This window comes from Pseudomonas reactans (assembly GCF_013385825.1).
Classification (GTDB): Bacteria; Pseudomonadota; Gammaproteobacteria; order Pseudomonadales; family Pseudomonadaceae; genus Aquipseudomonas; species Aquipseudomonas reactans.
Genome location: NZ_JACAPG010000021.1, coordinates 230686 through 343144, shown reverse-complemented (window position 1 = coordinate 343144; position 112459 = coordinate 230686). Strand labels below are relative to the sequence as shown.

Sequence of the window (112459 nt, the reverse complement as noted above, 5' to 3'; positions counted from 1 at the left end):
CACCCTCACGAATATCGGCTACGCCACGGGCCCTATGGTCGGCGTGGTGATTGCCGGGCAGATGCCGCTGTTGCCATTTATGCTGTCCAGCGCCATTGCGTTTATCAGCGTGTTCCTGATGATCGGCATCCCGCCCACCCTGCGTGATGAAAGCAGCAAACCCTTGAGTTTTCTCACCACCCTGAAAACCCTGCGCAACGACCGCAGCCTGGTGCTGTTCACCGGCGGCAGCCTGTTGAGCACCATCGTGCATGGCCGCTACACCTTGTACCTGTCGCAATTTCTGTTGGTGATTCACAACCCGGATGATGCGCTGAAGATTCTTTCCGCGGTGCTGGCCTGTAACGCCATTACCGTGATGTTGCTGCAATACCAGATCGGCCGCTTCCTCAAGCGTGAACAACTACGTTACTGGATCCTGCTGGGCACTGCGCTGTTCATCGGCGGCCTGCTCGGCTTCAGTCAGGCCGACAGCCTGCTGTCATGGTGTGTGGCGATGTTCGTGTTTACGTTGGGCGAGATGATTATCTTCCCGTCCGAATTCCTGTTTATCGACACCCTCGCTCCCGAGTCGCTGCGAGGCAGTTACTACGGCGCACAGAACCTGGCGGCCTTCGGCGGCGCGTTGAGCCCGGTGATTTGTGGCTATCTGTTGATCAACTCACCGCCGACCACGATGTTTTATGCACTGGCCGGGTTGACGGCGGTGGGCGGTACGCTGTGCTTCTTGAGCGGGCGACGGGTTGCAGGTTCTTGCTGATATTTACGCAGGATCCCGCTATTAATAGCGAAACCTCTCACGGACCCGAGCCCCATGAAATTCGACACGGCCTACAGCCTGAGTCTCGATGACAAGCTGTCGATCTATGACGTACGAGACCTGAATTTCGACGAAACCGCTGATTTCGATTCCGACCAGGACTGCTTCCTCTGCCCCAATGATGAATGCCGTGCGGCGTTTGATACCAGCAACGCACTGAGCACGTTCAACGCCAAAAACGTCAATTACCTGCGCACGCCGCATTTCAAGAACAAGACCGGCACCCGGCATATAGCGGGTTGCCGCTACGCCAGTAGCCATAAAACCGCGACAGGTGAAAATGACGACGAGCGTGAAGACAACTTCCCATCGGAGTTTGTCCTCACTCGTCGTCAGTACGAACGCAAAAATCGGCTTGCCGGGGCAGAGGGAAACATCTCACACGATCCAGTGAAGGCGCCTTCAAATCCAAGCTCCGTCTCCCACAGCACCAATGACAGCACCAATGACAGCACCCCAGACAAAACCAGCGTGTTCGCCCACCCTGTGGAATGTTTCGTGTCCAACCTCGACGACAAGGACAAGCTCAAGTCCATGCCGCTGAAGGTCGGTGACCACACCGCGACCTACTGGACGTTTTTCAAGAAGATCGAGTACCTGCAGGACAACAAAGGCCTGATCTACTGGGGCAAGATCAAAGAAATCAAAGACTACACCAGCAGCTTTCGCATCGACTTCGAAAAGAAAGTGTGGCTCGACAAGAAGCCCTACTCGGTCAACGTCTATCTGAGCAAAAAGCTCATTGAAAACTACCGCAAGCGCAAAGCGTTTTTAGAGCAGATCAAGGCGGCGGTGGACAGTGAGCGTGCACTGTACTGCTTCTTCTACGGGGTGACGCCGGAGCTGCAACAGGTGCCGAGCAAAAGGAATCCCGAGCAGACGTTTGGGGTATTCAGCGCGAACATCGAGAACCTGGACCACCTGATCATTCGGGAGGCGCCAGGGGTAGAATAGTGGGTCAACAAAAATCCAGTTGATGAGCGGTCAAAACAACTGTACAAAAACACAGTATAGTTTGTCCTCCCCCGTCGAACCTGGAGAAACCCCATGTCCTCTCTGGCAATGAGCTCTTTCGTAGAACAGCAGATCGTCCTGCATCAATTCACCGCCAAGCACAGCGTGCAGGCCCGCGCGATGTTGGGCTGGAGCCGGGAAGACCTGGCGCGCCAGGCCGGTGTGGCGGTTGAGGCGGTTCAACAGTTTGAAAACCAACATGACGTGGGTGATGAAACCCGCCTGGCCTTGGCGTTTCGGTTGGAGGCTGAAGGGCTGGTGTTCTTCCCAGGGTTTGCGCCGGGGTGGGGGATGAGTGTGCGCCGGTTTGACTCCGAAGAACCGGAGCCTGTAGCGCAAGGCATCCTCTCTCGTCTGATAGGGCCAACGTCGGCACCACTTGAACCTAGTGGTGCATAGAGCCTCACGCCTGCAGTTGCAACGCCCGACGCATCATCTGCGGCGGTTGGCCAAAGGCACGCAGGAAGGCGCGGCGCATACGCTCCGGGTCACCGAAGCCGGTCTCCCGAGCGATGATATCGATGGAATGATCGCCAGACTCAAGCAACAGGCGGGCTGCCTCGATGCGCAACCGCTCGATAGCCTTGGCGGGTGACTGGCCGGTTTCTGTGCGGAACAATCGGCTGAATTGGCGCGGGCTCAAATGGGCGACTTCAGCCAACTGATCCACTGAGAGATCGTCCTGCAAGTGTTCTCGGGCGTAGACCAGGGCGGTTTGCACTCGATCGGATTTGGGGTCGATTTCCAGCAAGGCGGAAAATTGTGACTGGCCACCTGCGCGTCGGTGGTAGACCACCAATTTACGCGCCACTGCGCGTGTAACCTCAACCCCCAGGTCATGTTCGACCAAAGCCAGGGCCAGGTCGAGGGCGGCGGTCAGGCCGGCTGAGGTCCAGAGCGGACCATCGACGGTGAAGATACGGTCTTCCTCCAGCCGTACGTTTGGATAGGCCTGACGAAACGTGTGGGCGTGGTACCAATGGGTCGTCGCTTTGCGGCCCTCCAGCAACCCGGCGGCGGCCAGATAGAAAGAACCGGTGCAGGCGGATGTCACGCGACGCGAAGTGAGCATGGCTTGCTGCAAGTAGGTCAGCATGCCAGGCGTGGCTTTCAGCAATTCGTTGTCTCCCACCACCAGCACTGTGTCGTAGTGCTGTTGGCCGAAGGGCACAGTGTCGATGGCAAAGCCCATGGAGCTTTTGATCGGCCCACCGTGTTCCGACAAAAGGTCCACACGATAGAACGGTTGGCCCAACTCAAAGTTGGCGAATTCGAACACGGTGCTGGTGCCCAGGCTGAGCATCTGGAACCCGGGAAACAGCAGAATACCAATAGATACCATGGTGAAACCTCATGTCCCGAAAAGAGGGATATATGACATTGCAGCCAATACATTACACCCATAATCTTGAATCCAACAAGGCCGCCCTTCCCCGGCCCTTCTGGAGCAACTGCAATGACTCAATCCAAAGGTTATGCCCTGATCACTGGCGCTTCGTCCGGGATCGGTGCCGTGTATGCCGACCGCCTGGCTCGCCAGGGTTACGACCTGATTCTGGTGGCACGCAACCAGCAGCGACTGGACCAACTCGCGGCCCGACTGAAAGCCGAGACCCAACGGGACATCCAGACAGAGGCGGCCGACCTCAACCTGCCTGCCGACCTGGCGCGCATTGAACAGATTCTGCTTGAAGACAGCCGCATCAGCCTGCTGGTGAACAACGCCGGCGTCGGTGCGACGGCATCACTGCTGGCCTCGGACGCGGGCAAGATGGACGCCATGATCCTGCTCAATGTCCTTGCGCTCACTCGCCTGGCAAAAGCCGCCGCGACCAATTTTGTCGCCGAAGGCCGTGGCACCCTGATCAACATCGGGTCGATCGTCGCGATCGCGCCTAAGTTGTTGAATGGTGTGTACGCCGGCACCAAGGCCTTTGTACAGGCGTTCAGCGAATCCCTCGACCATGAACTGAGCGATAAGGGTGTCAATGTTCAAGTGGTGCTGCCCGGCGCCACCGCCACCGAGTTCTGGGATGTCGCGGGGCTGCCCGTGAACAACCTCCCCGACACCATCGTCATGACCACGGAAAATCTGGTGGATGCCGCGCTGGCAGGCCTTGCCCAGGGTGAAAAGGTGACAATCCCCTCATTGCCCGACCGCCTGGACTGGGACACCTACGAAACAGCACGCCTGGCGCTGGGGCCCAACCTGTCACATCGCTCCCCAGCGGCACGTTATGGCGTCAAAGTGCCGGTTTGACCGCTACCTGAGCGGCCTGCTCATACCCATGGGCCACTGCCAGCAAGGTGGGTTCGGCCCATTGGGTACCAAAAAAGTAGGCACTGGTGGGTAGGCCATCCTCATCGACACCAGACGGTACGGCGATTCCCGGATAGCCGGCCGCCGCGACACCGAAGTAGCTGTTGGTGTCGAAATCCGACACCATTGCGTCTAGGTTTTCTGCCTTGATCGGGTCATCAATCGTACTTTTGAAATCCTGGATGAGCGCATCCCACAGTGGCTTGCGCTCCTCTGGCGTCAGCGTTGAGGCGCTGATTTCCTTGAGCACCGGTTGATGATCCGTCTCACTGCCGTCACGTAAATCGTTGAACCGGATCAGTTCAGTCAGCGACTTGGCCGGCAACCCCGAGCGCTTGCCCAGGTAGGTGTTCAGCTCGTCCTTCACATCCGAGAGCAACAGTTCGTCGTAGCGTGAGGCATCGGCCAGGCGCAGGTTGACCGGCACCAACACCGCGCCTTGCTCGCGAAGCACTTCCAGTGTCCGATTGAACTGCGTGCTGTTCTCCACTGGCAGGGTTTCGCCATCTTTGGAGAAGGTGGCAGGATAGCCAATACGCTTGCCTTTCAAGGCCCCTGGCACCAGCAACTGCGTGTAATCGATACCTCGGGGCGCTCCCACACTTGCCGGGTCCTTAGGATCACTGCCTGACATGGCGTTGAGCATCAGCGCAGCGTCAAACACCGAACGCGTCATCGGACCCGGTGTGTCCTGGTGATGACTCGCCGGAATAATCCCGTTACGATCTAGCAGCCCGACAGTAGGCTTGAACCCGACAATACCGTTGCGTGCTGCCGGCACAATGATCGAACCACTGGTTTCTGCCCCCACCGCCAAAGGCGCCAAGCCAGCAGCAACCGCTGCAGCGGAACCGGAGCTGGAACCTCCAACGTCCGCATCCACGTGATGAGGGTTACGGGTTTGCCCGCCACGACTGCTCCAGCCATCGGCCACCCCACGAAACCCCGCCATTTCGGTCATATTGGTTTTACCGAGGATCACTGCGCCCTGCTTGATCAGGTAGTCAACCAACGGGGCGTTCTTGCCAGCAGCTTCACCGACGAGCCCAAACGCACCCGCACTGGTTTGCATACCCTCGGTTTCGATCGTGTCCTTGAGCAAGATAGGAATGCCATGCAGCGGCCCGCGCACGTTGCCGCTGGCCCGCTCACGATCCAACTCACGTGCGGTTTCATATGCCTTGGGGTTGAGCTCGATGACAGCGTTGAGTTGCGGATCCAGCCTGCGAATCCGCTCCTGCAGGTGAGTGACCAGATCGGCCGAAGTAAGCCCGCCCGGGAGGGCCATTTGCCTGCTGAGCTCGTTGACACTGAGGTACTCAGTACCGACAGCCACAGGTTTTGAAGCAACGGGTGAGTAGTCTCCAGCGAAGGCCTGTACGACTTGCCGGACCAGGGAGCCCGCGCCATATGCGATTCCCACCGATGCGATTCCTAACATAAGACCTCTTGAGGAGTAAGAAATGAAGAAGGACCAACGTTGATCCGTAGGTCAGTCTAAAAACTCCTCTCCCTCCAGGCTGCGCGACGCGGGCCCGTCAGGGTGTGGGATAGTTCAACGTAGCAGGTGGCCCCTCCTGCACCTCCATTATTCGACGAACGCTTCGATACCGCTGGACCAGGGGTGCCAGCCAATTCTTCGCCCATTCTGAACTGTAGAACCACAGCGTCGCATCCTCCCCGAGCGGCTCGCCAAGCCTTGGGTAGCCATTCAAGCAAGCTGCGTGGAATGCAGTGCTGCGGCTGTCGGATACCAGGGCATCCAGTCGGTATTCATGCACAAGGTCATCGATTTCATTGCGACCAGGCAGAGTGTGGCTGGACCGGAGTGCATGCACCGGTACCAGTTCGGCGCCGGATCGGCGAAGGATGTCCAGCGCTCTCAGGAAGGAGGGTGTGTGCTCGACCTGCTCATGCTCATCATCATCCACAAACCGCTCGGCAAACCCCACGCGCCTGCCGCCTAGCGCCTGAGCAGCCGTGAAGGTCGTGTTGTTTTCCACCAAGGGGACTTCCACCATCACCGGCCCTGAGGGATCGATACCACTCAAGGCAATCAATGAAAGCGATGGGTCGCGCAGGGGTTTCAGGGGAAGACTCGGAGCGTCATACCCCGGGATCGGGATGCTTGCCCCCAGCTTCCCATAGACATGGGGATCGACACCAAAAGCGATACTTCGCGGGCTGGCAAGCCCAGTAGGTGCAGTGACCAGACACGACGATTCTGCCAGCTCAGACGCAGACTGCCGCGCCGGAAAAGCCACACCCGCTTGCCAACATTTCCCACCTATCTTCTCCATAGAACCTGGCCCCGACAAAAGACGTTCCGGGGATCATCGCATCCTTGGCTGGCACCTGTCGCAGGCCTGAAACAGCTTGAAAACTCCTTTTTCCGACGCTTCGTTTGTCAGCCGGCGAGGTGTTCCTGTGCAACTTGGGTTTCAACGTCCAGCCACCACGCATACCCTCGCTCGGGCTGGTTCAAGCTGAACGCCTGTCCCATCTGCGGTGTGGTGATAAACACGTTGCGCTCCCAGGCCAGGGCCATGATGCGGTCGAACGGTTCGTGCCAGGCATGGAACGCCAGGTCGAAGGTGCCGTTATGAATCGGCAGCAACCAACGGCCTTTGAGGTCGATATGCGCTTGAAGGGTTTGCTCAGGTTGCATGTGCACGTGGGGCCAATCGACGTTGTAAGCACCTGTTTCCATAAGCGTCAGATCAAACGGGCCGTACTGTTCGCCGATGCGTTTAAAGCCATCGAAGTAGCCGGTATCACCACTGAAAAAAATCCGCCGTGCGCCATCAATCATCACCCAGGAACACCACAAGGTCTGGTTGGCATCGAACAGGCCCCGCCCGGAAAAATGCTGCGCAGGCGTGGCGACAAATCGAATGCCATCCACCTCGGTGCCCTGCCACCAATTCAGCTGCCGCACTTTGCTGGCCTCCACGCCCCATTTCACCAGGATATCCCCGACGCCCAGCGGCGCGAGAAAGTAGCGGGTCTTCTCAGCCAATTGGACGACAGCATTGCGGTCAAGATGGTCGTAGTGGTTGTGGGAAAGAATCACTGCCTCTAGCGGCGGCAGCTCTTCAAGACTGATCGGCGGCTGATGGAAACGCTTGGGGCCGGCCCAACTGAACGGCGACGCACGCTCGGCGAACACCGGATCGGTCACCCAGAATTTACCGCGCATTTTCAGTAAGACGGTGGAATGCCCGAGGCGAAACACGCTGTGATCCGGCGCCGCCAGCAACTGCTCACGGGTCAGCGGCTGTACCGGAATCTGCCCCACCGGCCGCGTGCTGCGCGGCTTGTTGAACAGCATGTTCCAGAAAATACGCAAGGTTTTGCCGAAGCCACCCTGCTGCACGGGCGCCTCATTGCTGAAGTGCTCCTGGTCTTGCTTGGGCGCTGCCGGCGAAGAATCAACGCGGGACGAAATCGTGGCCATTTACAGGTGACTCCTACAGACCGCTCTTAAATTACACTGCACAGTGTAGTTTCAAGATTGCAACAAAATACACAGCAAGTAAACTACAGAGTGTAACTTTCCTTGACGAGCCGAGCCCCCTCCATGACTGCCCCACAACGCCTCACCGACCGTAAACGCGAAGCCATCGTGGCCGCGGCCATCGCTGAATTTCGCGAAAACGGTTTCGAGGTGACCAGCATGGATAAGATCGCCGCCACCGCCGGCGTTTCCAAGCGCACGGTGTACAACCACTTCCCCAGCAAAGAAGAGTTGTTCGCCGAAATTCTCCATCAACTCTGGGCCAGCAGCGTTGCGCAGCTCGACGTCAACTACGCCAGCGACCGCCCGCTGCGCGAACAATTGCGCGGCTTGCTGGAAGCGAAGATGAAGATGATGGCGGATGCCAATTTCCTCGACCTGGCCCGGGTCGCCATCGCCGCCACCATCCATTCGCCGGAGCGCGCGCAAGACATGGTTACCCGCCTGAGCAAGCGCGAAGAAGGTTTTACCCAATGGGTACGCGCCGCCCAGGACGATGGCCGGCTCAATTGCAGCGACCCGGCATTTGCCGCCCACCAGATCCAGAGCCTGCTCAAGGCGTTTGCATTCTGGCCGCAGATTACCCTGGGCCAACCAGTCCTGGACGCCGCCAGTCAGGCCAGTGTTATCGAGTCGGCTATCGACCTGTTCCTGGCCGGCTACGAAGTCACGTCGCCCCGGCAGCTGTAAAAACCTGTTGTGTGAACGACATTCCAGGTCGTTTTTGACGTATTCGCACGCTGTCCTGAGCAAATGGCTTGGAAGGACACTGATTATTCCCACGCGAATAACTGACAATATTCACAATTCTTATCCGATCAACGGTTCAACCCGCTGACGCACCTTGCCGCACCTGCAAAAAAAACGGCTCCAGGAATTTATGGAAAACAGACGAGGCAAAGGGCTTTCATTTGCCAGACGTATCTACAAGCCAAGGATTATCGGCTTGGGCATCGGCTGCATCAGTGTCACAGGCGCTCTTTATCCGCTCGCAATGCCGGGGTGGGTCTGGGCATTCCTGTTGTTCAACGGTTTCGCCTGGGCACATGTGGCCTACCAACTCTCAGCGCGCTCGCAATTCCCCTACCAGGCCGAGCAACGCAACCTGCTGTACGACTCATTGTTCGGCGGGTTCTGGGCCGCCGCCACGCAGTTCACACCACTGACAACCGTTACCATCCTTTCCATGATGACCATGAACAACGTGGCGGCGGGCGGCAAGCGGCTGTTCCTGCGTGGCCTGCTGGCGCAAGCGGCCGGTATCGGGGTCGCCTGTGCGCTTTTCGGTATCAGATTCAACCCCAACGTCAGCCTCACCCAGGTATACACCTGCCTGCCGATGCTGACGCTCTACCCCATGGCCATCGGCACGGTTTGCTATCAGTTGGCGATTAAGTTGTCGGAACACAAACGCGCACTCAGCGCACTCAGCCGAACCGACAGCCTCACCGGACTGCTGAACCACGGCTCATGGAAAGACTTGCTGCATCTTAAATTTCATAAGTGCCAACAGCAGCAAAGCCATGCCACCATCGCGTTGATCGATATCGATCACTTCAAGCAGATCAATGACACCCACGGCCACATCGTTGGCGACGCGGTCCTGCGTCAACTGAGCCTGGAGTTGCGACGCAACTTGCGTGAAAACGACCTGGCCGGGCGTTACGGTGGCGATGAATTCTGTGTGATTCTTCCGCAAGTTCCGCTGGAAGAGGCGGCACAGGTGATGGAACGCATGCGCGAGACCTTCAGCAATTACCGCAACCCGCAAATCCCAGAATTGCGCGTGAGCCTGAGCATCGGCCTGGCTGATTTCCAGCCCTTCTTTACCGACGCCGCCATGTGGCTGAATGCGGCGGATCGCGCGCTGTATGCCGCCAAGGACACCGGGCGTAACCGGGTCAACATCAGCGAAGCAGTGATCGCTCATTCCGCCTGAGGTTGTCCTACGACTCCTCGTCTGAATCCTCGTGCCTGCACGCCAGGAGAAAGCATAATGCCACCACTTGTCGGCTACCCAAAAAAGGTCCTGCCCCTGAGGCGAACTTCTTGCCAGGCTGATCACTCTGAACCCGTTGTTCCACCCCCGCTGTCGGCACAAGGAAGCTGACAATGAGCAAGTCAACCGTATAGCGAATGCCTTACGGGGGCAGGCGCATACCCAAGGAAACCCAGAAGCTTGCTTGCCCGAGCCCCCGAACATGCTATTTAAAGCCCATAAAAAAACCATCAATGCCCTGCAACACACCGTCGCCCAACAGGCCAGCCTGCTGGAGGCCATCGAGCGCTCCATGGCGGTGATCGAATTCGACCTGTCCGGCACGGTGCTGCGGGCCAATGCCAATTTCCTCCAGACCATGGGCTACCGCGCCGAACAGATCGAGGGCCAGTCCCACCGCATGTTCTGCACCCCGGCGTTCGCCCGCAGCGCCGAGTACAGCCAGTTGTGGTCGAACCTGCGCAATGGCCAGTTCCAATCCGGCACCTTTGAACGGGTGGCGGGCGATGGCCAGTCGGTATGGCTGGAGGCCAGCTACAACCCAGTACGCGATGATGCGGGCCACGTCATCAAAGTGGTGAAGTACGCCATGGACGTCACGCCGCGCCTACAGGCCGAAAGCGAAGCCAATGCCAAGCTGGAAGCCATCGGCCGTGCCATGGCGGTCATTGAGTTCAACCTCGACGGTACCATCATCACGGCCAACGCCAACTTCCTGCAGCGCATGGGTTACACCCTGGCGCAGATCCAGGGCCAGCATCACCGCATGTTCTGCACCCCAGAGCTGGCCAACAGTTCGACCTACAGCGACTTCTGGAAGCGCTTGAACCAGGGCGAAATGTTCAGCGGCCAGTTCGAACGGGTGGATAAGATCGGCCAGGCCGTGTGGCTCGAAGCGAACTACAACCCGGTGTACGACGCCAGCGGGCGCCTGTGCAAAGTGGTGAAGTTCGCCTCGGACGTGACCGCCATGGTGCAGCAACATACCGCCGACGCCGCCAGTGCGGCCCAGGCGTATCACATCTCCCTGAACACCCGGGACATCGCCGAAAAAGGCGCCGAAGTGATTCAGCAAACGGCCAGCGGCATGCGCGATATTGCTGCGGATATCGACGGGTCCTCGCAGCTGATCGCCAAGCTGGGCGAGCGCTCGCAACAGATCACTGCCATCGTCAACACCATTCGCGGCATCGCCGACCAGACCAACCTGCTGGCGCTCAACGCCGCCATCGAGGCGGCGCGTGCCGGCGAGCAAGGTCGTGGGTTTGCCGTGGTAGCCGATGAAGTGCGGCAACTGGCAGCGCGCACCAGCGGCTCCACGGCGGAAATTTCCAGCATGATCGCGATGATCCAGGACGAAACCCGCCAGGCCATCCACAGCATGGACGGCACCCGCGACCGCGCTGCCCTGGGTGTGGAGCTGGCTAACCAAGCCGGTACCGTCATCGTGCAGATCCGCGAAGGCACCAGCGAGGCCGTGCAAGCGGTGAGTGCATTCGCCAATGAGCGCGGTGGCAACTGACCCGATCTTCATACGGAGCGCTGGGGGCTCGGTCTATAGTGCTTGCTTGTCTTCAAGCAAACAATCCGAGCCCGCCATGACCCCAGAAAAGACCGAAACCGCCGCCGTCGACCACCTGCGCTTTCATCGTCCCCACGCCCACTTGGCGCCTACATTCGGTAATGACACGTTTGCCCTAAAGGCCGAAGCGTTCGCCCGTTTCTTCGGCACGCCCACCTTCCTCGGCGCGCAAACCGCCATCGTGGTGTTGTGGGTGGTGCTGAACATGACCGGGATCACGCACTTCGATGTGTACCCGTTCATCTTGCTCAACCTGGCTTTCAGCCTGCAATCGGCCTATGCCGCGCCGCTGATCCTGCTGGCCCAGACGCGTCAGGCCGCGCGCGACAAGGCGCAATCGGACGCCGACGCCCAGCACCGCGAAGCCCTGGCCATTGCCAATACAGAGCGCCAGGCCCAGGCCGCGCAGACCACCAAACAGTTGCTGGAGCTGCTGGAGCAGAACACCCGACTAACGGAAATGACCAAGCAACTGACCGAACATATCGAAAGCCTGACCAGCGAAATGCACGAGCATTTTGTGCGAAAAACCTAAGGCAACCGCAGGTGTCGCCCCAGCTCATCAAACAACGTCACCACCGAGCGCAGCGCCCGGCAGTCCGGACGCGTGAGCAACCACAATGCCGTGTCGTGCCCTGCCAGTGCGCAGCCCAGCGGTTGTAGGCCGTGCCCCACTAGAAAGTCCGGCAGCGCCGCTACCCCCAGCCCCGCTCGCACCAACTCGGTGACCGACAACATGCTGTTGCAGCGATAGCTGGGACGCACGCCGGGCAAGTGCTCGCGGCGCCAGACGACCGTGGGATGGTCCGCCAGGAAATCATCCGGGGCGATCCAAGGCAGGTCAGCCAGCTCGCGGCCTTCGTGCTGTTGGGCGAACCCCGGGCTGGCACACACCTGATACGCCACATTGCCCAGACGCCGGCCCACCAGATGCTCCGGCGGCGTGCGGGTCAGGCGCAGGGCGATATCGGCGTCGCGACGGCTGAGGTTGGCAAAATCGTTCGACGTGCTCAGTTCCAGGGTCAGCGCGGGGTACTGCGGCATGAACTGCGCCAGGGCCGGCAACAGCAAGCCTTGCAGCACAGAATCGGTACAGGTCAGGCGCACCGTGCCGCTGATCACCTCACCACCTTGCTCCACACCAATGCGTGCGGCCTCCAGCGCTTGCTCGGCGCGTTCCGCCTGCTGCGCCAAGTTGCTCGCCAGGCTGGTGGGCAGGTAGCCGGCGCGGCTTTTTTCGAACAGTGTCTGGCCCAGCGCGGCCTCCAGGCGCCGCACTGCGCGAAACACCGTGGACACATCCACCCGCAACAACGCTGCCGCCCGCCCGAGCGTACCGCCGCGGACCAGGGCAAGGATCAGCGACAGATCCGGGTAGTCGATTGAATAGTGCGTTGTTGCATTGAGCATGTGTCTAAACGCCCATATTGATTGCATAGACGCCAATCTATAGTGCGCCCCAGGACACCACAAGCCACGGGATGTACACGATGAAAACCACGCCTTTACACCTCGCCCTGATCGGCGATTACAACCCCGATGTCATCGCCCACCAGGCCATCCCCGTGGCGCTACAACAGGCGGCCCAGACCTTGGGACTGAGCGTTCACGTGCAGTGGCTCGACACCGATACCCTGCCTGAGTCACTGCATGACTTCGACGGTTTTTGGTGCGTCCCCGCCAGCCCTTACCGCGACACTGACGGCGCAATGCGGGCGATCCGGTTTGCCCGCGAGCAACGCCGACCGTTCCTCGGCACGTGCGGCGGTTTTCAGCATGCCGTGCTGGAATACGCGCGCAATGTCCTGGGCTGGAAGGATGCCGAGCATGGCGAACTCACGCCGCAGGCCAAGCGCGCCGTGATCGCACCGCTAAGCTGTGCCCTGGTGGAGGCCACCGACACCGTGCGCCTGGCGCCCTACACCCGGATCGCCGAGGCCTATGGCAGCCTGGATGTGCAAGAAGGCTATCGCTGCCGTTATGGCGTGAACCCCGAGTTTCTCGATGCCTTGCTCGAAGGCGACCTGATCCCCAGCGGCCATGATTCGGCCGGCGACCTGCGCGCGGTGGAACTGCTCGACCACCCGTTCTTCGTCGCCACCCTCTTCCAACCCGAACGCGTCGCGCTGCAAGGTATTACCCCGCCCTTGGCGATGGCCCTGCTCAAAGCTTGTCAGGCGGTGTCCGCATGATCGCCCGCACACCTTCGCCGCCCTACTATGCGGTGATCTTCAGCTCGTTGCGCACCGAAGGCGATCAAGGCTACGGCCAGGCGGCCAGTCGCATGCTGGAACTGGCGCGTGAACAACCGGGGTTCATCGGCGTGGAGTCCGCACGGGAAGAAGGCCTGGGCATCACCGTGTCGTACTGGGAGAGTGAAGCGGCCATCCTGGCCTGGAAGCAGCAGGCCGAGCACCGGGTGGTGCGCGAACAAGGGCGCGCCACCTGGTACTCGGCCTTCCAGACTCGGGTGTGCAAAGTCGAACGGGCTTACAGTTTTGAAGCGACCTAGCTCACCAGACTGCGCAACGCACTGATCTGCGGTATCTCCGCCCGGCGCATATACACCCGCAGCGGCTCGGTGATGTTGATACGGTCGTCGATGTTCTGGTCCAGCAGCAACTGGATGCGCTCGCGGGACAGGGTCATGGTCTGCTCCGGGGCGGGCAGCCAGACGAACTCGGCGGTGGGAATAATGCCGTCATCGGCCACGTCCATGCCGAAGGAATCTTCGCTGAAACGTACGATGTAGTGGCCGGTCTTGCGATTGAGGCCAACAAAACCGTGGAGTTGGTCGGCGGCCTGGCAGATAAGCTCGGAGGTGATGCGCATGGTAAACCTCACTGAAAAGTCCCACAGGGACTGGAAAGATGGTTTACACGCGTGGCGGAAAGCGCCGCCCTCTGATGGGGCAGCTTCGGCCAAGAATACTGCAATGCCTGGAAAAAAAACCGAGAAAATTGAAGCCTGCGCACGTTAATGTCGGTTTGGTGATAGCGCCTTTCGCAATCAATTGTTAAAAAGGAGGCCTTCTCAAAGCTACCTACACGAAAGGACTTCGCATATGCCTGTCACGTTTACCAAGAGTGCCCTGCTGCTCGCTCTGATGCTCGGCCTCGGCCAGGCACAGGCGCAAGACCCGATCAGCCCGGCTGAATTGGCGACAAACGAAGGCATTCCGTATCCGGCCGTGATCGCCCACCGTGGCGCGTCCTACGACGCACCGGAATCCACTGCTGCCGCCTACAAGATCGCCCGCGACCTGGGTGCCGACTACCTGGAAATGGACCTGCAACGCAGCAAGGACGGCGTGTTGTTCGCCCTGCACGACAACAACCTGCAGCGCACCACCGACGTGGCCACCAAGTTCCCGGATCGCAAGGACGCCCCGGCCAACGAGTTCACCTGGAAAGAACTGCAAACCCTCGACGCCGGCAGTTGGTTCAACGCTGCCTACCCGGACCGTGCGCGCCCAGGTTTCGTCGGCCTGAAAATCCAGAGCCTGGACGACATCATCAAGATCGCCGAGGGCAACCCGCAGCACAAACCCGGCCTGTACATCGAGACCAAGGAGCCTAAGCAATTCCCGGGCATCGAAGCTGACCTGAAGAACAAGCTGCTCGACAAAGGCTGGCTGAGCTCCGCCGGCTCCAAGCTGGGCAAGAGCAACACTGGCGTCGGCCAGGGCAAGGGTCGCGTGGTGCTGCAAACCTTCGAAGTGGCCAGCCTGAAAGAACTGCAGAAAGAAATGCCGAACACCCCGAAAATCCTGCTGCTGTGGGTGGGTGAAGGCAGCATCGAGCCGAAAAACAAGCAGACGTTCGCGGAGTCCGGTGAAACCACCAAGGCCGCCTACTACGCCAAGCAAGAGCCGAAAGACGCAGCCGAGTTCGAAAAATGGGTCGACGAAGCCAAGAACCTCGGCGCCATCGGCACCGGCCCATCCGCTGAGCTGACCAACCACGGCGACCAAAGCTATTCGGATCTGGTCAAGCCAGAGATGAACAAGCTGACCCACGACAAAGGCCTGCTGGTGCACGTCTACACTGTGGACGAGCCGGTGGACTTCGACAAAGTGATGAAGGCCGGCGTCGATGGCATCTTCACCAACCGCGCCGCCGAACTGCTGAAGTTCTACAAGCGCTGGCCGTCGTCCAGCGTGCAGGACCTGCTGAACGACTATAAGTACTGAGTGAAGGCCGAATGGTCAGGCCGCCTGTGGTTGGGGCGTGACTACGGCCTGATCCTCGGCGAGCTGGGGCGCACCGCGCCCCATGCGCACTACGCCCATCAGTTGATGGTCTCCAAAGGTTCACCGATCACGGTCAGCCTTGATGGCCACGTCACAACGGCCCATCGCCTGTTTATCCCTTCGCGACAAACCCACGCCATTCTTGAAACGCAAGGTGAGGTTTCAGTGCTGTACGCCGAACCGGCCGTGTTTGATCTCGCCCCTTTGTTGCACGAGGACTTATCCCTGGAGGCATTGCGTCGACTCCCTCGGCGCAGCCTGGATGATCCGCGGCTGGAGCGCGCCCTCGCCGCACTGGATCAACAACTCAACGGCAAAGTGTCAGCCCAGGCCCTGGCCCAGGCCGCGCACCTGTCATTGAGCCAATTGGAGCGACTGTTCGCCCATCAACTCGGCTTACCCGTGCGCCGCCTGGTAGTGTGGCGAAGGCTACGCGTCGCCCTGCAACTGGCGCTCGCCGGCGGCACGTTGACCGAGGCCGCCCACGGTGCGGGGTTTGCCGATTCGGCGCATTTTTCGCGGACCATGAAGCAGCTGTTTGGCGTCACCGCAGCCGCCTCATTGCGCCAGCTGGATGTTCAACTGCTAACGTAAATCGTCCGGCAGTGACGGTTCCTTGCTCAAGCGAACCGGCCTGAAGGGATCACGCAACTGCGCCCCATAGTCCACCGGAAAGTCCGGACGACTGCCAATCCCCAGATCCCCCGGCCCCATGCGATAGCGTTCGCGGTAATACGCCGTGCCCAGCAGCCAATCCCACAGGTTGAAGAACAAACCGAAATTCACATCCCCGGCGCGGCCATATTTCATATGGTGAAACCGATGCACCGGCGCCCAGGCAAACACCCAGCGCAACGGCCCCAGGCGCATGTTCACATTGGAATGCTGCAACAGCAATTGCAGGGCAATGGCCAACGCCAGCAACTGCGCCACCTCCAGGGGAATGCCCAACAGGATCAACGGCAGCAACCCCGCCGTGGCTTCCAGCATCTGATGCAACGGATGCTTCATCAACCCATTGAAACCATACAGCCGCTGCACGCTGTGATGCACCGCATGCAGTCGCCACAAAGGCGCAAGGCGATGGCTGGCGTAATGCATCAAGGTAATGCCCGCATCGGCCAGCACGATGGCCATCAACAGTTGCTCCCACAGCGGCCAGCCACGCGGCCAAATGCCTTCGAATGCCAACAGTGCCGTGAGCCCTGGCAGGATCAACACGCCCACCGCGTTCAGGCTTTCGTTGACCAGGGCGTGCAACGTATCGCGCCGACGATCGCCCAGGCTGCGATTCCACTCTGGTTCATAGGGCAACCATTGTTCTGTAAGGAATGACACCACGAGCGCAATCACGAACAGCACAATCAAGCTGTCCGGCTGCCAAAGCCCGTAACCGAGAAACCCCAGCAGGAATGCAGGGGCGTAGATCCAACTCACTAACCGTTTCATGCCGAGTCTCCTTTGAAGTGAGCCTCCAGCATGAAATTCCCCGCGCGTGACGGATTGAACAAACTGCGCAACCGTTTGAATTAATTAAGGGTGAATTAAGTTGCGCTGGTTAACCTGATCCCACTTAAACAGCTCACCTGAGAAGGACACACACCATGAAAACCTTGACCGCTTTGTTCGCCGCTACCGCCCTGACCCTGACCGCTGGCCTGGCCCAGGCCGATGTTCGTCCAGACCAGATTGAAGGCCTGCTCAAGTCCGGTGCGGTAATGCCTTTCGAAAAACTCAACGCTGCCGCCGTGGCCAAACACGCGGGTGCCACCATCACTGACACCGAGTTGGACCATAACAACAGCGGCGTACTGGTCTACGAAGTCGAACTGACCGACACCGCCGGCAAGAAGTTCGAAGTGAAGCTCGATGCCAAGACCGGTGCTGTGCTCGAAGACAAACTGGACACTTGATTACCCTCTGAACAAAACAGCGCCACCCTCGGGTGGCGTTTTTTGTGGGCGCTCGTCGGCAAACCGTAGGAAATCTGCCTTGGATACGAATGAAATTACCCCACAGAGTACAAGGCCGTTAGACTCTCAAGCTACAGCCAAGGCATAACGCCATTGCACCCGAACAGGGACCGTTACATGGGGCAAAAAGCCGCCGACATCGCCACTATCGGGCGTATCAGCGCCGTACCGGCCATGCTCAAGGTGATCAGTGACATGACCGGCCTGCGGTTTGCCGCTGTTGCTCGCGTAACGGAAGACACCTGGACGGCCTGCGCGGTGCTCGACAGCCTGGGTTTCGGCCTGGGTGTGGGAGGCGAGCTGGACCTGACCACCACGATCTGCCACGAAATCCGCGGTTCACACGTGTCCGTGGTCATCGACAAAGCCAGCGAAGACCCGCTTTACCACGACCACCACACGCCACGTATCTATCAGTTTGAAAGCTACATTTCCGTGCCGGTGTTCCGCACCGATGGGCGCTTCTTCGGCACCATCTGTGCGCTGGACCCCAACCCCGCGTCACTGCGCAGCAGCACCATCCAATCGACTATGGAGTCCTTTGCACGCTTGTTGTCGCTGCAGATCGAAGCCGAAGAAAGCCAGCAACAAACTGAAGCCGAGTTGCAGGAAGAACGTGGCACCGCCGAATTGCGTGAACAATTCATCGCGGTGCTCGGGCACGACTTGCGTAACCCATTGTTCGCCATCAACTTCGGCGCTGAGCGACTGCTGCGCAAACACCCCGACCCCGCCACTGACAAGATCGTGCGCCATATCCTCACCAGTGGTCGGCGCGCGGCGCAACTGGTGGAGGACGTGCTGGATTTCGCCCGCGGGCGTATGGGCAGCGGCATTCCCTTGAGCATGGGTGATTGCCAGGGCTTGCAGGCTGCGTTGCAACACGTGGTGTCGGAGGTGCAGAGCGTTCATCCACAACGCGAAATTGTTGCGCATATCGGCGAACTTCAAGGGCTCAAAGGTGACCGGGAGCGACTGGCGCAACTGCTCTCCAACCTGGTCGCCAATGCCATCCACCACGGCAGTCACGATGGCCCGGTTGAAGTCACGGCAAGGGTCGAGCAGTCGCAGTTCACGCTGACGGTGAAAAACCCGGGCCAGATCAGCGCACAAGCCCTGCCGCGATTATTTCAGCCCTACGCGCGGCCCGTTACCGATGCGCCCCAAGCCGGGCTCGGCCTGGGGTTGTACATCGTCAAGCAGATTGCCGATGCCCACGGTGGTGAGCTGAGCGTGTCCACCACCGAGCAGCACGGCACCGTGTTCACGTTCAGCTTGCCGACCGCTTGATCAGGCGCCAAGGCGCGCCGTCACCTCATTCAACTCACCTGACAGCCCACGCAGGTTGTGACTTGCCGCTTCGGTACGCTTGACGTTATCGAGGTTGGCCGTGGCCACGGTGGTGATCTGCGTGATGTTGCGCGAAATATCTTCCGCCACCGAGGTCTGCTCTTCGGCCGCCGTGGCGATCTGGCGGTTCATGTCGCGGATCGCCTCCACCGCCTGGGTGATGTGAGCCAGCATAGCGCCGGCTTGCGTGACTTTTTCCACACTCTCATCGCTGCACGACTGGCCACTCACGATGGCTTCGGCCGCATCCACCGCGCCGGTCTGTACCGCTTCAATAATCCCGTTGATCTCGATGATCGACGCCGCCGTGCGTTGCGCCAGACTGCGCACTTCATCGGCCACCACCGCAAAACCACGGCCCGCTTCGCCTGCGCGCGCAGCTTCAATCGCGGCATTGAGCGCCAGCAGGTTGGTCTGCTCGGCAATACCGCGAATCACTTCCAGCACCTTGCCGATGCGCACGCTGTCGGTTTCCAGGCGGCGGATGATGGTGCCGGTATTAAGGATCTCGTTGCGCATCTGGCCGATGGTGGCAATGGTGACTTTCATCACGTCACCGCCTTCGCGGGCCGAGTGATCGGCCTCGTCCGCCGCGCGCGAGGCACTGGCGGCGTGGCGCGCGACCTCCTGGGCGGTGGCCGACATTTCAGTCATGGCCGTGGCCACCTGGTCGGTTCGGTTGAATTGATCATTGGTGCCTGTCGCCATCTGCCCGGCGATGGCATTCAATTCGCCGCTGGCGCTGACCAGGTCGGTAGCACTGCGCTGTAAACGGCTGAAGGTTTCGGCAAGAAAGTCACGCAAGGTATTCGCGGCAGCGGCCAGGTGGCCCAGCTCATCCTGACGACGGCTGGCGACGCGCTCGGCAAAGCGACCGTGGCTCAGTTGCGTTACGTAGTCGATCAAGCCACGGATCGGCAGGATCAGGTTGCGGTTGATCAACCACAGGCTGAACAAACCGATCAACACACCCGACAACAGCATGATCGCCAGCCCCACCAGCACGGTGCGCTCGGCATAGGCGCTGATGGCCTTGGATTGCTGGCTGCCTTGTTCGCGCAGGTCGTTGACCAACGCACTCATCTGCTCACTGGCGGCGCGATCCACACCTTTCACCGCGGTGTCGCCGGCCGTTGCATCGCCACCGGCGGCCACGTAGGCATCGCGGCCCTTCTGGTAAGCCACACCGAGTTGCTGGTGTTCCTGGCGCAAGGTTTCGATGCGTCGGCTCAGGCTCTGGTCGCTGCTGGTCTGGGTGACCAACCGGGTGAGAATGCCCTGTACATCGCGCTGGCGGTCCTGAAACTGACCCCAGTATTTCTCCATGTCCTGGGGCTGTTTGCCGCGCAGCAGGACGTTTTTCCATTCCTGGACCTGCACCTTGAATTGCAGGTTGGCCTCGTCAATCAATTGTGAAGTCAGCAGCGGCCCATCGATCAAGCTGCGATAGCTTTGCACCCCATTGGACAAGAAATTGAAACAGGCCAGGGCGATCAACAGCATCGCCAACAGACTGCCACCGAGCAGCGACAGGATTTGTGCTCTCAAGGAGGTTCGCAAAACATTCATCGGGGAAAAGCCTCGATACAAGGAATTGGTGCGTGCACGCCTAACGTCCTTGTCATCAAAAGGCACCGCCCATCCACAGCGGTTCTTGATGCCCTGAATCGGCTGAATTAGAGCCTTCTTGAACGGTTCCTGACAGACGGTCAAATAAATGTCATCGCAACGAAATAAATCCAAAACCGTCACAAAACTGTCAAATCTCCTTGCAATGATTCGCGCATGCGAACCTGTGAAATCTCCTACAGGCGCTTTTTCTGCGAGCCCTCATGAACCACAGCATCGATCACAGCCACCAGGATTCCGACCTGTTTGGCTTGCTCTACGGTTTTCGTTTTCGCCCAGGGGAAAAGGGTGAGCAGATAGATTCGGCGGCGGCGCTCCAGGCGTTGCGCCAACCGGGTGACCCGGAAGAATTCTTGTGGCTGCACCTGAACCTCGCCCACGCCGCGTGCGAGCGCTGGATGCAGGCCCATCTGGACCTGCCGGAAGAGTTCTTCGAAGCCCTGCATGAAGGCTCGCGCTCCACGCGCATCGAACACGTCGACTCGGCGTTGCTGGCGGTGGTCAACGACGTGGTGTTCAACTTCAGCAGCATGGTCTCGTCGGACATTTCCACGCTGTGGGTCTGCGCCCGCAGCCGCCTGTTAATCAGTGCGCGCCTGCAACCGCTGCACTCGGTGGATAAACTACGCTCGTCGGTAAAAGCCGGTGAAAGCTTTCGCTCGCCGCTGGCCTTACTGGTGCACCTGTTACGCGACCAGGGTGAAGTGCTGACCCAGATCGTGCGCAAGACCAGCATCAGCGTCGACCATATCGAAGACCAGTTGCTGTCCTCGCGCCTGTCCACCAACCGCGCCGAACTCGGCGCCGCACGCCGGGTGCTGGTGCGCCTGCAACGCCTGCTGGCGCTGGAGCCGGGCTCGCTGCTGCGCCTGCTCAACCGGCCGCCGCAGTGGTTGCAAAAGGAAGACGTGAAGGAGCTGCGCAAATCCACCGAGGAGTTTGCGCTGATCATCAACGACCTGATGGCCCTGGGCGAACGCATCAAGTTGTTGCAGGAAGAAATCGCCGCCAACCTCAACGAACAAAGCAACCGCACGCTGTTCACCCTGACCGTGGTGACAGTGCTGGCGTTGCCCATCAACATCATCGCCGGTTTTTTCGGCATGAACGTGGGCGGTGTGCCGCTTTCCCAGGACCCGGAAGGGTTCTGGATTCTGGTGGCGCTCGTCGCAACCTTCACGTTGATTGCCGGGCGCTGGGCCTTCAGAAAGCGCAAGGATTACTGACCAGCGGCCAGCTCAATCACCTAAACACTGATGTATGGCAGCATCTCTGTAACATTCTGCAATGACTATGAACGACATCCTCATCACACTGGATGCTCCGGCATGGCCACACCTTCCCTGACTGCCTCCACCCACGCCTCACCCGCAGACCCCAAACCCAGGCTGGACAAGAAACCCGGCCTGGTGACGGTGATCATCTTCTTCGCCGTGCTCGCCATGGGCCTGTTGTTCACCGCCTACAGCCTGATGCATGACATGCACGAAATGGGCGCCCAACTCACCACCTGGACGCCTTTTCTGCTGCTGGGTGTGGCGCTATTGATCGCCCTGGGGTTCGAGTTCGTCAACGGCTTCCACGACACCGCCAACGCCGTGGCGACCGTGATCTACACCAATTCGCTGCCGCCACATTTTGCGGTGGTGTGGTCGGGCTTTTTCAACTTCCTAGGTGTATTGCTTTCCAGCGGTGCGGTGGCGTTTGGCATCATTGCGCTGCTGCCGGTTGAGTTGATTTTGCAGGTGGGCTCATCGGCCGGTTTCGCGATGATCTTCGCCCTGTTGATCGCCGCGATCCTGTGGAACCTCGGCACCTGGTGGCTGGGTTTGCCGGCATCGTCGTCCCACACGCTGATCGGCTCGATCATCGGCGTCGGCGTGGCGAATGCCTTGATGCACGGGCGTGACGGCACCAGCGGGGTGGACTGGAGCCAGGCAATCAAGATCGGTTACGCCTTGCTGCTGTCGCCACTGATCGGCTTTGCCTTTGCGGCCATGCTGTTGCTGGCCTTGCGCGCCTTCGTCAAGAACCGTGCGCTGTACAAGGCACCCAAAGGCGACACCCCGCCGCCGTGGTGGATCCGCGGTATGCTGATCGCCACCTGCACCGGCGTGTCCTTCGCCCACGGTTCCAACGACGGGCAGAAAGGCATGGGCCTGATCATGCTGATCCTGGTCGGCACCCTGCCAATGGCCTACGCGCTAAACCGCACCATGCCGGCCGAGCAGTCGCTGCAGTTTGCGGCGGTGGCCGAAGTGACCCAAGTGGCGCTGGTGAAAAGCGCGCCGCAGGCACTGACCGGCGACCCGCGCCCGATCCTCTCGACCTACGTGCGCACCAAGGAGGCCACCCCGGAACTGGTCCCCGCCCTCGCCGCCCTGGCCGGGCAGATCGGTGATGAAGTCAAAGGCTACGGTTCCCTGGCCAAAGTACCTGCTGAAGCCGTGGGCAACGTGCGCAATGACATGTACCTGACCAGCGAAACCATCCGGTTGATGGACAAGGGCAAGGTCGGCAATTTCGACGCGGATACCCAAGGCAAGCTGCAACTGTTCAAGCAACAGATCGACAGTTCCACGCGCTTCATTCCTCTATGGGTGAAAATCGCCGTGGCCATCGCCCTGGGACTGGGCACCATGGTCGGCTGGAAGCGCATCGTGGTGACCGTGGGCGAGAAGATCGGCAAGACGCACCTGACCTACGCCCAAGGCGCCTCGGCGGAAATGGTGGCGATGCTGACGATTGGCGCGGCGGATATGTATGGGTTGCCGGTGTCGACAACGCATGTGCTGTCGTCCGGTGTGGCAGGGACGATGGTGGCGAATGGCGGTGGGTTGCAGATGCGCACGATCCGCAACCTGGCGATGGCGTGGGTGCTGACGTTGCCAGCGGCGATTCTGCTGTCAGGCAGCCTTTACTGGCTGTTCACCAAACTTTTCTGAAAAACGCGGACCTCGTAGGAGTCCGACTTGCCGGCGATGGCGCCCGTGAGATCGCCATCGCCGGCAAGGATTTTGCGTCAGGCGAATAATCCGTTCATTGCTTTGAGACGCTTCTTGTACACCCGCCGCGCCTCCAACGCCTCCTCCAGCGTCACCGCCACAAACCCCGCGCGCTGGTTCGGCTGCATCTGGCCGATCAGGTCCAGGTCGGCGCTGATCACCGTACCGATCATCGCGTAGCCACCGCCCGACACCGCATCCCGGTGCAACACAATCGGCTCCAATCCCGCCGGCACCTGGATCGAACCGATCGGGTAGCAACTGTCGACGATGTTCGACGGATCCGACCCCGCGCCAAACGGCTGCTCCCGTGGCTGGAAGCTCAAGGCACTACCGCCTTTGAAGCGATAGCCGATTCGGTCGGCTTCGGAACCCACGGTCCACGGCTCGGCAAAGAAGCTGCTCTTGGCCGCCTCCGTAAGGCGCTCGTAATACAGCCCCGGCACTACACGCAGGGTCACATCGCCGCCCACTGATCGGCGCAGTGCCATCGGCAGACTGTTGCCCGCCCGGCCCGTGCCACTGGCTGTGCCGACGGGCAACTCATCGCCTTCCTGCAAGCGCCGCCCGCTAAATCCGCCAAGCGCGCCGAGGGTATAAGTCGAGCGGCTGCCGAGCACCAACGGCACGTCAATGCCACCGGCCACCGCGAGATAAGTCCTCGCGCCCGCCTTGGGAAATTCAAAGCGCAACACCTGCCCGGCGCGCACCTGGAACGCGGTGTCCTGGTGCACCACTTCACCGTCCAGGCGCGGCGACATCAAGGCGCCGCTAAGGGCTACCAGCGCGTCTTGCTGGAACTCCAGCTCGGGGCCGATCAATGTGCATTCCAAGCCCGCCGCGCCGACGGGATTGCCCACCAAATGGTTGGCCGCACTCAACGCATATTGATCCAATGCACCCGACGGCGGGATGCCCAGGTGGTAATAGCCTTCGCGGCCAAGGTCCTGCACGGAGGTGGCGAGGCCGGGTTTGAGGACCTTGATCATGCCAGCGCCTCCTGCAGGGATTTCGGATAACCGATGGGGTCGGCGAGAAAGGCATCGAGGGAAAATTCCACAGGGCGGATGCGCAGGTCGAAACGTCCTGCGTCGACTTCGGCAACGGCCAGGTCGTAGGCCTCACGGTCCATGGGTTTGAACTGCACGATATCGCCAGGACGGAAGAACACCATGTGTTCCTTGAGGTACGCCAGTTGCTGCGCCGGGTCGTAGATCGGCGCCGGGGTCACGCCAAACATCTGGTAACCACCGGCACCGCGCACCGAGTAGATGCAACCAAAACAGCCGCCATGGCCAAGAGTAAGTTTTGGCGTGTCGGTGCGTGGCCGCAGGTACTTGGGCACCTGCAACTGCCGCTCGCGTTCGACCATCTGGAACATGAACGGCAGGCCCGCCACGAACCCGACCATCGACACAAACCACGGCGCCCCACTGTGGGCGGCGATAAACGCCTCCACATCGGCCAGCCCGTTGATGCGCGCAGCGTACTCCAGGTCCGTCCCGCTGGGGTCTTGGTGGCGGTCGCGAAAACGCATCAGGGTTTCGTGGGTCCACGGATCGTTGTACAGCACCGGGATTTCGATGATGCGCGTGTGCAAGGTGCGTTCGGCCACGGCCTGGGCTTCGGCAGTCTGCACCGCATCGAGCAGCACATGCGGGGCGATGCGGTCGGGGTCGAAGCGAATCTGGAACGACGCATTGGCCAGGCACACATCCAGCACGCCTTCCAGCGCCAGGCGCTCCACGGCACGGGTCACCGCCATGCCTTTGAAAAAGGCCTCCAGGGACATGCTGTCGCTGACCTCGGCAAACAGGTGTTCATCACCGCCGAAGCTGTAGCGGATGGGAGATGTTTCAGCCATGTCTGTTCCTCTTGGAATCATTGTAGAAAGGCAGGCGAAAAAATTGAGGGATCGTTCTTATTGAGATGTTTTGACGGTGATGCCCGCTTGGTCCAACGCTTCGCGGGTCGCCTCTACCAGCTCCAACGCACCCGGCGTGTCGCTGTGCAGGCAGATGGAATCGAATTCAATAAACAGGTCTTCGCCTTCCACGGTTCGCACCAGCCCGGTCTGACAAGCCCGCAAGACGCGCGCCGCCACCGTCGCCGGATCCAGCGCCCGCACGTTGCGGGTAAACACGATGGAGCCGGTCAGATCGTACTCACGGTCGGCATAAAACTCCCGCACCACCGGCTGCCCCAACTCCTTGGCCACGCGCCAGATCACCGAGTTGGGCATGCAGTACAACAACAGCGTCGGTTCGATGATTTGCAGGTTCTGCACCAGCAACCGCGCCGCTTCTTCATCACGGGCCAGGTGCATGTAGAGCGCGCCATGGGGCTTGATGTGTTGCAGGGTCACGCCTTGGGCGCGGGCGATTTCCCGCAGGGCGCCGAGCTGGTAGAGCATGTCGTCCACCAACTCCTGGGCCGGTGCGTTGATGTGGCGACGGCCAAAACCGACCAGGTCCCGAAAGCCCGGATGCGCGCCGATGGCCACGCCCAGTTGCTTGGCGCGCTCGACGGTGCGGCGCATGGTGCCGGGGTCACCGGCATGGAAGCCGGTAGCAATGTTGGCCGAGCTGATGTACGCCATCAGTTCCGCGTCGACGCCATCGCCGATGGTCCAGGGGCCAAAGCCTTCGCCCATGTCCGAGTTGAAATCCACTGCCTGCATCAGAGTCGCTCCGCCTAAGTGATGGACGAAAAGTAGGCTGCGGCTTGACCCCTTGGGAAGATCTATTATCAGATGGCCCATCTTCTGAAAATCAGATAACCCTATGTTTTGGAGAGGCCGATGTCCCTCACCTTGCGCCAAATTCGTTATTTCGTTGCCACCGCCGAAATCGGCCAGATCTCTCAGGCGGCCATCCACCTGAACATCTCGCAATCGGCGGTGACCACGGCGATCAAGGAGCTGGAAGCGATGCTCGGCGTGCAGCTGTTCGTGCGTTCGGCCCAGGGCATGAACCTGACCGACGCCGGGCGGCACTTTCTCAACCGTGCCTACGTGATCCTGCGCAGTGTCGATGACGCCTTGAACAGCCCACTGCCCGACTACCGCGCCAGCGGCGTGCTGCGCCTGGCCGCCAGCTACACAGTGCTCGGCTACTTCCTGCCGCACCACTTGCAGCGCATGGAGCACTGGCATCCGGATGTGACCATCGAGGTGTTCGAACAGGAGCGCCAAGCCATCGAACAGGGGCTCCTCGACGGTCAGTTCGACATGGCCGTGGTGCTCACCGCCAACCTCACGCACCCGGCGATCGTCTCGGAAATTCTGTTCAATTCGGAGCGCCGTCTGTGGCTGCCCAGCCATCACCCCTTGTGCGAGCGCGGCGCCGTGAGCCTGGCGGACGTGGCCCAGGAACCGTACATTTTGCTCACCGTCGACGAGGCCGAACACAGCGCCATGCGTTATTGGGAACAGGCCGGACAAACGCCTAAGGTGCGCTTGCGCACCAGCTCGGTGGAGGCGGTGCGCAGCATGGTCGCCAATGGCAGCGGCGTGGCGATTCTGTCAGACCTGGTGCACCGCCCCTGGTCGCTGGAGGGTAAGCGTATCGAAACCCTGACCGTCACCGACCCCGTCACGCCGATGAGCGTGGGCCTGGCCTGGCACCGTGAGCGTGCATTTACTCCGGCGATGCAAGCAGTGCGCGATTATTTCCACGACGCGTTCCTGGCGCCGCAACAATTGTCGGCGCGGCGTTAGAGCTGGGCTTGCAACGTCACTGCCAACCACGCCATGAACACCCGAACACGTTGCGGCAAATGGCGTTGGCCGGCGTACAACATCGACACGTCCAGCGCCGGCGCCGGGTACTCCGGCAATACGCTCACCAGTTCGCCTCGTGCCAATAATTCGCGGATACCGAGTAACGGCACCTGGGTAATGCCGAAACCGCCCAGGCAGGCCGCTTGGTAGGCATCGGTGCTGTTGACCGTGACCCGTCCGGCCATCGGCACGCGGTGCACCTTGTTGCCCTGCTGGTATTCAAACCCTGCCGAGCGTGAACCCAACGGCCGCACGTAATGCACCAACTGATGCTGCGCCAGGTCCGCCAGGGTCACTGGCGTGCCATAGCGTTGCAAGTAGGCCGGGCTCACGCAGTTGACCATCGGCATGCTGCAGATTTTGCGTGCAACCACTGTTTGATCAGGCTGGGCACCCACGCGCAGCACGCAGTCAAAACCTTCGGCGATCAGGTCCACTTGGCGGTCGGAACTGCTGATTTCCAGGTCGATCAGCGGATGCGCGTCCATAAACGCCGGCAGACGCGGCAGGATCAATTCCCGCGCCATCACGTTGGGCATGTCCACGCGAATCCGTCCGGTCAGTTGCGCCTCATCCTGGCGAAACAACCCTTCCAACTCTTCCATGTGCGCCAGCAAGTCCTTGCTGCGCTCATACAGCACACGGCCATCCTGGGTCGCCTGCACTTTGCGCGTGGTGCGCTGCAACAGGCGCGCACCCAGCAATTCCTCCAACGCCTGCACATGTTCCGACACGGTAGAACGCGGCAGCCCCGGGCTCTCGCCTGCCTGGGTAAAACTCGACAGCTCGGTGACGCGCACGAAGGTGCGCAGCAGCTCAAGTTTGTTCATGGGATTGTTCGCCTCATCCGGCCAGTGATTCCGGTATAGCGCTGTTTATCACGTTATGGACGAATAAATACACTCGCTGCCACTGATCACCTGAGAGGACTGCACCATGACCCGTAAAATCGCACTTATCACCGGCGCCAGCCGTGGCCTGGGCAAAAGCGCCGCGCTGCACCTGGCGGCACAGGGCGTCGACATCATCGGCACTTACCACAGCGCGGCGGCTGAAGCCCAGGCCGTGGTCGAGCAGGTTCAAGCACTGGGTGGCCGCGCCGCCATGCTGCAACTGGATGTGAGCCAGAGTGGCAGCTTCGATGGTTTTGTCGGTGAAGTCGGCCGCGTGCTCAAGGATGTCTTCGCGCAGGATCACTTCAACTTTCTGATCAACAACGCCGGCATCGGCGCCCACGCCAGCTTTGCCGAGACCACCGAAGCCCAGTTCGACCAACTGGTGGCGATTCACTTCAAGGCGCCGTTTTTCCTCACGCAAAAACTGCTGCCGCTGATCAGCGATGGCGGGCGCATCATCAATATTTCCAGCGGCCTGGCGCGGTTCAGCCTGCCGGGGTATGCGGCGTATGCGTCGATGAAAGGTGCCGTGGAAGTGCTGTCGCGATACCAGGCCAAAGAGTTGGGCTCACGCGGGATCACCGTGAACACCCTGGCCCCGGGTGCGATTGCCACTGATTTCAGCGGCGGCACAGTGCGCGACAACCCGGATGTGAATGCAATGGTGGCCAATAATACCGCCTTGGGCCGCGCCGGTTTGCCCGACGACATCGGCGGCGCGATTTCCACCTTGCTCGCCGATGGCAGCAACTGGATCACCGGCCAGCGTATCGAAGCTTCGGGCGGCATGTTTCTCTGATTTCACACATCTCCTGTAGGAGCGAGCTTGCTCGCGAAAAACCTGAGAACACCACGTTTATCCAGGTACCCCGCGTTATCGTTAACGCTCTTCGCGAGCAAGCTCGCTCCTACAGCGGGTAGTGTTTCTGTTGAGGATTTTTTCCCGAATCACGTCATATCCCCAGTGATACACATAGGTGTACGGCAGGAAAAACAGCAGTACACCGATGTCGAGCATGAACGCCTGGACCAGGCTGATATTCAGCCACATCGCGATTAATGGCACGGCGACAATAATCAGCCCGCCTTCGAACATCAACGCATGAAGCACCCGCGTCCACCCGCCGTCGGCCAGTTGCAAGCGAACTTTCAAGCGGTCGAACAAGCTGTTGAAAATGATGTTCCAGGTCAGCGCCAGCAGGCTCAGACCCAAGGTCACCGCGCCCATTTCCAGCGCCGGCCGCCCGGTGATCCAGACCAGCAGTGGTGTACAGATCAACAACGCCAGGCCTTCAAAACCCAGGGCTTGGCAAACACGTTCAGTAATCGACTTGGTGGGGTGCATGACCCTTCTCCGTGAGTGACGATGGTTGCCATGATTACCCTTTGAATCGATACTTCATAACTAATAACCATCGATCAAGGCGATAGTCATGGCCTCCCACGAAGTGCTGCAAGCGTTTGTCCAGGCCGCGACCCAAGGCTCCTTTTCTGCCGCAGCGCGCAAGCTGGGCAAGAGCCAGTCCACTGTCAGTGCGGCAGTGGCGAGCCTGGAGATTGACCTGGATGTGGTGCTGTTCGACCGCAGCAGCCGCAAGCCGACACTGACCCCCGCCGGGCAGGTGCTGCTGCAACGCGCCGAGCAGGTGCTGGAGGCCAGCAGCCGTCTGGAGTTGGCGGCGAGCCAGTTGGCCCAGGGGTTGGAGCCGAAGGTGACCATCGCCATGTCAGACACTTATCAGTCGGAACGCTTTGAGCTCGCCCTCAAGGCGTTCGAACAACGCTATCCAGACCTGGAGCTGGAATGGCTGATCGCCGAGTGCGAAGACTTGATCGCCCTGGTGCAGAGCGGCCGCGCACAGATTGCCTTGATCGAAGCCCAGGAGGTTTACCCGCCCGACCTGACGCGCTCGCCTGTGGCCGAACGCACGGAAATCGCACTGTTCGTCGCGCCCACCCACGCTTTGACCCGCGTCGAAAACATCGACCCGCACGCCTTGCAGCAACACCGTGAACTGCGCCTGGGGAGCATCATCAGCCCCAACGAAACACGCCCCTCGGGCCGCGTGTGGTCGGCGCCGAGTTTTCTGATGTTGATGGAGATGGCTCAACTCGGCTTCGGCTGGGCGGAGTTGCCGCGCTGGTTGGTGGAGCGTTTTGGTAATGCCGGGCTGGTTGAACTCAACGTCCGGGGTTGGCCACGCTCGGTGGCGGTGGATGCGCTGTGGTCGCGGCAATATCCACCAGGGCCGGCGGGAAGCTGGATGCTGAGCCAGATGCTCGAGTAACCCTACAGGGTTATGCGGCCGACAACTGCGGCGGGCGGTTGGTCTGGAAATACTCGTGCAAAGCCCGTAATGCGGGCAGCTCCAAGGCTTGCGCGGCGAAACACAATCCGACACGACGCGTGGGTGCCGGCAAATGCCATTCACGTATCACCACACCGGCCCGCTCCGCCGCCAGCGACTGCGGCAACATCGCTACGCCCACACCCGCCGCGACCATATGCAACGCCTGGGTCAGCGAACCGGCATGCCCGGCCACCGCTTGCGGCGAGCGACCGTACAAGGCCATCAAGCGCTGATGGGAATCGTGCTGCGGGCAGGTGATCCAGTCTTCAATCGGTGCCCAGGCCTGCTCCCTGCCCGACTGAGCCATGGGATGCGCGGCAGGCAACACCATCACGTACGACTCTTCCCAAAGCGGCAGGAACAACTCGTCCTCGCAGCACATTTCCTCCACGGCCAGGCGCCCTTCGCCTTCGCAGCCTTCCTGCAAAGTCAGCAGCAAACCCGGCAGGCCTTGGTGCGCCATGCGCAGGAAGGTTTCGATCTGGCTGTCGGCAATATCGCCTTCCACACCCAGTTCCAGCGCGATGCGATTTTCGCGTCCGCGAAACAGGCGGCTCAACGCATCGGCTTCAGCCACCATGCGCCGCGCCTGAGGGTACAGCACCCGCGCCTCGGCACTCACCTCCACACCCCGTGGCTGACGAACGAACAACGCCACGCCCAGCTCGTCTTCCAGTTGCTTGATCGTCACCGATAAAGTCGGCTGGCTGATGAACAAGCGCTGGGCTGCCGCGGTGATATTGCGCTCTTCAAAGACCGCGAGAAATGCCTTGAGGTGACGAACATCCATAGCTTAATCCGATGGCTGACAGAGAAATAAGGCATTTTTCAGCCTTGGTGGCGGTAAATATACTGCGACCACGATTCAGTTATCGAATTTTCTTATTCCAGGAGTTCATGCATGAGCAAGCCATTGATCATCATCACCGGCGCCAGCTCCGGTATCGGCGAAGCCACCGCCCGCCTGTTGTCGGCCGCCGGCCACCCGCTGTTGTTGCTGGCGCGTCGCATTGATCGCCTTAACGATCTGGGCCTGCCAAACACCTTGAACCGTGGCGTCGACATCACCGACCGCGCCGCCCTGGTCGCCGCCGTACAAGAAGCCGAAGCCCGGTTCGGCCCAGCCGATGCGCTGATCAACAATGCCGGCGTAATGCTGCTGGGCGCAGTCAGCGAGCAAGACCCGGCGCAGTGGGAACAGATGCTGGATGTGAACGTAAAAGGCCTGCTCAACGGCATCCACGCCGTGGCCGGCAGCATGGTTGCGCGCCGAGGCGGCACCATCATCAACGTCAGCTCGGTGGCCGGGCGCAAGACCTTCCCGAATCATGTGGCGTATGTCGGCACCAAGTTCGCGGTACACGGGATTTCGGAAAACCTGCGCGAAGAATTGTCGCCAAGCAACGTGCGCGTCATCACCATTGCCCCAGGTGCGGTGGAAACCGAACTGCTCAGCCACACCACCGATGAGGCGATCAAGACCGGCTATCAGGCGTGGAAACAGGACATGGGCGGCACCGTACTCAGCGCCGATGACGTGGCCTCGGCAATTGCCTATGCCTACCAGCAGCCGCAGCATGTGTGCATTCGCGAGATCGTATTGGCGGCAACGCGTCAGCAGCCTTGATTCAGAGTTCAGCCAGACGCTTTTCGATAAACCTGTGTTCGGGTGCTTGTTGGGCCAAGGCCAGCGCCCGTTCGTAGGCGACTCGTGCCTCTTCGACACGACCCAATTGCCGGTAAAACTCCCCGCACGCCGAGTGCGCCAGGTGGTAATCCAGCAACTCGCCACGCGCCAGAATCCCTTCTACCTGCTGCAATCCCGCCAAGGGTCCATCGCGCATGGCCAGCGCTACGGCGCGGTTCAGTTCGATCACGGCTGACGGCATCATCCTGAGCAACACATCGTAGAGCCCGACGATCTGCGGCCAGTCGGTTTCACCCGCACTGGGCGCTTCGGCGTGCACCGCCGCAATTGCGGCTTGCAGGCAATAGGGACCAAAGCGCCGTGTGCTCAATGCGTGCTCTACCAGTGCGCAGCCTTCGTCGATCATGGACACATCCCACCGCGAGCGGTCCTGTTCATCCAGCAACACCAACTCCCCACTGGCCGAGGTGCGTGCCAGGCGACGGGATTCGTGCAGCAGCATCAACGCCAGCAAGCCCATGACTTCCGGTTCGGGCAGCAACTCCATCAACAATCGGCCCAGTCGAATGGCCTCACGGGTCAAATCCTCGCGAGTCAGATCGGCCCCCATGGACGCCGAATACCCCTCGTTGAACACCAGGTAAATCACCCGCAACACGCTGTCCAGCCGCTCGGGCAATTCGTCTCGGGATGGCACTTGATAGGGGATCTTCGCCTCGCGGATCTTGCCCTTGGCCCGCACGATACGCTGGGCAATGGTGGTCGGCGTGGCCAGGAACGCCCGGGCGATTTCTTCGGTGGTGAGCTCGCAGATCTCGCGCAAGGTCAACGCCGCCTGGGCATCGGCCGCCAACGCGGGATGGCAGCAGGTGAAGATCAGGCGCAGCCGGTCATCTTCCAAGTCTTCGTCACTCCAATCAGCCGCTTCCAGCGCGTCGGCCTGCTCCTGCAGCAACGGGGTGAACCGCGCCTGGCGGCGCAGACGGTCGATGGCCTTGAAGCGCCCGGTCGACACCAGCCAGGCGCGCGGATTGTTCGGCACTCCGTCTAGCGGCCAACGCTGTACCGCCACGAAAAACGCTTCGTGCAGGGCTTCTTCGGCCAGGTCGAAATCGCCCAGCAAGCGAATTAGCGTCGCGAGGACTCGGCGTGATTCGCTGCGGTAAATGGCCTCGACCGACCGGGTCAATCGGGCATGCCCTGGGTCACCAGGGTGACCAGCCGATCCAGGCTCTGGCCCCAGCCGTCATGAAAGCCCATGGCTTCGTGGGCCTGCTTGTCTTCGGCACTCCAGTGCATGGCGCGGGCGGTGTAACGCGTCTTGCCGTCGACCTCTTCGAAGGTGACTTCGGCGCTCATGAACGGCTTGCCCGAGGGTACCCAGCCGGGCATGAAGGCGTCGGTAAACACCAGCCGATTGGGCGCATCGATTTCCAGAAACACACCCTGGGTCGGGTACTCGGCACCGTCCGGGGCGCGCATCAAGGTGCGAAACAGGCCGCCGACCCACAGGTTCATTTCGCATTCGGGCGTGGTCATGCCGTGGGGCCCCCACCATTGCTGGAGCAAGGCGGGTTCGGTCCAGGCGCGGAACACGCGGCTGGGCGGTGCATCGATCACACGGCTGATGGACAATTCAAACTCGGCAGGTTGCGTAGACATGGGGTAAACCTCTTGAGTCTTAGGATTGTTGTGTTCAGAGATTCAATTCACGCACGGGGCGCACTTCCACACTGCCGACCCGGGCGGCCGGAATGCCGCCGGCCACTTGGATCGCCTCATTTAAATCACGGGCCTCGATCAGGTAGAACCCGGCGAGCTGCTCCTTGGTCTCGGCAAACGGCCCGTCGGTGATCGACAACTTGCCATTGCGCATGCGCACGGTGGTGGCAGTGCTCACCGGCTCCAACGGCTCGGCAGCCAGCATGCGACCGCTGGCCTGAACGGACTGCGCATAGGCGAAGCACTCCGGGTCTGCCGGGCTGTCCGGCGAGGTGTGCAGCACCTGTTCGTTGCTGTAGATCAGGCAGAGGTATTTCATGGGCTTCTCCGTTTTCGGACGACTGACTATAGATCGTGCAGGTCAAGGTTTCAGGTCGAACAGACCAGCGCCGGTTTCCATGTCGAACGGCGCGGACCAATGCTCATGCACCACTTTCCATTGGCCCTCGATGCGTTGATAACCGGCACTGACGCGCATCCAGCAGGTCTTGAGCACGCCGTCCGGCCCGGTGCCGCCGCAGTGGGCCAGCCAATGGGCAAAGGCGCTGTCTGCTCCGGCAACGATATGCAGCTCATGAAAGTCGAAAACCCCGGGGCCAGGACAGAATTCCATGCAGGCCTGCCAATGCGCCTGGTAGGCGGCCTTGCCCTTGAATTGCAGGGCGCCAACGGCGTCGAACGCGACGATATCGTCGGCGTAAAAGCTGACAATCTGCTCGACATCCTTGGCGGTGACAGCGTGTTTCCATTGTTCGATCAGGGTGTTGATGGCAGTGCTCATGGCGATACTCCTTGGGGTAGAAAACATCACGAAAGACACCCTTAGTCGAATGATCCATCGGCAAATCGACAGCCGTTTAAAAATAATTTCGTCCCCAACAAACCCGATAGAATCCACGCATCTTTGTAGGATTTCGGATACACCCCCGATGGAAACCCGCCTCGCCCGTTATGAGACGTTGAGCCTTGTGCAGAAACAGCAACTCGACACCCTGCAAGTGCATCCCGAGCAACTGGCCTATTCCGGCGATATCTACTGCGCGCTGAACAGCCTGCTGGTCAACCCCCATCCCGACGCCATCAAAGGCTTTGCCCTGCTCGCCGACGAAACGCCCGTGGCCTTCCTGCTGCTTAAACGCCCGCCTTGCCTGCCCCACTGGGCGGATGAACACAGCGCGACCTTGCATGCGTTGCAGGTGGATCGGCATCAGCAAGGGCGTGGGTTCGGCAAAGCCTGCCTGCAAGCGCTGCCCGCAGCGGCATTGCAAGCGTGGCCGCAGATCAAGGGACTGGAGTTGTCGGTGGATGCGGACAATGTGGCGGCGATGAGGCTGTATCTGGGGGCTGGGTGGGTGGATGGTGGAGAGGCGTATAAGGGGCGGATTGGGTATGAGCGGAGGTTGAGGTGGGTGTTTGCGGAGTGAATCTTGACGGCACGCCAATGTAACGCAAACATGACATTTCACAAATAATGTAATGGTTACGTGACATGGATGCTTCACTCATCACGCAGAGACTCGCAAAGCAAATTCGGATGAAACGTCTCAGCCAAGGCTATAACCAATCAGATCTGGCAAAGCTTGCGGGCGTTACACGTCAGAAACTCATCGAAATCGAGCAAGGCAGCATGTCCGTTTCAATGGGCGCATATGCACGTGTGATGGGTGCTCTGAGTAGTGAAATGGAACTGGTTAAAGCGCGCCTTCCAACACTTGAGGAAGTCGCAGACATTTTCAAAGATTAGGCTCTGCGCTTTTTATAGGAGATCCCATGCTGACAACCCTCGAACAACTCGAAGCGCTCTACGGCCTCCCCCACGAGCGCGCGGTACGCAAGGAAATCCCGTTTCTCAATGAGGACTACCAGTCGATGGTGCGGGCTTCACCACTGGTGGTGGTGAGTTCGTCCGGGCCGGACGGCATCGACGGTTCGCCACGCGGGGATGTGCCGGGGTTCGTGCGGATTCTGGATGAGCGCACCCTGGCGATTCCGGATCGGCCGGGGAACAACCGCTTGGATACTTTGCGCAATCTGGTACAGGACTCGCGCATTGCTTTGCTATTCATCATTCCGGGGATTGGTGAAACCTTGCGCGTTAACGGCCGGGCGCAGATTTCAATCGAACCTGAACTGCTGGAGAGTTTTGCGGTGAATGGCAAGCCGGCGCGGTCGGTGATTCTGGTGCAGGTGGAGGCCGCGTATTTCCATTGTTCCAAGGCGTTTGTGCGCTCGGACTGCTGGAACCCCGAGAAGCATCTGGACCGCTCGGAATTACCGTCGGCCGGCGCGTTTCACAAACGGCTCAATGATGGGCAGTTTGACGCCGAGGCCTATGACCGGGAGATGCCGGAGCGGGTCAGAAGCACGTTGTACTGATACATCGGTAGGAGCCGGCTTGCCGGCTCCTTTGAGGGTCGTCAGCCTCTTTCGCCCACCGGCAACCAGATCTCCACCGTCCCGGTGCCCTTGCGCGCATCGAAATCCGCGCTGTAGCGCTCGAAATCCGCGCCCATCACCTTGTAGCCCGAATGCGGCAGCCATTCGAACATGATGCGCTCGTAGGTTTGCTCAAGCGCCTGCACCGGCCCGTAATGCGGGAACACGGCGTAGTTGAGCGGTGGGATTTCGATGCATTCGAAGTTGCCTGGCACATCGGCTTTGGTCGGGACTTCCACACCGGCCATGTAGTCGAATTCGCCATGCTTGGGGTTATGGCAAACGCCATACGTCACACCGCCCACACGCTTCTTGATGTCCTTGATGCAGGTGTCGAACAACTCCCACAGTTTAGGGATATCGCCCACGGTGGCCTTCGAATAACGCCCTTGCACCCCGGCGATCACCAGGGCCTTACCGGCTTCCATGCGTGGCTCTAACGGTTGTTTTGTCTGCTGATCCATACGAACAGTCTCCTTCTTATGAGGGAACAAACCCGCATCGAGTATAGGGGCATATCCGCACTGGACTCCATGCAGAAAATTTTCCTAGGCATCTGGACAACCGGCCATCATCGACCGTATTGTCTGCCCCGCAGGCCACCGCAGTGGCCGACGTCGCTCGGACGGTTCCGGGCGCTTACGTACTTCGAGGCAACAATGGCAGACCAAGGTTCGCCGCGCCGCTTTGCGCGCATAGATCGACTCCCCCCTTACGTTTTCAATATCACGGCCGAGCTGAAGATGGCTGCGCGTCGGCGCGGCGAAGACATCATCGACTTGAGCATGGGCAACCCTGACGGCGCCACGCCGCCGCACATTGTCGAAAAACTCGTGCAAGTCGCCCAGCGTGAAGACACCCACGGTTACTCCACCTCCAAAGGCATTCCGCGTCTGCGCCGGGCGATTTCGCGCTGGTACAAGGACCGTTATGAAGTGGATATCGACCCCGAGTCGGAAGCCATCGTGACCATCGGTTCCAAGGAAGGCCTGGCGCACTTGATGCTGGCCACCCTGGACCAGGGCGACACCGTGCTGGTGCCCAACCCGAGCTACCCGATTCACATCTACGGTGCGGTGATCGCCGGCGCCCAGGTGCGTTCGGTGCCGCTGGTGCCTGGCGTGGACTTCTTCGCCGAGCTGGAACGGGCGATTCGCGGCTCGATCCCCAAGCCGAAGATGATGATCCTGGGCTTTCCGTCCAACCCGACCGCGCAGTGCGTGGAACTGGACTTCTTCGAACGTGTGATCGCGCTGGCCAAGCAGTACGACGTGCTGGTGATCCACGACCTGGCCTACGCCGACATCGTCTACGACGGCTGGAAAGCCCCGTCAATCATGCAAGTGCCGGGCGCCAAGGACATTGCGGTGGAGTTTTTCACCCTGTCCAAGAGCTACAACATGGCTGGCTGGCGCATCGGTTTCATGGTGGGCAACCCGGAACTCGTCAACGCCCTGGCACGCATCAAGAGCTACCACGACTACGGCACCTTTACGCCGCTGCAAGTCGCCGCCATTGCTGCACTGGAAGGCGACCAGCAGTGCGTGAAAGACATCGCCGAACAGTACCGCCAGCGCCGCAACGTGCTGGTCAAGGGCCTGCATGAGCTGGGCTGGATGGTCGAGAACCCGAAGGCATCGATGTACGTCTGGGCGAAGATTCCCGAGCAATATGCGGCCATGGGTTCGCTGGAGTTTGCCAAGAAGTTGCTGCTTGAGGCGAAGGTGTGTGTGTCGCCGGGGATCGGTTTTGGCGAGTATGGCGATGACCATGTGCGCTTTGCGCTGATCGAGAACCAGGACCGGATCCGCCAGGCGGTGCGAGGGATTCGCGGGATGTTCCGGGCGGATGGGCTGGTTACTAAAGCCTGAGCCAAATCCAAATGTAGGAGCCGGCTTGCCGGCGATGGCGATCTCAAGGAAGCCATCGCCGGTAAGCCGGCTCCTACTAGGGTATATGTAGCTTTAGACCACCAACGACAGCAACATGATGAAGATCAGGGCCACAATCGACAGAATCGTCTCCATCGCTGTCCACGTCTTGAACGTCTCCGCCACGGTCATGTTGAAGTACTGCTTCACCAGCCAGAACCCCGCATCGTTGACGTGAGACAGGATCAACGAACCCGCCCCTGTCGCCAACACCAGCAACTCACGGTTAACCCCCGGAATCATTCCCACCACCGGCACCACAATGCCCGCGCCAGTGATGGTCGCCACTGTGGCCGAGCCGGTTGCCACGCGAATCACCGCCGCGACCAGCCACGCCAGCAGGATAGGATTGATCTGCGCGTTCACCGCCATATGGCCGATCACGTCGCCCACGCCGCTGGTCACCAGCATCTGCTTGAAGCCACCGCCGGCACCGATGATCAGAATGATCGCAGCGGTCGGCGCCAGGCTGGCGTCGAGCAACTTGAGGATCTGTTTGGAGTGAATGCCCTGGCGATGGCCAAAGGTGTACAGCGACAGCAGCAATGCCAGCAACAGGGCGGAGATCGGGTGACCGATCATGTCCATCCAGTTGCGCACGATATGGCCGTCCGGCAAACCGATGTCAGCGAAGGTTTTGAGCAGCATCAGGAACACCGGCAACAACACGGTAATCAGGGTGATGCTGAAGCTCGGCAGGTTTTTGTGTTCCGACTCGCGGGCCAGTTGATCGACCAGTTCCTGGGACGGGTTGCCCGGAATGTACTTGGCGATAAACGTACCGAAGATCGGACCGGCGATGATGGCAGTCGGCAGCGCGACGATCAGGCCGTAGAGGATGGTCTTGCCGATGTCCGCGCCAAACACGCCGATGGCCAGCAACGGGCCTGGGTGCGGTGGCACCAGGCCGTGTACGGCCGAGAGGCCGGCCAGCAGCGGAATGCCGATCTTGATCAGCGACACGCCGGTACGCCGCGCCACGATAAACACCAGCGGGATCAGCAACACAAAGCCGATCTCGAAGAACAGCGGGATGCCCACCAGGAACGCGGCAAACATCATGGCCCACTGGACCTTCTCTTTGCCGAAGGCGCGGATCAGGGTCTGGGCGATCTGATCGGCACCGCCGGATTCGGCCATCATCTTGCCGAGCATCGTGCCCAGCGCGAGGATGATGCCGACAAAGCCGAGCACCCCGCCGAAGCCGTCCTGGAACGCCTTGATGATCTTGTCCACGGGCATGCCCGAGGTCAGGCCGAGGAAGCCGGCCGCGATGATCAGTGCAATAAACGGATGCACCTTGAACTTGGTGATCAGAACGATCAACCCGATGATAGTGACCACTGCATCAAGCAGCAGGTAAGACTCGTGGGACATGCCAAACATGGGGGGTCTCTCCTGTTTGTTGTTGTTATTAAAGCGGGTGTTGAATTTCCTGCCGGGGATAGCGCTATCTTTTCCGGCAAAAAATTAATGAGTAGGTTCAAAGCCGTGTTGCAGCCACCAGGCGTTGGTCTGCTCGGCCAGTTCCTCGATGCTGTCTTCGCTGGCGTTCAGAGCCAGGGTCAGCGGTTCGCCTTTGGGCGATTCAAGGGTGGCAAACTGACTGTCGATGAGGCTGGCTGGCATGAAATGCCCAGGGCGATGGGATACGCGGTCGGCGGCCACGGCGCGGGTCAGCTCCAAAAAGACAAACCCCAGGCCCGGCGCGGCTTCGCGCAGGTGGTCGCGGTATTTCTTTTTCAGGGCGGAACAGGTGAGCACGGGATGCTCGCCCGCTTTGAGCGAACGGCGCAGTTCATCGCAGAGGATGTCGAGCCAGCCGGCGCGGTCGTCGTCGTTGAGGGGGTGGCCGGCGCTCATCTTTTCGATGTTGGCGGCAGGGTGAAAGCTGTCGCCTTCAATGGCGGTAGCGCCGTTCAGGCGGCACAGGGCCTCGCTGACGCTGGACTTGCCACAGCCGGAAACACCCATGATGACCAGGGCGGTAACAGGTTGACTCATGAAACACCTCAGGACGCAGATAGCGCTACCTTTGCACGCTGTAAGGCTAGTGCAAAAACAGGCTTTTCCCGCGCCGTCTTGTCTTTTTTTATGGAGTGACGCGTGCATCCGCTCCAACGCTTTGAACAGGATCAGGCAACCCTTTGTTCAAGAATTTGCAGCCTTTTGGAGACAGCGCTACCTTAGTGCCTCGATTTTTGTTTGGCAAGCCGCCTGATGACCTCCAAGAACGATAAAAAATTGCGCACCACGGGTCGCCCGACCCTTAACGAAGTCGCCCGCCTGGCCGGCGTCAGCCCGATTACCGCCTCCCGCGCCCTGCGCGGTATCAGCACCGTGGCCACCGAACTGGTGGAAAAAGTGCAGCAGGCCGCCGCCGAACTCAACTACGTGGTCAACCCCGCCGCCCGCGCCCTGGCCTCAGCCCAGAGCCATTCGGTGGTGGTGTTGGTGCCGTCGCTGTCCAACCTGCTGTTTATCGAAACCCTCGAAGCCATCCATCAGGTGCTGCGGCCCAAGGGCTTCGAAGTGCTGATCGGCAACTTCCATTATTCCCGCGATGAAGAAGAAAACCTGCTGCGCAACTACATGGCCTACCAGCCACGGGGTTTACTGCTGACCGGGTTTGATCGCACCGAAAGCGCCCGACGGATGGTCGAGGCCAGCAATGTGCCCTGCGTCTACATGATGGATTTGGACCCGAACGCCGGGGTGAACTGCGTGGGTTTCTCGCAACTGAGCGCGGGCGAAACGGCGGCGGCGCATCTGTTGTCCCGCGGGTACAAACGCCTTGCGTACATCGGCGCGCAACTGGACCAACGCACGTTGCTGCGCGGCGAAGGTTTCCGTCGTGCGCTGCAACAGGCTGGCCTGTACGATCCGGCACTGGAACTGCTGACGCCGCGCCCCTCCTCAGTCGGCCTGGGCGGCGAACTCTTCCTGCAACTGCTGGCCGCCCATCCCGACGTGGATGCCATCTTCTTCGGCAACGATGACTTGGCCCAGGGCGCCTTGCTGGAAGCCATGCGCCATGGCATCAAGGTGCCGGAGCGCGTGGCCGTGCTGGGTTTCAACGACCTGCCTGCCTCGTCTTTCATGGTGCCGCGCCTGAGCAGCATCAGCACTCCGCGAGAAGCGATTGGGCGGCGGGCGGCGGAGCACCTATTGACGATCATGGCGGGCAACAAGATCGCCAAGCCGGTGGTGGACATGGGGTTTGAGTTGCAGGTGCGGGAGAGCACCTGACCCTGCTAGATTGGTTGCTCTCCACCGCAAGGAAAGCACCATGGGACACTCACTGAAAATCTTGGGTCGCACGTCCTCCATCAACGTGCGCAAAGTGCTCTGGACCTGCCAGGAACTCGGCATCGACTACCAGCGCGAAGACTGGGGTATCGGCTACACCCCCACCCAATCCCCGGAATTCCTCGCCCTGAACCCTAACGCCCAGGTGCCGGTGCTCATCGATGACCACGGCGTGTTGTGGGAATCCAACACCATCTGCCGTTACCTGGTCAGCCTCTACCAACGCCACGACCTGCTCCCCGCCGAACCCGCGCCACGGGCCAGGGTGGAACAATGGATGGACTGGCAGGCCACCGAACTCAACCCGTCCTGGGGCTACGCTTTCCATGCGCTGGTGCGCCAGAACCCGGACTACCAGGACCCGCAGCGCATCCAGGCTGGCGTGCAGGCCTGGAACGACAAGATGGGCCTGTTGGAACAACAGTTGCTCAAGACCGGCGCCTACGTCACCGGCGATGAGTTCACCTTGGCCGACATCCTCGTCGGCCTCTCGGTACACCGCTGGCGCAACGCCCCGCTGGAGCATCCGCCCTACCTTGCGGTGGAGGCGTATTACCAGCGCCTCAGCCAGCGCCCTGGCTTTAAAACCTTTGCCCTCGACGGCCATAACTAAGACAAGGACTGCACCGTGAAAGGACTCAACGTACTGCTCACCGGCGCCTGCGGCAGAATCGGCAAGACATTTTTCGACGCCTCGAAAGACCGTTACCGCTTTACCCTCACCGACCGCATCGCGCCGGATTTCGACTTGGGCGAACACCGCTTCGTGCACGCCGACCTCAGCGACAAATCCAGCCTGGCGGCCTTGCTCGACGGTATCGACGTGATCGTGCATTTGTCGGGCATTCCCCACGCCAGCGCGTCGTTCGATGAGTTGCTGCCCAATAACATCCTCGCCACCACCTACCTGTTCGAAGCCGCCGTGGCCGCCGGGGTCAAGCGCCTGGTCTTCGCCAGCAGCGCGCAAACCATCGAAGGCTACCCGGTGGACCGCCAGATCACGCCCGGCATGCCGGTCATGCCCGCCAACCTGTACGGCGTGAGCAAATGCTACGGCGAGGCGCTGTGTGGCTACTACGCCGCGAAAACCCCGTTGTCGACCATTGCCCTGCGCATCGGCGCCTTCGAATTCCCCGAAACCCACGACCTCAACAACGCCCGCGACCTCAGCGCCTGGCTCAGCCCGCGTGATGCGGTGCAGTTGCTGCAATGTTCGGTGGAGGCTGACGGTGTGAAGCACCTGATCGCCCATGGCATTTCCAATAACCGCTTCAAGCGCCTGGACCTAAGCGAAACCACACGGGTGCTGGGTTACCATCCCCAGGATGACGCGTTTCAAACATTTGAGATTCCGATCACTTATTGAGTTTCCCCATGCCCGCACTCTCTAGCACCGACGGCATCGATCCAATCCGCGCCGCCCACATCAGCGCACGCATCGATCGCCTGCCTGCCGTCGCCACGGTCTGGCGCCTGGTAGCGTTGCTCTCCATCGGCGGTTTTTTCGAGCTGTACGACCTGTTCCAGACCGCCTACATCAGCCCCGGCCTGATCAGTGACGGAATTTTCCACACCGGCAGCGAGGGCGTGTTCGGTTTCTCGGACCAGGCCGCCTTTGCCTCGGCAACCTTTCTCGGCCTGTTCCTCGGCGCCAGCCTGCTCAGCCCTATCGCCGACCGTTTCGGACGGCGGGCGATCTTCACCTTTGCGTTGGTCTGGTACACCGTCGCCACCGTGTTGATGGGCATACAGACCTCCGCCGTGGGCATCATCTGCATGCGTTTCCTGGTCGGCATTGGCCTGGGTATTGAACTGGTGACCATCGACGCCTACCTCTCGGAACTGGTGCCCAAGCGCATGCGCAGCTCGGCGTTCGCCTTTGCGTTTTTTATCCAGTTCCTGTCAGTGCCAGCGGTGGCGTTGATGTCGTGGTGGTTGGTGCCGCAAGCGCCGTTCGGCGTATCCGGCTGGCGTTGGGTGGTGCTGTCGAGTGCGGTGTTTGCGCTGTTTATCTGGCAATTGCGCAAGCGTTTACCGGAGTCGCCGCGCTGGCTTGCACAGAAAGGTCGTTTCGAAGAGGCCGGTGCGATCATGGACAACCTTGAAGCACGCTGCCAGAAGGACCATGGCAAACCGCTGGATGAGCCCGAGCCCGAAGCCGTCAGCGTGCAGGGTAGCGGCCGCTTTGCCGATATCTGGCAACCACCGTATCGCCGCCGCGCCTTGATGCTGATCGTGTTCCATGTGTTCCAGGCCATCGGCTTCTTCGGTTTTGGTAACTGGCTGCCAGCGTTGCTGTCGGGCCAGGGCGTCAGCGTGACCCACAGCTTGCTCTACGCCTTCATCATCACCCTCGCCTACCCGTTGGGGCCGTTGCTGTTCGTGAAGGTGGCCAACCGCTTTGAAAACAAATGGCAGATCGTCGGCTCGGCCTTGGGCGCGATGATCTTCGGCAGTCTGTTTGCCCTGCAAACCACGGCGGTGGGGCTGGTGATCTGCGGGGTGATGATCACCTTCTGTAACGCCTGGCTGAGCTTCAGTTATCACTCATACCAAAGTGAATTGTTCCCCACCAACATCCGCGCACGGGCGGTAGGCTTCTGTTACTCGTTCAGCCGCTTGTCCACGGTGTTCAGCAGTTTGCTGATCGGTTTTATCCTCGAACACCTGGGCACACCGGGCGTGTTGGCATTCATTGCCAGCAGCATGTTGATCGTGATGATCACCATCAGTTGGTTCGGGCCGCGCACGCGGAACCTGGCGCTGGAAAACATCGCCCACTGACGGCAATGGTTGGCCGCATGCGGGACAATGTTTGCCGCAGCGGCCAGGCGATCCCCAATAAAACCGGGCACTTCACACCCGGCACGCTATTTGCTCCACCTGTGGCACCGAACATTCCCCCAGGTGACCGATCATGCTGGTTAACAACAACACCCAAGCCGTGTCGACCGTTCAACAACTCAAACGGCCCGACATGGACCCCGCCAACGCCGCTGCCAGCGCGCTGTACAGCGGTGCCTTGCAAGCCGCGCAACAAAGCGTGACTGTGCCGGCCGCGCAGAAGGAACTGGACAAGGCCAACGACCGCATCGACGAGGCCTTCGCCAAGACCCGCGTGCAATTGCAGACCACCACAGAAGCCGTCACTGCCGCTACCGCAACGCCGGACGTGCCAAAGACCGGTGCGACTGCCAGCACCGCGCGCTCCGAGTTCACGGACTACATGAGCAAATCCCCGGCCGAGCGTATCCGTGAGCAATTGCTCAAGGAACAGGGTTTGACTGAGGCGGACGTGCAGGCACTGCCGCAGGAAAAACAGGACGCCATTGCCAAGGAAGTCGCTGAACGTTTGAAGCAGCAACAAGAGCAGCAGGTAGCGGCGAAGACCGTTGACCCGCAGGCGCAGGCGCTGAAAGAGACGCTGGCTGCGATCTAAGCCGCACCGCAGATCAACTGTAGGAGCCGGCTTGCCGGCGATGCAGGCGCCTCGGTGAGTCAGATAGACCGAGGTGATGCTATCGCCGGCAAGCCGGCTCCTACAGGGATTGGGTTGTCAGATTATTGCAGTTGTAGCGTCGAATTGAACTGCCCGATCGCATCCACCACATGCCGTGACCCTTCCTGGATCTCCAGGATGACCTGCCCCGCTTCATTCGCCAATTCCACTCCCAAGCCCGTGCGGCTCAAGCTTGACTGCATGCTCGACACCGCACTCAGCGACAGGTCGTGGTTCTTGCGCACCACATCGACAATTTCCACCGTCGCCTGGCTGGTGCGCGCGGCAAGGCTGCGCACTTCGTCAGCCACCACCGCAAAGCCGCGTCCGTGTTCACCCGCCCTTGCGGCTTCGATCGCGGCGTTGAGCGCCAGCATATTGGTCTGCTCGGCAATGCTGCGGATGGTCTGCACGATCGCGCCGATGATGTCCGATTGCTTGCTGACCGCGTCGATACTCACGGCCGCCTGGTTCAGGTCGTGGGAAATCTCTTCGATGATCTGTACGGTTTGCTGCACAACCTCCGAGCCCTTGCGGGCGCAGGCGTCGTTTTGCACCGAGGTGGCGTGGGCCGAATCGGCGGCATTACGCAGGGTGGTGACTTGGTCCGTGATGTCGCTGGCGAACTTCACCACTTTGTACAGGCGGCCATTGGTGTCGAAGATTGGGTTGTAGGACGCTTCCAGGAACAGGGTCTTGCCGTACTTGTTTTTGCGCTCGAAGCGGTGCGAGTGGTATTCGCCACGATTGAGCGACGCCCAGAACGCCTTGTAGGCCGGCGATTCCACTTCATTGCGGTGGCAGAACATGCTGTGGTGCTGGCCGACGATTTCATCCAAGGAATACTGCACGGTCTTCAGGAAGTTTTCGTTGGCGTTGATGATCTGGCCCTGCGGGGTGAACTCGATCACCGCCATGGAACGACCGATGGCGTCGATCAGGCTCTGGTTTTCATGTTCGTGATGGACCCGCGCCGTGATGTCCGACGCGACTTTGATCACGCTCTGCACGTGGTTGTCCTTGTCCAGCACCGGCATGTAGCTGGCTTCCAGCCACACTTCCTGGCCGTGCTTGTTCAGGCGCATGAAGGTGCCGCTGAGGGCCTCGCCCCGCGCCAGGTCGCGCCAGAGCTTGGCGTAGCCGTCGGTGTGGGTGTAGGCCTCTTCGCAAAAGAGGCGGTGATGTTTGCCGCGAATCTCCTCGGCGCTGTAGCCCATCGCTTTGCAGAAGTTGTCGTTGGCGTCGAGGATCACGCCACTGGGGTCAAACTCGATCATGGCCATGGAACGGCTGATGGCGGCCAGTTTGGCGTTGGATTCGGTGAGGGCGCAGGAGAAACGTTCGATTTCTTGCAGGTCGGATTTGTGATGGCGGTTGAACATGTTCGGATCACCCTTCAATTACCAGCGCCTGGCGAGGCGCATTCCATTCACGGATTGAATATTGCTGGCAGATCTTTATGGGAACAACCATCCGAATCGCTTTATATGCCAAGCGTCATCAACGGTTCTGGATGAGCATAGACAGGGCTTGGCGCTATGCAAGGCCACTAGTCATCCAGCATTTTTAACAATGCGAGGGCGGCGGCTGACGGTGGGCGATCCGGCGCACCGACCAAGGCAAATTCACGGTGCAGCGGCACATCCAACGCCATCACGCGCAAGCCCTTGCGCTGGGCCGGCAAGGCCATTTCCGGCACCAACGTAACGCCGACGCCCTCACGCACCAGGCTGAAGGCACTGCTCCATTCACGCACTTCCACGCGGATATCGCGCAGCGCCAGCCCCGCGGCGGCGCCCAGGCTGCGAGCATTGGCGGTGCACCCACCGGTGGCGAGTACAAAAGGCTGCTCAAGCAGTTCCTCGAGCGACACCGTGGCATCCACCGGGCGCTGGGCCAGCGTATGGTCCACAGGCAGCACGGCCCTCCAGAAGTCACGACCCAGCACCGTCGCATTGCGCTCCGGCTTGGGATTGAGCACCACGCCCAAATCGATGAGCCCGGTGTCGAGCAAGGTGAGCACCTCGTTGTCAGTGACATCCAGGGTAGTGACTTCTATCCCGGGATAAAGCTGCGCAAAACGCTGTAACGCGGGTGTCAGAAACGTCGCCAGCACCATGGGGAAACTGGCGATGCGAATCGTCCCACGCAACATGGGCCGGGCTTCGTCCACGGTGCTACGAATCGTCTGCAAGGCCCCAAGCATGACTCGCGCCTGCTCAATCACACTCAAGCCCAGGGCGGTGGGCAAGGTCTTGCGCGGTTCGCGGGTAAACAGCTGCGCGCCCAACGTCGCTTCCATACCGGCCATGGCCTGGCTGGCGGCAGATTGGGTCATGCCCACGCGCTCGGCGGCGGCGGTGATGCTGCCGTGATCGGCCACGGCCACCAGCAAGCGCCAGTGCATCAGGTTCATCATCGCAGTAGCTGTCCTTATGGCAGGGGTCTGAACGTTTAATTTTACGCACGGTGCCACGCCCGCGAGACTGGCGCAAATTCAACGGAGCTGCCCCAGATGAAACTGTATTTCTTCCCCCACGCCTGTTCCCTCGCCCCGCATATCGTGCTGCGCGAATTGGCGCTGCCGTTCGACCTGGTCCTGGTGGATAACCAGGCCAAGACCACCGCCGACGGCGAAGACTTCCTGCAGATCAACCCCAAGGGCTACGTCGCGGCGCTGAAACTGGACAATGGCCAGGTACTGACCGAAGCCAGTGCAATCCTGCAATATCTGGCCGACCTGAAACCCGCCGCAGGCCTGGCGCCGGCCAATGGCAGCTGGGAGCGCGTGCGTCTGCAAGAATGGCTGAATTTCATTGCCACCGAGATTCATGGCGGCTTGGCGGTGTTCTTCAACAACGCGATTCAAGGCGAAGTAAAAGCCTCATTCCAGGCCACGCTGTTCAAGCGCTTCGCGGTGTTGGTGCACACGCTGGAGCGTCAGGACTACCTGCTGGGCGCGCAGTACTCGGTGGCGGATGCCTACCTGTTCGTGGTGCTGCGCTGGGCGGCGTTTCACGCGATGGATCTGGGCGACTGGCCAGCGCTGGCGGCGTTTCAGCAGCGGGTGGGTGAGCGACCGGCGGTGATTGCAGCATTGGCCGCCGAAAACCCATGAGTCGAGATGAAGGCGCTTAGCGCCAGCACATCCACCGAACCCGCACGATCCTTATCCAGATGAGCCACCTGGCTGCGCACGGTTTCATGGATCTGCCGAGCGCCGTCCCCCAGACGCAGCTCACCGCGCAGGTCCACTGCCTGCGCGGCGACGATCAGTTCAATACTGGCCAGCCACAACACCCGCTCGGTCAAGCGACGAGTCTTGTCGACCGCAGCCAAGGCCTGGCCCGCATAATCTTCAACGCGGTCCGCCACCGGCACGCTCACCGCCGGCAATGGATTGGCCAGATGGCCGATTTCCGCGACCAACGCCGAACTGGTGCGCTGCAAGGCGGCCAGGCCGACATGACCGGGTTGAGTGATCAGGAAGCGCGGCAGATCACTCGAAGCCGGCGATAGCAATTTGGCAATCCGCTCGGCGCTGCACGCGGCCACTCGATTCAGCGCCAGGCCTAACCCTTCAGCAGCCAGCGCCAAATGCGTGCTGTCAAAATTCGCGGTGGCCAGCACTAACGCTTCTTCGCTGATCAGCGCCGGGTTGTCCGCCCCACTGCGCAGTTCCAGTTCGACCAGGTCATGCAACTGCTGCAACGCCTGCTGCGCCGCGCCCTGTACCACTGTGGCGCAGCGAAAGCTCAAGGGGTCCTGCAGACGACGCGGGCTGTCCGTCAACTCACCGCCCGCCAGTAACCACAACAGCGCCGCCGACTGCCCGCTTTGCCCCGGTGCAGGCCGCAAGCGAGATGCCCATGGCTGGAATGGGCTGAGATTGGCCCGGTAGCCCTCGCACGACAACGCCAACGCTGCCAGCACCGCCGCCAACACTTGCTGCGCCTCGGCGACCAGCAACGCGCCGAGCCCGACACTGGCAGCATTGGCCGAGACCAGCGCCAGCCCGTCCTTGCCGGTCAACGGCACCGACAGTGCCAGGCTCAGGTGCGCCAATGGCGCCAGGTCGCTCTCGCCCAACGAGCCGAGCAACGGCACCTGCGGTTCGGCACCGGCGTTGAGTAAATCCAGCAACGCCTGCGCGGCCTGCGCCGAAATGCCCGAACGCCCTTGGGCTAATCCGGCCAAGCGCGCGGCAGTAATGGCGCGCAGTTCCTGACGATTGGCCAGGCGTCCAACACCCACCGCGCGCCCCAACGGAATGTTCGCCTGTACGGGCACCACTGCCGTATCCACCGCGGCACCGAGGCCGGTATTCACGCCATAAATCGGCGTGCCTTCAGCCGCCAGTTTCACCAACAACTGGTGGCCTTCTTCAATACGCTGACGGGCCTGCGCAGAGAAATCCGCCGGTACGTCTTGCCGGGCAATCGCCAGTAAATCGGTAAGGGCCAAACCTTGAGGGTCGAAGTGAATCATGCCCAGCGCAACCGCTGGCCAATCCCCAGACGCCCGGCTTTTTCCAGCAGCGCATGGCCCAACGCGATATCACTGAGGCTCAGCCCACGGTGCCAGAAGAGGATGGTTTCCTCGGGGTTCTCCCGGCCGGTTTTCAGGCCGGCCACGATCTGGCCCAGTTCGGCGTGCAGGGTCTGGGCGCTGAGTTTGCCAGCGTCGACATGGGCACGTAGCGCGCCAAAAAGCCCGCCTTTGCACTGGCCCCAATCATCGACTACCAACTTGCTCATGATGTCGGTCAGCGACAACTCCACCGCGCTCATGGTGCCGTAAGGCACCACGAAAGCACCGGGTTTGATCCAGTCGGTGCGCAACAAGGGTTCGGGCTGATCCAGGCGCGACGCCTCGACCACAATGTCAGCGCCACGTACGGTGGATTCCCAATCGTCGGTAACGATCACCGGTTTGCCCAGGTCCTTGCGCAGACGCTCGGCGAAGGCTTCACGGCTTTCGCTGCGGCGTGAGTGCACACGGATTTCGTCGAAGTCGAACAGGTGATCCAGCAAGCGCACGTTCCAATACGCCGTGCCACGCGCGCCAATGTGCGCCAGCACTTTGCTGTCGGGCCGGGCCAGGTATTTGGCGCCGATGGCCGTAATCGCACCGGTGCGCATATCGGTGATCGCCGAGGCATCCAGGATCGCCTTGGGAATCCCGGTGGCCGGGTCCAGCAGGTTGAGGATCGCCAATTCCGAGGGCAAGCCCTTGCGGTAGTTGTCGACAAAATCCCCCACCACTTTGACGCCGGCATAGCCGATATCGCCGCCCAGCACACCGCGCAGTACGTTGAAGTGGCCGTTGATCTCACCGCCGGGAATCAGGTGGGTACGCGGCTCGATCACCGCCTCGCCACGGCCCTGGATCGCCAGGCTGGCTTCGATGGCGGTGAGGATCTCGTCGTTGGTGAGGTTCAGTTCGTCGATGTCGAGGCCGTTGAGAAAATCGATGTAGATCGGTTGCATGGTCTGCTCACTGATTAATTTTGGATGAGTGCGCTTTACCTTGTGGCGAGCGGGCTTGCCCCGCGTTGGGCTGCGAAGCGGCCCCTATCCAAGCAACCGCAGTGCGTCAGGCACGCTGCGGTGACAGGTTTGGGTCTGCTTCGCAGCCCAACGCAGGGCAAGCCTGCTCGCCACAATAAGCGGTCACAGATAATTCAGGGCGCCTTGAAGACAGCTTGCTGTACATCGACCTTTTTCGGGATCAGGCCGTTGGCAAAAAACAGGTCGGCAGTGCGTTGCTGGTTGCCGACGTCGACCGCCTCCAACGGGCGAATCGGCGCGGGCGAGCGGTGGTCGAAGTAGCTCTTGACCACCGCCGGTTGCAGGCCCAGGGTCTTGGCCATCAGCGCGATGCTCGCTTCGGGCTGGTCGAGGGACAGGCGCTGCGCCTTGGCCAGCGTCTGGATGATCGCGCCAATGGATTGCGGATATTGCTTGGCAAACGGGCTGCTCACCACGAAGAAACTGCCCGCCGGATTGAGGCCCTGGCCATCGCCCAACACGCGGGCGGAACCGTCGACCACGGCCGCGGAGTAGTACGGGTCCCACACCACCCACGCGTCGACTTTGCCTTGCTCAAACGCGGCACGCCCATCGGATGGCGACAGGTACACCACATTCACGTCCTTCCATTGCAGACCGGCGCGCAGCAGGCTTTTCAGGAACAGGTTGTGGGCGCTGGAGCCCTTGAGCAGCGCCACGCGCTTGCCCTTGAGTTCGGCCACGCTGTGCACGCTGCTGGCTTTGGGCACCAACACCGCTTCGGTCTTGCCTTCGTTGGGCTCCACGGCGAAGTACTGCAAGTCGATGCCAGCGGCCTGGGCAAAGATCGGCGGGATATCACCGATATTGCCGATGTCCAGGCTGCCACCGTTCAGTGCTTCGATCAGCGGCGGGCCGCCGAGGAATTCGATCCACTGCACCTGGGTGCCGGGCAACGCGTCCTCGAAAAGTTTGTGCTCACGGGCCAATACCATGCTCACCGAGCTTTTCTGGTAACCGATGCGTAACGTGGCCGGTTCGGCCGCCAGCACCTGGCCGGCGACCAGTGAAAGTACCGCAGCAGCGAAGATTTTAAACATCAGAACGCTCCCTTCAGCTTGGCCGCCACATCCGCCGGCACCCACTGTTGCCAGATGTCTGGGTGACTCTTGAGGAACGCTTCAGCGACCTGGCGCGGCGGTGTACGTTTCTCGCTCATTTCGCCGAGGATGCCGTTAAGCAGATCAATCGGCAGGTCGACCTTTTCAAACACGCTTACCAGTTGCGGGTACTGCGCCTTGAACGGCGCCGACACACCAATCGCCAGGCGCGCCGGCATCGAGCGGGTGCCGATGGGGTTAGGGTTTTTTGCGTCGGACAGGGTCTTCCAGGCCTCGGCGTTGAACGGCGGCTCCTCAAGCTTGACCAGCTTGAACCGCCCCAAAAGCGGCGTCGGCGACCAGTAGTAGAACAACACGGGTTTACCACGACGGATCGACGACGCCACTTCGGCATCCAGCGCCGCGCCAGAGCCGGTGCGGAAGTTGACGAAGCTGTCGGTGAGTTTGTAGGCCTTGAGCTTCTGGCTGTTGACGATCTCCGAGGTCCAGCCGGTGGGGCTGTTGAGGAAGCGCCCACGGCTCGGGTCTTCGGGGTCGCGGAACACGTCTTTGTAGCGCGGCAGGTCCGCCACCGACTTCAAGTCCGGCGCCAGGGGTTTGATGCCGCGCGCGGCATCGCCCTTGATCACGAACTCCGGCACCCACCAGCCTTCGGTGGCGCCTTTGACCGTGTCACCGAGGCCGAACACCTTGCCTTCGTTTTCCGCCTTGACCCACGCCGGACTGCGCCCGGCCCACTCTTCACCGATCACCTGGATATCGTCCTTGGCCAGGGCGGCTTCCAGGCTCACGGTGCTACCGGGCAAGGTGTCAGTCGGCAGGCCGTAGCCTTTCTCGACAATCAGGCGCAGTACCTCGGTGATCAAGCTGCCGCTTTCCCAGGTGATGTCACCGAAGTGGATGGGTTTGACGGTTTCGGCGGCCGTTGATGGCTGCGCCAAAACGGCCAGTGCCAGCAGCGAGCCACCGAGCAGTGTTTTAAGTCTTTTCATGCAGAACCTCGTGGTGATCTGTAGGAGCCGGCTTGCCGGCGATGGCCGCAACTCGGTTTCCCCTGCTTAAAAGTCATAACTGAGCCGCGTGTAGTAAAACGCCCCTTCCGGCGCCGACGGCGACAGGTAGCTGTACTGCTGTCCCGGCGTCTGGCGCAGGCGGGTGTTGAAGTCGTCGGGTTTGCTGTCAAACAGGTTGTTGGCGCCGACCGACAAGCGCAGTTGTTGGGTGAAGGCGTAGTTCACGTCCAGGTCGGTGTTCCACTGCGCGCCGAAGGTCTGGTCGTACTGGGCGTTGGCTTCGCTGGCGGCGTATTTGCGGTATTCGCCGTAGCGGGTTTCACTGAGGGCGATGGTCCACGCGCCGATGCGGTGGGTCGCGCCGAGCACCAGCTTGTCTTCGGGGTAGCCGTGCTCGAGAAAGCCACGGGCTTCGCGGGTGAGGATGTCGAAACCGTTGGGGTTTTCGTGGACCTTCTCGATCGTGGTGCGTGCCTTGGTGTAGCCGGCCGACAGGCTCAACGCGCCGTACTGCGCAAGGTCCAGGTTGTACTTGCCGACGATGTCGACGCCACGGGTGCGGGTGTTGGCCGCGTTGGTCATGAACTGCGCCCAGGTGTACTGGCCAAACCCGGCTTGCTGCAGGATCTGCTCGGCGCGCGGCCCGGAAATGCCGCCGCTGTAGAGCAGGCGGTCACGAATTGAGATCTGGTAGGCGTCGATAGTCAGCGAAGCGTTTTCGACCGGACGCAGCACCAAGCCGAGTGAGTAGTTGGTGGACTTCTCGGGCTTGAGCGGCTCGGCGCCCAGCGCACGGGCGGCCGGGTTGTCGGCGGGCAACATGCGCGTCAGCACCGGGTTGCCGTTGATGTCGACGTTGGTGGTGGTGGTCCACGACGTGCCGATCTGCCCCAGGGTCGGCGCACGGAAGGAGTTGTTCACCGTGGCGCGCAAGCCCACCTGCGGCGTGAAGTCATACCGCGCCGAGAGCTTGCCGGTGGTGGCCGATCCGAAGTCCGAATAGTGCTCGGTGCGCCCGGCCAGGCCGACCTGGAATTTATCGGTGAGCTGGTGCTCCAGACCGAAGTAAACGCCGCCGACATCCCGCTTGTAGGTGCCGGCGTCGTCTGGCGTGAGACCGGAGGCTTGCACCGCGCCGACCTGTACACCGTTGATGCCGCCAAAGGAGTAGGACTCGTAGTCGCCCTCCTCCAGACGATACTGCTCATGGCGGTAGGCAATGCCTGCCGAGACGGTCAGCGGATGGCTCGACCAGTTGACGTCCAGGTCCTTGGCGTAATCCAGGCCAAGGTTGGTCTGCTCGTTGACCAGCGTCGCCACGTCGAATTTTGTCGGGCTGTTTAGGCCGTAGCTCGGGTTGACCGTGTTGAAGGCCAGTTCATCGTGCTTGTCGCGACCGTAGGTGGCGCTGAGGTCAAAGCGGCCAAGCGTGTCGTCTTCATAGCGAGTGCCGACGGTGAGTGCGCCGTCTTCATAGCGGTAGCGGTATTTGGGAATGGTGCCGTTGGGGTAAATGCCCTGCACGTTGTTCGGGTTATTCGCCAGCAGCGGTGGCGTGTTGTTCACCGACTTGTCCTGCCCAAAGGTGGCGAAACTGTAGAGGCGCCATTGATCGCTCAGGCCGACTTCGGCGTTGGCCGCCAGGTTGAATTTATCGCGCCCGGCACCGCCCCAGCGCGGGTCTTGCAACTGGCCGTCGGCGACGTATTTGTCGCCAATGTCGGTGGGTTTGTTGTTGAGGGTGTTGAAGCTCAGGGTCAGGAAACCATCCCCCGGCAACCCCAGGCCGTACCAACCATCAGTGGTTTTGCTGAAGCCGTCGCCCTGGGCGTATTTGCCCAGTTGGGTGTTGACCTGGCCACCGCTGTCACGCTCCTTGAGCACGATGTTGACCACGCCGGCCACCGCATCCGAGCCGTATTGCGCCGAGGCACCATCACGCAGCACTTCGACGTGGTCGATGCTGCTGATGGGGATCATGTCCAGGTCCACCGGCTGTGCGCCAATGAACGGTACGCCGCCGGAGATGTTCACCACCGCCGAGGCATGGCGGCGCTTGCCGTTGATCAGCACCAGCGTCTGGTCCGGCGCCAGGCCTCGCAGGGACGCGCCCTTGGGGTTCTGGCCACGGGTGGCGCTCTGGTTCTGCGGAAAGTTGAATGACGGCAGCAGTTGGAACAGCGCCTGGTTGAGGCTGGTGGCGCCGGTCTGCTTGAGTTCTTCGGCGTTGATTACATCCACCGGCGCGGCGCTGGTCAAGGCGGTGGCGTCGCTGCGCCGGGTGCCGATGGCGACCACGCGGTCCAGGGTCGGCGCTTGCGCTGCACTGGTTTGTGCCTTGACGTTGCTGGTCGCGTTTTTGCTCGCGCCTTCCTTGATGATAAATGCACCGTCCGGACTGACCTGGACTTGCAGGCCGGTGCCCTTGAGTGCGGCGTCCACCGCCTGTTGCGCCGACAGCGAACCGTCCACGCTGGCCGAAGAATAGTTACCCAATTGCGGCGTAAACGAGATCACCTGGCCACTTTGGCGACTGATGTTCAGCAGCACCTCATCCAGCGGGCCAGGCGCGATGTGGTAGACCTGGCGCACCTCTTCTGCACTGGCCGCAAACGACAACAACAGGCTGGCAAACGGCACCAGGGCAAAGGTTCGAAGCGGCACACGGTTGAACTGATTCACTTTGGCTCCCCCCAAGGAAACTCGACGACGCTGCTCCCCGCAGCGCTTACGGGAGTGATGTGGGACGGCGGAGGGAAAACTTGCAGACTGTTTGGTTATGTCCTTAGAACCCACACAATCAATAAGCACCCCACCACCTGTAGGAGCCGGCTTGCCGGCGATGCAGACACCTCGGAGCCTCTGCAAGACCGAGGAGATGCCATCGCCGGCAAGCCGGCTCCTACGAGTTTCAGGTGGCATTTACAGTCACCCACAGGCCGGTGCGGCGGGTGATATGGATCGGCAAGGTGCGCGCCAGGGTGTCGAGGATTTGCTGGGGGTTGTCCAGCCGGTACAAACCGCTGACACGCAGGCCCGCCACGGTGGGGTCCAGGCGCAGCACGCCATTGTGATAGGGCCGTAGTGCGTCGATGACTTCAGCCAGCGGGCGGTCGCGCACTTGCAGGAAGCCGTCGACCCAGGCCGTGGCCCCGGAGGAACTGGCCTGCACCGGGCCGAATCCAGCGCGGTCGTAATGCACTTCATGGCCGGCGGCGAGTTGCAGGCGTTCGCCGTTCTGGCCGTCGATTTCCACCGTGCCGTTTAGCGCGACGACCTGACCCTGCCCTTCCCGTTCGCGCAGCAAAAAACGGTTGCCATAGGCGCGCAGTCGCGCTTGTTCGGTCTGGATCAAAAACGGTCGAATGTGATCACTGGCGACCTTGGCCAGCAACTCGCCCTCCCGCAGACGGACCAGGCGTCGTTGCAGGTCGAACTGGATATCAGCGGCGCTTTGCGCGTTAAGCAGCAATTCGCTGCCATCGTCCAACGTGACGGTGCGGCGCTCGCCGGTGCCAGTGCGGATATCCGCCGTGAGGTCAGCCAACGGCAAGCCCAACGGCTTGGCCAGCAACGCCGCGCCAACAGCCACACCGACACCGGCCAGCGCGACTTGCAACATATGGCGTCGACTGGACGGCGCCTCCAGCGCCTGCTGCAACACCTTGCCGCTTACCCCTTGCGCCTGGGGGACCTGGAATACACCCAGACGGGTTTCCAACTGTCGGCACAGGGCGTCATGAAGAGGATCGGCAGCCCGCCATTGTTCGTAATGTTGCCAGTCGGCCGCCGTGGCTTCACCGGAACGCAACAACACGTACCAGCGCGTGGCGCTGTTGATCAACTCGTCACTCATTCCAGGCACAGCCGCAGGCAGCGGTTGAAGGCGCGGGTCATGTAATCGCTGACCGAGCGCTGGGAAATCCCCAGTTCGCTGGCGATTTCCGGGTAGGTCAGGCCATTGAGCTGCGAGAGCAAGAAGGTCGCCTTGACCTTGGCCGGCAAGCCGTCGAGCAACTGGTCGATGGCTTGCAAGGCTTCGAGCATTTGTGCCAGCTCTTCGGGAGACGGCGCGCTGGAGGTTTCGTCGTTGTCGAGTGCGTCGAGGTAGGCCCGTTCCAGATCACGCCGGCGCCACAGTTGATACATCAGCCGCTGGGCGATGGTGGTGAGCAGCGCACGCGGCTGGCGGATGGGCACGACACCCGGCGCACTCAGCAGCTGGACGAAGGTGTCGGCGGCGATGTCTTCGGCGTGGGCACGGGAATCGAGGTGGCGGTGCAAACGGCTGCACAGCCAGTCGTAATGACTGCGGAACAATCCGCCCACGTAATCGCTGTGAGAAGTGTCGGCGCCGGACATAGTGGCTCCATCTGAGTAGGTTGCGCGTTATGTCCGGTGTTCCGGTGGAGCGATCCTAGCAAGGCTGCTTATTCTTTAATAATATTTAAAAGGTATTTTTATATAACCTTATTGAAGTACTGGGTAGCCAGCGCTGAGGGCCTGTCGTTGGTAGTCCAGGAGCACTTCGTAGTCCTCTTCGCTGGCGGGTAGCACGGCCTGCAGGCCCAGCGTCTCGGCGACTTGCGGCAAGTCCTGCAACGCCCGGTTCATGGCCTGGCGGAGTTGAATTACCTGTTCATCGCTCAAGCCCAATGGGCCGATGTAGGGCAAGGTCGGGCTCGGTGCGCTACGGCTGACGATGCGCAGCCCCGCCACTTCCTGCGGCGCGAAACGGGCGAGGTAGTCGTAGGTGACGCTGTCGATGGCGGCGAGGTCGGCGCGGTCTTCGCGCAGCCAACGCAGGCTCTCGCGGTGGGCGCCGCTGATGGCGACGTTGGCGAAGAAGCGCCCGTCGCGTTGCAAGGGTGCCAGGCGTTCGCGCAGCAGGTTCATGCCGCTGTTGGAGTCGTGGCCGTTGATTACGCCACGGCTGTTGTAGAAATCCTCCAACGTGCGGCCCGGATTGTCATCGCGGGTCAGCAGCAAGCTGCAATGCTCGCCTTGGCTGCTATGGGGCAACTCGTAGCGCGGGCGGCCGATGACGCGGACCTGGCCGCGCAGTTGAGTCATCAACGGATAACCGCAGGTCTGGGTCACGACCAATTCCGGCGCAAGCCACAGGCTGTGCAGATCGAGATGATCGGCGTTGCGCCGACCCAGGTTCAGGTGTTGGAGGATGCGTGCAATCCACTGCTGGTTGGCCTGCTCGATCGGCGCAGGCGCGACATACATCAGCAGCTCGGCGTAGTGGTCACTCATGGTCATCTCTCACGCAAAAGGGTGCCGGGGGCTATCGATGGCCTTGAGGCCGTGACGGCTGATCAACTGGCCGTAGCCCGGCACCAGGAACCCACCGCTGCGCGCCACCCATTGTTCGCGGCGGGCGCGGTAGACCGTGGGCAGCAAGTACCAGGGCAGCTTCGGCAAGTCGTGGTGCACCAGGTGCAGGTTGTTGTTGAGGAACAGCCAGGTCCACGGCCAGGACGCTTCGTTAAGCACGGTACGTTGCTCCGGCTGCGGGTGCGGGCGGTGTTCATAGTAGGAACGGATCGACGCCAGCGACAAGGCCGGCACGCTGACCAGCAACAGGTAATGCCACACCGAGAGCACGCTGTAATGGGCGATGAAACCCAGCATCAATACGGTGACGGCGCCGTGGGCCAGCCACATCGGCCACACCTGGGGCAGGCGCTGGAATTCATGACGGGCCAGACGGCCGATTGCCAAGGGGGCGGCCAACCCAAAGCGACCCAGAACCGTCTTGGTCAGCCAATGCACGCCACGCTCGAACAGCGAACTGTTGTCCCATTGCTGCTGGTTGAGGTATCGGCTTTCCGGGTCGATGCCCGGCAGGGTCAGGTCTTCGTCGTTGTGGTGCAGCAAGTGGCTGTCGCGGTACAGCGTGTACGGGTACCACACCGCAAAGGGCGCGTAGCCGAGCAGCTTATTGAGCCGCAACGAACGGGTGGGATGGCCGTGGAGCAATTCGTGTTGCACCGACAGCCACAGCGTCACGATCGGAATCAGCAGCAAGAGGCTCAATCCCAGGCCCAGCCAATGGCTGCCCAGGATCACGGCAAACCAACCGGCGTACACGCCGATCAGCAGCAGCCAGGTCGGCCATTCGGTTCTTGCGGTAAAGGTGCTGGCCAGGGCTTCGATTTCCCGGCGTTGGGTCAGATCAAGGTAGTTGGCCATCAGCCGCTCAGAGCAGGTGTTTCCTGCTCTGTGCAATGGGGCGGGAAAATCTTGCAGATCGTTTGGTTCTAAGCTTGTAACTCAGTGACCGAACAGGCCGGTTTCAGATTTCTTGGCCTTTTTGTCTGCGCGTTTTTCATCGGCGGTCTTTGCCGGTTTTTTCTTCGCGGCTTTCTTTGAATCCATACCTTTGGCCATGATGCATGCTCCACTGACAGGGGATGTAGCACTGGGTATACCACCTATTGCCCGGCAGAAGGCGCTTATAATCCAAGGCTTTGGATAACGCTGCCTGAACACCATGCCCGAATTGAACATCGAACCGCTGGCAGAGCCGCTGTGGCCGCTGCTGAACAAGTTTTACCGCAACCACAATTCGTCGATGAAGGCGCTCAAGGGTGGGCGGTTGTGGGTGGCGCGGGACGGTGAGATCGTCGCTGGGTTGTGCCTGACGCCCGTGGTGGGTGGGCAATGGTTGACCGGGGTGTTCGTTGACCCTGCCTATCGCGGCCAAGGGCTGGCGGCGCGGGTGATCGAGGCAGCGGTTGCCGATGTCGACGGCACCCTGTGGTTGTTGTGTCATCCAGACCTGGAAGGGTTGTATCAACGCATGGGCTTCACCCAGGACACCGTGCTGCCGCAATCCCTCAGCGAACGCTTGGTACGCTACAAGCGCAACAAGCCCATGATCGCGATGGGCTTAGATCGTTTGGTGAGGTCGACCGCAGATAATGTGTGATCGGCGACCGCAGGGCCCATGCTAGCCTCGGCAGCACAGTGGCCCTTTACAGGATGATCATGAAAACGACGCTTGCAGCCCTCTCCCTCACCGCCCTGCTCGTTCCAGTCTTGAGCCAGGCAGCCGACGCGCCCATTACCGCCAAGCAGTACCAAAGCGTGCTCGCCGGCAGTTGGCGCGACCCGGCCAACAGCGCCCGCGACGGCTATCGGCATCCACAGCAGACCTTGGAATTCTTCGGTTTGGGCGCCAAGCAGACGGTGATCGAGATCACCCCCGGTGGCGGCTGGTACAGCGAAGTGCTGGCCCCGTTGCTCAAGGATCACGGGCAGTACATTGCCGCCGTGCAGGCCGCCAGCAGCAGTGCTTACGCGCGGACGTCCGAAGAGAACCTGAAGAAGAAATTCGCGGCTGATCCGGCTCACTACGCCAAGGCCGAGGTGGTCGAGTTCGACCCCAAGGCGCCGGTGTTCGGCAAGCCGGCTTCGGCGGATGCCGTACTGACCTTCCGCAATGTGCATAACTGGGTCGAGGCAGGTACTGCGCCGGCCACGTTCAGTGCGTTCTACAAGGTACTGAAACCGGGCGGCGTGCTGGGCGTGGAAGATCACCGGGCCAAGGACGGCGCGGATCTGGAAGCGATCAAGGACAGCGGTTACCTGACAACGGCGCAGGTGGTGAAGCTGGCGTCCGATGCCGGGTTCAAGCTGGCGGGACAGAGCGAGGTGAATGCTAATCCTAAGGATACCAAGGACTACCCGGCTGGCGTGTGGACGTTGCCGCCGACGCTGAGATTGGGCGAGCAGGATAAGGCGAAGTATGCGGCCATTGGCGAATCGGACCGGATGACGTTGCGGTTCGTCAAACCCACCCGATAATCCGTCTTGAATACCCAACCTGTAGGAGCCGGCTTGCCGGCGATGGCATCCTTGAGTTCAAGGTAGAACTCAATTGGCCTATCGCCGGCAAGCCGGCTCCTACAGGGATTGGGTTGCCTAGTCGTCAGCCGTGGGATCCATGTCCGGGAACATCACTTCGATAAACCCGAACTTGGTGAAATCGGTAATCCGCGACGGGTACAAGCGCCCGATCAAGTGATCACACTCATGCTGCACCACCCGCGCATGAAAGCCCTCGGCAATGCGCACGATCGGCTCGCCCTTGGGATCGAAGCCCTCATAACGAATCTGCTGATAGCGATCCACCGCACCCCGCAAACCCGGCACAGACAGGCAACCTTCATAGCCCTCTTCCAGCACCGGGCTCAGTGGTGTGATCAGCGGGTTGATCAGGATCGTCTGTGGCACCGGCGGCGCGTCCGGGTAGCGTTCGCTGGCCTCGAAACCGAAGATCACCAATTGCAGGTCGACACCGATCTGCGGTGCGGCCAGGCCGACGCCGCCCACGTGTTCCATGGTCTGGAACATGTCATCGATCAATTGCCACAGCTCGGGGCTGTCGAACATTTCCGGCGGAACCGGGGGCGCGATACGCAGCAGGCGCTCGTCGCCCATTTTCAGGATTTCACGGATCATCGATCAGACTTCATCGGCAGTGGGCTTGGAGTGGTCCCGGCCGAGGCCTGAGACGTGTTGTTTTTCATCGGTGTGGCCGGGCTCATCGAACTCTTTTTCACCCGGGTCCTTGCCTTCGGCGGACATGTGCTCGATCACCGCATTCATCTCCGCGCCCAGCAACAGCACGGCGGCGGAAATGTAGAAGTACAGGAGCAACACGATGATTGCACCGATACTGCCATACATGGCGTTGTAGTCGGCAAAGGTTTTGACGTAGTAGCCGAACCCCAATGACGCGACGATCCACACCACCACCGCCAACACAGAGCCTGGGGTGATAAAGCGGAATTTCTGTTCGACATCGGGCATCACGTAGTACATGAGGGCCACGGCGAACATGAGCAGAATCACGATCAACGGCCAGCGCAGGATGGTCCACAGGGTGACCACGAACTCCTGCATGCCGATCTGCCCGGCCAGCCACTCCATCACTTGCGGGCCCAGCACCATCAGCGCAGCGGCGGCCAGCAACATGCCGGCGATGCCGACGGTGTAGAAAATCGACAGTGGGAAGCGCTTCCAGATCGGTCGGCCTTCAACCACGTCGTAGGCGGCGTTCATCGCGCTCATCATCAAGCGCACACCGGCCGAGGCCGTCCACAGCGCGATCACGATACCCACCGACAGCAGGCCACCCTTGGATTGCTGCAATTGGTCGATCACCGGGTTGACCTGCTCCAGGGCCTGGGGCGGCAACACCAGTTCCGACTGCAGGCGCAGCCAGGTGAAGAAGTCCGGCAGGTGCAGGAAACCGATCAGGGCAATCAGGAACAGCAGGAAGGGAAACAGCGAGAACAGCATCTGGTAGGCCAGTGCCGAGGCGTAGGTAGGCATTTCGTCATCGACGAATTCCTTGACGGTGCGCAGCAGCACTTTATGCAGCTTGAGACCATCGAGAACCGGAAAAATCATAGCGTCTCCTTTCGCCGCAAAAAGGTTGAGTTCGTGGGCGACTCAGGGGCCGTTTTCTACATCAAGGTAGCCTATTTGGCGACCTTGAAACAATTTCGAAACTTTAACTGCACCAGGTGACACAAAAACGGCCATCCGTGGATGGCCGTCGGGCTGCGTGTAACCAGCCAGCGATTCAGCGTTACTTGGTCGCTTTTTTGACCGCGTCCTTGGTGTCGCCTACTGCTTTCTGCACTTCGCCTTTCTTTTCCTGAACCACACCTTCGGCGCGCAGTTTGTCGTTGCCGGTGACTTTACCGACACCTTGCTTGATATTGCCGACCGCCTCGTTTGCCACGCCTTTAACCTTGTCAGATGTGCTGCTCATGGTATTTCTCCGAAAGAACAATCAAGGGTTTGGGTCATTACCTAAAGATTGACCCGAGGCCGTTCAGCAGAGTTTCAATTATTTTTGCCCACGCATTTCATCGCCGGCCGCAGGTTTGGCTTTATGTTTTGCCGCCAACCCCTGAGAATGCCCGGCACATTCAGGCTATAACGCTGAATAACAGATCCCGTAGGAAGGTTATGAAACTCAATAAAGCACAGGCCATCGCCCGCCGAAACACCGAACTGGGCGGTGCCGTACTCGGCGTCAACAACTGCCACTTCACCGACCTGGACCGCAAACGCAACATCTGGTGGTTCGACCTGCCGGTGGGCCGTATTGCCGTGGGCCAGTACGAGTGGATCCACCTGTTGATGCACAACGCCGAGACCGACCAGTTGCTGCACCTGAAGGTGCCGACCGCGTTTTTGCGCGAGCACATCGAAGGCTTGGTGGTGCGCAATGCCGGCAAGCGCAAGCCGGAGATTACGCTGGAGCTGAGTGCAGACAAGGATTCGTTCTTGAAGGATGTGCGTCCGGCGGGTGCTGGCGTGGGATTCGCGCAGTTCGCGCTGTAACCCCCCCAATAAAAAACCCCGCTTCGGCGGGGTTTTTTATTGGGTTACTTTTTAAGACCGAGCTTCTTCAACTCTTCATCGCGCAACTCACGGCGCAGGATCTTGCCCACGTTGGTGGTCGGCAATGCATCGCGGAATTCCACGGCCTTGGGCACCTTGTAGGCGGTGACGTTGGCGCGCATGTGCTCCATCACCTGGTCCTTGGTCAGGGTCGCGCCCGGCTTGACCACGATAAACAGCTTGATGTGCTCACCGGACTTCTCATCCGGCACACCGATGGCTGCGCATTGCAGCACGCCCGGCAGGCCCGCCAATACGTCTTCCAGCTCGTTGGGGTACACGTTGAAGCCCGACACCAGGATCATGTCCTTTTTGCGGTCGACAATGCGCATGTAGCCGTCAGGCTGGATGATCGCGATATCCCCGGTCTTGAGCCAGCCTTCGCTGTCGAGCATCTCGTCGGTGGCGTCCTGGCGCTGCCAGTAGCCTTTCATCACTTGCGGGCCCTTGACGCACAGCTCGCCGGTTTCACCCAGGGCAAGTTCAGTGCCGTCGTCGGCGATGACTTTGCACACGGTGGACGGCACCGGAATGCCGATGGTGCCGATCTGGATGTGCTGGATCGGGTTAACCGTGGCCACCGGGCTGGTTTCGGTCATGCCGTAGCCTTCGCAGATGCCACAGCCGGTCACGGCCTTCCAGCGCTCGGCGGCGGCCAATTGCAGGGCCATGCCGCCGGACAGGGTGACTTTCAGCGCGGAGAAGTCCAGCTTGCGGAATGCCTCGTTGTTGCACAGCGCCACGAACAGCGTGTTCAAGCCGACAAATCCACTGAACTTCCACTTCGACAGTTCCTTGACCATCGCCGGCAGGTCGCGCGGGTTGCTGATCAGGATGTTGTGGTTGCCGATCAGCATCATCGCCATGCAATGAAAGGTGAACGCATAGATGTGGTACAGCGGCAGCGGGGTGATCAGGATCTCGCAACCTTCATTGAGGTTGGAGCCCATCAGCGCCTTGCACTGCAACATGTTGGCGACCAGGTTGCGGTGGGTGAGCATCGCGCCCTTGGCCACGCCGGTGGTGCCGCCGGTGTATTGCAGCACCGCCACATCGCCACTGTCCGGGCTGGCATCGTTGACCGGTTGGCCGTGCCCCTTGGCCAGCACGTCATTGAATTTGATCGCCTGGGGCAAGTGATACGCCGGGACCATCTTCTTCACGTACTTGATGACGCTGTTGATCAGCAGGCGCTTGAGCGGCGGCAACAGGTCGGCAACTTCGGTGACGATCACATGCTTGACGGCGGTCTTGGGCACAACCTTTTCCGCCAGGTGCGCCATGTTGGCCAGGCAGACGAGGGCCTTGGCACCGGAGTCGTTGAATTGGTGTTCCATTTCCCGCGCGGTATACAGCGGGTTGGTGTTGACCACGATCAGCCCGGCACGGATGGCACCGAACACGGCAACCGGGTACTGGAGGACGTTGGGCAGTTGCACGGCGATGCGATCGCCGGGCTTCAAGTCGGTGTGCTGTTGCAGGTACGCGGCGAAGGCGCCGGACAATTCGTACAACTCACCGTAGGTGATGGTCTTGCCCAGGTTGCTGAAAGCCGGTTTGTTGGCGAAGCGCTGGCAGGACTGCTTCAGTACCGCCTGAATATTCGGATACTCGTCTGGATTGATTTCTGCAGCAATCCCGGCGGGGTACTTATCCTTCCAAAAGTCTTCGTTCATGGAAGCCCACTCCTCAGCGACGTCAGCGACGCGAATTCATCATCGCATTTGATGCGATTATTATTGGTGTATGTTTTTTTAGGTGAATCTGGCGCTTTCAAGCAGGCCGAGACGTCACAAAGCGCGCCGAGAGTAGCAGCTTTGCCAAAGGTCGCCTAGAGCCAAAGGTGGGCCCCGTGGTCATAAACGCGACTGTCCTACAATATTCGGTCACACTTTAAACATTGCTGAAATACGCCCTGAAAAGGCTCTGGAACGGGCATTTCAGCTCAATGAATAACAGTGTGGGAGCTGGCTTGCCCGCGATAGTGGCGTGTCAGTCGATACATCCAGTGACTGAAACATCGCTATCGCAGCGGTGCGACGACTCGACAAGCCAGCTCCCACATTTGCGAGCCCATTTCAAATTAGGCGATATCGCGCAACTCCCTGCGCAAGATCTTGCCCACCGGCGTCATCGGCAACGATTCGCGCAGCACAATATGCTTGGGCACCTTGTACCCGGTGAAGTTGGTCTTGCAGTAGGCCTTCAACTCCTCAAGGCTCACCCCTTCGGCACGTGCCACCACAAACAGCTTCACAGCCTCCCCCGTGCGCTCGTCCGGCACACCGATTACCGCGCAGTTGGCCACGGCCGGGTGAGCCATCACCACGTCTTCGATTTCGTTGGGGTACACGTTGAAACCCGAGACGATGATCAGGTCTTTCTTGCGGTCGACGATGCGCACAAAGCCATCCTCGTCGATCACCGCAATATCACCGGTCTTGAGCCAGCCTTCGGCGTCCAGCGCTTCAGCGGTAGCGGCCGGTTGCTGCCAGTAGCCCTTCATCACCTGTGGGCCCTTGATGCACAGCTCGCCACGTTCGCCCAAGGGCAACTCGACGCCCTGGTCATCGATCACTTTCATCGCCGTGGCCGGCACCGGGATGCCCACGGTGCCCAGGCGGGATTTATTGCCGTAGGGGTTGGTGCTGGCCACCGGCGAGGTTTCCGTCAGGCCGTAGCCTTCGCCAATCGCGCAACCGGTGATCTGCTCCCAGCGCTCGGCAGTGGCCTTGATCAATGCGGTGCCACCGGAGTTGGTGAGCTTGAGATGGGAGAAATCCAAGGACTTGAAATCAGGATGGTCCATCAACGCCACGAACAGCGTGTTGAGCCCCAGCAGCCCGGTGAAGCGCCACTTTTTCAGCTCCTTGATAAAGCCGCCGATGTCCCGTGGGTTGGTGATCAGCACGTTGTGATTGCCCGAGACCATCATGCACATGCAGTTCGCCGTGAAGGCATAGATGTGGTACAGCGGCAGCGGCGCGATCATCACCTCCTGCCCTTCCTTGATCAGCGGGTGGCCGTCCTCACCGGTCTGGGACATGCAGGCGCGCACCTGTTGCATGTTTGCCACCAGGTTGCCGTGGGTGAGCATCGCGCCCTTGGCCAGGCCGGTGGTGCCGCCGGTGTATTGCAGCACGGCGATATCGTCCAGGGTCACCGGGTGACGCGTCACGCCCAGACCCGCGCCCATGTGCAAAGCGCGCTTGAACGACACCGCGCGCGGCAGGCTGTAGGCCGGGACCATCTTCTTGACCTTGTCGACCAAGGTGTTGACCAGCCAGCCTTTGGCGGCGGGCATGAAGTCGCCCATCTTGGCTTCGATCAGGTAGTCGATCTCGGTGTCGCTGCACACCTCCTGCACCCGCGAGCCGAACAGGTTGAGGTAGACCAGCGCACGTACGCCGGCGTCCTTGAACTGGTGACGCATCTCGCGCGGGGTATACAGCGGGTTGGTGTTGACCACGATCAGCCCGGCGCGCAAGGCGCCGAACACGGCAATCGGGTAATGCAGCACGTTGGGCATCTGCACCGCAATGCGGTCGCCCGGCTTGAGGTCGGTGTGCTGTTGCAGGTAACCGGCGAACGCCGCACTCTGGCGCTCAAGCTCGGCGTAAGTCAGGGTGATGCCCATGTTGCTGAATGCCGGACGGTCGGCAAAAGCCTTGCAGGAGCGCTCGAAGACCTCGATCACCGACTTGTAGGCCGACAGGTCGATGTCATTGGGAACGCCCGCCGCGCGTTTGTCATTCCAGAAATCAGGTTGCATTATTCTTGTCCTCTTACCTGAGTGTGTCCGGCCGCTTTCCTAACGCTATAAAAAGCGGAGCTTTGGGGACGTTAGCAGCTATGGCCAAACAGGCAAATACGCTAAATCGTGTCATTGATTGTATGAATCTTGCCGCTGATGCGCAGGCAGATACCCAGTTCCTCAATAGATGAGCTATACACTGCAACGACCCCGAGCAAAGGAAGCGCCATGAACCACAGCACCTTCTGGCTGACCGCGAATGACCGCAGCCGCCTGTACGTCAATCAATGGATGCCCGAGGGCCCGGCCAAGGCCGTGGTGATGCTGTCCCACGGCATGGCCGAGCACAGTGGACGCTATGCACGTCTGGCCGAGGCCCTGTGCGGCGCCGGCTACGGCCTGTATGCGCTGGACCAGCGCGGCCATGGCCGTACCGCCGATGAAGGCACCCTGGGCCTGTACGCCGAAACGGATGGATGGAACAAAGTGGTGGGCGACCTGGCCAGTCTCAACCAGCATATCGGCCAGCAGCAGCCGGGGTTGCCGATCGTTCTGCTGGGCCACAGCATGGGCAGTTACATCGCCCAGGCTTACCTGCTGCACCACAGCGCCAGCCTGCATGGGGCGATTCTCAGCGGTTCGAATTTCCAACCCGTGGCGCTCTATCGCGCCGCTCGGGTGATTGCACGCATAGAGCGCCTGCGCCAGGGGTTGCGCGGGCGCAGTGCGCTGATCGAATTCCTGTCGTTTGGCTCATTCAACAAAGCGTTCAAACCCAATCGTACCGCGTTCGACTGGCTCAGCCGTGACCCGCAGGAGGTGGACAAGTACATCAACGACCCACTGTGCGGGTTTCGCTGCACCAATCAGCTCTGGATCGACCTGCTAGGCGGCTTGCAGCAGATCAGCAAAGCGTCCAATCTCGCGCAGATCGATCCGGGCCTGCCGATCCTGGTGATGGGCGGCGAATGTGATCCTGTGAGTGAGGGCAAGCGTCTCAACAGTCTGGCCGACGCCTTGCGCGACGCCGGCTGCCAGCACCTGCAACTGACTGTCTACCCGCAGGCGCGTCATGAAGTGTTCAACGAAACCAACCGCGACGCTGTCACAGCGGATGTGCTGGCGTGGCTCGACCAGGCGCTGACATTACGCAGGCCGACCCGCTGCGAATAATTTTTCGTTTAAAATCAGTCAATTAAATTACCGATTAGCCACAGGATGCACCTTTAGATGACCCAGGTAACCAACACCCCGTACGAAGCCCTCGAAGTCGGCCAGACCGCCAGCTACAGCAAATTGGTGGAAGAGCGCGATATCCAGCTGTTCGCCGCGATGTCCGGTGACCACAACCCGGTGCACCTGGACGCCGAGTACGCCAAGGCGACCATGTTCAAGGAGCGTATCGCCCATGGCATGTTCAGCGGCGCCTTGATCAGCGCGGCCGTTGCCTGCGAGTTGCCTGGGCCGGGCACCATTTACATCGGCCAGCAGATGAGCTTCCAGAAGCCGGTGAAGATTGGCGACACCCTGACCGTGCGCCTGGAAATCCTCGAAAAGCTGCCGAAATTCCGCGTGCGCATCGCCACCCGTGTGTTCAACCAGCGTGATGAGTTGGTCGTGGACGGTGAGGCGGAGATCCTTGCACCGCGTAAGCAGCAAGTCGTGACATTGACCGAATTGCCGCCGATCAGCATTGGCTGATCCTGGCGCATAAAAAAGCCCCGCATCGGCGGGGCTTTTTCTATTCAGCGACGACTCAAGACTGAGCGCGAGCCTGGTTACGCAGGGCTTTCACCTGGTCGTGGTTGCGTTGTACGCCGTGGTACTGACGCTCAACCAGGTCACGAATGCCCAGCAGGTTGTGTTTGTTGATCTTCTCGATCGCTTCTTTATAAGCCTTCAGGGCATGGTCTTCACCACGCTCGGCTTCGTTCAGCACTGCCTCTTCATCCTTGCCGGTGAGCATCGACTTGACGTCGACCCAACCACGGTGCAGAGCACCAGCAACGCTACCGGAATCTTCAGGATCACCGCCCAAGGCACGTACGGCGGTTTTCAATTCAGCAGCGGCGGTGGCGCAGTCAGCGGAACGCTTGGCAAACAGGGCTTTGAGTTCTGGGTGCTTGATGTCTTCAGCGCACTCCTTGAAACCCTTTTGGCCGTCGATGCTGGTCTCGATCAGGTCGTTCAGTACGGAGATCGATTCTTTATTGATGTCAGTCATTTTTCAATTCCTTGTACGGGTTAGAAGGTTGTCTTAGTGGTTGCAGCGCCCGTGCCAGGTTTTAACAAAACAATTTATCCTTTATTTTCAATTGGTTACGATAAATTGAACCATCTGTATGTACGTTATTTGCATGATCTGTCATTTGGCCTTCATGCAGAATGCCTGTATTTTCCAAGCTCTCGATACAAACACCTGAGCCTTCATGAATCCCGAAAAACTCGAACTGCTGATCACCCGCGAAATGCCCTTCGGCAAATACAAGGGACGGATCATCGCCGACCTGCCCGGCCCGTACCTGAACTGGTTTGCCCGCGAAGGTTTCCCCCACGGCGAGTTGGGCGGTCTGCTGGCCCTGATGCAGGAAATCGATAGCAACGGCCTGTCTGAATTGCTCGAACCGCTGCGCGCCAAACACGGCAAACCCGCCCCTCGTCATTAAGAGCCCTGCCTATGCCACGGAATGCAGATAACGAGCTCCACTGGAATACCGTCGCGCAGCGTTACCCGCTGGAGCCCGGCCCGATCAACCTGGAAAACGGTTACTTCGGCCGCATGAGCCAAGCAGTACAGGCGCAGTACCTGGAGCACGTGGCGTTTATCAACCGTAGCAACGCGTTGCATGTGCGCCAGCAATTCGAGCGTGGAGAAAACGAGGCGATCCGCCGCCAACTGGCCGGGCTGATTGATGCCGACCCCGCCGCCGTAGCCTTCACCCGTAATGCCACCGAAGCTCTGCAATCGCTGATCCGCAACTACAACCGTCTGCAACCGGGCGATCAAGTGCTGATCAGCGACCTGGAGTACGACACGGTGAAAGGCGCCATGCGCTGGTTGGCGGGCTATCGCGGCGTGGAAGTCATCGAACTGTCCCACGTGCACCCGGCAAGTTTCGACAGCCTGGTGCATACCTATCGCAATGCATTCGTGCAGTACCCGCGCTTGAAGCTGATGGCACTGACCCACGTGACCCACCGCACCGGACTGGTCATGCCCGTGGCCGCGATTGCCCAGGCGGCGCGCGAACAGGGTATCGATGTAATCCTCGACGGCGCCCATGCCTTGGGCCAGATCGAATTCAACCTGGCCGAACTAGGGATCCAGTTTGCCGGCTTCAACCTGCACAAATGGATTGGCGCCCCGCTGACGTTGGGCTTTCTGTACATCGCCCCGGAACGCCTGGCTGACATTGATCCGGACATGGGCGAATTCCACTATCCCGCCACCGACGTTCGCGCACGTACGCCCTACAGCACGCCGAATTTCCCGGCGCTGATGACCCTGCCGCTGGTGCTTGAAGAGCATCGGCAACTGGGCGGCGCGGCGGCCAAGGGCGCGCGCGTGAATTACTTGCGGGACTTGTGGGTCAGCCAGGTACGGGCCCTGCCGGGGATCGAAGTGCTGACGCCGGATGATCCACGCCTGTACTGCGGGATTACGGCGTTCAAGTTCATTGGGCGGGATCAGCAAGTGATGGCGGAGCGTTTGCTCAAGGACTACAACCTGTTCACCACGACGCGCGTAGGTGCGTCGTTTGGTACCTGTATCCGTGTAACGCCGGGGTTGGTGACGTCAGCAACGGATATCAATGTCTTGGTTAAAGCCATTACCGAACTGAACACCCATACCTTGTAGGAGCCCGGCTTGCCGGCGATGAGGCCCACAAGACTTGCACCTACCTCGATCGCGCCATCGCCGGCAAGCCGGCCTCCTACAGGTTGTGGTGCACTTTTCAGCGGGCAAAAAAAAGCGGTACACCGACCAAGTGCACCGCAAAAATGCCGTTAAGCACAGCAACAACGATTCGGTAAATCAGATCAATCCAGCAACGCCAGCGCCTCGGCGGTGACTTCTTGGATGCGGGCCCAGTCGCCGTTCTTGACCCACTCAGGGTCGAGCATCCAGCTACCGCCCACGCACATCACGTTTTTCAACGCCATGTAGTTTTTGATGTTGGCCGGGCCGACGCCGCCGGTCGGGCAGAACTTCACTTCGCCAAACGGGCCACCCAAGGCTTTGATCGCAGCCACGCCGCCGCTGACTTCAGCCGGGAACAGCTTGAAACGGCGATAGCCCAGGCCATAGCCTTCCATGATGCCAGACGCATTGCTGATGCCGGGCAGCAGCGGGATCGGGCTGTGTACCGAGGCTTCCAGCAGGTCGCGGGTGATGCCGGGGGTGACGATGAACTGCGAACCAGCCACTTCGGCGGCTTCGAGCATGTGACGATCGAGTACGGTGCCGGCACCGGTGCACAGTTCAGGGCGCTGCTCGCGCAGGACCTGAATGGCCTTGAGGCCGAACTCGGAACGCAGGGTCACTTCCAATGCGGTCAAACCACCGGCTGCCAGGGCATCGGCCAGCGGCAGGATGTCCTGTTCGCGGGCGATGGTGATCACCGGCAGGATCCGCGCCTTGGCGCAGAGGCTGTCGATCAAGGCAACTTTATCCGCCATGGACACGGTCGGTTGAGGGCTTTTCATAGCGGCTGATCCTTGGCTCATGGGCACCAGTAAATCTCTAATGTAGGTTGCAGAAACGCGCGAATCGGCATGGCAGCAACGTCGTCACTGGCCAGCGCGGCGCTCAAGGTGGTCAATTTCGAACTGCCGGAGATCGACAGCACGGTGTAGTTCGCCGTGGCCAGCAGAGCGCGACTCATGGTCAGGCGCTGGTGCGGCACGGTCGGCGCCAGCATCGGCCAGCAACGGCGGGTACCGTCCGGCTGCAAGGCTTCAGTCAGGTTCGGGTTGTTGGGAAACAGCGATGCGGTGTGACCGTCATCGCCCATGCCCAGCACCAGCACATCGATGGCTGGCAACTCGCCCAGCAAGCGATCGGCCTGCTCGGCAGCGTCTTCAAGATTGGCCGCGGCACTGTAGAGGCTGAGGAACTTGGCCTTGGCCGCTGGACCTTGCAGCAGGTGCTGCTTCAACAGGCCGGCGTTACTGTCAGCGTGCTCCACTGGCACCCAGCGTTCGTCGGCCAGGGTGACGGTAACCTTGGACCAGTCCAGGCCTTGCTTGGCCAAGTGTTGGAAAAACGCCACGGGGCTGCGGCCACCCGACACCACCAAGGTCGCCTCGCCACGCGCACTGATGGCTCCGCGCAGTTGTTCCGCCACATCAGTGGCCAGGCCTTCCGCCAACAGCACCGGCGTGCGGTACTCGTGAGGGGTTACGCCCTCAGGCAGTTTCAATTCAGATATCGCCATACCACGACCTCCCATCCCGCGTGATCAGTGCAATGGAGCTCATCGGCCCCCAGGAACCCGCCGCGTACGGCTTGGGCGCGTCGCCGGATTTCTTCCACCCGGCGATCAACTGGTCACACCACTTCCACGCGGCTTCGATTTCATCTTTGCGAACAAACAGGTTCTGGTTGCCGCGCATCACTTCCAGCAACAACCGCTCGTAGGCATCCGGGATACGGGCGCTGCGGTAGGTGTCGGAAAAATTCAGTTGCAGCGGGCCGCTGCGCAGTTGCATGCCCTTGTCCAGGCCCTGCTCCTTGGTCATCACGCGCAAGGAAATACCTTCGTCCGGTTGCAGGCGGATGATCAGTTTGTTGCTGATCTGCAGGCGCTGCTCAGGGGCAAAGATGTAGTGCGACGGTTCCTTGAAGTGGATAACGATCTGCGACAGCTTTTGCGGCATGCGCTTGCCGGTGCGCAGGTAGAACGGCACCCCGGCCCAACGCCAGTTGCGAATATCGGCACGCAGGGCGACGAAGGTCTCGGTGTCGCTCTGGGTGTTGGAATTCTCTTCTTCCAGGTAACCCGGCACCGGCTTGCCGGCGCTGTAGCCGGCGATGTACTGGCCGCGCACCACTTGGGTGGTCAGGCCGTCCGGGCTGATCGGCGCCAGGGCCTTGAGCACCTTGACCTTCTCGTCACGGATACTGTCGGCGGACAAGTCGGCCGGCGGGTCCATGGCGATCAGGCAAAGCAGTTGCAGCAGGTGGTTCTGGATCATGTCGCGCAGCTGGCCGGCCTTGTCGAAGTAGCCCCAACGGCCTTCGATACCGACCTGCTCGGCCACGGTGATTTCCACGTGGGAGATGTAATTCTGGTTCCACTGGGTTTCGAACAGGCTGTTGGCGAAACGCAGGGCGATCAGGTTCTGAACCGTCTCTTTGCCCAGGTAGTGGTCGATGCGGTAGGTGCGGTTTTCCGGGAAAAACTGCGCCACGGCGTCGTTGACCTTGCGCGAGGACTCCAGGTCAGAACCGATGGGCTTTTCCAGCACCACGCGGGTGTTTTCCGCCAGGCCGACCTTGGACAGGTTCTCGCAGATCGCGCCATACACCGCTGCCGGCGTGGCGAAGTAGGCGATCAGGCGTTGCTCGGTACCGGCGATTTCGGCCAGGGCCACGTAGTCATCGGCTTTCATGAAGTCGACGTGCACGTAGGTCAGGCGCGCCAGGAAACGCTGGGCAATGGTTTCGTCCAGCTCCTTGCCGACAAATTCGCGCAGGGCGTGTTCGATGTGGGCCAGGTGCTGTTGCTCGGAACCGGCTTCACGGGCCAGGGCCAGGATGCGCGTGTCGTCGTGCAGGAGCCCGGCGCCATCGAGTTGATAGAGGGCAGGAAATAACTTGCGCAGCGCCAGATCACCCAAGGCGCCAAACAGGGCAAAGGTGCAGGGTTCTACGGTTATCGAAGGCATGATGTTTGTTCTTTTATCAAGTTAAGCTACAAATACCTTTTTTCAAGGCATCACTCAAGGAAAAATGTAGTAATAACCACAACATTTTCCCGAAATACGCATTGCGAGTGGTGGTGATCAGCTACCCTCAGTAGGATAGGCCACCGCAAAAGACCACTCATCGATTGGTTGCCACCTTTTATTTGCATCGTCGCCCGAAGGAAAGACTGAATGGACCGCGTGCGAAATCTTCTGGAACAGATCCGGAACCGCCTCGAAGAATTGAACAAGGCCGAGAAAAAAGTCGCCGAGGTCATCCTGCTCAACCCGCAGCAGGCGACCCGCTTCTCCATCGCCGCCCTTGCCCAGGCTGCCTCGGTCAGTGAACCGACGGTCAACCGTTTCTGCCGTTCGTTCGGCGTGAGCGGTTACCCTGAACTGAAACTGCAACTGGCGCAAAGTCTGGCCAGCGGCGCGGCGTATGTCAGCCGCGCCGTGGAAGCGGATGATAACCCTGAGGCCTACACCCAGAAGATCTTTGGCAGTGCCATCGCATCCCTGGACAGTGCCTGTCAGGCCCTCGACCCTGCGCTTATCAGCAAGGCCGTGGATCTGTTGATCCAGGCACGGCAGATCCACTTCTTCGGCCTGGGCGCTTCGGCGCCGGTGGCCATGGACGCATTGCACAAGTTCTTCCGCTTCAACCTGGCCGTGACGGCGCATGCCGACGTGCTGATGCAGCGCATGATTGCGTCGGTGGCGCATACAGGCGAGTTGTTCGTGATCATTTCCTACACCGGGCGTACCCGTGAGCTGGTGGAAGTGGCGCGCATCGCTCGGGAGAACGGCGCCTCGGTGCTGGGTGTGACCGCCGAGAACTCGCCGCTGGCCAAGGCCAGTACGGTGAGCCTGAACATCCCGTTGCCGGAAGACACTGACATCTACATGCCGATGACCTCGCGGATCATCCAACTGACGGTGCTGGATGTACTCGCGACTGGCATGACCTTGCGTCGCGGGGTGGATTTCCAGCCGCATTTGCGCAAGATCAAAGAGAGTTTGAATGACAGTCGGTATCCGGTGGGGGATGAGTTCAACTGACGCCTTGCACCATGTGGCGAGCGGGCTTGCCCCGCGTTGGGCTGCTTAGCAGCCCTAAAACCAGGCGCTGATGTGTAACTGATACACCGCATTTTGCTTGATTGGGGCTGCTTCGCAGCCCAACGCGGGGCAAGCCCGCTCGCCACAAGGGCCAGCCAGCACTTAAACGCCGGCCCTAGCCTGCAAACTGAGATGCGCCCGCTCCCCCGGCGCCAGACTCGCGCCGGCCATCGCCGACTCCACGCACACAAACCCAGACGCCTCATTGAAGCTCACGCCCAACAGCGGCCGGCTGCCCGGATGCCATACCACCGTGTCGCCACTGTCGCCGGTGTCGATGCACAGCTCGCGCTGCCAGGCGTGGTCCTTAAGCTGTAATTCGCCCTCATGCTGGTACACCCGCTGGCAACCACCTTCCACACGCAGCTCGCCTTCCTGCTGGCAAGCCTGGCGGTTGAGCTGGTCGTAACCTTGCGCACCCTCCAGCCCAGACAGCGCTATCTCATCGACGTGACCAATACGCCAATAAGCATGCAAAGCATGGCTCAACTGGCACGGCAGTTCGTCCTGATGCTCGGTGCTAAGGCGCAGTTCCAGGGTTTCGCCCAGGTGCGCGTGCAGGTCGACCTGCCAGTCGCACAGTTGCAATTGCCAGTGCAAGTGCACGCCGTCCTCATCGGTGCTGCTGTCGAGCAGTTTCCAGTCGATCAGCCGCGCCCAGCCATGGGACGGCCAGGCATTTTCGCTCGGGTGACGGCCATACCACGGCCAGCACACCGGTACGCCTCCCCGGATGGCGCCGACTTGCGGCCACTTGGCTGCGCACCACAGCCAAGGCTTTTGACCGGTAGGCTGAAAGTGCAGTAATTGCGCGCCCTGGCGACTGAACACCGCCTGGCACAGCGGATGGTCGATCACCAGCACGTCACGCATCTGGAAGCGCTCCCAGGCGAACACCGGGCGCTCGCGCAGGGATTTGAAAAAGCGTTGCAGCGGTTGCTCATGCATGTGCCACAGTCCTGAATGTCTTCACAGTGCTGCCCAAAAAAAGCGGGTAGCCATGGCTACCCGCAAAATGCGCACAGAGAGAAGGAGCTTATCGCAACAGCGTTAGAACGTAGACTGAATTTTCAGGCCAGCCACCAACGCGTTGTCGACTTTATCCACGCCGCCAGGTTGCACGACGTATTGCAGGTTGGGACGCACGGTCAGCCAGTTGGTCACCTTGATGCCGTAGTTGAGTTCGATGTTGTACTCGGTCTCACGGATCGGCGTGTACAGCGGGTTATCGTAGTCGCTCACACCATTGGCGGCGTTGAGCAACTCGGAGTTCTTCTTCACGTCATCGTTGACGTGCAGGCGAGCCACACCAATACCGATGTCATCTTTTGGACGTGCGTCGAATGGGCCTTTGTACACCAGCATGATCGACTGATAGTTGTCGACCAGGTTGGTTTCCTTGTCGTGGAAGGTGGCGTTGGCCGCGATGTTCAGGCCGCGGGAAGCGTCGCCGTTATGCGTGGTGAGTTGCTGTTGGGCAACGAACCAGTAGCCTTTTTTGCTGCTGCGGGTACGGTAAGCCGCGCCCGTGGTAGCCGCATCGTTGCCGTTGATGTCTTCACGGACGTCAGAGGCGTCAGCCGCGCTCTTGTAGTAGCCCACACGGTATTCGCCCGGCAGGTTGTTGACCTTCGGCGACCAGACCAATTCCACCGGGATCACGGTGCCCTTGGTGCCGCTGCCGCTGAGCTTGAAGCCGTTGCCGTGCTCCAGTTGCGATGGGTTCTGGTTGTACGCACCGATTTGCGCGTACAGCTCAGGCGTGATGTTGTATTTCACGCGGATCGCGGCCTGGCTGACGGGCCAGTTGTACCAGGTGTTTACATAGTTACCCACTTGCGAGCCGCAGAACGACAGATTCTGGAAGTCGCACGGGAAGGTGTTGAAGTCTTCGCCTTCGCCGAAGTAGCCGAGTTTCACGTCCAGCTTGTTGTCGAACATCTGGTGCTGGATCCAGAACTGGGTCAGACGCACCATATGGCCACGACCGTAGACTTCTTGAGACGAGCTCAAGGTGCCGGCGCGCGGGTCGCCGATACGGTCGTTGGAGATGTTCTGGCCATTCCGGCTGGTCATCTGGATCTTGGCCTGGGTGTTATCCCAGCCCCACAGCTTTTGCAGGTCGAGTGCAACGCCCAGACCAAACTGGTCAGCGTAACGACCGGTTTTGTCGTCGTTGTAGCCGCCATGGGCGTTGTAGCCCGCTTCCCCAACGTAGTCAGCCTTGATGTCGATACCTTGCTCGATCAGCTTGGTACGCTCACCGCCCCAGTCGCCGGTCATCCACTTCGAATCAGCACTGAATGCATCGGCCGCCATCGCATTGGCGGACAATACCAGGGCTGCTGCAGCTGACATTTGGCAGATCAGCCGAGTGTTGTTGTGTTGCTTTTTCATCCCTACATCCTCGTCTTTATTGTTATTAAACTGTTTTTATCTAACGCGGTTTACTTTTTTTATCTAAAACAACAACTTAAATCCAAATTACTACCCTGTAGGAGCGAGCTTGCTCGCGAAGAACTCAAGGCCACCGCTTTCGTCCAGAAAGCGCGCGTCATCGTTAACGACCTTCGCGAGCAAGCTCGCTCCTACCTGCTTCATCGGCCTTTGAATTGGGCCACATTGTCGGCATGCCCCTGGGCGGGCAATGAAGAAGCAGTGCCCAGTCGCTCGCCGGTGTTGGCGTCGAACAGCAATACCTTGGAAGGATCGAATTGCAGGGTCAGGGTCTCGCCCACCTGCGGTGCCACGTCGGGTGCCAGGCGGCAGCAGACCTTGGTGTCATTGAGTTGCACGAACACCAGGGTGTCCGGGCCGGTCGGCTCGGTGACCTGCACTTCGGCACGGATGCTCGACGCACTGTCGCCCTCGCCCGAGGCCAACATGATTTGCTCCGGACGCAGGCCCAGGATCACGTCACGGTCTTCAAGGCCGGCATCGGTCGTGTTCAGCGCCAGCTCGCAACGGGCCTGGCCGCTGTCGAGCAGGGCCACCAGGCGACCGTCCTTGCGTTGCAGGCGCAGCGGCACAAAGTTCATCGGCGGCGAACCGATAAAGCTCGCCACGAACTGGTTGGCCGGGTTGTTATAGATCTCTTTCGGCGTACCGAACTGCTGGATGATGCCGTCCTTCATCACCGCGACCTTGTCACCCAGGGTCATCGCTTCGATCTGGTCGTGGGTCACGTAGACCGTGGTGGTCTTGAGACGCTGGTGCATCAGCTTCATTTCGGTACGCATCTCGACACGCAGCTTGGCGTCGAGGTTGGACAACGGTTCGTCGAACAGGTAGATCTTCGGCCGACGTGCCAGGGCACGGCCCATGGCCACGCGCTGTTGCTGGCCGCCGGAGAGTTGGCCCGGCTTGCGGTTGAGCAGGTGTTCGATCTGCAACAGCTTGGCCACGCGCGCCACTTCGGCGTCGATATCGGCCTGGGGCATCTTGCGGATTTTGAGGCCGAACTCGATGTTCTCGCGCACGCTCATGGTCGGGTACAGCGCGTAGGACTGGAACACCATGGCGATGTCACGGTCCTTGGGGCTCATGCCGCTGACGTCCTGGTCGCCGATCATGATCGCGCCACCGGTGATGGTCTCAAGACCGGCGATGCAGTTCATCAGCGTGGATTTGCCGCACCCCGAAGGGCCGACCAGGATCAGGAATTCGCCTTCCTTGATCGACAGTTCGATATTCTTCAAGGTGTCGGGCAGGCCGGCGCCATAGGTCTTGTTTACATTGCGAAGTTCAAGCGTAGCCATGATTACCCCTTGACCGCGCCGGCCGTGAGGCCGCGCACGAAATACTTGCCTGCGATCACATAGACCAGCAGGGTCGGCAGCCCGGCGATCATCGCCGCCGCCATATCCACGTTATATTCCTTGGCCCCGGTGCTGGTGTTGACCAGGTTGTTCAGCGCCACCGTGATGGGCTGGGAGTCGCCACTGGAGAACACCACGCCGAACAGGAAGTCGTTCCAGATCTGGGTGAACTGCCAGATCAGGCAGACCATGATGATCGGGGTCGACATCGGCAGAATGATCTGACGGAAGATGGTGAAGAAACCTGCACCGTCCAAACGCGCGGCCTTGATCAGCGCATCCGGAATGCTCACGTAGTAGTTACGGAAGAACAGCGTGGTGAACGCCAGGCCGTAGACCACGTGCACAAACACCAGGCCGGTGGTGGTGCTGGCCAGACCCATTTTGCCGAGGGTGAATGAGGCCGGCAGCAGCACGGTCTGGAACGGCAGGAAGCAGCCGAACAACAGCAGGCCGAAGAACAGCTGCGAGCCTTTAAAGCGCCAGAACGACAGCACATAACCGTTCAATGCACCGATGGCGGTGGAGATCAGTACGGCCGGAACGGTGATCTTGATCGAGTTCCAGAAGTAACCGTCTACCGTGGCCCAGGCCTTGACCCAGCCAATGCCGGTAACCACGGTCGGCCAGCTCAGCAGGTTGCCGGAGCTAATATCTTCCGGGGTCTTGAAGCTGGTGAGCAGCATCACCACCAGCGGCACCAGGTACAGCAGCACGGCGAGGATCAGCACCGCGTAGATCGCGATGCGACTCAGGCTGATAGGTGATTTGGAGGCGAGACTAGTCATTACGTTTGGTCCTCAGCTCGGAGTAGAGGTAAGGCACGATGATCGCGAGGATCGCACCGAGCATCAGGATGGCACTGGCCGAACCCATGCCCATCTGGCCACGGCTGAAGGTGAACGAGTACATGAACATCGCCGGCAGGTCGGACGAGTAGCCCGGGCCGCCAGCCGTCATCGCTGCTACCAGGTCGAAGCTCTTGATCGCAATGTGCGCCAGGATCATCACCGCACTGAAGAACACCGGACGCAGGCTTGGCAACACCACGCTCCAGTAGATGCGCGGCAGGCTCGCGCCGTCGATCTGTGCAGCGCGCACGATGGATTGATCCACACCGCGCAGGCCAGCGAGGAACATCGCCATGATAAAGCCCGAGGCTTGCCAGACAGCAGCGATCACCAGGCAGTAGACCACGCGATCCGGGTCGATCAGCCAGTCGAGACGGAAGCCTTCCCAGCCCCAGTCACGCAGGAGTTTGTCCAGGCCCATGCCTGGGTTGAGCAGCCATTTCCAGGCCGTACCGGTGACGATCATCGAGAGCGCCATCGGGTACAGGTAAATGGTGCGGATAAAGCCTTCGCGACGGATTTTCTGGTCGAGGAAGATCGCCAGGGTTACGCCGATAACCAGCGTTATACCGATGAACATCCCGCCAAACACCGCCAGGTTCTTGCTCGCTACCCACCAGCGGTCGTTGTCAAACAACCGCGCGTATTGCGCAAGGCCCGCCCATTTGTAGGTGGGCAGGAATGTGGAATTGGTGAACGACAGCACAAACGTCCACAGGATGTAGCCGTAGAAGCCCACCAGCACGATGAACATGCTGGGCGCCAGCACCAGTTTGGGGAGCCAGCGCTGCAGTGCATCGAACGGCGAGGCTTTGCTGAACACAGCAACAGAACTCATGGGAAAATCCAGTACAGGGAAAAAGGACTAGCAGATGAACCGTCCCCTGTAGGAGCGAGCTTGCTCGCGAAGGACTTCAACGATAACGCGTGCATACAGGATGAACGCGGTGATCTTGAGTTTTTCGCGAGCAAGCTCGCTCCTACAGATGGGTTGTGTTACTTGGCAGACTTGATCGCAGCGCCCAATTTCTTGGCGGTGTCGGCCGGGTCGGCTTTCGGGTCGTTGATGAAGTTGGTCACGACGTCAAAGAACGCACCTTGCACCGCCAGGGTAGTGGCCATGTTGTGCGCCATGCTTGGTTGCAGGCCGCCGGTCTTGGCGTCTGCCAGGAAGTCCTTGGCTGCGGTCTGGGCGCAGGAGTCGAAACCGTAGGAATCCATTTTGGTCAGCATGTCGTTGCGAACAGGGATCGACCCCTTGTTGATGCTGAACACTTTCTGGAAGTTCTCACCCAGTACGACTTTGGCAATGTCCTGCTGGCCAGCAGCGGTGCCTTTGTCTTTCTGCTTGAACACCGCCAGGGAGTCGATGTTGTAGGTGAAGGCTTTGTCGGTGCCTGGGAAGGCCACGCACTCGTAGTCCTTGCCGGCGACTTTCTTGGCGGCGGTCCATTCGGACTTGGCCCAGTCACCCATGATCTGCATACCGGCCTTGCCGTTGATGACCTTGCCCGCTTCGAGGTTCCAGTCCTGGCCTTTACCGTCGACGTCCATGTAGGTCGCGACTTTCTTCAGTTCGGTCAGCGACTTGACCATTTCCGGACCGGTCAGCGCAGCGTTATCCAAGTCAACCAGAGCTTTTTTGTAGCCATCGGCACCCATCACCGACAGAACGACCGCTTCGAACACGGTGCTGTCCTGCCAAGGCTGGCCACCGTGGGCGAGCGGAATGAAGCCCGCGGCTTTCAGCTTGTCGCCGGCTGCGTAGAATTCTTCGAGGGTGGTCGGGTTCTTGGTGATACCGGCTTTCTTGAAGACTTCCGGGTTGATCCACAGCCAGTTCACGCGGTGGATGTTGACCGGTACGGCGACGTAGTCACCTTCGTACTTCACGGTGTCGGAGACTTTCTTGTCGAGCAGGGAGTCCCACTTCTCTTCTTTGGCGACGTCTTTGAGCACGTCGGTGTCGAGCAGGCCGGTGGACGCCCATTCCTGGATGTCGGGGCCTTTGATCTGGGCAACGCCTGGCGGGTTGCCGGCGACCGCGCGGCTTTTCAGCACGGTCATGGCGGTGGCGCCACCGCCACCTGCTACAGCGCCGTCTTTCCAGACGAAGCCGTCTTTCTCAACTTGGGCCTTCAGGACATCTACGGCCGCCTTCTCACCGCCCGAGGTCCACCAATGCACAACTTCAACCGTCCCTTTCGAGTCGGCGGCAAATGCAGTGAGGGGAAACAACGAGGCAATGGAAATAGCAACGGCGAGGCGATTAATCGCGTTCATCTGAGTACCTTTTCTTGTTGTTATGCATGCAAGTCTTAGGCTTGCGCTGCACGGAGTTTAAACATGGATTTTTGCGGCGCAGGTAACAAAGGGATGCACAAATGTCACCAGCTGGTGACATAGCGCCCAGCCCCAATGGCACTGGCCATACTTGGCGCTAACGGCAGCGCAGGCAGCAATACCGCTTGCCAGGCATGGTACAGGTCTGGCTTACCGCCCCAGATGTTGCTGCTGGGTTGGTTGTGTGGACTGAGTTCGTGGTGCCAACTGCCGTGGAGACGGTCGATGAAGTGGGTTTCGCAAAACTCCCAGAAACGCCGGTACCAGGTTTCGTAATGCAACTCGCCGATGCGTTTGAGCAAGGCCTGGGCTGCGGCGCTGGCTTCAGCGTGGGTCCAGTGCAGGCGTTCACGCACCACCGGGCGATGGTTCCAGTCGAGGGTATAGACAATGCCGGGGGCGCCATCCACGGACCAGGCGTATTCGCAGGCACTGGCAAAAAGGCCCTTGGCATCGGTCACCAGCCATTCGGGCGTGGCGAGCCCGGCTTGCAGGCGCGCGGCTTCCAGGTGCAGCACCAGTCGCGCCCACTCGAAACCGTGGCCGGGGGTGATGCCGTAGGGGCGGAAGCCGTCGGCGGGGTTGTCTTCGTTGTAACCGAGCAAGGGTTGCCAGTGCGTGTCGAAATGTTCGATCACCATGAACTGGTTGCCTGCGGCGTGGGTGTGGATAACGCGCTCGACGATGCGCAACGCCCGGTCCAGCCAGCGAGTATCGCCGGTCACATCGGCCAGCGCGAGGAAGGCTTCGGTGGCGTGCATGTTGCTGTTGGCGCCGCGATAGGCTTCAACGCCGCTCCAGTCCTGGGCGAACGATTCGAGCATTACGCCCTCCTCCTCGCTCCAGAAAAACTGGTCGATGATATGGACGGCGTCGGTCAGAAGAGTGTGTGCGCCGGGCGCGCCAGCCACCACCGCCGAGCTGGCGGCCAGGGCAACAAACGCATGCAGGTAGGCGGCCTTGCCACGGTTGCCATCGAGGGCGTGGGGCGTGGCAAACCAGCCACCGTGTTCACTGTCACGCAGGGGGCCACTGAGGGCGGCAACGCCATGCGCCACCAGCTCGGCATACCCCGGCAAGCCCAGGGCGTGGGCCATGGCGAAGCTGTGGGTCATGCGGGCGGTGTTCATGGTTTCGGCGTGAGCATCGGCTGGCAATTGGCCTTTGTCGTCCAGGTTGCCAAAGCCGTCGGGCAGTCGGGACGCCTTGGCAAATGCCAGCAGGCGCTGGCCTTCTGCGGCGAGCCAGGCGTGATGGGCAGGCGCGTTCAGCCAACTGCTGGCAGGCAGTGGTTGCGTGGTCATGGGTAGCCCTTATTGTTTTTTGTGGGATGACCGGAGTCTAAACAAGGGCGCGGTGACGGCAAGTAACGAAGGGGATGGGAAATGTCACCAAGTGGTGACATTCCCATTACACCCTTATTGGCCGAGAGGGGTGATCTTCGCCGGCGCGTTAAGTTGCTGGTTCAGGTTCTGCACCTGGCTTTGCAACGTGGTGATGTTGCGCGTGGTCTGGATGCGGAACACGTCGAACTCTTTATTGGTCGGGGCATCGCTGTTGGCCGGCTGGTTGTCCTGGGCGCTTTTGAGTACCACAAGGTCCTGCTCGATACGGGCAATGGCGGCACTCGGGTTACCCTGTTTCTTCAACGCGGCCACGTCAGCGGAAAGCTCTTTGATCTCCGTATCACGCTTGCCGACATCACCTTGCGACGCTTTAAGTGTCGCCACGGCGTCGGTCAGCGCCTGGACCTGGCCCTGCAGCTTGCTGTTGGCATTGGACAGGTCGGTGGTGCTGGCGGTCATTTGCGCCAGGCGCTTATCCAGTTCGGTGGCTTGCCCGACCACGCCGACTTGCTGCTTGCCCTGCTCCAGCAACTGGGTTTCCAACTGCTTGATCTGCAGTTTTAGCGCTTCGCTGCCGTTGTTGACGCTGGCCTCGCTGGCCACCACCTTGCCGGAAATGTCCTGCAGGCGCCCCGCCGCTTCCTCGCTGATGCGCGCGAAGCTTTCCTGGGTAGCCACCAACTGCTGGCCCATCAGGGAGATCTGCTGGAAGCTCCACCAGGCCAGGCCCGCAAAGGCGATCAGCAGCGCGCCGATCAAGGCCCACAATGGCCCGGTGCTGGCACTCTTGACCTTGACCACCTGGGGGTTGCGCGAGCGCACCGAGGTGGCCGGGGTCGGTTCGAAATCATCGTCATCCCCGACATCGGCCCGCAGGCTGGGAACGTTGTCGAAGTCGTCTTTAGCATCGTTGCGCATGTATCAACCCTGAATCGGTGAAGTGGCGAGCGACGGGAGTATAAACCGCGTTCCCGGCGCACTGATCGACCCGGAACGCCAGATTCGGTTCCCGAAGTGTTGCCGCTTGTGTGCTTACTTGAACCCCGGGTCCTGGGCTTTCCACCAACTGCAAAACTCGTCGAGGGCGGTCCACAGGCTGACTTTGGGCTCATAGTCCAGATAATGCCTGGCGCGGCTGATGTCGAGGGTGAAATCTTTGTTCATCACTTGCATGCCCAGGCGCGACAGTGACGGTTCCGGACGCCCGGGCCACATCGCACAAAACGCTTCGTTGAGCGCCGCCACGCTGTAGGACAAACCGTAGGACCGGTACCGCGTCACCTGGGGCAATTGCATTTGACGCATTACATAATTCACCACATCCCACACGGGCACCGGCGCACCGTTGCTGATGTTGTAGGCCCGGCCCAGCGCGGAGCCCGGCGCGAGCAAACTGCTGAGCAGCGCTTCGTTGAGGTTGTGCACGCTGGTGAAATCGACCTTGTTCAGGCCGTCGCCGACGATGGCCAGGCGGTTCTTGCGCTGCATGTTCAGCAGGCGCGGGAAAATGCTCATGTCGCCGGCGCCCGTGACGAATCGCGGGCGCAAGGCAATCACTTCGAGGCCAAACTCCTGGGCACCGAAAACCTTCTGCTCAGCCAGGTATTTGGTGGCGGCATAAGGGTGCTTGAAGCGCTTGGGCACTTGCTCTTCGGTCAGGCCCAGGTGGTCGCGGCCGTCGAAGTAAATGGAGGGCGACGACAGGTGCACCAAACGCCCGACGTGCTGCTTGAGGCAGGCCTCGACGACGTTTTCGGTGACCAGCACGTTGCCTTGGTAAAAGTCCTGATACTTGCCCCACAAGCCGACGGCACCGGCGCAATGCACCACGGCTTCGACGTCGCGGCACAGGTGGCGCACCAGGTCGGCGTCATTCAGATCACCCTGGATAAACTCGGCGCCGCGCCTGACCAGGTGCTCCACACCTTCGGCACGTCGCCCGTTAACCCGCACGTCCAGGCCCTGCTCCAGGGCGAAACGCGCAAAGCGTCCGCCAATGAAGCCGCTTGCGCCGGTGACCAGAATCTTCATGTATTACCCCATGTTCTTTCGTTTTTCATCGCTGTTGCCTTGACGCGCGCCATCACTCCAACGGCACCAACCATTGACCACAGGCCTGGGCCAGATGGTCGGTCAACAAGCCCAACAGTTGCCCGCCACTGCGCCAATGATGCCAGTACAACGGCACATCGATGGGCTTATCTGGCAATAACTCGACCAATATGCCCTTTTCCAGCTGATCGCGAACCTGCAATTCCGGCACCAGCCCCCAGCCCAGGCCCGCCTCTGTCAGGCGGATAAAGCCCTCGGACGATGGGCATAAATGATGCTCGAAACCGCCGTCCACACCGAGGGAGGCCAGGTAGCGGTGCTGCAGGAAATCATCCGGCCCGAACACCAATGCCGGGGTGCGCGCCAGTTGATCCGCACGTACGCCCTGGGGAAAATGCCGGGCGATAAACGCCGGGCTGGCCAGCGCCCGATACCGCATGGCGCCCAGCAACAGGCTTCGCGCCCCCGCCACCGGTCGCTCGCTGGCGCAGATACAAGCCGCTACCTCACCCGCGCGCATGCGTTTGAGGCCGACGGTCTGGTCTTCCACCACCAGATCCAGCAGCAGATGCTGCTCGGCGCAAAACCCGCTGACGGCCTCGGCCCACCACGTGGCGAGGCTGTCGGCGTTCAACGCGATGCGCAGGCGCTCAGGCATGCCTTCCTCATCCAGCGCCGGCACCTGGCTTTGCAGGTCACGCTCCAGCAGGCGCACCTGTTGCACATGGTTGAGCAGGCGCCGGCCGATATCGGTGGGCGTCGGCGGTGTGGCCCGTACCAGTACCGGCTGGCCAATACGTGCCTCCAGCAACTTGATGCGTTGGGAGATTGCCGATTGCGACAGTCCCAGCACTTGGGCGGCGCGTTCAAAGCCCGCCTGTTCCACCACGGCCGCCAGGGCAGAGAGCAATTTATAGTCGAACATCAGTTTCTCTAATGAGCGATCAGCAATATTGGTTTTTCTTATACAGCCTGCCCCCTGAGAATAGCCAGCATCGCGTCTCTCTTTATAAGGAACCCCACATGGCTGGCGAAACCGCCCTGGCAACCCTGCTGCGCAGCATGAGCCCCCAGCTCAATGACGGCGACTATGTGTTCTGCACCGTGCCCGACAACCGCATCCCTGCTGGTTGCGAAGTGATCGGCAGCTTTCGCGAGCAGGAAGGCCTGACCCTGATCGTTGAACGCCAACAAGCGGAACAGGCCGGCCTGGCATTTGACTACGTCGCCGCGTGGATCACCTTGAACGTACATTCGGCCCTGGAAGGCGTGGGCCTCACCGCCGCCTTCGCCAGTGCGCTGGGCCAGGCCGGCATCAGTTGCAACGTGATTGCCGGCTATTACCACGACCACCTGTTCGTCGGGCGTGCCGATGCCGAGCGCGCCCTGCAGGTGTTGCGGCAACTGGCAGCAGACGCGGAGTAAACGCTATGTGGCAGAGTTATCTGAATGGTTTGCTGGTGGCGCTTGGCCTGATCATGGCCATTGGCACTCAGAATGCCTTTGTGCTGGCACAGAGCCTGCGCCGTGAGCATCACCTGCCAGTAGCCGCGCTGTGCGTGGTGTGTGATGCCCTGCTGGTGGCCGCGGGGGTATTCGGTTTGGCGACAGTGCTCGCGCAAAGCCCTGTGCTGTTGGCGGTGGCCCGCTGGGGCGGCGCGGCATTCCTGATCTGGTACGGCGCGTGTGCACTGCGCCGGGCGTTTTCGAAACAAAGCCTGGACCAAGGTGACAATCTCAAGGTGCGCTCACTGCGCGCGGTGATGCTGAGCGCACTGGCCGTGACCCTGCTCAACCCGCACGTGTACCTGGACACCGTGTTGCTGATCGGCTCACTCGGCGCCCAACAAACCGAGCCCGGCGCCTATGTGGCCGGTGCCGCCAGTGCGTCGTTCCTGTGGTTCGCCACGCTGGCACTCGGCGCGGCGTGGCTGGCCCCTTGGCTGGCACGTCCCGCCACGTGGCGTTTACTGGACCTGTTGGTGGCCGTGATGATGTTCAGCGTGGCCTATCAACTGATCAGCGCCTGAGGAATATTCCAAAACGCTCTGGAACCTCTATCCCACACAGTTGTTGCGTGGTTTTGCCGCACCCCCGGTGCTATGATCCGGACCCTGCGCCGCAAAGAGTACAAACTCCCCGGCGCTTGTTTGGCCGCCCGTGATCGGCCTTGCGCTCACCGCAACTGACCTGATTAGGAGAATCATCATGGCTTTCGAATTGCCGCCGCTGCCCTACGCACACGATGCCCTGCAGCCGCACATCTCCAAGGAAACCTTGGAATACCACCACGACAAGCACCACAACACCTACGTCGTGAACCTGAACAACCTGGTGCCAGGCACCGAGTTCGAAGGCAAGACCCTGGAAGAGATCGTCAAATCCTCTTCGGGCGGCATCTTCAACAACGCCGCTCAGGTCTGGAACCACACCTTCTACTGGAACTGCCTGGCGCCAAACGCCGGCGGTCAACCAACCGGCGCGCTGGCTGAAGCCATCAACGCTGCGTTCGGTTCGTTCGACAAGTTCAAGGAAGAGTTCACCAAGACGTCCGTCGGCACCTTCGGTTCCGGCTGGGGCTGGCTGGTGAAAAAGGCTGACGGTTCCCTGGCCCTGGCCAGCACCATCGGCGCCGGCAACCCGCTGACCAACGGCGACACCCCGCTGCTGACCTGCGACGTCTGGGAACACGCCTACTACATCGACTACCGCAACGTACGTCCAAAGTATGTGGAAGCGTTCTGGAACCTGGTCAACTGGAAGTTCGTGGCTGAGCAGTTCGAAGGCAAGACCTTCACTGCCTAAGCAACGCTGCAGTAGTAGAAAGAGCCCGGCGAATGCCGGGCTTTTTTATGCGCGTCATTTCACACGGCGAGCGAAGAATCATGGAACCCATCCTGGAAACATCTCCACTCAAGTCGCAGGAGGAATAAACCTCTTAATCAAATGTGGAGAATCACTATGGATCCTATTTCGTTGGCGGCAGGCGCAGTCCCCATGGTTTCGGGCCTTCTTGATAAAGGCATGGATCTGATAAAGGGTGGCATGGACCTGGCAGGCAAACTGCTGGACAAGTTCCCTGACGCAGCACAAAAACCAGGAGATACCGGGGTGCAGTCACAAGCTCAGATTACTTACGACTGACTCCGGGCACCTCACCCTGGAAGGCCGGCCCGCCCGGCCTTCTCGACAACCTGGCCTTAGCGCCTTGGCGCCCTCTGACACACACCGCACCTTCTTGATCCCTCCCAAGCCCCTCGCGCCAAAAACTCAATTGAGCCTATCCCCCAATGTCCCTTTGACTGCCCTCACCAGATTGCCAATACTCATGGCATATTGAGGCTACCCGCATGGAACAAGGAATGACCCTTTGAAGCTGGAACTCAAGAACAGCTTGTCGGTGAAGTTGCTACGGGTTGTGCTGCTGTCGGCATTGATCGTGGGCGTGGCGCTGAGCGTGGCGCAGATCGTTTTCGATGCCTACAAGACGCGCCAGGCCGTGGCCGGCGATGCCCAGCGCATCCTCGACATGTTTCGCGACCCCTCGACCCAGGCGGTCTACAGCCTGGACCGCGAGATGGGCATGCAAGTGATTGAGGGCCTGTTCCAGGATGACGCGGTGCGCATGGCGTCCATCGGCCATCCCAACGAAACCATGCTCGCCGAAAAAAGCCGCGCCCTGCAGCAATCGCCGAGCCGTTGGCTGACCGACCTGATTCTCGGCCAGGAACGCACGTTCACCACTGCATTGGTCGGCAAAGGGCCCTACAGCGAGTATTACGGCGATTTGAGCATCACCCTCGACACGGCCACCTACGGCAAGGGGTTTATTGTCAGCTCGGTGATCATCTTTATTTCCGGGGTGTTGCGCGCCCTAGCGATGGGCCTGGTGCTGTACCTCGTCTATCACTGGCTGCTGACCAAGCCGTTATCGAGGATTATCGAGCACCTGACCTCGATCAACCCGGATCGGCCCAGCGAACACAAGATCCCGCAGCTCAAGGGTCACGAGCGCAACGAGCTGGGGCTGTGGATCAATACCGCCAACCAGTTGCTCGAATCTATCGAACGCAATACCCACCTGCGCCATGAAGCCGAAAGCAGCCTGCTGCGCATGGCCCAGTACGATTTCCTGACGGGTCTGCCGAACCGCCAGAAGCTGCAGGAGCAACTGGATAAGATCCTCATCGACGCCGGCCGCCGCCAACGCCGGGTGGCCGTGTTGTGCGTGGGGCTGGATGACTTCAAAAGCGTCAACGAGCAGTTCACCTACCAGGCCGGCGACAAACTGCTGCTGGCCCTGGCAGACCGTTTGCGCGCTCACAGCGGACGCCTCGGCGCCCTGGCCCGGCTGGGTGGCGACCAGTTCGCCCTGGTGCAGGCCGATATCGACCAGCCCTACGAGGCCGCCGAACTGGCGCAAAGCATCCTGGATGACCTGGAAGCGGAGTTTGCCCTGGAACATGAAGGCATCCGCCTGCGCGCCACCATCGGCATCACCCTGTTCCCGGAAGACGGCGACAGCACTGAAAAGCTGCTGCAGAAAGCCGAACAGACCATGACCCTGGCCAAAACCCGTTCGCGCAACCGCTATCAGTTCTATATCGCCAGCGTCGACAGCGAAATGCGCCGTCGCCGTGAGCTGGAAAAAGACCTGCGCGACGCCCTCAGCCGCGACCAGTTCCACCTGGTGTACCAACCGCAGATCAGCTACCGCGATCACCATGTGGTCGGCGTGGAAGCGCTGATCCGCTGGCAGCACCCGGAACACGGCCTGGTGCCGCCGGACCTGTTTATCCCGCTGGCCGAGCAGAACGGCACCATCATCCCGATTGGCGAATGGGTGCTGGATCAGGCCTGCCGGCAGTTGCGCGAATGGCACGACCTGGGTTTCACCGAGCTGCGTATGGCGGTCAACCTGTCCACCGTGCAGTTGCACCACACCGAGTTGCCGCGGGTGGTCAACAACCTGATGCAGATCTACCGCCTGCCACCACGCAGCCTGGAACTGGAAGTCACCGAGACCGGCCTGATGGAAGACATCAGCACCGCCGCCCAGCACCTGCTGAGCCTGCGCCGTTCCGGGGCATTGATTGCGATTGATGACTTCGGCACCGGCTACTCATCCCTCAGTTACCTGAAAAGCCTGCCCCTGGACAAGATCAAGATCGACAAGAGCTTCGTGCAGGACCTGCTGGATGATGATGACGACGCCACCATCGTGCGGGCGATCATCCAACTGGGCAAAAGCCTGGGCATGCAGGTGATCGCCGAAGGCGTGGAAACCGCTGAGCAGGAGGCCTACATCATCTCCGAAGGCTGCCATGAAGGTCAGGGTTACCACTACAGCAAACCCTTGCCGGCCCGGGAGTTGGCGGCTTTTTTGAAGCAGTCGCAGCGCAATAACGCGATGATTCTTTGACATGGCAAAACGATACTGAATATTTCCCGCGTATAACCCTTTACACAAAATGCAAATCTTTCGCATTATGTCGCAGTTTTTGCGCTCCCCCGCGCGCCCCATCAACAACCGAAGCAGGATGTTCGCCATGATTCGTATGCCCCTGGCCACCGCCAGTCTGCTGGCCATTGCCATTTCTCTCGCCGGTTGCGGCGAAGGTAAAGACAAGGCCGCCGCGCCCCAGGCGCCGACCCCGGCTGCCAGCACTACCGCTCCAGCGGCTGCAACCCCTGCCGGCCAGGTCGACGAAGCCGCTGCCAAGGCCGTGGTCGCGCATTACGCAGACATGGTGTTCGCGGTCTACAGCGATGCCGAGTCCACCGCGAAAACCCTGCAAACCGCTATCGACGCGTTCCTCGCCAAGCCGAACGACGAAACCCTGAAAGCCGCGCGCACCGCCTGGATCGCCGCTCGCGTTCCTTACCTGCAGAGCGAAGTGTTCCGCTTCGGCAACACCATCATCGACGACTGGGAAGGCCAGGTGAACGCATGGCCGCTGGACGAAGGCCTGATCGACTATGTCGACAAGTCCTACGAACACGCCCTGGGTAACCCAGGCGCCACCGCCAATATCATCGCCAACAACGAAATCCAGGTCGGCGAAGACAAGGTCGACGTGAAAGACATCACCCCGGAAAAACTCGCCAGCCTCAATGAGCTGGGCGGTTCCGAGGCCAACGTCGCCACCGGCTACCACGCCATCGAATTCCTGCTCTGGGGCCAGGACCTGAACGGCACCGGCCCAGGCGCCGGCAACCGTCCTGCGTCGGACTACCTGACAGGCGACGGCGCCACGGGCGGCCACAACGAGCGTCGCCGCGCCTACCTGAGCGCCGTGACCCAACTGCTGGTCAGCGACCTGGAAGAAATGGTCGGCAACTGGAAACCCAACGTCGAAGACAACTACCGCGCCACCCTGGAGGCAGAACCTGCCACCGACGGCCTGCGCAAAATGCTGTTTGGCATGGGCAGCCTGTCCCTGGGCGAACTGGCCGGTGAGCGCATGAAGGTTTCCCTGGAAGCCAACTCGCCGGAAGACGAGCAGGACTGCTTCAGCGACAACACCCACAACTCGCACTTCTACGACGCCAAGGGTATCCGCAACGTCTACCTGGGCGAGTACACCCGCGTCGACGGCACCAAAATGACCGGCGCCAGCCTGTCGTCCCTGGTGGCCAAGGCCGACCCGGCAGCCGACACCGCGCTCAAAGCGGACCTGGCGGCCACTGAAGCGAAGATCCAGGTCATGGTTGACCACGCGGGCAAAGGTGAGCACTACGACCAACTGATCGCGGCCGGTAACGATGCCGGCAACCAGATCGTACGTGACGCCATCGCCGCCCTGGTCAAGCAGACCGGTTCGATCGAAGCCGCTGCGGGCAAGCTGGGCATCAGCGACTTGAACCCGGATAACGCTGATCACGAGTTCTGATCCGTCGCGCTCCCCTAGGTTGCTGAAAATGCCCCGACATGTTCGGGGCATTTCTTTTGCACTACACCCTGATGATAAAAATCTGCGGTGACGCTGTTGGCTGTGTCAACTGAATGCCCCCCATCAGCGCGACAAAGTTATTGCTGACCTGAGCTTGAGCTACCAAATTGCGTGTCGGCACGTCCATCAGGTTTACGTCTGGCGAAACCACCTGATCCCCAGCAATACGATCACCACTCACGCGGCGCAACCTCAGCCAATAGAGCCTGGGATGCGTCCCACGCCTGAACAACAGTTCGCCGAAATGGCTGTAGCCACTGAGAACGTCGAAGCGACAGCGGGTCACGACCTCGCTCATCAATGTTCTCAGTCGGCCATCGATGCCGGACGAAAGCGCATTGAACAAGGGGACAGCGACCGGCTCAGGGCGAAAGCTCAAACGGTGGTAACGCCCAAGCACATTCATCAGTTGCAAGCTATTGTCGGCGCTTCTCTGGGTTCGCGGGAGCAACGAAAACGGATCAGCCAATGGCATAGAGGCCTCACGTAGCCATAACTGCCAGTCGCGCAATGTACGTATCACCGAGTTCAAGCCCAATTGGGTCAGGCCTGTAGGGTTGGCCCGGTTGAACAGCGTCACGGCGACGTCGAGCTGACTGGCGCGGGTCAGCAGCGGAAAAGCCTCACCCACATACAAGGTCGCCGCTTTCTTCAAGGGCACGTCTGTGGATATTTTCCATAGGCCGTCGCCAGTTATGAACATCGCCTGCCGAGGCTGGTTGAAGATGCCAGCGTGCAGCAGGTGTTCCAGGTCCAGAAAGTTCGCGGCAGGTCGCCCAGGGTCACGAATAAACACCTCATTGGGCCTGGAGGGGGTTCTGGGCAAAATCGCGAAATAACGCTGGCCCGATTCGATGTATTCCTGCCCTTGCCCGTCGCCTGCAATCCGTCGATAGATTTTCCTTGTCGCATCCATCACTTCAAGTTCCGCCACATCAATAGCCCTGCCCCACTCGACAAATTGTTCGTTTGCGGGGCGTACCGTTGCTGCCTCAGGGATGGGGCCTGGACGACTCGGCCCCGGTTGCGGCTCGACAGGGCGTGGGCGTTGTGTAACCGAGACAGATGCCTCAACCGGTATGTCCGGTAGATCAATCCCGTCCAAACGCCACTCGAATCGCAAAAGCGGTACATTCAGATAGGGCTCAAACGCAGCCGTGGAGAGCTTCAAACGCAGGGTTTGTACGAGGGCTACCTGATACTCGACTGCACGTCCCGCCGGGAAATTGAACGACTCAAACACACGCCGGGCCTGGGCCTCATCCAGACGAGGATAGAGGTCCATGAGTTGGCGCACCGGCGGGTTCCCCCCCTTCAGCCCGCCGACCGGATGCGAGCCGACTTCCCACCGCCCCGAGGCATTCTGCCGAATCGGCGCGTAGTGATATTGCGTCAGCTTACGCGCATCCCTGAGCCGCCAAGCGGCCTTGTCACCGTCATCAAGGATCGAGTACCAGTGCTCCCCGTCATTGAGAAAGTAGTGCTGGGCGCCGTCGGCCTTCGAAGCTTTGTGATACAGCCCTTTGCCTTCCCAACCGGCCAATGGCACAACGCCCTCAGGTTTTTTCCCCAACGCCATTTCCGCCGGTAGCCCTCGCGGTTTGCTACCCACCACACCGCCGCGCGCGCCCATTGCGCCGTCCATCAAGGCCCCCATCAGTTCGCCCAACGACCGTACGAAATAGTGAGCAGCGCCGACGCGATCCCCTAGGTTCAGCGCTTCAACGGCGTTGAATACCGAGTGGAGGCTACGGGCCAAGCCGATGGGCAACATAATCTTGATCGGCAACACCATGGACAGGACATCGAAGGCGACGGTGGCTACCGTCAGGCCAGTTTCGACATTGACTTGATGGGTACTTCTCGATTGCGCCCCCGCGTCATTGATCGCAACGTTGGCCTCTACCTCATAGGCATCCTCGAAGAGATCGTGCGCGATCCTACCCATGCTCACCATCGACACGTCGCCACGCCCCTTGAGCACCGCCCGGACCTGGGGCTCGAACGCCCGTTCCACACGTCCCAACAAGTAGTCACGCCAGGAGCTGTTCATGACGAAGTCACTCATGAAGCGGTCCTTGGCGAACTCATGAAATACCCGACCACCGGGCGCCTGCGGGGTATACACCACGATTGAGCCAACCCCGACGGTCGCGGAGCAAAACAGCAGCACCCCGCGCACGCGCTGCCCCCGCAGTTTCAAATGCTGCACCAGTATCCGATGCCCTTCGACGTGCTCGCGGCGGTCACTGTCCACGGGCTCGTCGAGTACCACCTGAACCCAATTGAAGCCTCGCGCCAGGCGATCCGACAGAAAATCACCGTTGATCTTGGCCTCGATGGCGTCTAGCCGTAGCTGGCGTAGCATGACCTGACCATAGGTGTGTTTCTGCGCTACCGCGCCAGGCGAGGTGATCAGGCGATCCTTCAAAAGAGCCCCATAACCCTGCCCAATATTGACGGCACGCACCAGGTCCTTGACGTTTTGCAGGGTCAGCCCCTCGTAGGGTATGGACGGTTTGAGGTCCTCGGGAAGTAAAGCCTCATCTGGCTTTTTGCGGGGGTTTTCACTGAGCCTGGAGAAATGCGTGAAATTCAGATCCAGCCCGCCGATATTTTCCAGGCCCAGTTCGGTCAGCGTTCTGCTGCGATGCTGGAACAACGGCGTCCCGGGCTCGCGAGGGGCAGGCGCCGGGGCAGCGGGAACGGCCACCGTAGGCGGAATGTAGGGTTCTTTGGTGTGCACCAAAATATCATCGGGATCAATCTCCAGCCCATATTCGGCCTTGAGTCGGATACGCAACTGTTGGTTGGCGTACGCCAGTAAGGCAGGCTTATCGCTGTATTGCGCCAGCGAAGGCAACCCCTCTGCATCCGGCAGGTTTAACAATTGGTCGCAGTAGTCGGCCATCGCCACTCGCCAGGCCTCTTTATCGGCAGGGAGTGCATCCTGGAGAAATGCCTTGAGCTGTGCCTGGCCCTTCTTTACTTCCCGCCCCACGACCGCGCCGACGGCGTTGAACTGACGACCTGCGTCCATCACCCGATCCAACGCTTGGGGCAGGTGGTACATCTCAGTCTGCTCACCTTGCGCCTGGTAGCGAGTGAGCGTGGAGCTGAAGTTGTCCAGCATCCGTTGGCATTGGGATTCAATGCTGTAGTTGAACGGTGAATCCAGCCGCTCGCGGTACACCACTTGCCCCGATTCCTTGCGCTGGCGATGAAGGGCCAAGCCTTGGGGTTGCTCGGTGTCTGCCAGCAGGTCCAGCACACCGGCGAACTCTACGGCGTGGTTCAAGCGCCGATGCAGTTCACGGTCAAGGCTGGCCAGGGAGTCAAACGCCTCAAGGCCGGTGTCCGGGAGAAACAACAACACCGTGCCCAGGTTCATGCTCGGGTCCACCGGGCGCACGCTGACCGGCTCGACTTCACTCACAGGCCTGGCCACGCTTTGCTCCGGGTCCCTGGCAGTCAGCACAAATGCTCCGCGTAAGGTCAAATCACCGCTAAGGGCAACCGCGTAGACGCACGGTCGGTCAGCACGCAACATCTGCCGTGCCTGGGCCTCTGGGTAAAGCCGTACCTGCGCGAACAGGTCCTGGGCGGCGGGACTGAGCAAACGGTCTGTGGCCAGCAGCGCAGCCTCTGCCGCTAACCGTTCGGTATGGGTGTGCACCAACCATTGTTTCTGGGGACGCGCATCGGCCAGACTGCGCGGGCGTGCCCAATAGGCATCCATATAGGCTGCAAAGTACGTGGCCGCCCCCTCGGCTAGGCGGTCGAGGAATTTATCCAGGCCAGCCGTCGTAACGCCGCCCAGCGACTGCAAATCGTCGCCAATAGCCGGGAGCCGAAGCAGGGTGGCCATACGGCTCGCGTAGGTCGATGGCTGGTTACCCACAAGCCGTTGCACCACCGCGTCCAGCAGCGTGGGCAGCAATACGGTCTCCGGTGGGGATGGCGCCTCGACCTGAGGCAGTTGGATGAAGCCATGGCGCACATCAAGGCTTGGCGTCAACGTCGGGAAAGCATGCTCGAACTCATTTTGTACAAATGAGTGAAACGTCGGAGGTGTCTGAAACTGCTCGACGATCTGTCGATTGAGCGCCAGCCATTGCTCACGCAAAGCCTCTTGTTGCTGGGTGTCGTTAAGGATCAAGGGGGCGGGTAGTAGTGAATCAGATGGCATCGTGGCATCTCGAAGAGGGGAAGTAGCCTTCATCGTGCCGTCATCCATGAAAGCCCAGGCGCTATATAGCTACAGGTCAATGCGAGCGTGGTTTACATGCCCTGCCCCCCAGGTAGAATGGCGCCTCTGCCCTATCTCGAGCGAATTTCATGGCGTTGCCGACCCTGCGCATCATCGGTTTCATCATCGGCATCTTCCTGATCACCCTCGCGATCGCGATGGTCGTGCCCATGGCCACCCTGGTGATCTTCGAACGCACCAGCGACCTGCCGTCGTTCCTGTGGGCCAGCATGATCACCTTTATCGCCGGCCTGGCGCTGGTGATCCCCGGTCGTCCCGAGCATGTGCACCTGCGCCCGCGGGACATGTACCTGCTGACCGTCAGTAGCTGGGTGGTGGTGTGTATCTTTGCTGCGCTGCCGTTCCTGCTGACCCAGCACATCAGCTACACCGACTCGTTTTTTGAAAGCATGTCCGGCATCACCGCCACCGGCTCCACGGTACTGAGCGGCCTGGATGCCATGTCGCCGGGCATTCTGATGTGGCGTTCGCTGCTGCACTGGCTCGGCGGCATCGGTTTTATCGGCATGGCTGTGGCGATCCTGCCGCTGCTGCGCATCGGTGGCATGCGCCTGTTCCAGACCGAGTCCTCGGACCGCTCGGAAAAGGTCATGCCCCGCTCGCACATGGTGGCGCGGCTGATCGTGGCGGCCTACGTGGGCATTACCATCCTCGGCAGCCTGGCGTTCTGGTGGGCTGGGATGGGGTTGTTCGATGCGATCAACCACGCGATGTCGGCGATTTCCACCGGCGGGTTCTCCACCTCCGATGAGTCCCTGGCGCACTGGAAACAACCGGCAGTGCACTGGGTGGCGGTGGTGGTGATGATCCTCGGCAGCTTGCCGTTCACCCTGTATGTGGCCACGTTGCGCGGCAACCGTCGGGCGCTGATCAAGGACCAACAGGTTCAAGGCCTGCTCGGTTTGTTGATCGTGACCTGGCTGGTGCTCGGCACCTGGTACTGGTGGACCACCAACCTGCATTGGCTGGACGCGCTGCGTCATGTGGCGCTGAACGTCACGTCGGTGGTGACGACCACAGGGTTTGCACTGGGAGACTACAGCCTGTGGGGCAACTTCTCCCTGATGCTGTTCTTCTACCTGGGCTTTATCGGCGGCTGCTCGGGCTCCACGGCGGGCGGGATCAAGATCTTCCGGTTCCAGGTCGCCTATATCCTGCTCAAGGCCAACTTGAACCAGCTGATTCACCCACGTGCGGTGATCAAGCAGAAGTACAACGGCCACCGTCTTGACGAAGAAATCGTACGCTCGATCCTGACCTTTTCGTTCTTCTTCGCCATCACCATCTGCGCCATTGCCCTGGCCTTGTCGCTGCTCGGCCTGGACTGGATGACTGCCTTGACCGGCGCCGCGAGTACCGTTTCAGGTGTAGGCCCAGGCCTGGGTGAAACCATTGGCCCGGCGGGCAACTTTGCGAGCCTGCCGGATGCGGCCAAGTGGATCCTGTCGCTGGGCATGCTCCTCGGCCGGCTGGAGATCATTACGGTCTTTGTTCTGTGCATTCCGGCGTTTTGGCGCCACTGACGCCCGACACTTCCAGCAACCGCGCCCGGTATTCGCCGGGCGTGGCATCAAACCAGCGTCGAAACGCGCGGAAGAAGTTGCTCGGGTCGGCAAAGCCCAGCAGGTAGGCAATTTCCAGCAGGGTCATGCTGGGTTGCGCCAGGTATTGCTCGGCCAGTTCGCGACGGGTGTCATCAAGCAAGGTCTGGAAGCTGGTGCCCTCCTCCTGCAAGCGCCGCTGCAAGGTGCGCTGGGACAAGTGCAGCGTCTGGGCTACCACTTCACGCTTGGGCTCGCCCTGAGGCAGCAAGCGGCACAACACTTGCCGCGCCTTATGGGTCACGCGGCTCTCCGAAAAGCGCGCCAGGTATTCACCGGCAAATCGATCATGCAGCAGGGCCATGGCTTCGTTGGCCGTGGGCAGCGGCGCGTCCATGTCGGCTTGCTCGAAAATCAGCGCATCATAGGGCGCGTTGAACTCCAGCGGCGCATGGAAGGCTTGTTTGTACGGGGCCAGGTCCGCCGGTTGCTCACCTTGCAGCACCACTTTGCGCGGTTGCAGCGTGCGGCCGGTCAGCCAGCCGCACAGCGCCAAGGCACTGGCCAGCGAGGCTTCGGCGCTTTGCCGGGTAGGCGGCAGGTGGTCACCGTGTACCGTCAGAATCAGCGCATAACCTTCGGGGATCAGTCGGAAACTCAGGTCGGCACTTTCAGCGATGATCCGCTGGTAGCGCACCAGCCGCATAAAACCTTCGGCCAAGGTGTTGCTGGACATCAACGCATAACCGGCCACATGAAATGACGCCGGGCGCACCACTTTGCCCATGTTCAGGCCGATCGCCGGGTTGCCCGACAGCTCTACTGCCCGCTGCCACAGGCGGGTCATGGAATCCTGCGGAAACCGCGCATCGGGATCGCTCAGGGCGGCATAGTCGAGGCCGAGCTGCTTGAACAAGGCGCGGCAATCCAGGCCGTCCATTTCCAATGCTTTGACTATCCCCATCGCCCAGCTTGCAGAAGTTGTTCGTTCGCTCATGGCGTCTTCTTAATAAAGCAGGCTCAAACGGCAGCCAGGAAGCCAAGGATACTAAAGTGGCATCTATTGTCACTGGCTGTTACCACTGATCACTCTAGACTCAAATAAGCTCCCCGCCGAACATCTGTTGGGCGGCACAACAATCAAAGGGCCGGTCACCGTGGAAAACGTCAAGCGATTCAACAGCTTTGCTGAGTTCTACCCCTATTACCTGGCCGAGCACGCCAACAGCACGTGCCGACGCCTGCATTTTATCGGCACCACGCTGGTGATCGGCATTTTGGCGTATGCCATTGGCAGAGGTTCGCTTCTCCTGTTGATCGCCTTGCCGATTGCCGGTTACAGCTTTGCCTGGATCGGCCACTTCTTCTTCGAAAAGAACCGCCCAGCGACCTTTCAACACCCGTTCTACAGCCTTTTAGGGGATTTCGTGATGTACCGCGACATGATCCTGGGCAAGGTGCCGTTCTAACCGAACGACCGTTTAAACGATGAAAGTTCATCCATCTGCCGACATTAAAATCTTTTTGTCATTTGCAGTGCTGTATCCTGCCAAGGCTTTTTGAGAGCGCGGAATCACCTGCGATTGAAAAAACAGACCTTGCGAGGAGCGACGACGATGCACGAGATACCTAATCTCCCCTTCCCAAGCCTGCACCCAACAGAGCAGCCAACACCGCAGCAGGCCAGTGACAAACAGCCTGAGGCCAAAGAAGCAAAACCAGTCGACAGCGAAAGCCAGGACTGACGCCGTACCAGACCGTGTGGAAAGCGCAGCTTTGAGCGCTTTCCACACTGCCTGAACCCATCGAGACGCCCGCCATGACCGATACCCTCCCCGATAACCCGGACACCGCCGTACTCGACGCCGCCTTGCAGATGGTCGAGATCTGGAACCGCCTCAGCGCCGATAAACAAGCGCTGCTGCTCAAGCGTTTCGGCACCCAGGAAAACGCCCTGGCCGCCCTGGTCACCACCCAACTGCTCGCCCCTACCCAAGCCTGACGTCTTTCCGAGTTGAGGTTTTTGCGTTTTACCGCCCTGCGCGAGCCAAACCACCGGTATCATTAGCAGCCTATCTTTACCTGCCGCGACAGTGGACCTTTCCCATGCCCGATACCCAGCGCCCCATGGCGGTCACGCTGCAAGTTGTTTCCATCGTGTTGTTCACCTTCATTGGCTACCTGAACATCGGTATTCCCCTCGCCGTACTGCCGGGCTATGTCCACAGTGAACTGGGTTACGGCGCGGTGATTGCCGGCCTGGTGATCAGCGTGCAATACCTGGCCACCCTGCTGAGCCGACCGTATGCGGGCAAAATCATCGATAACCTGGGCAGTAAGCGCGCGGTGTTGATCGGTTTGGCGGGCTGCGGCTTGAGCGGTGTGTTCATGCTGCTGGCTGCGTGGTTCGCAAGCCTGCCGGCCTTGAGCCTGGGCAGCCTGTTGATCGGCCGCCTGGTCCTTGGCAGCGCCGAAAGCCTGGTGGGTTCGGGCTCGATTGGCTGGGGGATTGGCCGTGTCGGCGCAGAGAATACCGCCAAGGTCATCTCATGGAACGGCATCGCCAGTTATGGCGCGCTGGCAGTGGGCGCGCCGCTCGGGGTACTGCTGGTAAAAAACTTCGGACTGTGGAGCATGGGTGTCAGCATCATCCTGCTGGCCATCGTCGGCCTGCTGCTGGCCTGGAACAAAGTCGCCGCACCGATTGTTGCCGGCGTGCGCCTGCCCTTCATGAACGTGCTGGGCCGCGTATTGCCCCACGGCTGCGCCTTGGCGCTGGGCTCCATCGGCTTTGGCACCATCGCCACCTTCATCACCTTGTATTACACCACCCAGCATTGGGATAACGCGGTGTGGGCCCTGAGCCTGTTCGGCGCCAGCTTTATCGGCGCGCGGTTGTTGTTCGGCAACCTGATCAACCGGATCGGCGGTTTTCGCGTGGCGATTGCCTGCTTGTCAGTGGAGATCCTCGGCCTGCTGTTGCTGTGGTTGGCACCGGACGCAAACCTGGCCCTGGCCGGCGCGGCGTTGAGTGGATTCGGCTTTTCCCTGGTTTTTCCGGCCTTGGGCGTCGAAGCCGTCAACCTGGTGCCGGCGTCCAGCCGCGGCTCGGCGGTGGGCGCCTACTCGCTGTTCATCGATCTATCACTGGGCATCACCGGACCACTCGCCGGGGCTGTGGCAGCCGGCTTCGGCTTTGCGTCGATCTTCCTGTTTGCCGCTCTCGCCGCCCTGGGTGGTTTGCTGCTGAGCCTGTACCTGTACCGTCAGGCACCCAAGGCCCGCGAGGCGCGTGGCGACTAGAAGTCGACCTTGCCACGCCCGGCCTTGATACTGCCGCGCTTGGTCTTGGATTCGAGGCGGCGCTTCTTCGACCCCAGGGTCGGCTTGGTCGGTCGGCGTTTCTTCTCCACCTTGGTGGCGCTGAGGATCAATTCCACCAGACGCTCCAACGCATCCGCGCGATTCTGCTCCTGGGTCCGGTATTGCTGGGCCTTGAGCACCAGAACGCCCTCGCTGGTGATACGACTGTCGCGCAGCGCCAGCAAGCGCTCCTTGTAGAACTCAGGCAGCGACGACGCAGGGATATCAAAGCGCAGGTGCACGGCGCTCGACACCTTGTTGACGTTCTGCCCACCCGCACCCTGGGCGCGAATGGCGGTCAGCTCAATCTCGGCGTCGGGTAGGTGGACGTTGTTGGAAATCACCAGCATGGGCAGCGGAAACCTCTGTGGGGGCAACCAAGGATACGCGAATGCGCGCGCCCATTCCTGAAACAACAAACCCGGCACAAGGCCGGGTTTGGTTTATCTCACACACGCCTCACTTCACTGCTGGAGCAGCCACCTCCAAGGCTCGCTGCGCAACGCGCTTGTTCTTGATGCCGTAACACACCCACATGAACACCACCCACACCGGGATCGCGTACACCGACACCTGGATCCCCGGGATCATCAGCATGATCACCAGGATAAACACCACGAACGCCAGGCACACATAGTTACCGTACGGGTACCACAGCGCCTTGAACAATGGCACCTGCCCGGTACGATTCATGTGTTGGCGGAACTTGAAGTGCGAGAAGCTGATCATCGCCCAGTTGATCACCAATGTGGCCACCACCAGGGACATCAGCAGTTCCAGCGCGTGTTGCGGGATCAGGTAGTTCATCAGCACCGCCACCAGGGTGATCGCCGCCGACGCCAGGATGGAGCGTACCGGTACGCCGCGCTTGTCGATCTTCGCCAAGGCCTTGGGCGCATCGCCCTGCTCGGCCATGCCCAACAGCATGCGGCTGTTGCAGTAGGTGCCGCTGTTGTACACCGACAGCGCTGCGGTCAGGACCACGAAATTGAGGATATGCGCAGCAGTGTTGCTACCCAGCATCGAGAACACCTGCACGAACGGGCTGCCGCTGTAGGCGTCGCCGGAGGCGTTGAGGGTGGTCAGCAGGCTGTCCCATGGAGTCAGCGACAACAGTACGACCAGCGCACCGATGTAGAAGATCAGGATGCGGTAGATCACCTGGTTGATCGCTTTCGGAATCACCGTGCGTGGCTGGTCCGCTTCAGCGGCGGTGAAGCCGAGCATTTCCAGGCCGCCGAAGGAGAACATGATGATTGCCATGGCCATCACCAGCCCACCGACCCCATGGGGGAAGAAACCGCCGTGCTCCCACAGGTTGGTCACCGAGGCCTGTGGCCCGCCGCTGCCGCTGACCAGCAGATAACTGCCCAGGGCGATCATGCCGACGATGGCCACCACCTTGATGATGGCAAACCAGAACTCGGCTTCACCGAAGACTTTGACGTTGGCCAGGTTGATCAGGTTGATCAGCACAAAGAAGGCTGCGGCCGAGACCCAGGTCGGGATCTCCGGCCACCAGTAGTGCACGTATTTGCCGACGGCCGTCAGCTCCGACATGCCCACCAGGATGTACAGGATCCAGCAGTTCCAGCCCGACAGGAAGCCGGCGAAACCGCCCCAGTACTTGTGGGCAAAGTGGCTGAAGGAGCCGGCAACCGGCTCTTCGACGATCATTTCGCCGAGCTGGCGCATGATCATGAAGGCAATGAAGCCGCAGATGGCATAGCCCAAGATCATCGACGGGCCGGCGGATTTGAGCACCCCGGCCGAGCCGAGGAACAAGCCGGTGCCGATGGCGCCACCCAGGGCGATCAGCTGGATATGCCGGTTTTTCAGGCCGCGTTTCAGCTCGCCTGAAGAGGAAGGAGGAACACTCATGTAAAGGCTCTCACGCAAGGTTTGATGATGTTGAATGCAGGTTGCTGCCTTGAATTACCGACTCAAGCAGCGCCGCTCAAACCCCAGCGCAGGCACCAGGAGTACAGCGTCTTTCTAACGGTCATGCGTCACCTGTTTGTTTTTATCTGTGACGAAATCGAACCCGTCCGGCTCGTGGCCAGGCGGAGTGATCAGGGTGGGTAAACCCCGAGGTCTTGGCCTTTTGCGTGATTACGCAAGGGGGTCACAGTAAAACGCGGCGGATTGTACACCGCTCGACAGCTTGCGGCCGACCCCAAGGGGCGTGTGCGACGATCTGTCAGCAAATCCTTACGGGGTAGCGCCGAGCAATTATGCCGCCATTTTCTCGTAAATTAATCGTTACAGCATGGAAAATTAACGTTACAGCCGTGATCTGAAGAAAAATTGTCGCTCGGAAATTTCCTACAACCCAGCTTCCGCAGCTACCTGAATTTCCTCAAGAAAAAATCAAACCCGAAAAACAGAACAAAAAATCCAAATGAAACCGTGTCAATAAAAATTTTGCATTTTGAAACACTCTCTCCTAGGTTCTTCCCACTTGCCAGCGAAGCCCGTTGGCAAGCCGTTCTCAAACAACGTCCTCTAGGAGATACACCATGCAAGCACTGGAAAACGACCTGGAAACCGAACTGCAACTCGACGATTGGTTTGAAGCGCCGACCCATGAGGCCGCCGTTGAAATGATGCAAGCCGACGCCGTCGTGCCGTTCGGCACCGCGATGTGGCCATTCTAAATATCGGCAGGCATCCGGCAGGTGCTGTGCACGGCATCTGCCTCCTTACCCAAGGCACAGAAGGAAACACGTCATGGACAAGGCCCGCGCCGTCGAACACTTTCTCTACTACCTCGCGCACCATCCGGCCCTCAATGGCCTGAGCCGCCCCACCGTGCTGCTGGGCCAAACCGAGCGCTACGACGCCATCGCCCAGGCGATCACCCACAGCAGCGCCGCGCGTTTCAACTTCCAGGTGCAGCGCCTGGAGCTGGCCGCCAGCGACACCTTGGCCGAGGCCATCGAAGCCTGCGACCTCTACCTGTTTCTCTACGACTCTTCCACCTTGCCCAACCCTCGCGCCGAAGGCCCGGACTTCATCCGCGCCCTGCAGGGCGTGATGGCCGAACACTGGAAAAAATCCCTGCTGTTCAAGGATTACGGCGACTACTTCTACGACACCTTCAGCGTCGAACCCCAGCGCATTGCCGACCTCAATGCCACGCTGATCCGACGCATGTCCCAAGCCACCGTGTTGAGCTTTACCGACAAGCACGGTTCACGCCTGGAAGCGCCGATGAGCAGCATCAAGAAGTGGACCAACATCAACGGCATCGGCAACCACGACCTGGCCCCCGGCGAAATCGCCACCCACAGCGAGGCCATCAATGGCCAGGTGCGGTTTGTCGGCACCTTTCTCAGCACTATCCCCTTCGCGCGTAAATATGGCGTGCTGGAGTCACCGTTGGAGTTGTGGATCGAGAACTCGACCATCTGCAGCGTGGCCAGTGACGTGCCGGGGCTGGCAGATGATTTCAACAAGTACCTGAATGCCAACCCGTCGAATCGACGCGTCGAGGAATTGGGGATTGGCACCAATGAAGGCGTGAAAGATCTGTATGCGCGCAATGCCGGGTTTGAGGAGCGCCACTGCGGGTTGCACCTGGGTTTGGGGGGCGGGCAAAAAGGCAGTCATCACCTGGACCTGATCTTTGCCAGTGGGGTGTTGGCGCTGGATGACAAGCCGGTATTCGACGGCACTTTTGCCTTCTAAACACACCGCCTCCCCCCTGTAGGAGCCCGGCTTGCCGGCGATGGTGCCCTTGAGCCACACGCAAGACTGACTGGCGCCATCGCCGGCAAGCCGGACTCCTACAGGGGGGAGGCGCCGGCCATGAATACGGTGCAAAAAAAAACGCCAACCCGAGGGTTGGCGTTTTTGTGCCGCATTTAGCGCATCACTGCGGCTTCTTGCGACCAAAACCAGGACGCTGACCCGAACCGGCCGGGGCGCCACGGCGCTTGCCCGACGGCTCGTCGGCGACCAGTTTCGGGCCAGGGCGCTTGTTCGCCGCCGGCTTGGCTGGACGCTTGGTGCTGGCGTTGTCGGCTGGACGATCGGCTTCACCACGGTTGCTGCGACCACCCGACGGAGCAGGGCGCGGTGCACGTGGCGCACGCTCCCCTTCCTGGCGCGATGGCGCGGTTGGGCGACGCTCACCTTCGATCTGCGGCTCACGGGAGATACGACCGCCGGTAGCCGGTGCATTCAGCGCCGGACGCAGGGTGCGGGCCACACGCTCGGTGCGCGCCACAGGACGCGACGATTTACGCTGCATACGCTCAAGCTTGTCTTTGCTCTTGGCGTTCATCTGCGGCATCGCGACCGGCGTCAGGCCGACTTCGGCACTGAGGATGTCGACTTCGTACTGGCTCATTTCGCGCCAGCGGCCCATCGGCAGGTCGGAGTTCAGGAACACCGGGCCGAAACGTACGCGTTTCAGTCGGCTGACCACCAGGCCCTGGGATTCCCACAGGCGACGCACTTCGCGGTTACGCCCTTCCATCACCACGCAGTGGTACCAGTGGTTGAAACCTTCGCCGCCTGGCGCCTGCTTGATGTCGGTGAACTTGGCCGGGCCGTCTTCGAGGACAACACCTGCTTTCAAACGCTCGATCATCTCGTCATCGACTTCGCCACGCACACGCACGGCGTATTCGCGGTCCATCTCGTAGGACGGGTGCATCAGGCGGTTGGCCAACTCACCGTCAGTGGTGAACATCAGCAAGCCGGTGGTGTTGATGTCCAGGCGTCCGATGTTGATCCAACGGCCTTCTTTCGGCTTGGGCATCTTGTCGAACACGGTCGGACGGCCTTCCGGGTCGTCACGGGTGCAGATTTCGCCGTCCGGCTTGTTGTACATGATCACGCGGCGCACCGATTCGGCGGCCTCTTCACGCTTGATGACCTTGCCATCAATGGTGATTGCATCGTGCAGGTCGACGCGCTGGCCGAGGGTGGCCTCGACGCCGTTGACCTTGATGCGCTTCTGGGTGATCCAGGCTTCGACGTCGCGGCGCGAGCCCACGCCGATACGCGCCAGCACCTTCTGCAGTTTTTCGCCTGCTGGGCCGATTTCCTGGCTGTCGTTCTGGTCTTTGTCGTTCATCTTAAGCACCTCCCGGTGGGTCGATTCAGGCGTGGCCTGAAGAGTGTTGAAAGCGGGGCTTTGGCCGAACAGATCGGCAAAGGGTCGCGAATCATACGCGCATGGTGCGCGTTGCGCATCAGAGACTAGTTGAATAGTGGCCAGTCATCGTTTTTTTCCGCCGACCGGTGACCCTGTAGGAGCCGGCTTGCCGGCGATGGCGGCCTTGAGGCCGGCAGTGTCTATTCGGGGGCTATCGCCGGCAAGCCGGCTCCTACAGGGGGCGGTGGTGTTTGGCAGAGGGTGTCAGTCTTCAAACTGGCGGCGTTCGGCTTCGATGGCTTCGGCCAGAGCGCGGGCTTCGTCTTCTTCGTCGCTCAGGGGCGGCTGTTCCAGTGCGGCGACGGCGGCGAGGAGTTTTTCGCGGGCTTCGGCGACGCCGAGGATGTCTTCCTCGGGTTCGGACTCAGGTTCGATTTCAGGCTCCACGTCGACACTCGGCTCGGTTTGCGGCTCGGCAGCCCCGTCACGCAGCAGGTCGTCGAAGTCAGTCTTGATGCCCTGCTCCATGTCGTCCAATTCCAGCAACAACGTATGAAAACTGGTCTCGTCCTTCGGCTCTTCCGGCTCGGCCGTGGCGTCGGCCAACTCCTGCAGGCTCGCCGGGACGGGTGCGTCGTCGAAATCGAGCACCGGCTCGGCTTCCATCTCGCGCAGTTCGGCCAGCGGCGGCAGGTCGTCGAGGTTTTTCAGGTTGAAATGGTCGAGAAACACCTTGGTGGTGGCGAACATCGCTGGTTTGCCGGGCACGTCGCGGTAGCCGACGATGCGGATCCACTCGCGCTCCAGCAAGGTCTTGACGATATGGCTGTTGACCGCCACGCCCCGCACATCTTCGATCTCGCCACGCGTAATCGGCTGGCGATAGGCGATCAGCGCCATGGTTTCCAGCATCGCCCGCGAATAACGTTGCGGACGCTCTTCCCACAAACGGCCGACCCACGGGGAAAACTTCTCACGGATCTGCAGGCGGTAACCCGACGCCACTTCGCGTAGTTCAAAGGCGCGGCCATCGCAGGACTTGCGCAGGATCTCCAGCGCCTTCTTGAACACCGGCGGCTCAGGGCGCTCAGCTTCTTCAAAGAGTTCGAACAGGCGTTCCAGGGATTGCGGCTTACCTGAGGCCAGTAGGAAGGCTTCCAGCAACGGCGCCAGTTCGCGGGGTTCAGTCAGATTCATCGATTCAGCTCTTTATTCGGCTCGCGCCCGCACGTGGATAGCCGCAAAAGGCTCATTCTGGACCAGCTCGACCAAGGATTCCTTGACCAATTCAAGGATCGCCATAAAGGTCACCACCACTCCCAGGCGACCTTCTTCGGCGGTGAACAGCTCGACAAAAGGTACGAAACCGCCGCCCTTGAGGCGCTCCAGCACGTCGCTCATGCGCTCGCGGGTCGACAGCGCTTCACGGCTGACCTGGTGGCTTTCAAACATATCGCCACGGCGCAGCACCTCGGCCATGGACATCAGCAGTTCTTCCAGGCTCACGTCGGGCAACAGCTTGCGCGCGCGGGCTTCGGGGGCGTCGAGCTTGGGCACTACGACGTCGCGGCCCACGCGGCTCAAGCCGTCGATGCCTTCGGCGGCGGCCTTGAAGCGTTCGTACTCTTGCAGGCGGCGGATCAGTTCGGCGCGCGGGTCGTCTTCTTCGGCTTCCACCGTTTCAGAGCGTGGCAGCAGCATGCGCGACTTGATCTCGGCGAGCATGGCGGCCATCACCAGGTACTCGGCTGCCAACTCCAGGCGCACCGACTGCATCAACTCGACATAGCCCATGTACTGGCGGGTGATTTCCGCCACAGGGATGTCGAGGATGTTGATGTTCTGTTTACGAATCAGGTACAGCAGCAAGTCCAGCGGGCCCTCGAAAGCTTCAAGGAAGACTTCCAGGGCGTCCGGCGGAATGTACAGATCCAGGGGCATTTCCATGACCGCTTGGCCGTACACCATGGCAAACGGCAGTTCCTGCTGGGCGTCGGCCTGGGGATCAACGGTTTCCACGGCTGACATTCAGGCCTCGACCAGGAACGGAGCCGGGTCGCCGCAACCCACACGGATCACCTCGGGTTCGCCGTCGGCCAGGTTGATCACGGTGGAGGCTTTGTTGCCGCCGTAGCCGCCGTCGATGATCAGGTCGACCTGCTTTTCCAGCAACTGACGCATTTCGTACGGATCGTACAGCGGCTCGGTTTCACCGGGCAGGATCAGCGAAACGCTCATCAGCGGCTCACCCAGTTCGGCCAGCAGCGCCAGGGCGATGGGATGTTCCGGCACCCGCAGGCCGATGGTGCGCTTCTTCGGGTGCAACAGCAGGCGCGGCACTTCGCGGGTGGCGTTGAGAATAAAGGTGTAGGGCCCCGGCGTGTGGGCCTTGAGCAGGCGGAAGGTGCCGGTATCGACCTTGGCGAACAGCCCAAGCTGGGACAGATCGCTGCAGATCAGCGCGAAGTTATGCTTGTCGTCCAACTGGCGCAGGCGTCTTACACGCTCTACCGCGCCCTTGTCGCCGATCTGGCAACCGATGGCGTAGGACGAATCAGTCGGGTAGATCACCACGCCGCCGGCGCGAATGATCTCGACGGCCTGTTTGATCAGGCGCGCCTGGGGGTTTTCCGGATGAATCTGGAAGAATTGACTCACGTGTTCTACCTGTTCAGACGGTGGCAGTAATGGGGTCATGCTTGAATCGCCCCGACAAGAGCGGCAGGTCTTCGGGTACCTGGCGATACTCGCCGATTTCGGACCACCCACCTGGACCATGAAAATCACTGCCGGCACTGACCAGCAGACCAAATTCGCGGGCAAGGATCGCCAGGCTGCCGACCTGCTCGGCAGGTTGGTGCCCATTAACCACTTCGATCGCGTGGCCGCCCGCTCCAATATAGTCGCTGATCAGCTTGCGACGCTTGCTGCGGGTGAAATCGTAATGCCAGGGATGCGCCAGGCTGACCCAGGCGCCGGAGGCACGCAGGGTCCCGACCGTGTCTTCCAGGGTCGGCCAGTGTTGCTTCACATCCCCCAACTTGCCGGCGCCCAGCCATTTGCGGAAGGCTTCGGCGCGATCCTTGACGAACCCTTCACGCACCATCCAGTCGGCAAAGTGCGGCCGGGCCGGTGCATTGCCGCTGTCGCCCAGTTCCTGCTGGATGGCGCGGGCGCCATCAAGGGCGTTGGGCATGCCTTTGAGGCTGAGCTTGCGGCTTATTTCTTCGGACCGCAGCCAGCGGCCATCGTGCAAATCGGCGATGGCCTGCACCAGCGGCGGGGCCTGCTGATCGAAACCGTAGCCGAGCACATGAATGGTGGCGCCGCCCCAGGTGCAGGACAATTCCACGCCGTTGACCAGTTGCATGCCCAGTGAATGGGCGGTTTCGCGGGCTTCGTCGAGGCCTTCGAGGGTGTCGTGGTCGGTCAACGCCAAGACTCGCACGCCTTTTTCAAACGCACGCGCAACCAGTACCGCGGGCGCCAGGGCGCCGTCGGAGGCCGTGCTGTGGCAGTGCAAATCAACATTCACGGGGATGTGTAACCTCAAGTCAGCTGGCGCTTTCGCTACCAAGGATGTTTGTTATTATGCCGCCACATCCAGCTTCTGGCTCTTACTGTGAAACAATTCATCGACTTCATCCCGCTGTTGCTGTTTTTCATCGTTACCAAACTCGACCCCAGGGTCATCGATATCGCCGGTCACCCAGTGTCGTTCGGGGGCATCTACAGCGCCACCGCCGTCCTGATCATCAGCTCTATCGTCGTCTACGGCGCTATCTTCATCTCCCAGCGCAAGCTGGAAAAAAGCCAATGGCTCACCCTCATCGCCTGCCTGGTATTCGGCGGACTGACCCTGGCCTTCCACAGCGAAACCTTCCTCAAATGGAAAGCGCCGGTGGTGAACTGGCTGTTCGCGCTGGTGTTTACCGGCAGCCACTTCATCGGTGATCGCCTGCTGATCAAGCGAATCATGGGCCATGCGCTGACCCTGCCGGAGCCGGTGTGGACACGCTTGAACGTGGCCTGGATCGTGTTCTTCCTGTTCTGCGGCGCTGCCAACCTGTTCGTGGCCTTTACCTTCCAGGATTACTGGGTCGACTTCAAAGTGTTCGGCAGCCTGGCCATGACCGTGTTGTTCCTGGTAGGCCAGGGTATCTACCTGTCGCGCCACCTGCATGACGTTGCCCCTACCACGCCTAAAACCGAGGACTGACATGCTCTACGCCATCATTGCCACCGACGTGGCCAACTCGCTGGAAAAACGCCTGAGCGTACGCCCGGCCCATGTCGAGCGCCTCAAGCAGCTGCAGGCCGAAGGCCGTATCGTGCTGGCCGGCCCGCACCCGGCGGTAGACAGCAACGACCCAGGCGATGCGGGTTTGACCGGGAGCCTGATCGTTGCCGAGTTCGCCTCCCTGGCCGATGCCCAGGCCTGGGCCAAGGCTGATCCTTATGTGGCGGCCGGCGTTTACGCGGACGTCGTGATCAAGCCGTTCAAGCAAGTCCTGCCTTGACTCAGGTCGCGCGAACCATTTCAGTTCGGCGCGCTCCTAATTGCTCATTATTCTCGGTAACCTGCCGACAACGTTCTGAATATTCGTGTGGAATCAGGAGTTCCGATGCGCTTACGTCAGTTGTGTCTGTTGGCAGTGGTAATGATCGGGGCTACGGCCCACGCTGAAGAAACCTCGAACACCGGCAGTTCCACGCCCCTGTCCTTGAGTGCCGGCGCCCAGATCACCGAGTTGCAGCAACGTTTGAAAGAAAGCGAACGCCAGCGTGAAGAACTGAGCAAGCAACTGCAAAGCGCAGATGCTGGCCGCGAGAGCGCCCAATTGAGTCGCCTTCGCCAAGAGAACCAACGCCTGGCCCAGCAACTCAAAGAGACACAGGGCGGCGCCTTGACCCGCTGGCTGACCGAGCAACAGCAATGGTTCGTCACCGGCGGGGCCGTCGCACTGATCGCCCTGCTGTGCGGGATCTTCGCCAGTGGTGGGCACCGTCGCCGTCGACAATGGCTAAATTGAGTGAGTCATGAGCGAGCTGTTACTGATAGATGATGACCAGGAGCTCTGCGAGCTGCTGACCAGTTGGTTGAGCCAGGAAGGCTTTCAGGTGCGTGCCTGCCATGACGGCTTGAGCGCCCGCAAAGCCTTGGCCGACAGTGCCCCGGCTGCGGTGGTGCTCGACGTGATGCTGCCCGACGGCAGTGGCCTTGAGTTGCTCAAGCAATTGCGCAACGACCACCCGGAACTGCCGGTGCTGATGCTTTCGGCCCGTGGTGAACCGCTGGACCGCATCCTCGGCCTGGAGCTGGGTGCCGACGACTACCTGGCCAAGCCCTGCGACCCACGCGAGCTGACCGCCCGCCTGCGTGCCGTTTTGCGGCGCAGCCATCCGGCTGCCGTGTCGACCCAGTTGGAATTGGGCGACCTGTGCTTCAGCCCGGTGCGCGGTGTGGTCAGCATCGACGAACAGGAGTTCGCCCTCACCGTTTCCGAAAGCCGCCTGCTGGAAGCCTTGCTACGTCAGCCTGGCGAACCGCTGGACAAGCAGGAACTGGCGCAGATCGCCTTGGGCCGCAAGCTGACCCTTTACGATCGCAGCCTGGACATGCACGTCAGCAACCTGCGCAAAAAGATCGGCCCACACCCGGATGGCCGGCCACGGATCGTGGCGTTGCGCAGCCGTGGCTACTATTACAGCCTTTGAAATCGGGAGCCCTGGGCTCCTGGTTTTGTCAGCGCCCATCCAAATCGTCTTTACCCAAGCTTTACCCACACCTGACCGCCGCTGACCTTGATCTCCGTAATCTACTCACATCCGGACTCACCGGAATAGAGACAGGAGAATCACCATGCGCAAGACCCTTATCGCTTTGATGTTCGCCGCTGCCCTGCCCACCGTTGCCA

Annotated in this window: 114 protein-coding genes and 3 pseudogenes (2 of these 117 running past the window's edge); 56 read left to right on the top strand and 61 right to left on the bottom strand. The window is 60.5% G+C overall.

The features are described 5' to 3' along the window. The 3 genes from HX868_RS26250 to HX868_RS26240 all read left to right on the top strand — a co-directional run. Window positions 1-760: the 3' portion of an MFS transporter gene (locus HX868_RS26250; RefSeq protein WP_016979821.1), read on the top strand. 410 nt of this gene lie to the left of the window's left edge; 760 of the gene's 1170 nt are visible here — the last part of the coding sequence; its start codon lies off the left edge, out of view; it ends in the stop codon at window positions 758-760. Window positions 761-814: 54 nt separating this feature from the next. Then, window positions 815-1774 (top strand): hypothetical protein, encoded by a 960-nt coding sequence (locus tag HX868_RS26245; RefSeq protein ID WP_177004849.1) that lies wholly within the window; start codon window positions 815-817, stop codon window positions 1772-1774. Between the two features lie 93 nt (window positions 1775-1867). Continuing rightward, window positions 1868-2233 (top strand): helix-turn-helix domain-containing protein, encoded by a 366-nt coding sequence (locus tag HX868_RS26240; protein WP_177004848.1) that lies wholly within the window; start codon window positions 1868-1870, stop codon window positions 2231-2233. Between the two features lie 4 nt (window positions 2234-2237). Here HX868_RS26240 and HX868_RS26235 read toward each other — a convergent pair whose 3' ends face one another. Beyond that, on the bottom strand, window positions 2238-3176 hold the full coding sequence (locus tag HX868_RS26235; protein ID WP_016979825.1) for a GlxA family transcriptional regulator: 939 nt from the start codon (window positions 3174-3176) through the stop codon (window positions 2238-2240). 114 nt (window positions 3177-3290) lie between these two features. Between HX868_RS26235 and HX868_RS26230 the strand changes: the two genes are divergently transcribed. Next, window positions 3291-4094, top strand: coding sequence for an SDR family NAD(P)-dependent oxidoreductase (locus HX868_RS26230; RefSeq protein WP_177004847.1), 804 nt, complete (start codon window positions 3291-3293; stop codon window positions 4092-4094). Here the strand turns inward: HX868_RS26230 and HX868_RS26225 are convergent. The 3 genes from HX868_RS26225 to HX868_RS26215 all read right to left on the bottom strand — a co-directional run bounded on the left by HX868_RS26225 (window position 4078) and on the right by HX868_RS26215 (window position 7611). Next, a complete protein-coding gene (locus HX868_RS26225) occupies window positions 4078-5442 on the bottom strand; it encodes an amidase family protein (protein WP_177004846.1) in 1365 nt (454 codons plus the stop codon). The genes HX868_RS26230 and HX868_RS26225 overlap by 17 nt on opposite strands. A 250-nt stretch (window positions 5443-5692) precedes the next feature. Then, window positions 5693-6454 (bottom strand): hypothetical protein, encoded by a 762-nt coding sequence (locus HX868_RS30945; protein WP_246355590.1) that lies wholly within the window; start codon window positions 6452-6454, stop codon window positions 5693-5695. 107 nt (window positions 6455-6561) lie between these two features. Further along, window positions 6562-7611 carry an MBL fold metallo-hydrolase gene (locus tag HX868_RS26215; RefSeq protein WP_177004845.1) on the bottom strand — a complete coding sequence of 350 codons (1050 nt, stop codon included), beginning with the start codon at window positions 7609-7611 and terminating at the stop codon, window positions 6562-6564. A 123-nt stretch (window positions 7612-7734) separates the two neighbouring features. On the opposite strand from HX868_RS26215, the gene HX868_RS26210 reads away from it, so the two are divergent. The 5 genes and pseudogenes from HX868_RS26210 (at window position 7735) to HX868_RS26195 (ending at window position 11787) form a co-directional block, all read left to right on the top strand. Then, window positions 7735-8361: a TetR/AcrR family transcriptional regulator gene (locus HX868_RS26210; protein WP_177004844.1), complete on the top strand. Its 627-nt coding sequence runs from the start codon at window positions 7735-7737 to the stop codon at window positions 8359-8361. Between the two features lie 190 nt (window positions 8362-8551). Continuing rightward, entirely contained in the window at window positions 8552-9610 is a 1059-nt protein-coding gene (locus HX868_RS26205) for a diguanylate cyclase (RefSeq protein WP_177004843.1), read from the top strand. Window positions 9611-9872: 262 nt separating this feature from the next. Next, window positions 9873-10640 (top strand): annotated as a pseudogene (locus HX868_RS31365) (PAS domain-containing protein); the annotation flags it as partial. Next, complete coding sequence (locus HX868_RS31360) at window positions 10641-11192, top strand: methyl-accepting chemotaxis protein (protein WP_425504245.1); 552 nt, start codon at window positions 10641-10643, stop codon at window positions 11190-11192. 76 nt (window positions 11193-11268) lie between these two features. Next, window positions 11269-11787 carry a DUF1003 domain-containing protein gene (locus HX868_RS26195; protein ID WP_177004841.1) on the top strand — a complete coding sequence of 173 codons (519 nt, stop codon included), beginning with the start codon at window positions 11269-11271 and terminating at the stop codon, window positions 11785-11787. On the opposite strand, the gene HX868_RS26190 is transcribed toward HX868_RS26195, so the two are convergent. After that, entirely contained in the window at window positions 11784-12662 is an 879-nt protein-coding gene (locus HX868_RS26190; protein WP_177004840.1) for a LysR family transcriptional regulator, read from the bottom strand. The genes HX868_RS26195 and HX868_RS26190 overlap by 4 nt on opposite strands. 80 nt (window positions 12663-12742) lie before the next feature. Between HX868_RS26190 and HX868_RS26185 the strand changes: the two genes are divergently transcribed. Together HX868_RS26185 and HX868_RS26180 are read left to right on the top strand one after the other, a co-directional pair. Next, on the top strand, window positions 12743-13444 hold the full coding sequence (locus HX868_RS26185) for a CTP synthase C-terminal region-related (seleno)protein (RefSeq protein ID WP_177004839.1): 702 nt from the start codon (window positions 12743-12745) through the stop codon (window positions 13442-13444). Beyond that, window positions 13441-13764 carry an antibiotic biosynthesis monooxygenase family protein gene (locus tag HX868_RS26180; RefSeq protein WP_177004838.1) on the top strand — a complete coding sequence of 108 codons (324 nt, stop codon included), beginning with the start codon at window positions 13441-13443 and terminating at the stop codon, window positions 13762-13764. Before HX868_RS26185 ends, HX868_RS26180 begins: the two co-directional genes overlap by 4 nt. On the opposite strand, the gene HX868_RS26175 is transcribed toward HX868_RS26180, so the two are convergent. Beyond that, entirely contained in the window at window positions 13761-14084 is a 324-nt protein-coding gene (locus tag HX868_RS26175) for a DUF2025 family protein (RefSeq protein ID WP_095017347.1), read from the bottom strand. The two genes, HX868_RS26180 and HX868_RS26175, sit on opposite strands and share 4 nt — an antisense overlap. Before the next feature lie 232 nt (window positions 14085-14316). Between HX868_RS26175 and HX868_RS26170 the strand changes: the two genes are divergently transcribed. Together HX868_RS26170 and HX868_RS26165 are read left to right on the top strand one after the other, a co-directional pair. Beyond that, window positions 14317-15444, top strand: coding sequence for a glycerophosphodiester phosphodiesterase family protein (locus HX868_RS26170; protein ID WP_177004837.1), 1128 nt, complete (start codon window positions 14317-14319; stop codon window positions 15442-15444). Further along, entirely contained in the window at window positions 15445-16098 is a 654-nt protein-coding gene (locus HX868_RS26165) for a helix-turn-helix domain-containing protein (RefSeq protein ID WP_177004836.1), read from the top strand. Here the strand turns inward: HX868_RS26165 and HX868_RS26160 are convergent. After that, window positions 16090-16953, bottom strand: a complete 864-nt coding sequence (locus tag HX868_RS26160) for a sterol desaturase family protein (protein WP_177004835.1) — start codon at window positions 16951-16953, stop codon at window positions 16090-16092. The genes HX868_RS26165 and HX868_RS26160 overlap by 9 nt on opposite strands. Before the next feature lie 155 nt (window positions 16954-17108). Between HX868_RS26160 and HX868_RS26155 the strand changes: the two genes are divergently transcribed. Together HX868_RS26155 and HX868_RS26150 are read left to right on the top strand one after the other, a co-directional pair. Further along, complete coding sequence (locus HX868_RS26155; protein ID WP_177004834.1) at window positions 17109-17417, top strand: PepSY domain-containing protein; 309 nt, start codon at window positions 17109-17111, stop codon at window positions 17415-17417. 177 nt (window positions 17418-17594) lie between these two features. Then, window positions 17595-18767, top strand: coding sequence for a GAF domain-containing sensor histidine kinase (locus tag HX868_RS26150; protein WP_177004833.1), 1173 nt, complete (start codon window positions 17595-17597; stop codon window positions 18765-18767). Here HX868_RS26150 and HX868_RS26145 read toward each other — a convergent pair whose 3' ends face one another. Beyond that, a complete protein-coding gene (locus tag HX868_RS26145) occupies window positions 18768-20396 on the bottom strand; it encodes a methyl-accepting chemotaxis protein (RefSeq protein ID WP_177004832.1) in 1629 nt (542 codons plus the stop codon). It abuts the gene before it with no gap. A gap of 263 nt (window positions 20397-20659) precedes the next feature. Here HX868_RS26145 and HX868_RS26140 point away from each other — a divergent pair, with 263 nt between their 5' ends. Together HX868_RS26140 and HX868_RS26135 are read left to right on the top strand one after the other, a co-directional pair. Further along, window positions 20660-21682: a transporter gene (locus HX868_RS26140; protein WP_016978332.1), complete on the top strand. Its 1023-nt coding sequence runs from the start codon at window positions 20660-20662 to the stop codon at window positions 21680-21682. Between the two features lie 102 nt (window positions 21683-21784). Then, entirely contained in the window at window positions 21785-23401 is a 1617-nt protein-coding gene (locus HX868_RS26135) for an inorganic phosphate transporter (protein ID WP_016978331.1), read from the top strand. Between the two features lie 77 nt (window positions 23402-23478). Here HX868_RS26135 and HX868_RS26130 read toward each other — a convergent pair whose 3' ends face one another. Genes HX868_RS26130 through HX868_RS26120 form a run of 3 tightly spaced genes read right to left on the bottom strand, consistent with a single transcriptional unit; the run spans window position 23479 to window position 26141 of the window. Next, window positions 23479-24450, bottom strand: coding sequence for a 5-oxoprolinase subunit C family protein (locus HX868_RS26130; RefSeq protein WP_177004831.1), 972 nt, complete (start codon window positions 24448-24450; stop codon window positions 23479-23481). Beyond that, window positions 24447-25325, bottom strand: a complete 879-nt coding sequence (locus tag HX868_RS26125) for a 5-oxoprolinase subunit B family protein (RefSeq protein WP_016978329.1) — start codon at window positions 25323-25325, stop codon at window positions 24447-24449. The genes HX868_RS26130 and HX868_RS26125 overlap by 4 nt, the downstream gene beginning before the upstream one ends. Window positions 25326-25382: 57 nt before the next feature. Continuing rightward, window positions 25383-26141, bottom strand: a complete 759-nt coding sequence (locus tag HX868_RS26120) for a 5-oxoprolinase subunit PxpA (protein ID WP_177004830.1) — start codon at window positions 26139-26141, stop codon at window positions 25383-25385. 120 nt (window positions 26142-26261) lie between these two features. On the opposite strand from HX868_RS26120, the gene HX868_RS26115 reads away from it, so the two are divergent. Further along, entirely contained in the window at window positions 26262-27179 is a 918-nt protein-coding gene (locus HX868_RS26115; protein ID WP_177004829.1) for a LysR family transcriptional regulator, read from the top strand. On the opposite strand, the gene HX868_RS26110 is transcribed toward HX868_RS26115, so the two are convergent. Then, window positions 27176-28072: a LysR family transcriptional regulator gene (locus HX868_RS26110; RefSeq protein WP_177004828.1), complete on the bottom strand. Its 897-nt coding sequence runs from the start codon at window positions 28070-28072 to the stop codon at window positions 27176-27178. The two genes, HX868_RS26115 and HX868_RS26110, sit on opposite strands and share 4 nt — an antisense overlap. 106 nt (window positions 28073-28178) lie before the next feature. Between HX868_RS26110 and HX868_RS26105 the strand changes: the two genes are divergently transcribed. Beyond that, on the top strand, window positions 28179-28937 hold the full coding sequence (locus tag HX868_RS26105) for an SDR family NAD(P)-dependent oxidoreductase (protein WP_177004827.1): 759 nt from the start codon (window positions 28179-28181) through the stop codon (window positions 28935-28937). Between the two features lie 81 nt (window positions 28938-29018). Here the strand turns inward: HX868_RS26105 and HX868_RS26100 are convergent, their stop codons facing one another. Then, the gene (locus tag HX868_RS26100) at window positions 29019-29483 is read right to left on the bottom strand and encodes a multidrug/biocide efflux PACE transporter (RefSeq protein WP_095017359.1); all 465 of its coding nucleotides are present in this window, start codon (window positions 29481-29483) and stop codon (window positions 29019-29021) included. An 88-nt stretch (window positions 29484-29571) separates the two neighbouring features. On the opposite strand from HX868_RS26100, the gene HX868_RS26095 reads away from it, so the two are divergent. Beyond that, the gene (locus tag HX868_RS26095) at window positions 29572-30426 is read left to right on the top strand and encodes a LysR family transcriptional regulator (protein WP_177004826.1); all 855 of its coding nucleotides are present in this window, start codon (window positions 29572-29574) and stop codon (window positions 30424-30426) included. Between the two features lie 10 nt (window positions 30427-30436). Here HX868_RS26095 and HX868_RS26090 read toward each other — a convergent pair whose 3' ends face one another. Then, window positions 30437-31279 (bottom strand): LysR family transcriptional regulator, encoded by an 843-nt coding sequence (locus HX868_RS26090; protein ID WP_177004825.1) that lies wholly within the window; start codon window positions 31277-31279, stop codon window positions 30437-30439. Window positions 31280-31390: 111 nt separating this feature from the next. Between HX868_RS26090 and HX868_RS26085 the strand changes: the two genes are divergently transcribed. Next, the gene (locus HX868_RS26085) at window positions 31391-32116 is read left to right on the top strand and encodes an SDR family oxidoreductase (protein WP_016978321.1); all 726 of its coding nucleotides are present in this window, start codon (window positions 31391-31393) and stop codon (window positions 32114-32116) included. A gap of 1 nt (window position 32117) precedes the next feature. Here HX868_RS26085 and HX868_RS26080 read toward each other — a convergent pair whose 3' ends face one another. From HX868_RS26080 to HX868_RS26065, 4 genes are read right to left on the bottom strand one after another with little or no spacing between them, the layout of a single operon-like run. After that, on the bottom strand, window positions 32118-33326 hold the full coding sequence (locus HX868_RS26080) for an RNA polymerase sigma factor (RefSeq protein ID WP_177004824.1): 1209 nt from the start codon (window positions 33324-33326) through the stop codon (window positions 32118-32120). Then, window positions 33323-33799, bottom strand: a complete 477-nt coding sequence (locus HX868_RS26075) for an SRPBCC family protein (protein ID WP_177004823.1) — start codon at window positions 33797-33799, stop codon at window positions 33323-33325. The genes HX868_RS26080 and HX868_RS26075 overlap by 4 nt, the downstream gene beginning before the upstream one ends. Before the next feature lie 34 nt (window positions 33800-33833). Further along, window positions 33834-34178: a YciI family protein gene (locus HX868_RS26070; protein WP_095017364.1), complete on the bottom strand. Its 345-nt coding sequence runs from the start codon at window positions 34176-34178 to the stop codon at window positions 33834-33836. A gap of 42 nt (window positions 34179-34220) precedes the next feature. Beyond that, the gene (locus tag HX868_RS26065; protein WP_177004822.1) at window positions 34221-34640 is read right to left on the bottom strand and encodes a YybH family protein; all 420 of its coding nucleotides are present in this window, start codon (window positions 34638-34640) and stop codon (window positions 34221-34223) included. A 148-nt stretch (window positions 34641-34788) separates the two neighbouring features. Between HX868_RS26065 and HX868_RS26060 the strand changes: the two genes are divergently transcribed. The 3 genes from HX868_RS26060 (at window position 34789) to HX868_RS26050 (ending at window position 36235) form a co-directional block, all read left to right on the top strand. Beyond that, complete coding sequence (locus HX868_RS26060; RefSeq protein ID WP_177004821.1) at window positions 34789-35283, top strand: GNAT family N-acetyltransferase; 495 nt, start codon at window positions 34789-34791, stop codon at window positions 35281-35283. Between the two features lie 65 nt (window positions 35284-35348). Next, complete coding sequence (locus tag HX868_RS26055) at window positions 35349-35603, top strand: helix-turn-helix domain-containing protein (RefSeq protein ID WP_177004820.1); 255 nt, start codon at window positions 35349-35351, stop codon at window positions 35601-35603. Window positions 35604-35629: 26 nt separating this feature from the next. Beyond that, window positions 35630-36235, top strand: a complete 606-nt coding sequence (locus tag HX868_RS26050; protein WP_177004819.1) for a pyridoxamine 5'-phosphate oxidase family protein — start codon at window positions 35630-35632, stop codon at window positions 36233-36235. Between the two features lie 41 nt (window positions 36236-36276). On the opposite strand, the gene HX868_RS26045 is transcribed toward HX868_RS26050, so the two are convergent. Next, window positions 36277-36759, bottom strand: a complete 483-nt coding sequence (locus HX868_RS26045) for a GyrI-like domain-containing protein (protein ID WP_177004818.1) — start codon at window positions 36757-36759, stop codon at window positions 36277-36279. Window positions 36760-36954: 195 nt separating this feature from the next. Here HX868_RS26045 and alaC point away from each other — a divergent pair, with 195 nt between their 5' ends. Then, window positions 36955-38166 (top strand): alanine transaminase, encoded by a 1212-nt coding sequence (alaC, locus tag HX868_RS26040; protein ID WP_038850588.1) that lies wholly within the window; start codon window positions 36955-36957, stop codon window positions 38164-38166. 93 nt (window positions 38167-38259) lie between these two features. Here alaC and HX868_RS26035 read toward each other — a convergent pair whose 3' ends face one another. Both HX868_RS26035 and HX868_RS26030 read right to left on the bottom strand, forming a co-directional pair. Further along, window positions 38260-39612: a GntP family permease gene (locus HX868_RS26035; protein WP_068932357.1), complete on the bottom strand. Its 1353-nt coding sequence runs from the start codon at window positions 39610-39612 to the stop codon at window positions 38260-38262. 84 nt (window positions 39613-39696) lie between these two features. Further along, on the bottom strand, window positions 39697-40230 hold the full coding sequence (locus HX868_RS26030; RefSeq protein WP_016975994.1) for a gluconokinase: 534 nt from the start codon (window positions 40228-40230) through the stop codon (window positions 39697-39699). A 213-nt stretch (window positions 40231-40443) separates the two neighbouring features. Here HX868_RS26030 and gntR point away from each other — a divergent pair, with 213 nt between their 5' ends. The 5 genes from gntR (at window position 40444) to HX868_RS26005 (ending at window position 44974) form a co-directional block, all read left to right on the top strand. Further along, window positions 40444-41475, top strand: coding sequence for an HTH-type transcriptional regulator GntR (gene gntR / locus HX868_RS26025; RefSeq protein ID WP_177004864.1), 1032 nt, complete (start codon window positions 40444-40446; stop codon window positions 41473-41475). Window positions 41476-41515: 40 nt separating this feature from the next. Beyond that, on the top strand, window positions 41516-42148 hold the full coding sequence (locus HX868_RS26020) for a glutathione S-transferase family protein (RefSeq protein ID WP_177004817.1): 633 nt from the start codon (window positions 41516-41518) through the stop codon (window positions 42146-42148). A gap of 15 nt (window positions 42149-42163) precedes the next feature. Next, complete coding sequence (locus HX868_RS26015; RefSeq protein ID WP_177004816.1) at window positions 42164-42901, top strand: NAD-dependent epimerase/dehydratase family protein; 738 nt, start codon at window positions 42164-42166, stop codon at window positions 42899-42901. Window positions 42902-42909: 8 nt separating this feature from the next. Beyond that, on the top strand, window positions 42910-44319 hold the full coding sequence (locus tag HX868_RS26010; protein WP_177004815.1) for an MFS transporter: 1410 nt from the start codon (window positions 42910-42912) through the stop codon (window positions 44317-44319). A gap of 133 nt (window positions 44320-44452) precedes the next feature. Continuing rightward, entirely contained in the window at window positions 44453-44974 is a 522-nt protein-coding gene (locus HX868_RS26005) for a hypothetical protein (protein ID WP_177004814.1), read from the top strand. 122 nt (window positions 44975-45096) lie between these two features. On the opposite strand, the pseudogene HX868_RS31355 reads toward HX868_RS26005, so the two are convergent. From HX868_RS31355 to HX868_RS25995, 3 genes and pseudogenes are all read right to left on the bottom strand, one after another. After that, window positions 45097-45522 (bottom strand): annotated as a pseudogene (locus HX868_RS31355) (methyl-accepting chemotaxis protein); the annotation flags it as partial. 117 nt (window positions 45523-45639) lie between these two features. After that, a pseudogene (locus tag HX868_RS31350) lies at window positions 45640-46416 on the bottom strand (PAS domain-containing protein); the annotation flags it as partial. A gap of 167 nt (window positions 46417-46583) precedes the next feature. After that, window positions 46584-47453 (bottom strand): LysR family transcriptional regulator, encoded by an 870-nt coding sequence (locus tag HX868_RS25995; protein ID WP_177004812.1) that lies wholly within the window; start codon window positions 47451-47453, stop codon window positions 46584-46586. Window positions 47454-47549: 96 nt separating this feature from the next. On the opposite strand from HX868_RS25995, the gene gstA reads away from it, so the two are divergent. Beyond that, entirely contained in the window at window positions 47550-48152 is a 603-nt protein-coding gene (gstA, locus tag HX868_RS25990) for a glutathione transferase GstA (RefSeq protein ID WP_177004811.1), read from the top strand. On the opposite strand, the gene HX868_RS25985 is transcribed toward gstA, so the two are convergent. The 9 genes from HX868_RS25985 to HX868_RS25945 form a co-directional block, all read right to left on the bottom strand. Continuing rightward, window positions 48092-49522: an aromatic amino acid lyase gene (locus HX868_RS25985; protein WP_177004810.1), complete on the bottom strand. Its 1431-nt coding sequence runs from the start codon at window positions 49520-49522 to the stop codon at window positions 48092-48094. The genes gstA and HX868_RS25985 overlap by 61 nt on opposite strands. Beyond that, entirely contained in the window at window positions 49519-50523 is a 1005-nt protein-coding gene (locus HX868_RS25980; RefSeq protein WP_177004809.1) for an ornithine cyclodeaminase family protein, read from the bottom strand. Before HX868_RS25980 ends, HX868_RS25985 begins: the two co-directional genes overlap by 4 nt. Window positions 50524-50717: 194 nt before the next feature. Then, window positions 50718-51644: an aliphatic sulfonate ABC transporter substrate-binding protein gene (locus HX868_RS25975; RefSeq protein ID WP_177004808.1), complete on the bottom strand. Its 927-nt coding sequence runs from the start codon at window positions 51642-51644 to the stop codon at window positions 50718-50720. Beyond that, window positions 51644-52657: an ABC transporter substrate-binding protein gene (locus tag HX868_RS25970; protein ID WP_177004807.1), complete on the bottom strand. Its 1014-nt coding sequence runs from the start codon at window positions 52655-52657 to the stop codon at window positions 51644-51646. Before HX868_RS25970 ends, HX868_RS25975 begins: the two co-directional genes overlap by 1 nt. A 66-nt stretch (window positions 52658-52723) precedes the next feature. Next, on the bottom strand, window positions 52724-55360 hold the full coding sequence (locus HX868_RS25965) for a TonB-dependent receptor domain-containing protein (RefSeq protein ID WP_177004806.1): 2637 nt from the start codon (window positions 55358-55360) through the stop codon (window positions 52724-52726). A gap of 229 nt (window positions 55361-55589) precedes the next feature. Continuing rightward, window positions 55590-56534, bottom strand: coding sequence for a FecR domain-containing protein (locus HX868_RS25960; RefSeq protein ID WP_177004805.1), 945 nt, complete (start codon window positions 56532-56534; stop codon window positions 55590-55592). Further along, entirely contained in the window at window positions 56531-57040 is a 510-nt protein-coding gene (locus HX868_RS25955) for a sigma-70 family RNA polymerase sigma factor (RefSeq protein WP_068932374.1), read from the bottom strand. The genes HX868_RS25960 and HX868_RS25955 overlap by 4 nt, the downstream gene beginning before the upstream one ends. 108 nt (window positions 57041-57148) lie before the next feature. After that, window positions 57149-57940, bottom strand: coding sequence for a phosphate/phosphite/phosphonate ABC transporter substrate-binding protein (locus tag HX868_RS25950; RefSeq protein ID WP_177004804.1), 792 nt, complete (start codon window positions 57938-57940; stop codon window positions 57149-57151). A gap of 9 nt (window positions 57941-57949) precedes the next feature. Continuing rightward, the gene (locus tag HX868_RS25945; protein WP_177004803.1) at window positions 57950-58879 is read right to left on the bottom strand and encodes a fatty acid desaturase; all 930 of its coding nucleotides are present in this window, start codon (window positions 58877-58879) and stop codon (window positions 57950-57952) included. 301 nt (window positions 58880-59180) lie between these two features. Here HX868_RS25945 and HX868_RS25940 point away from each other — a divergent pair, with 301 nt between their 5' ends. Continuing rightward, window positions 59181-59618: a GNAT family N-acetyltransferase gene (locus HX868_RS25940; RefSeq protein ID WP_068932377.1), complete on the top strand. Its 438-nt coding sequence runs from the start codon at window positions 59181-59183 to the stop codon at window positions 59616-59618. A 59-nt stretch (window positions 59619-59677) separates the two neighbouring features. Further along, the gene (locus HX868_RS25935; RefSeq protein WP_177004802.1) at window positions 59678-60496 is read left to right on the top strand and encodes a class I SAM-dependent methyltransferase; all 819 of its coding nucleotides are present in this window, start codon (window positions 59678-59680) and stop codon (window positions 60494-60496) included. Window positions 60497-60613: 117 nt separating this feature from the next. Here HX868_RS25935 and def read toward each other — a convergent pair whose 3' ends face one another. The 3 genes from def to HX868_RS25920 form a co-directional block, all read right to left on the bottom strand. Next, window positions 60614-61153: a peptide deformylase gene (def, locus tag HX868_RS25930; protein ID WP_016975972.1), complete on the bottom strand. Its 540-nt coding sequence runs from the start codon at window positions 61151-61153 to the stop codon at window positions 60614-60616. Between the two features lie 3 nt (window positions 61154-61156). Then, window positions 61157-62107, bottom strand: a complete 951-nt coding sequence (locus HX868_RS25925) for a YihY/virulence factor BrkB family protein (protein ID WP_016975971.1) — start codon at window positions 62105-62107, stop codon at window positions 61157-61159. Between the two features lie 181 nt (window positions 62108-62288). After that, window positions 62289-62474, bottom strand: coding sequence for a CsbD family protein (locus tag HX868_RS25920; RefSeq protein WP_028617689.1), 186 nt, complete (start codon window positions 62472-62474; stop codon window positions 62289-62291). 200 nt (window positions 62475-62674) lie between these two features. Between HX868_RS25920 and HX868_RS25915 the strand changes: the two genes are divergently transcribed. Further along, on the top strand, window positions 62675-63052 hold the full coding sequence (locus tag HX868_RS25915) for a hypothetical protein (protein WP_010208214.1): 378 nt from the start codon (window positions 62675-62677) through the stop codon (window positions 63050-63052). A 44-nt stretch (window positions 63053-63096) separates the two neighbouring features. Here the strand turns inward: HX868_RS25915 and fadD1 are convergent, their stop codons facing one another. Then, window positions 63097-64788: a long-chain-fatty-acid--CoA ligase FadD1 gene (gene fadD1, locus HX868_RS25910; RefSeq protein ID WP_177004801.1), complete on the bottom strand. Its 1692-nt coding sequence runs from the start codon at window positions 64786-64788 to the stop codon at window positions 63097-63099. Between the two features lie 407 nt (window positions 64789-65195). Then, window positions 65196-66884, bottom strand: coding sequence for a long-chain-fatty-acid--CoA ligase FadD2 (gene fadD2, locus HX868_RS25905; protein WP_038850559.1), 1689 nt, complete (start codon window positions 66882-66884; stop codon window positions 65196-65198). Window positions 66885-67094: 210 nt separating this feature from the next. Here fadD2 and HX868_RS25900 point away from each other — a divergent pair, with 210 nt between their 5' ends. Next, on the top strand, window positions 67095-68039 hold the full coding sequence (locus HX868_RS25900) for an alpha/beta hydrolase (protein ID WP_177004800.1): 945 nt from the start codon (window positions 67095-67097) through the stop codon (window positions 68037-68039). Window positions 68040-68096: 57 nt separating this feature from the next. Beyond that, on the top strand, window positions 68097-68567 hold the full coding sequence (locus HX868_RS25895; RefSeq protein WP_010208208.1) for a MaoC family dehydratase: 471 nt from the start codon (window positions 68097-68099) through the stop codon (window positions 68565-68567). Window positions 68568-68622: 55 nt separating this feature from the next. Here the strand turns inward: HX868_RS25895 and HX868_RS25890 are convergent, their stop codons facing one another. Further along, entirely contained in the window at window positions 68623-69090 is a 468-nt protein-coding gene (locus tag HX868_RS25890; RefSeq protein WP_010208206.1) for a ferritin-like domain-containing protein, read from the bottom strand. Between the two features lie 205 nt (window positions 69091-69295). On the opposite strand from HX868_RS25890, the gene HX868_RS25885 reads away from it, so the two are divergent. Then, window positions 69296-69532, top strand: coding sequence for a DUF3820 family protein (locus HX868_RS25885; protein ID WP_010208204.1), 237 nt, complete (start codon window positions 69296-69298; stop codon window positions 69530-69532). A gap of 11 nt (window positions 69533-69543) precedes the next feature. Then, the gene (locus HX868_RS25880; protein WP_177004799.1) at window positions 69544-70725 is read left to right on the top strand and encodes an aminotransferase class V-fold PLP-dependent enzyme; all 1182 of its coding nucleotides are present in this window, start codon (window positions 69544-69546) and stop codon (window positions 70723-70725) included. A gap of 182 nt (window positions 70726-70907) precedes the next feature. On the opposite strand, the gene HX868_RS25875 is transcribed toward HX868_RS25880, so the two are convergent. From HX868_RS25875 to zwf, 3 genes are read right to left on the bottom strand one after another with little or no spacing between them, the layout of a single operon-like run. Next, window positions 70908-71573, bottom strand: a complete 666-nt coding sequence (locus HX868_RS25875; RefSeq protein ID WP_025858441.1) for a bifunctional 4-hydroxy-2-oxoglutarate aldolase/2-dehydro-3-deoxy-phosphogluconate aldolase — start codon at window positions 71571-71573, stop codon at window positions 70908-70910. Between the two features lie 17 nt (window positions 71574-71590). Continuing rightward, the gene (gene pgl / locus HX868_RS25870) at window positions 71591-72304 is read right to left on the bottom strand and encodes a 6-phosphogluconolactonase (protein ID WP_177004798.1); all 714 of its coding nucleotides are present in this window, start codon (window positions 72302-72304) and stop codon (window positions 71591-71593) included. Continuing rightward, complete coding sequence (gene zwf, locus HX868_RS25865) at window positions 72291-73757, bottom strand: glucose-6-phosphate dehydrogenase (protein ID WP_177004797.1); 1467 nt, start codon at window positions 73755-73757, stop codon at window positions 72291-72293. Before zwf ends, pgl begins: the two co-directional genes overlap by 14 nt. A 219-nt stretch (window positions 73758-73976) precedes the next feature. Here zwf and HX868_RS25860 point away from each other — a divergent pair, with 219 nt between their 5' ends. Further along, window positions 73977-74837, top strand: coding sequence for a MurR/RpiR family transcriptional regulator (locus tag HX868_RS25860; protein ID WP_170039859.1), 861 nt, complete (start codon window positions 73977-73979; stop codon window positions 74835-74837). Between the two features lie 162 nt (window positions 74838-74999). On the opposite strand, the gene HX868_RS25855 is transcribed toward HX868_RS25860, so the two are convergent. The 10 genes from HX868_RS25855 to HX868_RS25810 all read right to left on the bottom strand — a co-directional run bounded on the left by HX868_RS25855 (window position 75000) and on the right by HX868_RS25810 (window position 86232). After that, a complete protein-coding gene (locus HX868_RS25855; RefSeq protein WP_177004796.1) occupies window positions 75000-75845 on the bottom strand; it encodes a D-hexose-6-phosphate mutarotase in 846 nt (281 codons plus the stop codon). A gap of 102 nt (window positions 75846-75947) precedes the next feature. Next, window positions 75948-77294, bottom strand: coding sequence for a carbohydrate porin (locus HX868_RS25850; RefSeq protein WP_177004795.1), 1347 nt, complete (start codon window positions 77292-77294; stop codon window positions 75948-75950). A 200-nt stretch (window positions 77295-77494) separates the two neighbouring features. Continuing rightward, complete coding sequence (locus tag HX868_RS25845; protein ID WP_016975396.1) at window positions 77495-78655, bottom strand: ABC transporter ATP-binding protein; 1161 nt, start codon at window positions 78653-78655, stop codon at window positions 77495-77497. 2 nt (window positions 78656-78657) lie between these two features. After that, window positions 78658-79503, bottom strand: a complete 846-nt coding sequence (locus HX868_RS25840; RefSeq protein ID WP_016975397.1) for a carbohydrate ABC transporter permease — start codon at window positions 79501-79503, stop codon at window positions 78658-78660. Continuing rightward, entirely contained in the window at window positions 79496-80404 is a 909-nt protein-coding gene (locus HX868_RS25835) for a carbohydrate ABC transporter permease (protein WP_033896325.1), read from the bottom strand. The genes HX868_RS25840 and HX868_RS25835 overlap by 8 nt, the downstream gene beginning before the upstream one ends. 158 nt (window positions 80405-80562) lie before the next feature. Further along, complete coding sequence (locus HX868_RS25830; protein WP_177004794.1) at window positions 80563-81849, bottom strand: ABC transporter substrate-binding protein; 1287 nt, start codon at window positions 81847-81849, stop codon at window positions 80563-80565. A gap of 104 nt (window positions 81850-81953) precedes the next feature. Beyond that, on the bottom strand, window positions 81954-83213 hold the full coding sequence (locus HX868_RS25825) for a D-mannose isomerase (RefSeq protein WP_177004793.1): 1260 nt from the start codon (window positions 83211-83213) through the stop codon (window positions 81954-81956). 114 nt (window positions 83214-83327) lie between these two features. Continuing rightward, on the bottom strand, window positions 83328-84173 hold the full coding sequence (locus HX868_RS25820) for an ATPase (protein WP_177004792.1): 846 nt from the start codon (window positions 84171-84173) through the stop codon (window positions 83328-83330). A gap of 114 nt (window positions 84174-84287) precedes the next feature. Next, window positions 84288-85286 (bottom strand): NAD-dependent epimerase/dehydratase family protein, encoded by a 999-nt coding sequence (locus HX868_RS25815; protein WP_095017406.1) that lies wholly within the window; start codon window positions 85284-85286, stop codon window positions 84288-84290. 52 nt (window positions 85287-85338) lie between these two features. Further along, on the bottom strand, window positions 85339-86232 hold the full coding sequence (locus HX868_RS25810) for a LysR family transcriptional regulator ArgP (protein WP_016975403.1): 894 nt from the start codon (window positions 86230-86232) through the stop codon (window positions 85339-85341). A gap of 98 nt (window positions 86233-86330) precedes the next feature. Between HX868_RS25810 and HX868_RS25805 the strand changes: the two genes are divergently transcribed. From HX868_RS25805 to HX868_RS25780, 6 genes are all read left to right on the top strand, one after another. After that, entirely contained in the window at window positions 86331-86732 is a 402-nt protein-coding gene (locus HX868_RS25805; protein WP_177004791.1) for an ACT domain-containing protein, read from the top strand. A 5-nt stretch (window positions 86733-86737) separates the two neighbouring features. After that, window positions 86738-87337, top strand: a complete 600-nt coding sequence (locus HX868_RS25800; protein WP_095017408.1) for a LysE/ArgO family amino acid transporter — start codon at window positions 86738-86740, stop codon at window positions 87335-87337. A 178-nt stretch (window positions 87338-87515) separates the two neighbouring features. Beyond that, complete coding sequence (locus tag HX868_RS25795; protein WP_003175739.1) at window positions 87516-88112, top strand: superoxide dismutase; 597 nt, start codon at window positions 87516-87518, stop codon at window positions 88110-88112. A 156-nt stretch (window positions 88113-88268) separates the two neighbouring features. Next, complete coding sequence (locus tag HX868_RS25790; protein WP_177004790.1) at window positions 88269-88451, top strand: hypothetical protein; 183 nt, start codon at window positions 88269-88271, stop codon at window positions 88449-88451. Between the two features lie 226 nt (window positions 88452-88677). After that, window positions 88678-90729, top strand: coding sequence for a putative bifunctional diguanylate cyclase/phosphodiesterase (locus HX868_RS25785; protein WP_095017410.1), 2052 nt, complete (start codon window positions 88678-88680; stop codon window positions 90727-90729). A 127-nt stretch (window positions 90730-90856) separates the two neighbouring features. Continuing rightward, complete coding sequence (locus HX868_RS25780) at window positions 90857-92200, top strand: imelysin family protein (RefSeq protein ID WP_016975409.1); 1344 nt, start codon at window positions 90857-90859, stop codon at window positions 92198-92200. A gap of 61 nt (window positions 92201-92261) precedes the next feature. Here the strand turns inward: HX868_RS25780 and HX868_RS25775 are convergent, their stop codons facing one another. Next, entirely contained in the window at window positions 92262-96497 is a 4236-nt protein-coding gene (locus tag HX868_RS25775) for a dermonecrotic toxin domain-containing protein (RefSeq protein ID WP_246355589.1), read from the bottom strand. A gap of 101 nt (window positions 96498-96598) precedes the next feature. On the opposite strand from HX868_RS25775, the gene HX868_RS25770 reads away from it, so the two are divergent. After that, window positions 96599-98053 (top strand): TrkH family potassium uptake protein, encoded by a 1455-nt coding sequence (locus HX868_RS25770; RefSeq protein ID WP_016975411.1) that lies wholly within the window; start codon window positions 96599-96601, stop codon window positions 98051-98053. Here HX868_RS25770 and HX868_RS25765 read toward each other — a convergent pair. Next, window positions 98010-99068: an AraC family transcriptional regulator gene (locus HX868_RS25765; protein WP_177004789.1), complete on the bottom strand. Its 1059-nt coding sequence runs from the start codon at window positions 99066-99068 to the stop codon at window positions 98010-98012. The two genes, HX868_RS25770 and HX868_RS25765, sit on opposite strands and share 44 nt — an antisense overlap. 160 nt (window positions 99069-99228) lie before the next feature. Between HX868_RS25765 and HX868_RS25760 the strand changes: the two genes are divergently transcribed. From HX868_RS25760 to HX868_RS25750, 3 genes are all read left to right on the top strand, one after another. Beyond that, entirely contained in the window at window positions 99229-99540 is a 312-nt protein-coding gene (locus HX868_RS25760) for an Mpo1-like protein (RefSeq protein WP_038851615.1), read from the top strand. 350 nt (window positions 99541-99890) lie between these two features. After that, the gene (locus HX868_RS25755) at window positions 99891-100073 is read left to right on the top strand and encodes a hypothetical protein (protein WP_095017413.1); all 183 of its coding nucleotides are present in this window, start codon (window positions 99891-99893) and stop codon (window positions 100071-100073) included. A gap of 104 nt (window positions 100074-100177) precedes the next feature. Beyond that, window positions 100178-101374, top strand: a complete 1197-nt coding sequence (locus tag HX868_RS25750; RefSeq protein ID WP_177004788.1) for an MFS transporter — start codon at window positions 100178-100180, stop codon at window positions 101372-101374. Here HX868_RS25750 and arfB read toward each other — a convergent pair. Together arfB and HX868_RS25740 are read right to left on the bottom strand one after the other, a co-directional pair. Next, the gene (gene arfB, locus HX868_RS25745) at window positions 101371-101784 is read right to left on the bottom strand and encodes an alternative ribosome rescue aminoacyl-tRNA hydrolase ArfB (protein WP_016975416.1); all 414 of its coding nucleotides are present in this window, start codon (window positions 101782-101784) and stop codon (window positions 101371-101373) included. The genes HX868_RS25750 and arfB overlap by 4 nt on opposite strands. Window positions 101785-101893: 109 nt before the next feature. Then, window positions 101894-103315, bottom strand: coding sequence for an amino acid permease (locus HX868_RS25740; protein ID WP_177004787.1), 1422 nt, complete (start codon window positions 103313-103315; stop codon window positions 101894-101896). Between the two features lie 638 nt (window positions 103316-103953). On the opposite strand from HX868_RS25740, the gene HX868_RS25735 reads away from it, so the two are divergent. Together HX868_RS25735 and HX868_RS25730 are read left to right on the top strand one after the other, a co-directional pair. Then, the gene (locus tag HX868_RS25735) at window positions 103954-104091 is read left to right on the top strand and encodes a hypothetical protein (protein WP_003175756.1); all 138 of its coding nucleotides are present in this window, start codon (window positions 103954-103956) and stop codon (window positions 104089-104091) included. Window positions 104092-104164: 73 nt separating this feature from the next. Further along, complete coding sequence (locus HX868_RS25730; RefSeq protein WP_177004786.1) at window positions 104165-105124, top strand: CgnE/CgnB domain-containing protein; 960 nt, start codon at window positions 104165-104167, stop codon at window positions 105122-105124. 184 nt (window positions 105125-105308) lie between these two features. Here HX868_RS25730 and rluB read toward each other — a convergent pair whose 3' ends face one another. From rluB to HX868_RS25705, 5 genes are all read right to left on the bottom strand, one after another. After that, window positions 105309-106520, bottom strand: coding sequence for a 23S rRNA pseudouridine(2605) synthase RluB (gene rluB, locus HX868_RS25725; RefSeq protein WP_025858414.1), 1212 nt, complete (start codon window positions 106518-106520; stop codon window positions 105309-105311). Window positions 106521-106805: 285 nt separating this feature from the next. Continuing rightward, complete coding sequence (gene scpB / locus HX868_RS25720; protein ID WP_177004785.1) at window positions 106806-107738, bottom strand: SMC-Scp complex subunit ScpB; 933 nt, start codon at window positions 107736-107738, stop codon at window positions 106806-106808. A 12-nt stretch (window positions 107739-107750) separates the two neighbouring features. Further along, window positions 107751-108449, bottom strand: coding sequence for a segregation and condensation protein A (locus HX868_RS25715; RefSeq protein WP_164365898.1), 699 nt, complete (start codon window positions 108447-108449; stop codon window positions 107751-107753). 120 nt (window positions 108450-108569) lie between these two features. Beyond that, on the bottom strand, window positions 108570-109199 hold the full coding sequence (locus tag HX868_RS25710) for an L-threonylcarbamoyladenylate synthase (protein WP_177004862.1): 630 nt from the start codon (window positions 109197-109199) through the stop codon (window positions 108570-108572). A 13-nt stretch (window positions 109200-109212) separates the two neighbouring features. After that, window positions 109213-110076 (bottom strand): PHP domain-containing protein, encoded by an 864-nt coding sequence (locus tag HX868_RS25705; protein ID WP_177004784.1) that lies wholly within the window; start codon window positions 110074-110076, stop codon window positions 109213-109215. Between the two features lie 87 nt (window positions 110077-110163). Here HX868_RS25705 and HX868_RS25700 point away from each other — a divergent pair, with 87 nt between their 5' ends. From HX868_RS25700 to HX868_RS25680, 5 genes are all read left to right on the top strand, one after another. Next, complete coding sequence (locus tag HX868_RS25700; RefSeq protein ID WP_016975424.1) at window positions 110164-110760, top strand: septation protein A; 597 nt, start codon at window positions 110164-110166, stop codon at window positions 110758-110760. A gap of 1 nt (window position 110761) precedes the next feature. Continuing rightward, window positions 110762-111061, top strand: a complete 300-nt coding sequence (locus HX868_RS25695) for a YciI family protein (protein ID WP_177004783.1) — start codon at window positions 110762-110764, stop codon at window positions 111059-111061. A 105-nt stretch (window positions 111062-111166) separates the two neighbouring features. Beyond that, a complete protein-coding gene (locus tag HX868_RS25690; RefSeq protein WP_177004782.1) occupies window positions 111167-111574 on the top strand; it encodes an SH3 domain-containing protein in 408 nt (135 codons plus the stop codon). A 7-nt stretch (window positions 111575-111581) separates the two neighbouring features. Beyond that, on the top strand, window positions 111582-112259 hold the full coding sequence (locus HX868_RS25685; protein ID WP_003193803.1) for a response regulator transcription factor: 678 nt from the start codon (window positions 111582-111584) through the stop codon (window positions 112257-112259). 145 nt (window positions 112260-112404) lie between these two features. After that, window positions 112405-112459, top strand: the 5' end (the start) of a protein-coding gene (locus tag HX868_RS25680) for an LTXXQ domain protein (protein WP_177004781.1). Its footprint extends 410 nt past the window's final position; only the first 55 of its 465 coding nucleotides appear in the window; its start codon is at window positions 112405-112407; its stop codon lies off the right edge, out of view.

Bases quoted from the DNA above. Each gene is read 5' to 3' on its own strand.
- HX868_RS26245 (WP_177004849.1), top strand. From the start codon at position 815: ATGAAATTCGACACGGCCTACAGCCTGAGTCTCGATGACAAGCTGTCG.
- HX868_RS26240 (WP_177004848.1), top strand. From the start codon at position 1,868: ATGTCCTCTCTGGCAATGAGCTCTTTCGTAGAACAGCAGATCGTCCTG.
- HX868_RS26235 (WP_016979825.1), bottom strand. From the start codon at position 3,176: ATGGTATCTATTGGTATTCTGCTGTTTCCCGGGTTCCAGATGCTCAGC.
- HX868_RS26230 (WP_177004847.1), top strand. From the start codon at position 3,291: ATGACTCAATCCAAAGGTTATGCCCTGATCACTGGCGCTTCGTCCGGG.
- HX868_RS26225 (WP_177004846.1), bottom strand. From the start codon at position 5,442: ATGGCCCTCCCGGGCGGGCTTACTTCGGCCGATCTGGTCACTCACCTG.
- HX868_RS30945 (WP_246355590.1), bottom strand. From the start codon at position 6,454: ATGGAGAAGATAGGTGGGAAATGTTGGCAAGCGGGTGTGGCTTTTCCG.
- HX868_RS26215 (WP_177004845.1), bottom strand. From the start codon at position 7,611: ATGGCCACGATTTCGTCCCGCGTTGATTCTTCGCCGGCAGCGCCCAAG.
- HX868_RS26210 (WP_177004844.1), top strand. From the start codon at position 7,735: ATGACTGCCCCACAACGCCTCACCGACCGTAAACGCGAAGCCATCGTG.
- HX868_RS26205 (WP_177004843.1), top strand. From the start codon at position 8,552: ATGGAAAACAGACGAGGCAAAGGGCTTTCATTTGCCAGACGTATCTAC.
- HX868_RS31360 (WP_425504245.1), top strand. From the start codon at position 10,641: ATGGTGCAGCAACATACCGCCGACGCCGCCAGTGCGGCCCAGGCGTAT.
- HX868_RS26195 (WP_177004841.1), top strand. From the start codon at position 11,269: ATGACCCCAGAAAAGACCGAAACCGCCGCCGTCGACCACCTGCGCTTT.
- HX868_RS26190 (WP_177004840.1), bottom strand. From the start codon at position 12,662: ATGCTCAATGCAACAACGCACTATTCAATCGACTACCCGGATCTGTCG.
- HX868_RS26185 (WP_177004839.1), top strand. From the start codon at position 12,743: ATGAAAACCACGCCTTTACACCTCGCCCTGATCGGCGATTACAACCCC.
- HX868_RS26180 (WP_177004838.1), top strand. From the start codon at position 13,441: ATGATCGCCCGCACACCTTCGCCGCCCTACTATGCGGTGATCTTCAGC.
- HX868_RS26175 (WP_095017347.1), bottom strand. From the start codon at position 14,084: ATGCGCATCACCTCCGAGCTTATCTGCCAGGCCGCCGACCAACTCCAC.
- HX868_RS26170 (WP_177004837.1), top strand. From the start codon at position 14,317: ATGCCTGTCACGTTTACCAAGAGTGCCCTGCTGCTCGCTCTGATGCTC.
- HX868_RS26160 (WP_177004835.1), bottom strand. From the start codon at position 16,953: ATGAAACGGTTAGTGAGTTGGATCTACGCCCCTGCATTCCTGCTGGGG.
- HX868_RS26155 (WP_177004834.1), top strand. From the start codon at position 17,109: ATGAAAACCTTGACCGCTTTGTTCGCCGCTACCGCCCTGACCCTGACC.
- HX868_RS26150 (WP_177004833.1), top strand. From the start codon at position 17,595: ATGGGGCAAAAAGCCGCCGACATCGCCACTATCGGGCGTATCAGCGCC.
- HX868_RS26145 (WP_177004832.1), bottom strand. From the start codon at position 20,396: ATGAATGTTTTGCGAACCTCCTTGAGAGCACAAATCCTGTCGCTGCTC.
- HX868_RS26140 (WP_016978332.1), top strand. From the start codon at position 20,660: ATGAACCACAGCATCGATCACAGCCACCAGGATTCCGACCTGTTTGGC.
- HX868_RS26135 (WP_016978331.1), top strand. From the start codon at position 21,785: ATGGCCACACCTTCCCTGACTGCCTCCACCCACGCCTCACCCGCAGAC.
- HX868_RS26130 (WP_177004831.1), bottom strand. From the start codon at position 24,450: ATGATCAAGGTCCTCAAACCCGGCCTCGCCACCTCCGTGCAGGACCTT.
- HX868_RS26125 (WP_016978329.1), bottom strand. From the start codon at position 25,325: ATGGCTGAAACATCTCCCATCCGCTACAGCTTCGGCGGTGATGAACAC.
- HX868_RS26120 (WP_177004830.1), bottom strand. From the start codon at position 26,141: ATGCAGGCAGTGGATTTCAACTCGGACATGGGCGAAGGCTTTGGCCCC.
- HX868_RS26115 (WP_177004829.1), top strand. From the start codon at position 26,262: ATGTCCCTCACCTTGCGCCAAATTCGTTATTTCGTTGCCACCGCCGAA.
- HX868_RS26110 (WP_177004828.1), bottom strand. From the start codon at position 28,072: ATGAACAAACTTGAGCTGCTGCGCACCTTCGTGCGCGTCACCGAGCTG.
- HX868_RS26105 (WP_177004827.1), top strand. From the start codon at position 28,179: ATGACCCGTAAAATCGCACTTATCACCGGCGCCAGCCGTGGCCTGGGC.
- HX868_RS26100 (WP_095017359.1), bottom strand. From the start codon at position 29,483: ATGCACCCCACCAAGTCGATTACTGAACGTGTTTGCCAAGCCCTGGGT.
- HX868_RS26095 (WP_177004826.1), top strand. From the start codon at position 29,572: ATGGCCTCCCACGAAGTGCTGCAAGCGTTTGTCCAGGCCGCGACCCAA.
- HX868_RS26090 (WP_177004825.1), bottom strand. From the start codon at position 31,279: ATGGATGTTCGTCACCTCAAGGCATTTCTCGCGGTCTTTGAAGAGCGC.
- HX868_RS26085 (WP_016978321.1), top strand. From the start codon at position 31,391: ATGAGCAAGCCATTGATCATCATCACCGGCGCCAGCTCCGGTATCGGC.
- HX868_RS26075 (WP_177004823.1), bottom strand. From the start codon at position 33,799: ATGTCTACGCAACCTGCCGAGTTTGAATTGTCCATCAGCCGTGTGATC.
- HX868_RS26070 (WP_095017364.1), bottom strand. From the start codon at position 34,178: ATGAAATACCTCTGCCTGATCTACAGCAACGAACAGGTGCTGCACACC.
- HX868_RS26065 (WP_177004822.1), bottom strand. From the start codon at position 34,640: ATGAGCACTGCCATCAACACCCTGATCGAACAATGGAAACACGCTGTC.
- HX868_RS26060 (WP_177004821.1), top strand. From the start codon at position 34,789: ATGGAAACCCGCCTCGCCCGTTATGAGACGTTGAGCCTTGTGCAGAAA.
- HX868_RS26055 (WP_177004820.1), top strand. From the start codon at position 35,349: ATGGATGCTTCACTCATCACGCAGAGACTCGCAAAGCAAATTCGGATG.
- HX868_RS26050 (WP_177004819.1), top strand. From the start codon at position 35,630: ATGCTGACAACCCTCGAACAACTCGAAGCGCTCTACGGCCTCCCCCAC.
- HX868_RS26045 (WP_177004818.1), bottom strand. From the start codon at position 36,759: ATGGATCAGCAGACAAAACAACCGTTAGAGCCACGCATGGAAGCCGGT.
- alaC (WP_038850588.1), top strand. From the start codon at position 36,955: ATGGCAGACCAAGGTTCGCCGCGCCGCTTTGCGCGCATAGATCGACTC.
- HX868_RS26035 (WP_068932357.1), bottom strand. From the start codon at position 39,612: ATGTTTGGCATGTCCCACGAGTCTTACCTGCTGCTTGATGCAGTGGTC.
- HX868_RS26030 (WP_016975994.1), bottom strand. From the start codon at position 40,230: ATGAGTCAACCTGTTACCGCCCTGGTCATCATGGGTGTTTCCGGCTGT.
- HX868_RS26020 (WP_177004817.1), top strand. From the start codon at position 41,516: ATGGGACACTCACTGAAAATCTTGGGTCGCACGTCCTCCATCAACGTG.
- HX868_RS26010 (WP_177004815.1), top strand. From the start codon at position 42,910: ATGCCCGCACTCTCTAGCACCGACGGCATCGATCCAATCCGCGCCGCC.
- HX868_RS26005 (WP_177004814.1), top strand. From the start codon at position 44,453: ATGCTGGTTAACAACAACACCCAAGCCGTGTCGACCGTTCAACAACTC.
- HX868_RS25995 (WP_177004812.1), bottom strand. From the start codon at position 47,453: ATGATGAACCTGATGCACTGGCGCTTGCTGGTGGCCGTGGCCGATCAC.
- gstA (WP_177004811.1), top strand. From the start codon at position 47,550: ATGAAACTGTATTTCTTCCCCCACGCCTGTTCCCTCGCCCCGCATATC.
- HX868_RS25985 (WP_177004810.1), bottom strand. From the start codon at position 49,522: ATGATTCACTTCGACCCTCAAGGTTTGGCCCTTACCGATTTACTGGCG.
- HX868_RS25980 (WP_177004809.1), bottom strand. From the start codon at position 50,523: ATGCAACCGATCTACATCGATTTTCTCAACGGCCTCGACATCGACGAA.
- HX868_RS25975 (WP_177004808.1), bottom strand. From the start codon at position 51,644: ATGTTTAAAATCTTCGCTGCTGCGGTACTTTCACTGGTCGCCGGCCAG.
- HX868_RS25970 (WP_177004807.1), bottom strand. From the start codon at position 52,657: ATGAAAAGACTTAAAACACTGCTCGGTGGCTCGCTGCTGGCACTGGCC.
- HX868_RS25960 (WP_177004805.1), bottom strand. From the start codon at position 56,534: ATGAGTGACGAGTTGATCAACAGCGCCACGCGCTGGTACGTGTTGTTG.
- HX868_RS25955 (WP_068932374.1), bottom strand. From the start codon at position 57,040: ATGTCCGGCGCCGACACTTCTCACAGCGATTACGTGGGCGGATTGTTC.
- HX868_RS25950 (WP_177004804.1), bottom strand. From the start codon at position 57,940: ATGAGTGACCACTACGCCGAGCTGCTGATGTATGTCGCGCCTGCGCCG.
- HX868_RS25945 (WP_177004803.1), bottom strand. From the start codon at position 58,879: ATGGCCAACTACCTTGATCTGACCCAACGCCGGGAAATCGAAGCCCTG.
- HX868_RS25940 (WP_068932377.1), top strand. From the start codon at position 59,181: ATGCCCGAATTGAACATCGAACCGCTGGCAGAGCCGCTGTGGCCGCTG.
- HX868_RS25935 (WP_177004802.1), top strand. From the start codon at position 59,678: ATGAAAACGACGCTTGCAGCCCTCTCCCTCACCGCCCTGCTCGTTCCA.
- def (WP_016975972.1), bottom strand. From the start codon at position 61,153: ATGATCCGTGAAATCCTGAAAATGGGCGACGAGCGCCTGCTGCGTATC.
- HX868_RS25925 (WP_016975971.1), bottom strand. From the start codon at position 62,107: ATGATTTTTCCGGTTCTCGATGGTCTCAAGCTGCATAAAGTGCTGCTG.
- HX868_RS25920 (WP_028617689.1), bottom strand. From the start codon at position 62,474: ATGAGCAGCACATCTGACAAGGTTAAAGGCGTGGCAAACGAGGCGGTC.
- HX868_RS25915 (WP_010208214.1), top strand. From the start codon at position 62,675: ATGAAACTCAATAAAGCACAGGCCATCGCCCGCCGAAACACCGAACTG.
- fadD1 (WP_177004801.1), bottom strand. From the start codon at position 64,788: ATGAACGAAGACTTTTGGAAGGATAAGTACCCCGCCGGGATTGCTGCA.
- fadD2 (WP_038850559.1), bottom strand. From the start codon at position 66,884: ATGCAACCTGATTTCTGGAATGACAAACGCGCGGCGGGCGTTCCCAAT.
- HX868_RS25900 (WP_177004800.1), top strand. From the start codon at position 67,095: ATGAACCACAGCACCTTCTGGCTGACCGCGAATGACCGCAGCCGCCTG.
- HX868_RS25895 (WP_010208208.1), top strand. From the start codon at position 68,097: ATGACCCAGGTAACCAACACCCCGTACGAAGCCCTCGAAGTCGGCCAG.
- HX868_RS25890 (WP_010208206.1), bottom strand. From the start codon at position 69,090: ATGACTGACATCAATAAAGAATCGATCTCCGTACTGAACGACCTGATC.
- HX868_RS25885 (WP_010208204.1), top strand. From the start codon at position 69,296: ATGAATCCCGAAAAACTCGAACTGCTGATCACCCGCGAAATGCCCTTC.
- HX868_RS25880 (WP_177004799.1), top strand. From the start codon at position 69,544: ATGCCACGGAATGCAGATAACGAGCTCCACTGGAATACCGTCGCGCAG.
- HX868_RS25875 (WP_025858441.1), bottom strand. From the start codon at position 71,573: ATGAAAAGCCCTCAACCGACCGTGTCCATGGCGGATAAAGTTGCCTTG.
- pgl (WP_177004798.1), bottom strand. From the start codon at position 72,304: ATGGCGATATCTGAATTGAAACTGCCTGAGGGCGTAACCCCTCACGAG.
- zwf (WP_177004797.1), bottom strand. From the start codon at position 73,757: ATGCCTTCGATAACCGTAGAACCCTGCACCTTTGCCCTGTTTGGCGCC.
- HX868_RS25855 (WP_177004796.1), bottom strand. From the start codon at position 75,845: ATGCATGAGCAACCGCTGCAACGCTTTTTCAAATCCCTGCGCGAGCGC.
- HX868_RS25850 (WP_177004795.1), bottom strand. From the start codon at position 77,294: ATGAAAAAGCAACACAACAACACTCGGCTGATCTGCCAAATGTCAGCT.
- HX868_RS25845 (WP_016975396.1), bottom strand. From the start codon at position 78,655: ATGGCTACGCTTGAACTTCGCAATGTAAACAAGACCTATGGCGCCGGC.
- HX868_RS25840 (WP_016975397.1), bottom strand. From the start codon at position 79,503: ATGACTAGTCTCGCCTCCAAATCACCTATCAGCCTGAGTCGCATCGCG.
- HX868_RS25835 (WP_033896325.1), bottom strand. From the start codon at position 80,404: ATGAGTTCTGTTGCTGTGTTCAGCAAAGCCTCGCCGTTCGATGCACTG.
- HX868_RS25830 (WP_177004794.1), bottom strand. From the start codon at position 81,849: ATGAACGCGATTAATCGCCTCGCCGTTGCTATTTCCATTGCCTCGTTG.
- HX868_RS25825 (WP_177004793.1), bottom strand. From the start codon at position 83,213: ATGACCACGCAACCACTGCCTGCCAGCAGTTGGCTGAACGCGCCTGCC.
- HX868_RS25820 (WP_177004792.1), bottom strand. From the start codon at position 84,173: ATGCGCAACGATGCTAAAGACGACTTCGACAACGTTCCCAGCCTGCGG.
- HX868_RS25815 (WP_095017406.1), bottom strand. From the start codon at position 85,286: ATGAAGATTCTGGTCACCGGCGCAAGCGGCTTCATTGGCGGACGCTTT.
- HX868_RS25810 (WP_016975403.1), bottom strand. From the start codon at position 86,232: ATGTTCGACTATAAATTGCTCTCTGCCCTGGCGGCCGTGGTGGAACAG.
- HX868_RS25805 (WP_177004791.1), top strand. From the start codon at position 86,331: ATGGCTGGCGAAACCGCCCTGGCAACCCTGCTGCGCAGCATGAGCCCC.
- HX868_RS25800 (WP_095017408.1), top strand. From the start codon at position 86,738: ATGTGGCAGAGTTATCTGAATGGTTTGCTGGTGGCGCTTGGCCTGATC.
- HX868_RS25795 (WP_003175739.1), top strand. From the start codon at position 87,516: ATGGCTTTCGAATTGCCGCCGCTGCCCTACGCACACGATGCCCTGCAG.
- HX868_RS25790 (WP_177004790.1), top strand. From the start codon at position 88,269: ATGGATCCTATTTCGTTGGCGGCAGGCGCAGTCCCCATGGTTTCGGGC.
- HX868_RS25780 (WP_016975409.1), top strand. From the start codon at position 90,857: ATGATTCGTATGCCCCTGGCCACCGCCAGTCTGCTGGCCATTGCCATT.
- HX868_RS25775 (WP_246355589.1), bottom strand. From the start codon at position 96,497: ATGGATGACGGCACGATGAAGGCTACTTCCCCTCTTCGAGATGCCACG.
- HX868_RS25770 (WP_016975411.1), top strand. From the start codon at position 96,599: ATGGCGTTGCCGACCCTGCGCATCATCGGTTTCATCATCGGCATCTTC.
- HX868_RS25765 (WP_177004789.1), bottom strand. From the start codon at position 99,068: ATGAGCGAACGAACAACTTCTGCAAGCTGGGCGATGGGGATAGTCAAA.
- HX868_RS25755 (WP_095017413.1), top strand. From the start codon at position 99,891: ATGACCGATACCCTCCCCGATAACCCGGACACCGCCGTACTCGACGCC.
- HX868_RS25750 (WP_177004788.1), top strand. From the start codon at position 100,178: ATGCCCGATACCCAGCGCCCCATGGCGGTCACGCTGCAAGTTGTTTCC.
- arfB (WP_016975416.1), bottom strand. From the start codon at position 101,784: ATGCTGGTGATTTCCAACAACGTCCACCTACCCGACGCCGAGATTGAG.
- HX868_RS25740 (WP_177004787.1), bottom strand. From the start codon at position 103,315: ATGAGTGTTCCTCCTTCCTCTTCAGGCGAGCTGAAACGCGGCCTGAAA.
- HX868_RS25735 (WP_003175756.1), top strand. From the start codon at position 103,954: ATGCAAGCACTGGAAAACGACCTGGAAACCGAACTGCAACTCGACGAT.
- HX868_RS25730 (WP_177004786.1), top strand. From the start codon at position 104,165: ATGGACAAGGCCCGCGCCGTCGAACACTTTCTCTACTACCTCGCGCAC.
- rluB (WP_025858414.1), bottom strand. From the start codon at position 106,520: ATGAACGACAAAGACCAGAACGACAGCCAGGAAATCGGCCCAGCAGGC.
- scpB (WP_177004785.1), bottom strand. From the start codon at position 107,738: ATGAATCTGACTGAACCCCGCGAACTGGCGCCGTTGCTGGAAGCCTTC.
- HX868_RS25695 (WP_177004783.1), top strand. From the start codon at position 110,762: ATGCTCTACGCCATCATTGCCACCGACGTGGCCAACTCGCTGGAAAAA.
- HX868_RS25690 (WP_177004782.1), top strand. From the start codon at position 111,167: ATGCGCTTACGTCAGTTGTGTCTGTTGGCAGTGGTAATGATCGGGGCT.
- HX868_RS25685 (WP_003193803.1), top strand. From the start codon at position 111,582: ATGAGCGAGCTGTTACTGATAGATGATGACCAGGAGCTCTGCGAGCTG.